Annotated in this window: 96 protein-coding genes, 2 tRNA genes and 2 pseudogenes (1 of these 100 running past the window's edge); 57 read left to right on the top strand and 43 right to left on the bottom strand. The window is 70.7% G+C overall.

Going from position 1 to position 115343, the window contains the following annotated elements:
• Nucleotides 1-1044 carry the final stretch of a DUF4365 domain-containing protein gene (locus GGG17_RS02060; RefSeq protein WP_311966355.1) on the top strand. It extends 1752 nt beyond the left edge of the window, so only the last 1044 of its 2796 coding nucleotides appear in the window; its start codon lies off the left edge, out of view; its stop codon occupies nt 1042-1044.
• A 536-nt stretch (nt 1045-1580) separates the two neighbouring features.
• Here GGG17_RS02060 and GGG17_RS02055 read toward each other — a convergent pair.
• The 8 genes from GGG17_RS02055 to GGG17_RS02025 form a co-directional block, all read right to left on the bottom strand.
• Nucleotides 1581-2186, bottom strand: coding sequence for a DUF8453 domain-containing protein (locus GGG17_RS02055; protein ID WP_154592127.1), 606 nt, complete (start codon nt 2184-2186; stop codon nt 1581-1583).
• Nucleotides 2187-2566: 380 nt separating this feature from the next.
• Nucleotides 2567-2642: transfer RNA gene (locus GGG17_RS02050), tRNA-Ala, on the bottom strand.
• Nucleotides 2643-2668: 26 nt separating this feature from the next.
• Nucleotides 2669-2785 (bottom strand): DLW-39 family protein, encoded by a 117-nt coding sequence (locus GGG17_RS16135; protein ID WP_230082589.1) that lies wholly within the window; start codon nt 2783-2785, stop codon nt 2669-2671.
• 145 nt (nt 2786-2930) lie between these two features.
• Nucleotides 2931-3007, bottom strand: a tRNA-Ile gene (locus GGG17_RS02045).
• Between the two features lie 144 nt (nt 3008-3151).
• A complete protein-coding gene (locus GGG17_RS02040; protein ID WP_288798581.1) occupies nt 3152-3658 on the bottom strand; it encodes a DUF3566 domain-containing protein in 507 nt (168 codons plus the stop codon).
• Nucleotides 3655-6345, bottom strand: coding sequence for a DNA gyrase subunit A (gyrA, locus tag GGG17_RS02035; RefSeq protein WP_154592126.1), 2691 nt, complete (start codon nt 6343-6345; stop codon nt 3655-3657). Before gyrA ends, GGG17_RS02040 begins: the two co-directional genes overlap by 4 nt.
• A gap of 82 nt (nt 6346-6427) precedes the next feature.
• Nucleotides 6428-8572 carry a DNA topoisomerase (ATP-hydrolyzing) subunit B gene (gene gyrB, locus GGG17_RS02030; RefSeq protein ID WP_311966354.1) on the bottom strand — a complete coding sequence of 715 codons (2145 nt, stop codon included), beginning with the start codon at nt 8570-8572 and terminating at the stop codon, nt 6428-6430.
• A gap of 278 nt (nt 8573-8850) precedes the next feature.
• Nucleotides 8851-10647 (bottom strand): FUSC family protein, encoded by a 1797-nt coding sequence (locus GGG17_RS02025; protein WP_154592125.1) that lies wholly within the window; start codon nt 10645-10647, stop codon nt 8851-8853.
• A 188-nt stretch (nt 10648-10835) separates the two neighbouring features.
• Here GGG17_RS02025 and GGG17_RS02020 point away from each other — a divergent pair, with 188 nt between their 5' ends.
• Nucleotides 10836-11216 carry a DoxX family protein gene (locus tag GGG17_RS02020; RefSeq protein WP_154592124.1) on the top strand — a complete coding sequence of 127 codons (381 nt, stop codon included), beginning with the start codon at nt 10836-10838 and terminating at the stop codon, nt 11214-11216.
• Nucleotides 11217-11254: 38 nt separating this feature from the next.
• Complete coding sequence (locus GGG17_RS02015) at nt 11255-11992, top strand: hypothetical protein (protein WP_154592123.1); 738 nt, start codon at nt 11255-11257, stop codon at nt 11990-11992.
• A gap of 55 nt (nt 11993-12047) precedes the next feature.
• On the opposite strand, the gene GGG17_RS02010 is transcribed toward GGG17_RS02015, so the two are convergent.
• From GGG17_RS02010 to dnaA, 5 genes are all read right to left on the bottom strand, one after another.
• Complete coding sequence (locus tag GGG17_RS02010; protein ID WP_375804493.1) at nt 12048-12686, bottom strand: DciA family protein; 639 nt, start codon at nt 12684-12686, stop codon at nt 12048-12050.
• Nucleotides 12667-13878 carry a DNA replication/repair protein RecF gene (recF, locus tag GGG17_RS02005; RefSeq protein ID WP_311966353.1) on the bottom strand — a complete coding sequence of 404 codons (1212 nt, stop codon included), beginning with the start codon at nt 13876-13878 and terminating at the stop codon, nt 12667-12669. The genes GGG17_RS02010 and recF overlap by 20 nt, the downstream gene beginning before the upstream one ends.
• Nucleotide 13879: 1 nt before the next feature.
• The gene (gene gnd / locus GGG17_RS02000) at nt 13880-14884 is read right to left on the bottom strand and encodes a phosphogluconate dehydrogenase (NAD(+)-dependent, decarboxylating) (protein WP_154592122.1); all 1005 of its coding nucleotides are present in this window, start codon (nt 14882-14884) and stop codon (nt 13880-13882) included.
• A 113-nt stretch (nt 14885-14997) separates the two neighbouring features.
• Entirely contained in the window at nt 14998-16131 is a 1134-nt protein-coding gene (dnaN, locus tag GGG17_RS01995; RefSeq protein ID WP_311966352.1) for a DNA polymerase III subunit beta, read from the bottom strand.
• Nucleotides 16132-16751: 620 nt separating this feature from the next.
• Nucleotides 16752-18416 (bottom strand): chromosomal replication initiator protein DnaA, encoded by a 1665-nt coding sequence (dnaA, locus tag GGG17_RS01990; RefSeq protein WP_311966351.1) that lies wholly within the window; start codon nt 18414-18416, stop codon nt 16752-16754.
• Nucleotides 18417-18957: 541 nt separating this feature from the next.
• Between dnaA and rpmH the strand changes: the two genes are divergently transcribed.
• The 8 genes from rpmH (at nt 18958) to GGG17_RS01950 (ending at nt 25756) form a co-directional block, all read left to right on the top strand.
• Nucleotides 18958-19095 carry a 50S ribosomal protein L34 gene (rpmH, locus tag GGG17_RS01985; RefSeq protein ID WP_013885212.1) on the top strand — a complete coding sequence of 46 codons (138 nt, stop codon included), beginning with the start codon at nt 18958-18960 and terminating at the stop codon, nt 19093-19095.
• A gap of 13 nt (nt 19096-19108) precedes the next feature.
• Nucleotides 19109-19468: a ribonuclease P protein component gene (gene rnpA, locus GGG17_RS01980; protein WP_311966350.1), complete on the top strand. Its 360-nt coding sequence runs from the start codon at nt 19109-19111 to the stop codon at nt 19466-19468.
• Complete coding sequence (yidD, locus tag GGG17_RS01975; protein ID WP_154592119.1) at nt 19468-19743, top strand: membrane protein insertion efficiency factor YidD; 276 nt, start codon at nt 19468-19470, stop codon at nt 19741-19743. Before rnpA ends, yidD begins: the two co-directional genes overlap by 1 nt.
• Nucleotides 19744-19809: 66 nt before the next feature.
• The gene (gene yidC / locus GGG17_RS01970) at nt 19810-20877 is read left to right on the top strand and encodes a membrane protein insertase YidC (RefSeq protein ID WP_230082588.1); all 1068 of its coding nucleotides are present in this window, start codon (nt 19810-19812) and stop codon (nt 20875-20877) included.
• Between the two features lie 91 nt (nt 20878-20968).
• Nucleotides 20969-21559, top strand: a complete 591-nt coding sequence (locus GGG17_RS01965) for a Jag family protein (protein ID WP_154592118.1) — start codon at nt 20969-20971, stop codon at nt 21557-21559.
• Nucleotides 21559-22368, top strand: coding sequence for a 16S rRNA (guanine(527)-N(7))-methyltransferase RsmG (gene rsmG / locus GGG17_RS01960; RefSeq protein WP_154592117.1), 810 nt, complete (start codon nt 21559-21561; stop codon nt 22366-22368). Before GGG17_RS01965 ends, rsmG begins: the two co-directional genes overlap by 1 nt.
• Nucleotides 22369-23612: 1244 nt before the next feature.
• Nucleotides 23613-24617, top strand: coding sequence for a ParA family protein (locus GGG17_RS01955; RefSeq protein WP_311966361.1), 1005 nt, complete (start codon nt 23613-23615; stop codon nt 24615-24617).
• A complete protein-coding gene (locus GGG17_RS01950) occupies nt 24614-25756 on the top strand; it encodes a ParB/RepB/Spo0J family partition protein (protein ID WP_154592116.1) in 1143 nt (380 codons plus the stop codon). The genes GGG17_RS01955 and GGG17_RS01950 overlap by 4 nt, the downstream gene beginning before the upstream one ends.
• A 198-nt stretch (nt 25757-25954) precedes the next feature.
• Here GGG17_RS01950 and GGG17_RS01945 read toward each other — a convergent pair whose 3' ends face one another.
• Both GGG17_RS01945 and GGG17_RS01940 read right to left on the bottom strand, forming a co-directional pair.
• Entirely contained in the window at nt 25955-26920 is a 966-nt protein-coding gene (locus tag GGG17_RS01945) for a D-alanine--D-alanine ligase family protein (protein WP_154592115.1), read from the bottom strand.
• Entirely contained in the window at nt 26917-28227 is a 1311-nt protein-coding gene (locus GGG17_RS01940; protein ID WP_154592114.1) for an aminotransferase-like domain-containing protein, read from the bottom strand. The genes GGG17_RS01945 and GGG17_RS01940 overlap by 4 nt, the downstream gene beginning before the upstream one ends.
• A 147-nt stretch (nt 28228-28374) precedes the next feature.
• Between GGG17_RS01940 and GGG17_RS01935 the strand changes: the two genes are divergently transcribed.
• Entirely contained in the window at nt 28375-29028 is a 654-nt protein-coding gene (locus GGG17_RS01935; RefSeq protein ID WP_154592113.1) for a hypothetical protein, read from the top strand.
• Nucleotides 29029-29126: 98 nt separating this feature from the next.
• Here GGG17_RS01935 and trxA read toward each other — a convergent pair whose 3' ends face one another.
• From trxA to GGG17_RS01895, 8 genes are all read right to left on the bottom strand, one after another.
• On the bottom strand, nt 29127-29456 hold the full coding sequence (gene trxA / locus GGG17_RS01930) for a thioredoxin (protein WP_154592112.1): 330 nt from the start codon (nt 29454-29456) through the stop codon (nt 29127-29129).
• 74 nt (nt 29457-29530) lie between these two features.
• Nucleotides 29531-30532, bottom strand: a complete 1002-nt coding sequence (gene trxB, locus GGG17_RS01925) for a thioredoxin-disulfide reductase (protein WP_230082587.1) — start codon at nt 30530-30532, stop codon at nt 29531-29533.
• Nucleotides 30533-30712: 180 nt separating this feature from the next.
• Complete coding sequence (locus tag GGG17_RS01920; RefSeq protein ID WP_154592110.1) at nt 30713-31582, bottom strand: RsmA family anti-sigma factor; 870 nt, start codon at nt 31580-31582, stop codon at nt 30713-30715.
• A 190-nt stretch (nt 31583-31772) separates the two neighbouring features.
• The gene (gene sigM / locus GGG17_RS01915) at nt 31773-32324 is read right to left on the bottom strand and encodes an RNA polymerase sigma factor SigM (protein WP_154592109.1); all 552 of its coding nucleotides are present in this window, start codon (nt 32322-32324) and stop codon (nt 31773-31775) included.
• Between the two features lies 1 nt (nt 32325).
• Nucleotides 32326-34236 carry a protein kinase family protein gene (locus GGG17_RS01910; protein ID WP_154592108.1) on the bottom strand — a complete coding sequence of 637 codons (1911 nt, stop codon included), beginning with the start codon at nt 34234-34236 and terminating at the stop codon, nt 32326-32328.
• A 74-nt stretch (nt 34237-34310) separates the two neighbouring features.
• On the bottom strand, nt 34311-36056 hold the full coding sequence (murJ, locus tag GGG17_RS01905) for a murein biosynthesis integral membrane protein MurJ (RefSeq protein WP_154592107.1): 1746 nt from the start codon (nt 36054-36056) through the stop codon (nt 34311-34313).
• Nucleotides 36053-38506 (bottom strand): DUF6049 family protein, encoded by a 2454-nt coding sequence (locus GGG17_RS01900; protein ID WP_154592106.1) that lies wholly within the window; start codon nt 38504-38506, stop codon nt 36053-36055. Before GGG17_RS01900 ends, murJ begins: the two co-directional genes overlap by 4 nt.
• Entirely contained in the window at nt 38503-38994 is a 492-nt protein-coding gene (locus tag GGG17_RS01895; protein WP_311966349.1) for an NUDIX hydrolase, read from the bottom strand. The genes GGG17_RS01900 and GGG17_RS01895 overlap by 4 nt, the downstream gene beginning before the upstream one ends.
• Before the next feature lie 77 nt (nt 38995-39071).
• Between GGG17_RS01895 and GGG17_RS01890 the strand changes: the two genes are divergently transcribed.
• Entirely contained in the window at nt 39072-40610 is a 1539-nt protein-coding gene (locus tag GGG17_RS01890; RefSeq protein ID WP_311966348.1) for a CCA tRNA nucleotidyltransferase, read from the top strand.
• Here GGG17_RS01890 and GGG17_RS01885 read toward each other — a convergent pair whose 3' ends face one another.
• A complete protein-coding gene (locus GGG17_RS01885; protein WP_154592105.1) occupies nt 40611-41273 on the bottom strand; it encodes a GOLPH3/VPS74 family protein in 663 nt (220 codons plus the stop codon).
• Nucleotides 41274-41462: 189 nt separating this feature from the next.
• Nucleotides 41463-42554, bottom strand: a complete 1092-nt coding sequence (locus GGG17_RS01880; RefSeq protein ID WP_154592104.1) for an inositol-3-phosphate synthase — start codon at nt 42552-42554, stop codon at nt 41463-41465.
• Nucleotides 42555-42805: 251 nt separating this feature from the next.
• Here GGG17_RS01880 and GGG17_RS01875 point away from each other — a divergent pair, with 251 nt between their 5' ends.
• The 6 genes from GGG17_RS01875 (at nt 42806) to rplI (ending at nt 48268) form a co-directional block, all read left to right on the top strand.
• A complete protein-coding gene (locus GGG17_RS01875; RefSeq protein WP_195849079.1) occupies nt 42806-44965 on the top strand; it encodes a transglycosylase domain-containing protein in 2160 nt (719 codons plus the stop codon).
• Between the two features lie 28 nt (nt 44966-44993).
• Entirely contained in the window at nt 44994-46376 is a 1383-nt protein-coding gene (locus GGG17_RS01870; RefSeq protein WP_154592102.1) for a glycosyltransferase family protein, read from the top strand.
• Between the two features lie 119 nt (nt 46377-46495).
• Entirely contained in the window at nt 46496-46783 is a 288-nt protein-coding gene (gene rpsF, locus GGG17_RS01865) for a 30S ribosomal protein S6 (protein WP_154592101.1), read from the top strand.
• A 48-nt stretch (nt 46784-46831) separates the two neighbouring features.
• Complete coding sequence (locus GGG17_RS01860; protein WP_154592100.1) at nt 46832-47425, top strand: single-stranded DNA-binding protein; 594 nt, start codon at nt 46832-46834, stop codon at nt 47423-47425.
• A gap of 134 nt (nt 47426-47559) precedes the next feature.
• The gene (rpsR, locus tag GGG17_RS01855; RefSeq protein ID WP_154592099.1) at nt 47560-47796 is read left to right on the top strand and encodes a 30S ribosomal protein S18; all 237 of its coding nucleotides are present in this window, start codon (nt 47560-47562) and stop codon (nt 47794-47796) included.
• A 22-nt stretch (nt 47797-47818) separates the two neighbouring features.
• Nucleotides 47819-48268, top strand: a complete 450-nt coding sequence (gene rplI / locus GGG17_RS01850) for a 50S ribosomal protein L9 (RefSeq protein WP_154592098.1) — start codon at nt 47819-47821, stop codon at nt 48266-48268.
• 313 nt (nt 48269-48581) lie between these two features.
• On the opposite strand, the gene GGG17_RS01845 is transcribed toward rplI, so the two are convergent.
• Nucleotides 48582-49322: a GntR family transcriptional regulator gene (locus tag GGG17_RS01845; RefSeq protein ID WP_288799180.1), complete on the bottom strand. Its 741-nt coding sequence runs from the start codon at nt 49320-49322 to the stop codon at nt 48582-48584.
• Nucleotides 49323-49503: 181 nt separating this feature from the next.
• On the opposite strand from GGG17_RS01845, the gene GGG17_RS01840 reads away from it, so the two are divergent.
• The 5 genes from GGG17_RS01840 to GGG17_RS01820 all read left to right on the top strand — a co-directional run bounded on the left by GGG17_RS01840 (nt 49504) and on the right by GGG17_RS01820 (nt 54988).
• Nucleotides 49504-50571 (top strand): transaldolase family protein, encoded by a 1068-nt coding sequence (locus tag GGG17_RS01840; RefSeq protein ID WP_154592097.1) that lies wholly within the window; start codon nt 49504-49506, stop codon nt 50569-50571.
• 25 nt (nt 50572-50596) lie between these two features.
• On the top strand, nt 50597-52531 hold the full coding sequence (iolD, locus tag GGG17_RS01835; RefSeq protein WP_154592096.1) for a 3D-(3,5/4)-trihydroxycyclohexane-1,2-dione acylhydrolase (decyclizing): 1935 nt from the start codon (nt 50597-50599) through the stop codon (nt 52529-52531).
• Between the two features lie 17 nt (nt 52532-52548).
• Nucleotides 52549-53283 (top strand): sulfite exporter TauE/SafE family protein, encoded by a 735-nt coding sequence (locus tag GGG17_RS01830; protein WP_154592095.1) that lies wholly within the window; start codon nt 52549-52551, stop codon nt 53281-53283.
• Between the two features lie 132 nt (nt 53284-53415).
• Complete coding sequence (locus GGG17_RS01825; RefSeq protein ID WP_154592094.1) at nt 53416-53829, top strand: YciI family protein; 414 nt, start codon at nt 53416-53418, stop codon at nt 53827-53829.
• Nucleotides 53830-53851: 22 nt separating this feature from the next.
• Entirely contained in the window at nt 53852-54988 is a 1137-nt protein-coding gene (locus tag GGG17_RS01820; protein WP_154592093.1) for an RNA polymerase sigma factor, read from the top strand.
• 104 nt (nt 54989-55092) lie between these two features.
• Here the strand turns inward: GGG17_RS01820 and GGG17_RS01815 are convergent, their stop codons facing one another.
• Together GGG17_RS01815 and GGG17_RS01810 are read right to left on the bottom strand one after the other, a co-directional pair.
• Nucleotides 55093-56085 (bottom strand): sugar phosphate isomerase/epimerase family protein, encoded by a 993-nt coding sequence (locus tag GGG17_RS01815; RefSeq protein ID WP_154592092.1) that lies wholly within the window; start codon nt 56083-56085, stop codon nt 55093-55095.
• Nucleotides 56086-56087: 2 nt separating this feature from the next.
• A complete protein-coding gene (locus GGG17_RS01810) occupies nt 56088-57092 on the bottom strand; it encodes a Gfo/Idh/MocA family protein (RefSeq protein WP_311966360.1) in 1005 nt (334 codons plus the stop codon).
• A 119-nt stretch (nt 57093-57211) separates the two neighbouring features.
• Here GGG17_RS01810 and GGG17_RS01805 point away from each other — a divergent pair, with 119 nt between their 5' ends.
• A complete protein-coding gene (locus GGG17_RS01805) occupies nt 57212-58039 on the top strand; it encodes a LacI family DNA-binding transcriptional regulator (protein WP_195849078.1) in 828 nt (275 codons plus the stop codon).
• A 93-nt stretch (nt 58040-58132) separates the two neighbouring features.
• Here the strand turns inward: GGG17_RS01805 and GGG17_RS01800 are convergent, their stop codons facing one another.
• Together GGG17_RS01800 and GGG17_RS01795 are read right to left on the bottom strand one after the other, a co-directional pair.
• Nucleotides 58133-59470 (bottom strand): 6-phospho-beta-glucosidase, encoded by a 1338-nt coding sequence (locus GGG17_RS01800; protein WP_154592090.1) that lies wholly within the window; start codon nt 59468-59470, stop codon nt 58133-58135.
• Complete coding sequence (locus GGG17_RS01795) at nt 59467-60231, bottom strand: DeoR/GlpR family DNA-binding transcription regulator (RefSeq protein ID WP_311966347.1); 765 nt, start codon at nt 60229-60231, stop codon at nt 59467-59469. The genes GGG17_RS01800 and GGG17_RS01795 overlap by 4 nt, the downstream gene beginning before the upstream one ends.
• Nucleotides 60232-60397: 166 nt before the next feature.
• On the opposite strand from GGG17_RS01795, the gene GGG17_RS01790 reads away from it, so the two are divergent.
• The 6 genes from GGG17_RS01790 (at nt 60398) to GGG17_RS01765 (ending at nt 68639) form a co-directional block, all read left to right on the top strand.
• Nucleotides 60398-61543: a carbohydrate kinase family protein gene (locus GGG17_RS01790; RefSeq protein WP_375804492.1), complete on the top strand. Its 1146-nt coding sequence runs from the start codon at nt 60398-60400 to the stop codon at nt 61541-61543.
• Nucleotides 61540-62904 (top strand): extracellular solute-binding protein, encoded by a 1365-nt coding sequence (locus GGG17_RS01785; RefSeq protein ID WP_154592088.1) that lies wholly within the window; start codon nt 61540-61542, stop codon nt 62902-62904. Before GGG17_RS01790 ends, GGG17_RS01785 begins: the two co-directional genes overlap by 4 nt.
• Nucleotide 62905: 1 nt before the next feature.
• Nucleotides 62906-63823, top strand: a complete 918-nt coding sequence (locus GGG17_RS01780; protein WP_154592087.1) for a carbohydrate ABC transporter permease — start codon at nt 62906-62908, stop codon at nt 63821-63823.
• Nucleotides 63820-64620 carry a carbohydrate ABC transporter permease gene (locus GGG17_RS01775; RefSeq protein WP_154592086.1) on the top strand — a complete coding sequence of 267 codons (801 nt, stop codon included), beginning with the start codon at nt 63820-63822 and terminating at the stop codon, nt 64618-64620. The genes GGG17_RS01780 and GGG17_RS01775 overlap by 4 nt, the downstream gene beginning before the upstream one ends.
• 30 nt (nt 64621-64650) lie before the next feature.
• Nucleotides 64651-67479, top strand: a complete 2829-nt coding sequence (locus GGG17_RS01770) for a sugar-binding protein (protein WP_154592085.1) — start codon at nt 64651-64653, stop codon at nt 67477-67479.
• A gap of 272 nt (nt 67480-67751) precedes the next feature.
• A complete protein-coding gene (locus tag GGG17_RS01765; RefSeq protein ID WP_311966346.1) occupies nt 67752-68639 on the top strand; it encodes an alpha/beta fold hydrolase in 888 nt (295 codons plus the stop codon).
• A gap of 16 nt (nt 68640-68655) precedes the next feature.
• Here GGG17_RS01765 and GGG17_RS01760 read toward each other — a convergent pair whose 3' ends face one another.
• Nucleotides 68656-68883, bottom strand: a complete 228-nt coding sequence (locus tag GGG17_RS01760; RefSeq protein WP_154592084.1) for a CGNR zinc finger domain-containing protein — start codon at nt 68881-68883, stop codon at nt 68656-68658.
• 265 nt (nt 68884-69148) lie between these two features.
• On the opposite strand from GGG17_RS01760, the gene GGG17_RS17050 reads away from it, so the two are divergent.
• Nucleotides 69149-69790, top strand: coding sequence for a DUF6531 domain-containing protein (locus GGG17_RS17050; RefSeq protein WP_154592083.1), 642 nt, complete (start codon nt 69149-69151; stop codon nt 69788-69790).
• A gap of 3 nt (nt 69791-69793) precedes the next feature.
• On the top strand, nt 69794-72619 hold the full coding sequence (locus tag GGG17_RS01750) for an RHS repeat-associated core domain-containing protein (RefSeq protein WP_154592082.1): 2826 nt from the start codon (nt 69794-69796) through the stop codon (nt 72617-72619).
• Nucleotides 72620-72871: 252 nt separating this feature from the next.
• On the opposite strand, the pseudogene GGG17_RS01745 reads toward GGG17_RS01750, so the two are convergent.
• Nucleotides 72872-73096: pseudogene (locus tag GGG17_RS01745) on the bottom strand (integrase core domain-containing protein); the annotation flags it as partial.
• Between the two features lie 195 nt (nt 73097-73291).
• A pseudogene (locus tag GGG17_RS01740) lies at nt 73292-73612 on the bottom strand (transposase); the annotation flags it as partial.
• A gap of 816 nt (nt 73613-74428) precedes the next feature.
• Here GGG17_RS01740 and GGG17_RS01735 point away from each other — a divergent pair.
• The gene (locus GGG17_RS01735; RefSeq protein ID WP_288798545.1) at nt 74429-76063 is read left to right on the top strand and encodes an IS1634 family transposase; all 1635 of its coding nucleotides are present in this window, start codon (nt 74429-74431) and stop codon (nt 76061-76063) included.
• A gap of 726 nt (nt 76064-76789) precedes the next feature.
• Here the strand turns inward: GGG17_RS01735 and GGG17_RS01730 are convergent.
• Entirely contained in the window at nt 76790-77530 is a 741-nt protein-coding gene (locus GGG17_RS01730; protein WP_288799208.1) for a GntR family transcriptional regulator, read from the bottom strand.
• Nucleotides 77531-77674: 144 nt separating this feature from the next.
• Between GGG17_RS01730 and iolC the strand changes: the two genes are divergently transcribed.
• From iolC to GGG17_RS01710, 4 genes are all read left to right on the top strand, one after another.
• Nucleotides 77675-78685 carry a 5-dehydro-2-deoxygluconokinase gene (iolC, locus tag GGG17_RS01725; protein WP_154592081.1) on the top strand — a complete coding sequence of 337 codons (1011 nt, stop codon included), beginning with the start codon at nt 77675-77677 and terminating at the stop codon, nt 78683-78685.
• Nucleotides 78685-79614, top strand: coding sequence for a class I fructose-bisphosphate aldolase (locus tag GGG17_RS01720; RefSeq protein ID WP_154592080.1), 930 nt, complete (start codon nt 78685-78687; stop codon nt 79612-79614). The genes iolC and GGG17_RS01720 overlap by 1 nt, the downstream gene beginning before the upstream one ends.
• Complete coding sequence (gene iolB / locus GGG17_RS01715; protein ID WP_154592079.1) at nt 79611-80507, top strand: 5-deoxy-glucuronate isomerase; 897 nt, start codon at nt 79611-79613, stop codon at nt 80505-80507. Before GGG17_RS01720 ends, iolB begins: the two co-directional genes overlap by 4 nt.
• A gap of 121 nt (nt 80508-80628) precedes the next feature.
• Nucleotides 80629-82128 carry a CoA-acylating methylmalonate-semialdehyde dehydrogenase gene (locus GGG17_RS01710; protein ID WP_154592078.1) on the top strand — a complete coding sequence of 500 codons (1500 nt, stop codon included), beginning with the start codon at nt 80629-80631 and terminating at the stop codon, nt 82126-82128.
• A gap of 270 nt (nt 82129-82398) precedes the next feature.
• Here the strand turns inward: GGG17_RS01710 and GGG17_RS01705 are convergent, their stop codons facing one another.
• A complete protein-coding gene (locus GGG17_RS01705) occupies nt 82399-83268 on the bottom strand; it encodes a TIM barrel protein (protein ID WP_154592077.1) in 870 nt (289 codons plus the stop codon).
• Between the two features lie 396 nt (nt 83269-83664).
• Here GGG17_RS01705 and GGG17_RS01700 point away from each other — a divergent pair, with 396 nt between their 5' ends.
• The 4 genes from GGG17_RS01700 to GGG17_RS01685 are packed head-to-tail and all read left to right on the top strand — an operon-like array spanning nt 83665 to nt 87769.
• Complete coding sequence (locus GGG17_RS01700; RefSeq protein WP_154592076.1) at nt 83665-84615, top strand: TIM barrel protein; 951 nt, start codon at nt 83665-83667, stop codon at nt 84613-84615.
• Between the two features lie 48 nt (nt 84616-84663).
• Entirely contained in the window at nt 84664-85668 is a 1005-nt protein-coding gene (locus GGG17_RS01695) for a Gfo/Idh/MocA family protein (RefSeq protein WP_154592075.1), read from the top strand.
• A 44-nt stretch (nt 85669-85712) separates the two neighbouring features.
• Nucleotides 85713-86579, top strand: coding sequence for a sugar phosphate isomerase/epimerase family protein (locus GGG17_RS01690; protein ID WP_154592074.1), 867 nt, complete (start codon nt 85713-85715; stop codon nt 86577-86579).
• 5 nt (nt 86580-86584) lie between these two features.
• A complete protein-coding gene (locus GGG17_RS01685) occupies nt 86585-87769 on the top strand; it encodes a Gfo/Idh/MocA family protein (protein ID WP_154592140.1) in 1185 nt (394 codons plus the stop codon).
• Between the two features lie 53 nt (nt 87770-87822).
• Here GGG17_RS01685 and GGG17_RS01680 read toward each other — a convergent pair whose 3' ends face one another.
• Together GGG17_RS01680 and GGG17_RS01675 are read right to left on the bottom strand one after the other, a co-directional pair.
• Entirely contained in the window at nt 87823-88041 is a 219-nt protein-coding gene (locus GGG17_RS01680; RefSeq protein WP_154592073.1) for a hypothetical protein, read from the bottom strand.
• 28 nt (nt 88042-88069) lie between these two features.
• On the bottom strand, nt 88070-88303 hold the full coding sequence (locus tag GGG17_RS01675) for a hypothetical protein (RefSeq protein WP_154592072.1): 234 nt from the start codon (nt 88301-88303) through the stop codon (nt 88070-88072).
• Between the two features lie 274 nt (nt 88304-88577).
• On the opposite strand from GGG17_RS01675, the gene GGG17_RS01670 reads away from it, so the two are divergent.
• The 4 genes from GGG17_RS01670 to GGG17_RS01655 all read left to right on the top strand — a co-directional run bounded on the left by GGG17_RS01670 (nt 88578) and on the right by GGG17_RS01655 (nt 92658).
• The gene (locus GGG17_RS01670) at nt 88578-89582 is read left to right on the top strand and encodes a Gfo/Idh/MocA family protein (protein ID WP_154592071.1); all 1005 of its coding nucleotides are present in this window, start codon (nt 88578-88580) and stop codon (nt 89580-89582) included.
• 126 nt (nt 89583-89708) lie between these two features.
• Entirely contained in the window at nt 89709-90695 is a 987-nt protein-coding gene (locus GGG17_RS01665) for a sugar ABC transporter substrate-binding protein (RefSeq protein ID WP_154592070.1), read from the top strand.
• Between the two features lie 2 nt (nt 90696-90697).
• Complete coding sequence (locus tag GGG17_RS01660) at nt 90698-91771, top strand: ABC transporter permease (protein WP_154592069.1); 1074 nt, start codon at nt 90698-90700, stop codon at nt 91769-91771.
• Nucleotides 91768-92658 (top strand): ATP-binding cassette domain-containing protein, encoded by an 891-nt coding sequence (locus GGG17_RS01655; protein WP_154592068.1) that lies wholly within the window; start codon nt 91768-91770, stop codon nt 92656-92658. The genes GGG17_RS01660 and GGG17_RS01655 overlap by 4 nt, the downstream gene beginning before the upstream one ends.
• Nucleotides 92659-92980: 322 nt before the next feature.
• Here GGG17_RS01655 and GGG17_RS17045 read toward each other — a convergent pair whose 3' ends face one another.
• Both GGG17_RS17045 and GGG17_RS17040 read right to left on the bottom strand, forming a co-directional pair.
• Nucleotides 92981-93451 carry a TIM barrel protein gene (locus tag GGG17_RS17045; protein ID WP_311966345.1) on the bottom strand — a complete coding sequence of 157 codons (471 nt, stop codon included), beginning with the start codon at nt 93449-93451 and terminating at the stop codon, nt 92981-92983.
• Complete coding sequence (locus GGG17_RS17040; protein ID WP_311966344.1) at nt 93424-93798, bottom strand: IolE/MocC family protein; 375 nt, start codon at nt 93796-93798, stop codon at nt 93424-93426. The genes GGG17_RS17045 and GGG17_RS17040 overlap by 28 nt, the downstream gene beginning before the upstream one ends.
• Before the next feature lie 144 nt (nt 93799-93942).
• Here GGG17_RS17040 and GGG17_RS01645 point away from each other — a divergent pair, with 144 nt between their 5' ends.
• Nucleotides 93943-95373, top strand: coding sequence for a sugar porter family MFS transporter (locus GGG17_RS01645; protein ID WP_154592067.1), 1431 nt, complete (start codon nt 93943-93945; stop codon nt 95371-95373).
• Between the two features lie 96 nt (nt 95374-95469).
• On the opposite strand, the gene GGG17_RS01640 is transcribed toward GGG17_RS01645, so the two are convergent.
• Both GGG17_RS01640 and GGG17_RS01635 read right to left on the bottom strand, forming a co-directional pair.
• A complete protein-coding gene (locus GGG17_RS01640; RefSeq protein ID WP_154592066.1) occupies nt 95470-96255 on the bottom strand; it encodes an SDR family oxidoreductase in 786 nt (261 codons plus the stop codon).
• The gene (locus GGG17_RS01635) at nt 96255-97490 is read right to left on the bottom strand and encodes a phytanoyl-CoA dioxygenase family protein (protein WP_154592065.1); all 1236 of its coding nucleotides are present in this window, start codon (nt 97488-97490) and stop codon (nt 96255-96257) included. The genes GGG17_RS01640 and GGG17_RS01635 overlap by 1 nt, the downstream gene beginning before the upstream one ends.
• 114 nt (nt 97491-97604) lie before the next feature.
• Between GGG17_RS01635 and GGG17_RS01630 the strand changes: the two genes are divergently transcribed.
• Entirely contained in the window at nt 97605-98666 is a 1062-nt protein-coding gene (locus tag GGG17_RS01630) for a LacI family DNA-binding transcriptional regulator (protein ID WP_050347437.1), read from the top strand.
• 9 nt (nt 98667-98675) lie between these two features.
• Here the strand turns inward: GGG17_RS01630 and iolG are convergent, their stop codons facing one another.
• Nucleotides 98676-99689, bottom strand: a complete 1014-nt coding sequence (gene iolG / locus GGG17_RS01625; RefSeq protein WP_154592064.1) for an inositol 2-dehydrogenase — start codon at nt 99687-99689, stop codon at nt 98676-98678.
• Nucleotides 99690-99773: 84 nt separating this feature from the next.
• On the opposite strand from iolG, the gene GGG17_RS01620 reads away from it, so the two are divergent.
• From GGG17_RS01620 to GGG17_RS01610, 3 genes are read left to right on the top strand one after another with little or no spacing between them, the layout of a single operon-like run.
• Nucleotides 99774-100799 carry a Gfo/Idh/MocA family protein gene (locus GGG17_RS01620; RefSeq protein ID WP_154592063.1) on the top strand — a complete coding sequence of 342 codons (1026 nt, stop codon included), beginning with the start codon at nt 99774-99776 and terminating at the stop codon, nt 100797-100799.
• Between the two features lie 53 nt (nt 100800-100852).
• The gene (locus tag GGG17_RS01615) at nt 100853-102241 is read left to right on the top strand and encodes a mycothione reductase (protein ID WP_154592062.1); all 1389 of its coding nucleotides are present in this window, start codon (nt 100853-100855) and stop codon (nt 102239-102241) included.
• A complete protein-coding gene (locus GGG17_RS01610; RefSeq protein ID WP_154592061.1) occupies nt 102238-102450 on the top strand; it encodes a hypothetical protein in 213 nt (70 codons plus the stop codon). Before GGG17_RS01615 ends, GGG17_RS01610 begins: the two co-directional genes overlap by 4 nt.
• 52 nt (nt 102451-102502) lie before the next feature.
• On the opposite strand, the gene GGG17_RS01605 is transcribed toward GGG17_RS01610, so the two are convergent.
• A complete protein-coding gene (locus tag GGG17_RS01605; RefSeq protein ID WP_311966343.1) occupies nt 102503-103852 on the bottom strand; it encodes an MATE family efflux transporter in 1350 nt (449 codons plus the stop codon).
• A gap of 660 nt (nt 103853-104512) precedes the next feature.
• Between GGG17_RS01605 and dnaB the strand changes: the two genes are divergently transcribed.
• From dnaB to GGG17_RS17300, 6 genes are all read left to right on the top strand, one after another.
• Nucleotides 104513-107149, top strand: a complete 2637-nt coding sequence (gene dnaB / locus GGG17_RS01600) for a replicative DNA helicase (protein WP_375804491.1) — start codon at nt 104513-104515, stop codon at nt 107147-107149.
• Nucleotides 107150-107381: 232 nt separating this feature from the next.
• Nucleotides 107382-108167, top strand: coding sequence for a GIY-YIG nuclease family protein (locus tag GGG17_RS01595; protein WP_230082586.1), 786 nt, complete (start codon nt 107382-107384; stop codon nt 108165-108167).
• Nucleotides 108168-108313: 146 nt separating this feature from the next.
• Entirely contained in the window at nt 108314-110293 is a 1980-nt protein-coding gene (locus GGG17_RS01590; protein ID WP_230082585.1) for a type I restriction-modification system subunit M, read from the top strand.
• Nucleotides 110290-111498, top strand: a complete 1209-nt coding sequence (locus tag GGG17_RS01585; protein ID WP_154592059.1) for a restriction endonuclease subunit S — start codon at nt 110290-110292, stop codon at nt 111496-111498. Before GGG17_RS01590 ends, GGG17_RS01585 begins: the two co-directional genes overlap by 4 nt.
• Before the next feature lie 3 nt (nt 111499-111501).
• Complete coding sequence (locus tag GGG17_RS01580; RefSeq protein WP_311966342.1) at nt 111502-114600, top strand: type I restriction endonuclease subunit R; 3099 nt, start codon at nt 111502-111504, stop codon at nt 114598-114600.
• Nucleotides 114601-114725: 125 nt separating this feature from the next.
• Nucleotides 114726-114812: a type ISP restriction/modification enzyme gene (locus tag GGG17_RS17300; RefSeq protein WP_375804494.1), complete on the top strand. Its 87-nt coding sequence runs from the start codon at nt 114726-114728 to the stop codon at nt 114810-114812.
• The last annotated feature ends 531 nt before the right edge of the window (nt 114813-115343 follow it).

The following is a 115343-nucleotide window of genomic DNA, read 5'->3' as shown; positions in this document are numbered from 1 at the left end:
AACGAGGACGCCCTTCACAACGTGATCGACTACTTCCTCGACCAGCCCCCGGTCACCGACGAGGGAACCGCGCAGACCCTCGCCCGGCTGATCCATACGATCCCCGCATCCGCGTGGCGTGAGAGTGACCGTCAGCGCGCGGCGAACCGATTTGACGGCGACGCCGCCTACCTACGCGAGGCCTTCTTGAGGGTCGCTGCTCCTGCATCAGTCGAGAGTCGCGAGCAAGTCCTTCAACGAGCCCGGGCCGGGGAGTTGATCGTCTTCGAAGCCATCGACGACGTGCGAACGCTGCCCTCCGATGCAGTCAATGCTCTTACTGACCGACTGTGCAGCGTCATCGACAATCTCATCGAGGATGCCGCCAAGGGGGCGTACAGTGTTGGCGGTCTCGACCCCGGCCATGCACTTAGCCTGCTCGGCGTCTGGCACCCTTCGAGTGGGCGGTGGGATCGTATCGAAGCTCTGTTGACGGCTCCCGGGGTCAGACCTCAGCAACAGTCTGGCGCATTGCAAGTACTTGCCATCCATGGAGCGACGCTTGCCGACCCAATCAAGACACAACTTGTCGAAGCCGTGTCAGCTCTTCGGAACCGAGAGCCAGTCCGGACCTCCTTCGATGACGACGAGGACATCCGAGGCCTCGCCGCCGAAGCGCTCGCTGCTCTCGCAGATGAGGCCTTACGCGAACCGTTGATACGGGACCTTCTTGGCGGCGACACCGTTCGCCGTGCCGCGAGTGCGCGGATCATTGAACGTTTCGGAGACAAGGCAGAGTCCGAACTGCTTCTCGCTCTAGCGGGTGACGCAAACGAAACCGTACGTGACGCGGCGCTTAGAGGGCTGAGCAGGTTGGTCGTTGCCGAGCGCGCGTCGGAGGGAGTCGCGACAATCCTGTCGAGGGTCCTGAAGTCTGGCGGAAGACGGAGTGCCGCGGCGGTCGTTTCCGGGCTCCACACGCCTGCGGAGGTGCCAGCCGTTTCTCAACTGCTGACCATCGCCGCGCAGCACCCTTCAGCACAGATTCGCGAGGCTGCACGCTAGAGCACCACCGACTGAGAGTTCCGCAGGCGCTATCGTTCCTCCGCCGTCGACGGTGGCAGGGATGCTCGATCTGTGCTGGAATCCGCTTCATCCTCGAGTGCAGGCGGTGCGAGTTGCTGCCTGCTGAAGGCGTCGCTCATTTCACTGATCTCGACCGTCTCTGGCGCTGGGTAATCCAAGCCATCGACAACACGCTTCATCGTCTTGTCTACGCCACCGACGGCCTTGGTGAGGTCCTTGATCGCGCCACGTACATGGTGCAGTGAGCCGTCCGAAGCGTCCCTGGCCTGACGCCACTCTGAGATGTCGATCTGAATCTCCAGGGGGCAGCGGACCGTGCGGACCCTCGCCTTCGACACGCACAGTGCGGACCTGTGGTTCCTCGCTGGACAGGAGGTCGTAGCCGGCACCGAGAGTCCACCGGATTTCCCGTTTAGGCGCGAGCGAGCGGAGTCCGCTGGCGAGCACCCGCTGAACACTCTCGACCTTGTCCGACTGTTGCTCGCCAGCTGGAAGCGGTGGATCGAACGTCGCCCTCACGTTGCGGCGACGGTGGGACCGTTGTTACCCACCACCACGTGCATCACGGTGCCTTGCTGCACATCTGGCTGGATGTCCGCCCACACATAGGGCTGTAGGGCCTCATGAGCGAGATCGCGTTGTAGTTGAGTCTGCTCCCACGCGGCGGCCACCTGCTCGCGTTGGATCTCCGTCTGGTCGTGCGCCGCCTTCGCCTGCCTAGCGTCCAGGCCGTGCTCCGCGCACCAGACCTCTGGGAGAGAAGACCCAGAGCCATGACCACTACCGCAAAGGCAGCCTGTACTGCGGCCAGTGCGGATCACGCTTGACGTTACAACGCCAAGAGTCGCCGCGGCGTCATTTACCCCTACTTCATGTGCACCGGCCGACACGCCAAGCGCACCATCTGGGAACGCAAATCCATGTTCGTGCCCGACATCGAAGCCGCCGTCGAGGACCACTACCGCCGCGTGCAGATACCCGAGCACGTCCTGCCTGCGCTCCGCGAGCTGGTCACCGGCGAGTTCGACCGACTCCACCAGGACGCCAAGCAGGAGAGCCAGGGATACAAGGCCGAACGCGACGCGCTCCGCGACGAACGGACCAAGCTCATGCAGGCCCACTACGCCGGCCGTCCCCCTCGACCTCCTCGCCACAGAGCAGGACCGCATCGCGCGACGGCTCGCGTTCCTCGACGCACAGATCAACGCCGGAGACGTCGAGTACGAGCAGGCCAAAGCGCACCTGGACGACTGCCTCGCACTCGCCGGCGACATGCACGCCATCTACATGAACATCGACGACTCACTACGCCGAATCGCCAACCAAGCCTTGTTCGACAAGATCATCGTCACCGACGACGACGCCATCCACAGCGAGCCCGGGGTGCCGTTCAACGTGTTCCTCAACCCGGATGCCCAGACCCTCGCCCTCCGCCACCAAGGACGGAAGGCGGAGTCCGGAACTCAAACCGGTGATGTCGTTGGTTTGAACAACGACCTTCTGGTGGAGCCTAGGGGACTCGAACCCCTAACCCCCTGCTTGCAAAGCAGGTGCGCTACCAATTGCGCCAAGGCCCCGGACGCGCCGCGAGGCGCTCGGCCGATTATACCGGCTTGGTGGCCTCGGCCCACAGCTCGTCCTCGGCCCGACGGCGACGCTCGCGCTCGGTGAGGGCGACGGCGGCGCCGACGGCGAGCAGACCGGCGATGATCTTGCGCATGACTACCTCCTGGGTCGGGGGCTCCAGCCTAGCCACCGTGACGATCCGGGGCGGCGGAGAGGCGGGGCGGGACGGCGGCGGCGCCTGGCGATCATGCTCGGACGACGAAAGGAGCCACCGTCTCGGGGACTGGTGGCTCCTCACGTGGTGGGCCTAACAGGACTTGAACCTGTGACCTCTTCCTTATCAGGGAAGCGCTCTAACCGTCTGAGCTATAGGCCCGCACCCGCCTCGAGGGCCCCGTCACGGGGTGCTCGACGCGAGGAGTAACGCTACCGCATGCCCCGGTCAGCGGCCAAAACGGGCGGCGGGACGAGATCGGTGCAGGTCCGGTGTCACAGGTGAGACCGGACCTGCACCGATCCGTCAGTCGTCGGTGAGGGTCTGCCGGACGCCGCCGACCAGGCCGGCGCAGATGTTGTAGAGGAACGCCGCCAGCGTGGCGAGCGCCGTCAGCAGCAGGATGTTGATGAACGAGATGACGATCGACAAGGACAGCACGCGGCTGAAGCCGACGTAGTCCATGAGGTCGAACTCCTTGCCCTGCGGCAGGAGACCGAGCACCATCTCGTTGATCGACGAGAAGACGCCCATCCCGTTGAGGATCATCCACAGCACGGCGATCAGCACGACGCCCGCGATGCCCGCGGCCACCGACAGCAGGAACGCCAGCTTGAGCACCGACAAGGGGTCGACCCGCTGGACGCGGAGCTTGGCCTGGCGGCCGCTGCCCGTGCCGGAGCCCGCCGCCGGGGCAGAGACCGCCGACGAAGCCGAGCCGCCCGAGGTGCGGACGGGCTCGCGCACCGCCGTGTCGCCGACGGCGTCGATCGACTGGGTGCGGTCGGATGCCGAGCTGCTCGAGCTGCTCACTGGTCGTCCTCCTGCGGGTCATCGGCTCCAGGCGCGTCGTCGGACTCGCCCGGCTCGTCGCTCTCCCCGGCCACGCTAGTGCCTGCGGACGGCTGCGTCGTGCTCGCACCGCCGGCGCCCGTGTCGGCGCCCGTGTCGGTGCCGTCCGAGGCGCCGGCGCCCGGCATACCGGCGTCGTCACCACCCCCGGGGGCGGACTCGCCCGCGTCCTCGAGCTCCTCCTCCGCGGCGCGCTCGACGTTGCGGGCCACGGCCACGATGGCGTCGTTCTTGCCGGGGTTGGCAAAGGTCACGCCCTGCGTGTTGCGCCCGGTGTAGCGGACCTCGTCGACGCGGGAGCGCACGATCCGGCCCTTCTCCATGACGAGCATGACCTCGTCCTCCGGCGACACGACCAGCGCGCCGACGAGGTCGCCGCCGCGGTCGGAGGCCTTGGCCACGAGCACGCCCAGCGTGGCGCGGCCCTTCACGGGGTACTCCGAGGACAGCGTGCGCTTGGCCAGGCCGTTCTCGAAGACGACGAACACGTCCGGGTCGGTGCCGTCCTGGATGACGTTCATGGCGAGCAACGAGTCGCCGTCCCGGAACTTCATGCCAGTCACGCCCGAGGTCGAGCGACCCATCGGGCGCAAGGTGTCGTCGGTCGCCGTGAAGCGCACCGACTGACCCTTGACCGACACGAGCAGTAGGTCGTCCGCCGCCGACGCCAGCGAGGCACCGACGAGCTCGTCGCCGTCGCGCAGGTTGATCGCGATGAGGCCGCCCGACCGGTTGGAGTCGTAGTCGTCCAGACGCGACTTCTTGACCAGGCCGTTGCGGGTGGCGAGGACGAGATAGGGGACGTTGATGTAGTCCTGGATCGCCAGCACCTGCGCGATCCGCTCCCCGGGCTGGAAGGCCATGAGGTTGGCGACGTGCTGCCCCTTGGACTCGCGCGACCCCTCCGGCAGCTCGTAGGCCTTGGCGCGGTAGACCCGGCCCAGGTTGGTGAAGAACAGCAGCCAGTGGTGCGTCGTCGTCGTGAAGAAGTGCTCCACGATGTCGTCGCCCCGCAGCGAGGCCCCGCGCACGCCCTTGCCCCCACGGTGCTGTGAGCGGTACTCGCGGGTGACGGTGCGCTTGGCATAGCCCCCACGCGTGATCGTGACGACCACGTCCTCCTCGGGGATCAGGTCCTCCATCGACATGTCGCCGTCGTAGGGAACGACCTCCGTGCGGCGGGCGTCGCCATACTTGTCGACCAGCTCGCCGAGCTCGTCCTTGATGATCTGTCGCTGCCGCTCGGGCTTGGCCAGGATGTCGTTGTAGTCGTCGATCTTGGCCTGGAGCTCGTCGTGCTCGTCGATGATCTTCTGCCGCTCGAGGGCCGCCAGGCGGCGCAGCTGCATGTCGAGGATCGCCATCGCCTGGATCTCGTCGATGTCGAGCAGCTCCATCAGGCCGTCGCGCGCCACCTCGACCGTGCGCGAGGCGCGGATGAGGGCGATGACCTCGTCGAGCGCGTCCAGCGCCTTGAGCAGACCACGCAGGATGTGGATGCGCTCCTCGGCCTTGCGCAGGCGGTACTTCGTGCGTCGCACGATGACCTCGACCTGGTGCTCCACCCAGTAGCGGATGAACGCCGAGACCGGCAGGGTGCGCGGCACGCCGTCGACCAGCGCCAGCATGTTGGCGCCGAAGGACTGCTGCAGCTGGGTGTGCTTGTAGAGGTTGTTGAGCACGACCTTGGCGACCGCGTCGCGCTTGAGCACGATGACCAGGCGCTGACCGGTGCGGCCCGAGGTCTCGTCGCGAATGTCCGCGATGCCCTGCAGGCGCCCCTCCTTGGCGAGCTCGGCGATCTTGAGCGCCAGCGCGTCCGGGTTGACCTGGTAGGGGAGCTCGGTGACGACCAGGCACTGCCGGCCCTGGATCTCCTCGACGTTGACGACGGCGCGCATGACGACCGAGCCGCGACCCGTGCGGTAGGCGTCCTCGATGCCGCGACGACCCAGGATCAGCGCTCCCGTCGGGAAGTCCGGGCCCTTGATCCGCTGCAGGCACGCCTCGAGCAGGTCCTCACGAGAGGCCTCGGGGTGCTCCAGCAGCCAGTCGACCGCGCTCGCGACCTCGCGCAGGTTGTGCGGCGGGATCTGCGTGGCCATGCCGACGGCGATGCCGGACGAGCCGTTGACCAGCAGGTTGGGGAACCGCGCCGGCAGCACCTCCGGCTCGCGGGTCTTGCCGTCGTAGTTGTCCTTGAAGTCGACGGTCTCCTCGTGGATGTCCCGCACCATCTCCATGGCGAGCGGCATCATGCGGCACTCGGTGTAGCGGGGCGCGGCGGCGCCGTCGTTGCCCGGCGACCCGAAGTTGCCCTGCCCGTCGATCAGCGGGTAGCGCAGCGACCACGGCTGCACCAGACGCACGATGGCGTCGTAGATCGCGGAGTCCCCGTGCGGGTGGTAGTGACCCATGACGTCCCCGACGACGCGGGAGCACTTGTTGTAGCCCCGGTCGGGGCGGTAGCCCCCGTCGTACATGCCATAGACGATGCGACGGTGCACCGGCTTGAGCCCGTCCCGCACGTCCGGCAGCGCTCGGCTCACGATCACGCTCATGGCGTACTCGATGTAGCTGCGCTGCATCTCGGCGTTCAGGTCGACCGGCTCGACGCGGTCGACGGTCGGAGGAGTCTGCTCACTCATGCGTCAAAGGACCTCTCACCACAGGTGACGGACAACAACAGGTATTGGGCACCCCACGCTGGAGGTGGAAGCGTCATAAGGCTCACGCGTCAAGGAATCGGACGTCGCGGGCGTTGCGCTGGATGAACGACCGCCGCGACTCGACGTCCTCGCCCATCAGCACGGAGAAGATCTCGTCCGCGGCGGCGGCGTCGTCGAGCGTCACCTGCAGCAGCACCCGGTGGTCCGGGTCCATCGTGGTCTCCCACAGCTCCTGGTAGTTCATCTCGCCGAGACCCTTGTAGCGCTGGATCGGCGCGTCCTTGGGCAGGCGGCCGCCCTGGGCCTGGCCGGCCGCGACCATCTCGTCGCGCTGCCGGTCGCTGAACGCGAACTCGTGCTCCCGGTTGGCCCACTTGAGGCGGTAGAGCGGGGGCTGGGCGAGGTAGACATAGCCGGCCTCGATCAGCGGCCGCATGAACCGGAAGAGCAGCGTCAGCAGCAGCGTGCGGATGTGCATGCCGTCCACGTCCGCGTCGGCCATGAGCACGATCTTGTGGTAGCGCGCCCGGCTCAGGTCGAAGTCCTCACCCACGCCGGTGCCGAACCCCGAGATCAGCGCCTGGACCTCCTGGTTGGCGAGCACCTTGTCGATGCGGGCCTTCTCGACGTTGAGGATCTTGCCGCGGATGGGGAGGATCGCCTGGTTGAAGGGGTTGCGGCCCTGGACGGCGGAGCCGCCGGCGGAGTCGCCCTCGACGATGTAGACCTCGGAGACCGAGGGGTCCTTGGACTGGCAGTCCTTGAGCTTGCCGGGCAGGCCGCCGGACTCCATGAGCCCCTTGCGGCGGGTCGCCTCGCGGGCCTTGCGCGCCGCGATGCGGGCGGCGGAGGCCTGCACGGCCTTGCGCACGATCTCGCGGCCCTCGGTGGGGTGCCGCTCCAGCCAGTCGCCGAACCGGTCGGTCATCGCGCCCTGCACGAAGCCCTTGACCTCGGAGTTGCCGAGCTTGGTCTTGGTCTGGCCCTCGAACTGCGGCTCCCCGAGCTTGACCGAGATGACCGCCGTGAGGCCCTCGCGGATGTCGTCGCCGGTGAGGTTGTCGTCCTTGTCCTTGAGGAGGTTCTGCTTGCGCGCGAAGTCGTTGACCAGGCGGGTCAGCGCGGCGCGGAAGCCCTCCTCGTGGGTGCCGCCCTCGTGGGTGTTGATGGTGTTGGCGTAGGTGTGGACGGACTCGGAGTAGGCGTTGGTCCACTGCATCGCGATCTCGACGGACAGGGACTTGCCCTGGTCCTCGAGCTCGAAGTCGATGATGTCGTCGTGCACGACGTCGGCGCGCTTGGACGTGTTGAGGTGCTTGACGTAGTCGAGCAGGCCTTTGTCGTAGCGGTAGGTGACCGAGCGGCCCTTGGCCTTGCCGGCCTGGTCCGTGGCGACCTCCTCCTGGGCCCCCTCGTCGGCGCCCTCGCCCGCCTCGGTCTCCACCTGGTCGACGGCCCCCATCTCGGCGGCCTCCAGGTCGGCGTCGGCGTCGGCCTGCGCCTGCGGGCGCTCGTCGGTCAGCGCGATGGTCAGGCCCTTGTTGAGGAAGGCCATCTGCTGGAATCGGGCCCGGATCGTCTCGAAGTCGTAGGTCGTCGTCTCGAAGATCGTGCCGTCGGCCCAGAAGGTGATGGTCGTGCCGTTGCGGTCCGACGCCTCCTGCTTGGCCAGGGGCGCGACCGGCTCGCCATGGTCGAACTCGACGCGCCAGGCGTGACCCAGCTGGTGGACCTCGGCGACCAGCCGCGTCGACAAGGCGTTGACGACCGAGGAGCCCACGCCGTGCAGACCACCGGAGACCTTGTAGCCGCCGCCGCCGAACTTGCCGCCCGCGTGCAGCTGGGTGAGCACGAGCTCGACCGTGCTCATGGCGTACTGCTCGTTCTTGCCGGTGGGGATGCCGCGCCCGTTGTCGGCGACGCGGACGCCACCGTCGGCGAGCAGGGTGACGTCGACGCGGTCGGCGAAGCCCGCCATCGCCTCGTCCACGGCGTTGTCCACGATCTCCCACACCAGGTGGTGCAGACCGCGCTCACCGGTGGACCCGATGTACATCCCCGGGCGCTTGCGGACGGCCTCGAGACCCTCCAGCACCTGGATCGAGCTGGCGTCGTAGTCCGCCCCCTGGGCCGGCGCCTGCTGGGCGAGGTCCTCGGCGAGCTTCTCGACGGCCTCGGGACCGGTGGGCTCCTCGACGTCGGCCACAGTGCTCCTCACAAACAATCGCGCGTATGCCGAACCCCCCGCACGGCCCGCCCGGGGATCCGGGAGCGAGCCGGGCCCGCAGCCGCGCCAGGAGCGCGCCGCGATGAGGCCGGACACCGGTCGCCACCTTGGCGCACCGTCCGCCAGTCTATCGGTCGCGGGAGGCAAATCACGCCGCCTGAGGCCCCTGGGAGCCATGTCGGCGGAAATTTCCTGCCATCGGCATGGTCCCCCTCACGGATGGGGGCGACAGGCGCCCCTGCGGGCCCTCCCTGCGGTCAGCGAAGGCTCAGCACGAGCTCCTCGACCTCGCGCACGTCCCGCTCGATCGCCTCCGCGGGGCGCGGACGGGTGACGGGCTCCGCCATGATCCGCTCCAGCGGGCCTCGGGCCCGGTCGAAGGCCGCGTGGGCGCGGCGGATGTCGGGGTGCCAGCACGCGCCGAGCACGAGATAGCCGAGGGCCGCGAGCGAGCGCTCCACCCTGTGGTAGGGCGCCACGGCGGCGTGGCTGTCGGCCAGCGCGCGCCGGGCGACGACCTCGGACTCGAGCAGCTCGTAGTAGAGGTGGCGGCGGTGGGCCAGCGCGGCCCGCGTCTCCAGGGCGCCCGCGGCGAGATCCACCATGACGCGCTCGGTGGCCACCACGACCCGGCGGGCGTGCGCCCGCAGCACCACCTCCGGGGCCCGCCGGCCCGTGGTCCACAGCACCAGGAGCGCGCAGGCCACGCCGACGAGCGTGTCGACCAGCCGGTCCGCCACCACGGAGGACACCGGCTCGCCCGGGGCGGACGCCATACCGATGGTGAGGGCCAGCGGGGTGATGACCACGACGGCCAGCGCGTAGTTGCGCGTGACGAGCAGCTCCACGAGCAGCTGCAGCGCGGCGACGACGAGGACCAGCCACCAGCCCTGCGGAGCCAGGGCGAGGAGCCCGGCATAGATCACGAGGCCGACCAGCGTCCCGAGGGTGCGGTGCACGCCCCGGACGGTCTGGACCTCGCGCGTGCCGCCCTGGTGCAGGACCAGGGCCGCGCAGCAGACGGCCCAGTGGACGTGGCCCTGGTGCAGGAGGCCGGCGACCAGGCCGGCCAGCGCCGTCGCCAGCCCCACGCGGAGCACGAGCAGGAGCACCTCCGAGGGCCACCGCGCCGCCTCCCTCAGCAGGTAGCCCGCCCCCGGCCGGCCGAGGGCGGTGTCGCGCAGCTGCTCGGCGTCGACCGACCCGTCCACCGGGGAGTCCTGCTCGCCGGGGCCGACGTCGTCGGAGGCGGCCTCGTCGTCCACCGACCCCCACGGGAGCGGTCCCACGCCCAGCCGCACCCCGGCCAGCGTGGCGCTCGCCGCGGCGTAGGTGAGCTGGGCACGCTCCAGACGCTCCACCAGCTGCGGTGGACGGCCACCGTCGGTGACGGCCGTCCACGCCCGGTGCAGCGCGCCCGACGCGCCGGCTCGCAGGGCCGCCAGCTCACCGTCGGCGCCCTCTCCCGCCGGCGCCTGGTCGGCTCCGGCGGCAAAGGCCCGGATGGCGCCCTCGGCCGCCTCGGTGGCACGCCGCTCGGCCCGGTGCGGCGCGACGAGCAGGTCAGCCATGCCGATCACCCACGCCGAGACAGCCCCGGCGAAGGTCAGGGCGACCACGCTCCACGGGTTCGCGCCATGGGTGACCGCGAGGTTGCCGACCCCGAGCACGAGCACGAAGAAGTAGGAGCCGGGCGGCCCGACCTTGAGCGCGACGCACACGAACGCCGCGACCATCGCCACCACCACGAGCACGGCCACCGTCACGACCGGGTGGCCCGCGGTCAGCGCCCCCAGCCCCACCGACGCGGTCAGGCCGAGGGCGGCCAGCGCCATGACGCGCGCCCGGAAGCGGCCGGGCGCGGTGGCGGCATACAGGATGGTGAAGACCCCCAGGCTGGCCACCAGCCCGAGGGAGAGGTGCCCGGCCAGCTGACCCACGGACAGGGGGACCGCCATGGCCACGGCCGCCTTGACGGCGACGGGCCACCGCGGCGGAGAGGGGTTGAGGCGCAGCAGGGAGCGGGCGTGGCGGCGCAGGCTGGGGGAGCTCATCGCCCCCAGTGTCTCGCGGCCCAGTCGTCCTCGCCGACCTCGGCCCCGCAGGCCGGCGTCATCACCTGGGCGGTCGGTGGCCGTGGGGTCGCTGCCGGTGGCGCCGAGGGTGTCGAGAAGGGTCGTCGCCGTCACCTGCCCCAGCCCAGACCTCCTGAGACCCCGGGCGAGGACCTAGGGTCGTCCGTATGACGCCCGCCGCCTCCCACGCCCCCCGCACGACCCTGGCCCTGGTCACCCTGCTCGCCGCCGCCGGGGTGCAGCACTTCCGCCGGCCCGCCCCGTTCGACTCGATCGTGCCGCCGGCCCTGCCGGGCCCGGCGCGGTGGTACACCTACGGCTCCGGGGTCGCGGAGCTGGCCACCGCGGCCCTGCTGGCCGTACCGCGGACGCGGCGGCTGGGCGGGGCAGCGGCGACCGCGCTGTTCGTCGCGGTGTTCCCCGCCAACGTGCAGATGGCCTGGAACTGGCGTCACAAGCCGGCCCGGATGCAGGCCATCGCCTACGGCCGGCTGCCGCTGCAGGGCGTGCTCGTCGCGGGGTCGGAGCACGTGCGCAGGCACGGCTGAGCCCCGGCCGCGGTGGGCGCGTCGTCTACCGTGAAGGCATGGATCGTCGCCCCGCCCTCGTATCCCTCGCCTCGTCGCTCGCCCTGGTGACCACCCTGGTCACAGCTTGCTCGGGCGGCTCGGGCGGCTCGGGCGGCACCGCGACGAGCACGAGCTCCACCTCGCCCGTCTCCTCCGCCACGAGCACCTCCTCCGCCGGGGGCACGAGCGCCGGGTCGACCACCACGCCCAGCACGCCGGCGCCCGCCGTCGCCCTGCCCAAGGGTCACCAGTGGCTCACCGTGCCCTCGCTCCGCACGCGCCTCGCCATCCCGACCACGTGGAAGGTCCTGGACGTCGGCACCCTGCGCGACCAGAAGGGCACCCCGGCCTACGCCAAGGCCGCGGCTGACCTGGGCTACACGGAGGCCGAGCTCACGAGCTTCCTGTCGTCCGGAGCGTTCGCCGTCGCGGTGGGACCCACCTCAGGGGAGACCGCGCCCAACCTGCTCATCCGCGCCGTCGGCGGCGGGGCCTTCGAGGACGGGGACCAGCTCACGTCGGGCAGTCGCGGCGAGACCGGCACACTTGATGCCCAGAGCAAGCCGCAGACCGCGGTGGGTCCGGGCGTGCGCGGCGACTACCACGTGAACGTCGACGGCACGGTCCTGCACGGCTCCCAGCTCGCCGTCACGAGCCAGGGCCAGCAGGACGTCGTGGCGGTCGGCGCGGCCGACGCCGCGACGGTCAGGCGGATCATGGACGTCGTCGTCGCGACCTACTCGCCGGCCCCCTGACGCCCGGGCCTTCGCGCCCGGCCTGCTCACCCGCCCACCGAACCCGCCCCCAGGCTCAGCCGTAGGTGTCCCGGGGTCCGCGCCCGTCCGTCGCCCGCCGCGGCCCACGCCCCCAGCGGGGGGCGCTGGGCCCGACGACCCGCAGCTCCACCACGACCCCCTCACCCACCTCCGCCGCGAGCCGGCCGAGGATCGAGGAGGCCATGAGCCGCAGCTGGGTCGCCCACGCCGTGGAGGACGCGCGCACCGTCAGCACCCCGTCGTCGAAGGTCATCGGCTCGCTGTGCTCCGCGACGTTCGCCCCCACCACCTGCGGCCACCGCCCCATGACCGAGCCCACCTTGACGTCCGACTGCCACCCGCGTCCGGCGACCAGCCGCTCGAGGGTGTCCCCGAGCAGCAAGGGGTCGCGCCCGTCCACCTCGGCGGCCGAGCCGCTCAGCATGACCTCCGACGGTCGGCGGCGTCGCTTGGCGCGCGACCCGGGGCGCAGGCCCTTGCCCTTCGCGACGGCCCGGGCGCGCAGCAGTGCCGCGGCCGCCGCCGTCCTGGCGGCGTCGGGGTCCAGGCGCGGGTCGGGCTCGTCGAGCGGGCCCGACGTTCCGCCGGTCGTGAGGTCTCCCTCGGCGTCATGCGGTTCGTCGTCAACCGGCCGGGCGTCGTCATACGGCTCGTCAGGCGGTCGACTGCTCAACGGGGTTCACCTCCCCGCGTTTCACGTGGAACCTCGCGCTCTCGCGCAGCTCCGGCGGGATGTCGTCTCCCACCGCCGCCGTGATCAGCACCTGCTCGCAGTCGGCGATGAGCCCGGCGAGGCGCGAGCGGCGTCCCGCGTCGAGCTCGGCGAAGACGTCGTCGAGGATCAGGACCGGGTCCTCGCGCAGGTCCGTGCGCAGCAGCTGGAAGGCCGCGAGCCGCAGCCCCAGCGCGAACGACCAGGACTCGCCGTGCGATGCGTAGCCCTTGGCCGGCAGGTCGCCGAGGCCCAGGACGAGGTCGTCGCGGTGCGGCCCGACGAGGGTGATGCCGCGCTCGACCTCCGGCTCGCGGACGCGCGCCAACGAGTCCACGATCAGCTCGGCGAGCTCCGGGATCTCGGGCACCTCGCCCTCGGCCAGGCGCGCGGCCGCCTCGTCGTGCAGCGAGGACCGGTAGGTGACCCGGGCGTCGGACTGCCCGGCGCTGACCTCGTCGTACGCCGTGGCGAGGTAGGGCCCGAGGTCGCGCAGCAGCCGCAGCCGGGCGTAGAGCAGACTCGACCCCACCTGGGCGAGGTGCTGGTCCCACACGTCGAGGGTGTGCAGGGCGCTCGCGCGGTCGTCCTCGACCGGGCCCTGGTCGTATGCCGGCCGCCGACGCGAGCCCTTGCGCAGCACCGGCGCGGCGGACTTGAGCAGGGCGTTGCGCTGCTTGACGACCTTGTCGTAGTCGCCGCGGACCCCAGCCCAGCGGGGCTGGCGCTGGACGAGCAGGTCGTCGAGGAAGCGGCGGCGCTCGGAGGGGTCTCCCTTGACCAGGGCAAGGTCCTCGGGGGCGAAGAGCACGGTCCGCAGCGACCCCAGGACCTCACGGGTGCGGGCGACGGACGACCGGTTGAGCTTGGCCCGGTTGGCGCGGCCCGGCGTGATCTCGAGCTCGATTAGCGTCTCGCGGCCGTCCCGCACCACTACCCCGCGCACGACCGCCTGCTCGGCGCCATGACGGACGAGGGGCGCGTCCTGGGCGACGCGGTGCGAGCCGAGGGTCGCGAGGTAGCCGATCGCCTCGACCAGGTTGGTCTTGCCCTGGCCGTTGAGGCCCTCGAAGGTCGTGACACCCGGTCCCAGCGGCAGCTCCGCGGTCTCGTAGCTGCGGAAGCTGCCGAGGGACAGGTGCCGGACGTACACCTCAGTGCTGCTGCAGGTCCTGGGTGCCGGACTCGTCCCCGCCACCCTGACGGTCCTCGGAGCTGGCGCCGTTGTCGTCGCCCTTCTCCTGGGCGCCGCGGTGGACGTCGGACTTGGGCGTGCCCTCGAGCATCTGCACGGCGTGGCCGCCGAACTGGCCGCGCAGCGCGGCGACGGCCTGCATGGCGGGGGAGTTCTCTTGGCGCGACTGGAACCTCGCGAACAGGGAGGCGGCGAGCACCGGCATCGGGACGGCCAGCTCGATGGCCTCCTCGAGGGTCCAGCGACCCTCGCCGGAGTCCGTGGTGAACTCGCTGATCCCCTCCAGGTCGGGGGTCTCCTCGAGCGCCTTGACCATGAGGTCGAGCAGCCAGGAGCGCACGACCGTGCCGCGGGTCCAGGCCTTGAAGCAGCCCTCGACGTCCTCGACGATGTCCTTGGCCATGAGCAGCTCGAAGCCCTCGGCGTAGGCGTGCATCAGGCCGTACTCGATGCCGTTGTGCACCATCTTGGCGTAGTGGCCCGCGCCGACCTTGCCCGCGTGGACGAAGCCCTCCTCGCGCGGTCCCTCGGGACGCAGCGCGTCGAAGATCGGCATCGCACGCTCGACGAGCTCGTCGTCACCGCCGCACATCAGGCCGTAGCCGTTGTCCTTGCCCCAGATCCCGCCGGAGACACCGCAGTCGAGGTAGCCGATGCCCTGGCCGGCGAGCAGCTCGGCGTTGACGGCGTCGTCGGTGAACTTGCTGTTGCCGCCGTCGATCACGAGGTCGCCCTCGTCGAGGACCTCGGACAGCTGCTTGATCGTGTCACGCGTGGGGTCACCGGCCGGGACCATGACCCACACGGTGCGGGGTGCCTCGAGCTTGCTGACCAGGTCCTCGAGGGAGGTGGCATCGCTGACGTCGGGGTTGCGGTCGTAGCCGACGACCTCGTGCCCGGCCGCACGGATGCGGTCGCGCATGTTGCCACCCATCTTGCCGAGGCCGATGAGTCCGAGCTGCATGGGAGAACCTTTCCTGGCGCGGTGCGCCGACGAGGAGGTCGGGCTGGGGGGTGGTGAGACTGGCCGTGCGGTGAGTGGTGGTCCTTGGGTGGGCCGGGTCGGTCCTTGGCCGGTCAGGCGGGGAACCGCACCGGCATCAGGACGTAGCGGTAGCTCATGTCTGGCTCGGTGTCGGCGTCGGTCTGCCCGACGAGCACGGCCGGGCGGCTGGGCTGGGTGAACTGGAGGCGGCAGTGCGAGGTCCCGAGGGCGCCCAGGCCGTCGAGCAGGAAGTGCGGGTTGAAGCCGATCTCGAGCTCGGGCCCGGTCATCGTGCAGGGGACCGCCTCGCTGGCCTGCGCGTCGTCCCCGGCGCCGGCCTCGATGGCGAGCTGCCCGTCGGTGAACCGCAGGCGGACGGGGGTGTTGCGCTCGGCCACCAGGGCGACGCGCTTGACGGCCTCGACCAGCGCGGCGGTCTCGACGACGGCCTCGCTGTCGACCGACGATGGAAAGATCGAGGTGACCTTGGGGTACTCGCCGTCGAGCAGGCGCGTCGTGGTGCGGCGGGTGCCGGCCTCGAAGCCGACGAGGCCGTCGCCCCCCGCGGCTTCGCCCAGGGCGATCTCGACGGAGCCGGACGCGCCGAGCGACTTGGCGGTGTCGGAGAGCAGCCGCGCCGGGATGAGCGCGACGTGCGCGGTGCCGGGCGCCGACGGGCTCCACGTGAGCTCGCGCATCGCGAGGCGGTAGCGGTCGGTGGCCAGCAGGGTCATCTTGTCGTCGTCGATCTCCACGCGCACGCCAGTGAGGATCGGCAGGGTGTCGCCGCGGTCCGCCGCGACGTGCACCTGGGCCACGGCCTGGGTGAAGGTCGTGCCGTCGATGGAGCCGCTGGGCTCGGGGCTGGTGGGCAGGGTGGGGTAGTCGCTCACCGGCATCTGCAGCAGCGCGAAGCGACTCGATCCGCAGGTGAGCTGGACCTTGGAGCCGTCGGTGGCCAGCTCGGCCGGCTTGGCGGGCAGGTTGCGGCAGATGTCGGCGAGCAGACGGCCGTTGACCAGCGCGGAGCCCGCCTCGCTGACCTCGGCGGCGATGGTGAGCCGTGCGGAGATCTCGTAGTCGAAGGCCGAGAGCGTGACGGTGTCGTCGTCCTTGGCCTCGATGAGCACGCCGGCGAGGACCGGGGTCGGAGGGCGGTTGGGCAATGCACGGGCCACCCAGGTGACCGCCTCGGTGAGGACCTCACGCTCGAGTCGGAACTTCACCGTCGGTCACTCCTCATCGCTTGCTCCTGCTCTCCACTCGGACCGCTCACGCGTCCAGTCCCGCACGACAGTAGTGCAACGACAGCCGTGGCGTGTAGTTCTCCCCACCGCTCCCGGGGTGGGTCCGGATCCTTGGTCGGTCCCCAGATGTACGTGGGGCGAATCCATCCAGGTCATCAGGTCTCATCGTTGTCATCGGGCCTGTGGACGCTGTGGACAACCGGCGTCGTCGCACGTCAGCGGGGCGGGGAGGGTGTGTACTCCGTGTGGAGCGATCGGTGGACACGCACCGTCGCCTGTGGACGACCGGCCGTCGTCCACACGCCGTCCACCTCGGATGCCCGTCTGTCCCCAGGTCGGGTGGGGGGTTGTGCCCGAGTTGTCCACCGTCGGCCCACAGGTGGTCCGCCTGCGCCCGCCGTCACCCGTGTCAACACCGCGCGGCGTCGTCCACAGGGTTGTCCACAGCTGGGGATACTCCGGGCGGGTGATCTTGGCGGGCCTAGGGATTGACGCTGAGTAACCCCTGTTGCTATATGCGTGACGACGCACAGGTCTGTGGACAACTCTGTGGACGACGGGTACCTGCCTGCTGCCTCGCGGGAGACGGAGGGGGCGCGTCAGCTGGGGTTGGACTTGATGCGGTTGGTCAGCTCGGTGACCTGGTTGTAGATCGCGCGCCGCTCGCTCATGAGCTCGCGGATCTTGCGGTCGGCGTGCATGACCGTCGTGTGGTCACGACCGCCGAACTGCTGGCCGATCTTGGGCAGGGAGAGGTCAGTCAGCTCGCGGCAGAGGTACATCGCGATCTGGCGCGCCGTCACGAGGACCCGTGACCGCGAGGTGCCGCACAGGTCGTCCACCGTCAGCCCGAAGTAGGAGGACGTCTGGGCCATGATCGTCGCCGGCGTGATCTGGTTGGTCTGGTCCGCGGGGATCAGGTCCTTGAGCACGATCTCGGCCAGGGTCATGTCGACGCCCTGGTGGTTGAGGCTGGCGAAGGCGGTGACGCGGATCAGCGCGCCCTCGAGCTCGCGGATGTTGGTAGAGATCTTGCTCGCGATGAACTCCAGCACGTCGTCCGGCGCCGTCATGCGCTCCTGGACGGCCTTCTTGCGGAGGATGGCGATGCGGGTCTCGAGGTCGGGGGGCTGCACGTCGGTCAGCAGGCCCCACTCGAACCTGCTGCGCATGCGCTCCTCGAAGCCGCTCAGCAGCTTGGGCGCCACGTCGCTGGTGATGACCACCTGCTTGTTGGCGTTGTGCAGCGTGTTGAAGGTGTGGAAGAACTCCTCCTGCGTCTGCACCTTGCCCTGCAGGAACTGGATGTCGTCGATGAGCAGGAAGTCGATGTCGCGGTAGCGCCGCTGGAAGTCGCTGGCCTTGTTGGCGCCGATCGAGTTGATGAAGTCGTTGGTGAACTCCTCGGAGTTCACGTACTTCACCCGGACGTTCGGGTAGATCTGCTGGGCATAGTGCCCGATGGCGTGCAGCAGGTGGGTCTTGCCGAGGCCCGACCCGCCGTAGATGAACAGCGGGTTGTAGGCCTTGGCCGGCGCCTCGGCCACGGCGATGGCGGCGGCGTGCGCGAATCGGTTGCTGGACCCGATGACGAAGGTGTCGAAGGTGTACTTGGGGTTGAGCTTGGCGTCGCGGCCGTCCTCCGGCACGAACGGCTTGCGGAACATCTCGCGGATCCCGTCGCCCTCGGCGAGCAGCTCGTGGTCGTCGTCGGCGTCGTCATCCTGAGCAGGCCGTATGCCGGGGGCCCGGGTGGCCGCGCCGTCATGACGGGCGGTGTCGGCATACGACCGGTCCCCACCGAAGGACACGTCGGGCGAGACCGGGCGGGGCACCCGCTCGTCCCGGACGAGGCGGGGGCCGTCGGTGGACCGCGGGTCGGAGGTGCCTCGGTCGCCGTCTGTGCGCACGGGGTCGGACGAGGTGACCACATGGGGCATGGCCCCCGCCGGACCGGGTCGCGGGGGGCTGTCGTCCCGGTCCTCGGCCTCGGAGAGCTCCAGCGAGCTGTCGACGGTCACCGCGAGCCGCACGTCCCGGCCCAGCTGCTCCTGCAGCGCCTCGACGAGCTCGGTGCGGATGCGCTTCTCGACGATGTCCCGGGTGTAGTCATTGGGGACCGCGATCAGAGCCGTCCCCTCGAGCAGACCCACGAGCCGGCTGAGCCGCAGGAATCCGCGGTGCTGGGCGGAGATGCCTCCGGACTCGAGGGCGCGCAGCGTGTCTCGCCACACGCGGGGGACGTCCACCTGCGCGTCGGTCACGAAGGGCCTCGATTCACGGTCTGCTGCTCGGCGGCGTGCCGGGTGGCACGATCTGTGGACGACGTCGCGCCCGGGGTGTGGACAGGGGTGGATCGGCGCAGGTGAGGCACTGGTCCACATCCTCGTCCACAGGCTGTGGACGAAGCATAGACAGGTGCTGCCGGGCCGACCGGAAGCCACCACGCTAACAACCCCCGTGTCCCGCCACAAAGGGAGCCCGAGGGCCGCGCGGGTGAACCCCCCGCCCCCACCGGCGTGTCGACCCCGCCGGTGGCGATCGATCCCCCATCCTGCGGCTGTCCCGTCCCCGAGGTTCGTGGCACCGCGGGCGCGCCCGTGCTGCGCCGGTCGGCGGCGGTTTGACCCTGCTCGATCGGCTGACGTACCTTGGAGGGCGGTCGGTTCGCGCCGACCCGTTTTGCATGCCGGTTGTCAGCCTCGTGCTTGCCGTCCGTGAGCCGCGACCCGTCAGGCGTGCAGACCACCCGCCCAACGGGTCCACCCCGCGTGGACCACCCGACACCGTCAACGGAGTTGTCCCGTGAGCAAGCGCACCTTCCAGCCGAACAACCGTCGTCGCGCCAAGACGCACGGCTTCCGCCTCCGCATGCGCACCCGCGCCGGCCGCGCCATCCTCGCTGCCCGCCGCCGCAAGGGCCGCTCCGAGCTGTCTGCCTGAGAGCCGACCTCCCGTGCTGTCGGCGCAGCACCGCCTGCGTGACAGTGCGGACTTCGCCTCGACGGTGCGTGGACGGACGTCGGTGCGCTCGGGCAGCCAGCTGCTCGTCGTGCACATCAACCTGACCGACTCGCGTGCGGCCCAGCCGCCGCGGGTCGGTCTCGTCGTGTCCAAGGCCGTCGGGGGAGCCGTCGTGCGCAACCGCACCAAGCGGCGGCTGCGGCACGCGATGAGGGACCGCGTGGGGCGACTGCCCCTTGGCCTCGACGTGGTGGTACGGGCCAACCCGCCGGCCGCCGAGGCCGACCAGACGCGCCTGGGGGCCGAGCTGGACCGGCTGCTCTCCAGCTGCCTGGCCAAGGTGCATGCCTGATGACGGCGGCCTGGCACGCCGGGTGGCGACGACGCCCCCTCAGGGCTGCGGCCCTCGGACTCATCCGCTTCTACCAGCTGTGGATCTCGCCGCTCACCCCGCCGTCGTGCCGCTTCTACCCCAGCTGCTCCGCCTACGCGATGACGGCGATCCAACGCTTCGGCCCGATCAAGGGCGGCTGGCTGGCCGCGCGGCGGCTCGGCCGGTGCCACCCGTGGAACCCCGGTGGTGTCGACCACGTTCCTGACAAGGAGCCGCCACCGGCCACCCGCTGAGCCCACCTCCCGCCCCACCCCGGCCCGCCCTCGAGGGGGCAGACTGGACCCAGACCTGCACCACCCATGGCGGACGACCGCCTGAGCACAGAGGACGAGATGGACTTCTTCAGCACCTTGCTGCGGCCGATCGAGATCGCCGTCGCGTGGATCATGTACGGCTTCCACCAGCTGTTCACGACCCTCGGCATGGACCCTGAGGGAGGCCTTACCTGGGGCCTGTCCATCGTTGGGCTCGTGGTGGTGATCCGGATCCTGATCACGCCGTTGTTCATCAAGCAGCTGCACGCCTCGCGCAAGATGACGCTGATCCAGCCGGAGCTGCAAAAGATCCAGGCGAAGTACAAGGGCAAGAGCGATCCGGAGTCCCGTCAGAAGATGACGGAAGAGACGATGGCGCTCTACAAGGACTCCGGTACGAACCCCTTCTCGTCGTGCATGCCCATCCTGCTTCAGATGCCGATCTTCTTCGCGTTGTTCAACGTGCTCAACGGCCTGGGAGCCATCGCCAGCGGCGCGCGCGACGCGGTCGGGCCGATCACGGCCTCGGTCGCCAAGCAGGCCGAGCTGTCGACCTTCGCCGGGGTGCAGCTGTCGGACAAGTTCGTCGGCAGCGAGGACCTCGCGGCCAAGCTCGTCACGGTGGCCCTGATCGTGCTGATGTCGATCACGCAGTTCACCTCGCAGCACCAGGCCATGACCAAGAACATGCCGGCGTCCGCCATGGACAACCCGATGTTCAAGCAGCAGAAGATCCTGCTCTACGTCATGCCGGTCATCTTTGCCGTGTCGGGCATCAACTTCCCCATCGGTGTCCTCATCTACTGGTTGGTCACCAACCTGTGGTCGATGGGCCAGCAGTTCTACACCATTGGTCGTATGCCGACCCCCGGGTCCCCGGCCTACGAGCGCCTCGAGGCCAAGCGCAAGGCGCAGGGCAAGCCCATGCCCGGTGCCGCCCGGATGACGGGCGGCACCAGCGCGGCCGCCACGGAAACGGTCGAGGGTGAGATCACCTCGCCCCGGCCGAGCGGGCAGCGGCAGCAGCCGAAGCGCAAGGGACGCAAGAGCCGTGGCCCTGCCAGCGGGGCAGCCGGGGGTGCGTCCCGCGCGACGCCCGGCGAGACAGACTGACCGGGCCTGCGCGGGCCCACGACAGCACCGACCGGCGCCTCCGGGACGACCCTCGTCCTACCGCCGGCCACGATGAGAAAGGCTGACCGCCATGAACACCAGCACCACCGAGGGTGTCGAGCCGGAGACGGACGAGACCACTGACGGGATCGTCTCCGAGCAGCAGGCCGAGCGGGGCAGCGCCCAGGGCGCCGAGCCCGGCCGGTCCAGCCGGGTCGCGCTGCTGGAGCGTGAGGGGGAGGTCGCCGCCGACTTCCTCGAGACCCTCCTCGACATCGCCGACCTGGACGGTGACATCGACGTCGACGTGGACGGCGACCGGGCGTCCGTGGCGATCGTCGACTCCGACGAGGGGCGGGTGCCCCGCCGTCTGGTGGGCGACCACGGCAAGGTCCTCGAGGCGCTGCAGGAGCTGACGCGCCTGGCAGTGCAGGCCGAGACCGGTGAGCGCAGCCGCCTCATGCTGGACGTCGCCGGCCACCGCGCCGCCCGCCGTGAGGAGCTCGTGGAGATTGCCCGCGAGGCCGTCCGCGACGTCAAGGAGTCCGGCGAGGAGAAGCCGCTCGAGCCGATGTCGGCCTTCGAGCGCAAGGTCGTCCACGACGAGGTCCTCGCGGCCGGTCTGAGCTCGGAGTCCGAGGGGACCGAGCCGCGGCGTCACGTCGTGGTCCTGCCGGCCTGATGACCTCTCGGGGCAGCGAGCACGACGAGCACGACGAGCACGACGAGCACGACGAGCACGACCGCGGCGGCGCCGCCCCCGACCCGGAGGCGGCGCCGCCGCGCGCGCCGGGTGCGGCCGAGGTCGTCTTCGGGGAACGTCTCCCCCTGGCCGAGCGCTTCGTGCAGTGCCTGGCCACGACGGGGGTGACCCACGGGCTGATCGGACCTCGCGAGGTGCCGCGGCTGTGGGGGCGCCACGTGCTCAACTGCGCCGTCGTCGCGGAGCTCGTGCCCTGCGGGGCGGCGATCATCGACGTGGGCTCGGGGGCGGGGCTGCCCGGTCTTGCCCTGGCCATCGTCTGTCCGACGAGCGAGGTCCACCTCGTCGAGCCGCGCCGCCGAGCGACCGACTGGCTGACCGCGACGGCGGACGCCGTCGGCCTCGACAACGTGGTCGTGCACCACGCCCGCGCCCAGGACGTCGTCGGGACGGTCGTGGCTCCGGTGGCCACGGCCCGGGCGGTGACGCGGATCGGCCAGCTCGCGCAGTGGTGCGCTCCCCTGACGTCGGCCGGGGGCACCCTGCTGGCTCTGAAGGGTGCGAGCGCGGCGACCGAGCTCGACGAGGACGCGGCCGTCCTGCGATCGGCCCACGTGGTCGACCACGAGATCCTGCGCTGCGGTCTCGAGGTGCTGGAGACGCCCACCACGGTGGTCCGCCTCCACCTCGCTGACGACCATCAGCCAGGCATCGCCGTCGTCCCAGAGGGCTCCGGTCCACGACGGGGGCGTGCGGGCAAGGGGCGCCGCCGCCCGTCGCGCTCCTGACCGCACAGCTCCACCGGCCAACCACGGAGGCTGACCACGGCACGTCGTCTCCCGCCACCGGTTCTGGATCGTTCACATGGCCCCTGTCGGGTGAAGGTGTCCCGATAGCGGGTGATCGTCCCGGGGTCGCGAAGGACCTGGTGGGCGGCGTTCCACGTGAAACGCAGCCGGCTGGGTGTCGGGGGTGGGTCGTGATGCGCGGGCGAGAACGTCGGGGGCCAGCGATCGGGTCGTACCGCGGTCAGGGACACGCGCCGACGTGACCGTGGTTTCACGGGGAACGCGGCCTAGGCTCCTCCCGGACAAAGCGCCCGGCGCCGCGCGGTGATGCCTGACCGGGCTCGTCCCAGGGGCCGTCTAGAGTGGGCGCTCGGCATCATCGAGCGGCATGAGGAGTAGGTGTGAGCGTCACGACCGGGTTGGGTTGGCCTGACCTGCAGCTCTTGGCAGGGGGTGGGTCCGGGCTCGGGTGGCCATCCACCGTTTCACGTGAAACACAGGCTTCGCGGGAGGTGCGCGCGGCCTCCGCTCCGGACGAGGCGTGGGGGGCGCATGGGCTGACCCCCGACGCGTCTGCGACATCTCGTTCCCCCGAGACCCCGGAGACCCTCGAGACCCCCGAGACCTCCGAGACAACCGAGGCGCCCGCTGACTCCAGCCACGGCGCGGCTCCCGGCCCGGCTGACGCGATCGCCGCCGACGGCACCACCCTGGTGGACGACGGCAGCGATCTCCGCGAGACCCCCGTCGGCGTGCCTTCGCAGGAGGCTCCCAGCGAAGGCGCCACTGACGGGAGCGCGACCGACGGGACCGCGCCCGACGAGGCTGCGGCTGCGCACGACGAGGCTGACCAGGACGCTGTCGTCGACGCCGTCGCCTCGGGAGGGGTGGCCGAGGGGCACGGGGACGGGCTCGGTTCGCTCGCGCAGTCCTGGAGCCAGGATCTGCCCGGCAAGGACTATCAGCCCGGCCAACGGCTGCGCGCCCATCGGCCGCGGGGGGCTGAGGCCGCTGCCCACGCCGATGTGCAGAGCCGCTACCTCGGGACGTCTCCCCATGACGACCGCAAGAGCCGCCTCGCCTCGGCCTGGGACGAGCCCGCGAACCGCGAGGTGGCGGATGCCGCGCTCTTCGGTGACACCGCGGGCGTGGCCCGCGACGAGCTCGCCGAGATGGCGGCCGCGGTCACCACCGACGAGCCAGTTTCACGTGAAACCCGGGCCGAGTCCGGTGGGGTCGACGTCGTGGAGACCTTCCGTCAGCAGGGAGACGAGGACCGGACCGAGATGACCGATGGCACGAGCACCCAGACCATCCCACCGGCCCGGCCGACTGAGCCGCTCCCGACGTCCCCCTCCGTCCCCGCATCCACACCGACCGGCCCCAGGTCCACGCCGACCGGCCGCGCGCAGACGGAGGGCGAGGCGCTCCCGGCCCCGCGCCGGACCCGTGTCATGACGGTGGCCAACCAGAAGGGCGGGGTCGGCAAGACCACCACCACGGTCAACGTCGCCGCCGCCCTGGCCACGGCAGGGCTGCGCGTCCTCGTCCTCGACCTCGACCCGCAGGGCAACGCGTCGACCGCACTCGGGATCCCGCACCACGCCGAGGTGCCCAGCGTCTACGACGTGCTCGCCGACGGGACACCGATGCGCGACGTGGTGCAGTCCTGCCCCGACGTGCCCAACCTGCTGTGCGCACCCGCCACGATCGACCTGGCCGGCGCGGAGATCGAGCTCGTGTCGCTGGTGGCACGCGAGATGCGCCTTGGGCGAGCGCTCACGACCTACCTGCGCGACGAGGAGGACCGGGGAGAGCGCATCGACTACGTCCTCGTCGACTGCCCGCCCAGCCTCGGGCTGCTCACGATCAACGCGTTCGTGGCGGCTGAGGAGGTCTTCATCCCGATCCAGTGCGAGTACTACGCCCTCGAGGGTCTCAGCCAGCTGCTCAAGAACATCGAGCTGATCAAGGCGCATCTCAACCCCTCCCTGCACGTGTCGACCATCCTGCTGACGATGTATGACGGCCGCACCCGCCTGTCCGCCCAGGTCGCCGAGGAGGTGCGGCGCCACTTCGGTGAGCAGGTCATCCGGTCGACCGTCCCGCGCTCGGTGCGGATCTCCGAGGCGCCCAGCCACGGCCAGACCGTCATGACCTACGACCCCACCAGCAGTGGTGCTCTGTCCTACGCCGCCGCGGCGGTCGAGATCGCACGGCACGGCGCCGGCGAGGGAGGTAACCGATGAGTGAGAAGCGACGGGGTCTCGGCCGTGGCCTGGGGGCCCTGATCCCGCAGGCCCCCGCCGGCGACCGTCCGATCGACGTGTTCTTTCGCGACGCAGAGCGGGTCAAGCCGGGCTCCGAGGTGGCCTCGGTCGCGGATGCCGCCTCTACGGCGCCGCAGCCGTCGGGCCCGCTGACGGACGACCTGGCGGACGACCTGCGTGGCCTCGGCTACGGCCGTCGACCGCTCGACGCCAGCCTGATCGCGTCGGTGACGTCCGAGCGCGCGATGGCCTCCGACGGTGGCCTGCAGGCGGTGCCCGGCGCGACCTACGCCGAGGTGCCGGTCGAGGCGATCCAGCCCAACGCCAAGCAACCGCGCACCGTCTTCGACGAGGACGACATGGCCGAGCTGGTCCACAGCGTCACCGAGCTTGGGGTGCTGCAGCCGATCGTGGTGCGTCCCCTGCGGGGAGCCCCGGCGGAGGACTACCCGACCGCGGAGTACGAGCTCATCATGGGCGAGCGGCGCTGGCGCGCGACCCAGCGGGCGGGGCTCGCCACCGTGCCGGCGATCGTCCGCAACACCGACGACGACGAGATGCTCCGGCACGCGCTGCTGGAGAACCTCCACCGCTCCGAGCTCAACCCCTTGGAGGAGGCGGCCGCCTACCAGCAGCTGCTCGAGGACTTCGGGTGCACGCACGACGAGCTCGCCGGCAAGCTGGGGCGTTCGCGTCCCCAGATCTCCAACACGATCCGCCTGCTGCGGCTCCCTCCCCTGGTCGCGCGCCGCGTCGCCGCCGGCGTCCTCAGCGCCGGTCACGCGCGGGCGCTGCTGGGCCTCGAGGACGCCGCGGCGATGGAGCGCCTCGCTCAGCGCATCGTCGCCGAGGGGCTGTCGGTGCGGTCCGTGGAGGAGATCGTCTCGCTCGGAGGTGACGGGTCCGCCGAGCCCAAGGCTCGCCCCGCGCGCAGCAGCGAGCCGCGCCCCGAGCTGGACGAGGTCGCCACGTCGCTGTCCGATCGGTTCGACACGCGCGTCCAGGTCACCATGGGGCGTCGCAAGGGCAAGCTCACGGTCGAGTTCGCGTCGGTCGACGACCTCCAGCGGATCCTCGCCCTCATGGGCCAGGAGGGCAGCGTGGGGGCGGCCCTCTGACCTTGAGGACGGCGCGATCCCAGCCGCTGCCTCCGGCCCAAGCCCAGACGCCCGCCGCGTCGCACCAGGTGCGAGGCGGCGGGCGTCTGGGCTGGAGCCCGATCAGCGGCGAGCGGCGGGTGCTCTCGACGATGCTCTACCCATACCTAGCTCCGGCTAGTCCACTCTAGGACACTCTAGGATTGTGTGAGAGCGATCCTAGGCGTCGTCGCGGGCCGTGCGATGCTCCGCAATGACGCGCTCGACGAGGTCGGCATACACATCCGCGGCCTGCAGGCCGGCTCCGGCGATGGCCAGCGGAACCTGGCTGGTCTCGGTGAGCCCCGGCGAGACGCTGCACTCCAAGAACCACGGGGTGCCGTCCGCGTCGACGATCAGGTCCGTGCGGGACAGGTGGCGGTGGTCGAGCACCCGGTGCGCGGTGAGGGCTGCCTGCAACGATGCCTCGGTGGCCTCCGGCGACAGCCGCGCGGGGGTGAAGTACTCGGTCTCGCCCGCGTTGTACATGTGGTCGTAGTCGAAGACCCCGTCGACCGGGCAGATCTCGACCGGTGGCAGGGCCCGCAGCTCGCCGTCGGCCTGCTCGATGACCGTCACCGAGACCTCCGTCCCCTCCACGACGTGCTCGACGAGCGCCAGATCGTCATAGGCATAGGCGTCCACCAGGGCCGCGCCCAATTCCGTCGCCGTCCGTGCCACGTGGAACCCGAGGGCCGAGCCACCACGGGCGGGCTTGACGGCGAGTGGGAGGCCCAGGTCGCGGGCCAGGCGCTCGAGGACGGCCCCCGCGCCGATCTGACGGAAGGTGCTGTGCGCGACCGCCACGTGCGCCGGGGTGGCCACGCCGGCACGCGCCACCAGGGCCTTGGCGACGGGCTTGTCCCACGCCATGCGCGAGGAGGGCCCCCGCGGCCCGACGAACGCCAGACCCAGGTGCTGCAGCACGTCCCGCAGGGAGCCGTTCTCCCCCGGCGAGCCGTGCAGCGTGGGCCACACGAGGTCGGGCTGCAGGGCGTCGACGGTGCCCAGCAGGTGGCGGTCGAGGTCGGCGATCTTGACCTGGAAACCCTTGGAGCGCAAGGCTTCTGCCAGACGCCGACCTGAGCGGACGGAGACCTCGCGCTCGTGCGAGAGGCCACCTGCGAGGACGAGGACTGAGGTCATGACACATCCGGTGAGGGGAGGAGGACTCGTCGAGCCCGGGAGCGGGTGGAATCGTCATACGGTCCGAAGGTCTCGAGCAGCTCCTGCTCGCGCTCGACGACGGTGGCGAAGCGGCGCACGCCCTCGTGGATCCGCTCCGAGGTGGGGTAGGAGAAGTTGAGACGGGCGTTGCGCCGGCCGGTGCCGTCGGCGTAGAACCCGGTGCCGGGGGCGTAGGCGACGAGCTCCTTGACCGCGAGGGGCAGCATGGCCTTGGTGTCAAGACCCTCGGGCAGCTCGATCCAGAAGAACAGGCCACCGCGCGGGAGGTTCCACCGGGCCTGCGGCAGCAGCGACCTCAGCGCGTCGGCCATCGCGTCGCGGCGCTCCTGGTAGAGCGCGCGGTAGCTCGCGGTCTGCGCCTGCCAGTCGATCTCGGACAGGTAGCGCGAGGCCACCGCCTGGGTGAACGCGCTGGGGCACAGGATCGCGGCCTCGTTGGCGAGCACGAGCTTCTCGCGGACGGCGTGCGGTGCCACGGCCCACCCGACCCGCAGGCCGGCGGCAAAGATCTTGGAGAAGGTGCCGAGGTAGATGACGCCGTCCGCGTCCATGGACTTCAGCGCCGGGTAGGTGCGCCCCTCGAACCCGAGCAGGCCGTAGGGGTTGTCCTCGACCACGAGGATGCCGTGCCGTCGGCAGATCTCGAGCACCCGAGGGCGGCGATCGTCGAACAGCGCGGTGCCGGCGGGGTTCTGGAAGGTCGGGACGGTGTAGAGGAACTTGATGCGCCGACCCTCGGCCAGCAACCGCGTGATGTGCTCCTCGAGCGCCTCGGGCACGAGCCCGTCGGCGTCGCAGGGCACATGGACCACGTCGGCCTCGTAGGCCGCGAACACCCCGAGCGCACCGACGTACGACGGTGACTCGGCGATCACGACGTCACGCGGGTCGAGGAAGACCCGGGCCACCAGGTCGAGCGCCTGCTGGGAGCCGGTCGTCATGACGATGTCATCCGGGTGCGCGTCGAGGCCCTCCAGCGCCATGACCTCGAGCAGCTGGTCCCGCAGGCGCTCGTCGCCCTGCCCGGAGGAGTACTGCAGCGCCGTGAGGCCCTGGTCGAGGAGCAGGCGCTGCACCGTGTCGCCGACCAGCTCCATCGGCAGGGCGCCGATGTTGGGCATGCCGCCGGCGAGGGAGACCACCTCGGGGCGGGAGGCGACGGCGAACAGGGCGCGGATCTCGGAGACCTTCATCCCGGCGGTGCGTGCGGCGTAGGACTCGATCCAGGGGTCCAGTCGTGAGCCAACGGGATGCTGGTCGGTCATGCGCGCTCCTTCGACGTGTGGGCCGGCACGGCGAGCGGGGTCGGCCCGTAGCCTGGGACCAGGGTGAGGTCTGCATCCTCGCACGACCGCCCACGGCAGCGTCGCAGTGTCCGGGCGCGCCGGAGCCAGGACAGGGAGGATCGTGCCATGACCGGTCGTCAGGTGGTCCCGCTGACGGCTGCGACCACGGACCTGCTCCGGCCCTCCTGCCGGGGCTGCGTGCGCTGGCTGCGTGACCCGGTGGAGGCGCACGCGGACGCGGCCCGGCACTCGGTCCCCGGGCTGCGAGCGTGGGCCGAGACCGTCACCCACGAGTGGGGTCCGCCCGGGCTGCTCGTCCGGCAGGACGGGCGCACCGTGGCCCACGTCGTCGTGGCGCCGCCGTCCCTGGTGCCCCGCGCGGCGCTGCCGGCGACGGCCCCCGTCTCGGACGACGCCGTGCTGCTGCTGTCCCTGTCGTCGAGCAGCCGGGCGTTCACCAAGGTCGCCGTCCAGTCTCTCGGCCGCGAGCTCCTGCGACGCACCGTCCGGGCCGTCGAGGCGTATGGCGGGCCCGCCGTCGTGACCGGGTGCCTGTCCTCGGCGGAGGTGGCCCAGAGCGACCTGCCGTGGCCGCCGCCGGACGTGTGCCGGGTGCCCACGACGCTGCTCACCGGCGTCGGGTTCACCGTCGTCCGGCCGCACCCGACGTGCCCCCGGCTGCGGCTGGACCTGCGCTCGACCGCCACCGTGCGTGAGGACGTGACCTCGGCCGTGCGGGCGTGGCTCGCGGACCGCGCGACGGCCCCCGCCGCGACCTGACCAGAGCGCACGACGACGCCCGCCTCGACCTGAGGTCGGGGCGGGCGCCGGGACGTGCTGGCTGCGGGTGCGACCCGCGAGCCGGGTGCGGTGGCGGGTCAGCCGATGTAGTCCGCGAGCTCCTTGAGGATCCGAGGCTTCGGCTGCGCGCCGACGATGGTCTTGACGACCTCGCCACCGACATAGACGTTGATGGTCGGCAGACCGGTGACGCCGTACTTCGCGGTGGTCTGGGGGTTCTCGTCGGCGTTGAGCTTCACCACGTCGATCTTGTCGGCATACGTGCCGGCGATCTCGTCGAGGACCGGAGAGATCTGGCGGCACGGTCCGCACCAGGACGCCCAGAAGTCCACGAGGACGGGCTTGGGGTTGTGCAGGACGTCCTGCTCGAACGTCGCGTCGGTCGTGTCCTTGGTGTTGGCACCCATCGCGGGCTCCTCCTGTGGTCGGGTGGTCAGGTGGTCAGGTGGTCAGGTGGTGCAGGCAGGTCGGTGAGGTGCGGTCAGCGCGCCATCGCGGTGGCCTGCGGCTCGGCCGTGAGCGACGCGTCGGTCGCCGGCGCGCCGGCCTCGTCGCGGGCCGCGAGGTAGCGCTCGGCGTCGAGGGCCGCGGCGCAGCCGGACCCCGCGGCGGTGATCGCCTGGCGGTAGGTGTGGTCGACGAGGTCGCCGCAGGCGAAGACGCCGGGCAGGTTGGTCTCGGAGCTGCGCCCCTGGACGAGGACGTAGCCCTCGTCGTCGAGGTCGACGGCGCCCTTGACCAGCTCGTTGCGGGGCTCGTGGCCGATCGCGACGAAGACGGCCGAGGTCTCGAGCACGCGCTCCTCACCGGTGACGGTGTCGCGCAGGGTCACGGACTCGACCTTGGTGTCGCCGTTGATCGAGGTGACGGCGGAGTTCCAGGCGAAGCTGATCTTGTCGTTGGCCAGGGCGCGTTCGGCCATGATCTTGGACGCGCGCAGCTCGTCCCGGCGGTGGACGACGGTGACGCTCTCGCCGAACCGCGTGAGGAAGGTCGCCTCCTCGATCGCCGAGTCGCCGCCGCCGACGACGACGATCGGCTTGTTGCGGAAGAACGCGCCGTCACAGGTCGCGCACCAGGAGACGCCGCGACCGGACAGCCGCTTCTCGTCGGGCAAGCCCAGCTCGCGGTAGGCCGAGCCCATCGCCAGGACGACCGCGTGGGCGCGGTGCTCGTTGCCCTCGCCGTCCGTGACGACCTTGACGTCGCCGGTGAGGTCCACCGCGGTGACGTCGTCGCGGACCAGCTCGGCTCCGAAGCGCTCGGCCTGCGCGCGCATGTTGTCCATGAGGTCGGGGCCCATGATGCCGTCGCGGAACCCGGGGAAGTTCTCGACGTCGGTGGTGTTCATCAGGGCGCCCCCGGCCGTCACCGAGCCCTCAAAGACGAGCGGCTCGAGGTTTGCGCGCGCGGCGTAGACGGCGGCGGTGTAGCCGGCCGGGCCGGAGCCGATGATGATGACGTTGCGGACGTCGCTGGTCATGAGGTCCTTCATCCCTGGGTCGTGTGGTCGTCGGTCGGGGCCGACGCGGCACCCGTGGACGTGACGTCGTGGGTCCAAGACCCACTGTCCCATCGCAGGGCGCACGGGCGGAAACCGCCGAAGCGGCGTATTCATTCCAGGGGACCGCAGCCTGGACGTTTCACGTGGAACGCGGCGGAGTCAGGGGGCGCTGACACCGGCCGGCACGAGCAGCGTCGCGCCGCTCGGACCGCAGGGCACCGCGGCGAGGTAGACGCCGACCGTGCGGCGGTCCGCGCCCTGCTGGGCGGCGATCAGGACGGCGGGGCGCCCGGCATACGAGGTGATCTCGGCCGCGACCCGACCGGTCGCGGAGCCGCCGACGGCGTGGAGGCACTCGCGGACGCCGGTCGGCGTGCCGATGGGGCCGACGGTCGGCTGCTCCACGGTGTGGGGCGTGGTCGGGGTCCAGCGCTGCTGGAGAAGCTCTCGGCCGTATGCCGCCAGCCCGGCCTCGCCGATGGTGAGCGGACCCGCGGCCAGCCGGATCTGGACGTCCGCCTCGGCGGCACCGGTGCCGGGGTCCGTCGGCTGCCCGGTCTGCTGCCCCGTCCCCTGGTCCGGGGTCGAGGACGTGGAGGCGCCTCTCGCGCTGCTCGCGGCGCTCGACCCGGAGCCGTTGGTGCCGGAGCCGAGGTTGGCGACGGCCGTGCTGAGGTCGCCCCCCGAGGACTGGATGAAGGAGGTCATCGCGATGCCGAACACGGTGACGGCGGCGGCGGCGGAGGCGACGAGGCCGAACATCCGTCGGCCGGAGGGTCGCCGCGTCGCCTGGTGCAGCGGCACGACCACCGCGATCGGGCCCTGCCCGTCGGCGTGGGGGACCGGGGCCGGGTCGAGGCCGCTGGCCGGGCGGCGGGCGCGGGACTCGGCCTCGAGCGAGGCGGTGATGCGGGCCACGAGGTCACCGGGCATGGGGCCCGGGTCGGGCAGGGAGCCGAGCAGGTCGCGCACGCCCGTCGGGTCGTGGTCGCCGTCGCCAGATGCGTGCGACGAACGGGTCGCGGTCATATCCGGACACCTCCCGGGGCGGTCGAGGGGGATGCGTCGTGGCCCCACTGCTCGGCGGCCACGACCTGGCGCGGGTGCAGGGACAGCGGGGGCTGCCGGAGCCCGGGCGTGCCTGCACCATGTGTAGGACGCGCCGTGCGCGTCGTTGGTTCCCGCCGTCCTGCGGGACGCACGTCCGGCGAGGTACCGCTCACGTGTCGGCCCGCCGCAGCCCGAGGATCTCCGCCATGGCCGCCCGGCCACGGGCGCACCGCGACTTGATGGTGCCCTCGGCGACGTCGAGGACCTGCGCCGCCTCGGCGACGCTCAGGCCCTGCATGTCGACGAGCACCAGCGCCAGGCGCTGCCCCTCGGGGAGCCGGGCGAGGGCCTGCCGGACGTCCAGCTGCACCTCGAGGGAGGCATGCTCGTCCCGACCGTCCGCGAGGTCGTACTCGGGCAGCTCGGACGTCGGGCGCACGCGGCGCAGCCGGTCCAGGCAGGCGTTGACCACGATCCGGTGCAGCCAGGTGGTGACGGCCGCCTCGCCGCGGTAGGACGCGGACCGCCGGAACGCGGCGATGAAGGCGTCCTGGACGGCGTCCGCGGCGAGCTCGCGGTCGGAGCACGTCCGCATCGCCACGGCCCACATGCGGTCCCGGTGCCGGCGGTACAGCTCGCCGAAGGCGTGGGGGTCACCGTCGTTGTGCGCCGCCATCAGAGCACGGTCGTCGGCCGCGGCCAGGTCGAGGACGGCGCTCATGTCAGGAGAGGCTGATCTCGGACAGTGCCGCGTAGTTGCCGCCGAACATCCTGGGGCTGTTGGTGAACCACACGACGATGTAGGGGCGCTTGCCCTGGCCGGGGGGCACCGTGAGCGTCACCTCGCCCTTGCCCCCCTTGACGGTGCCCAGCACCGCGGCCCCGTCCCGGGTCGGGGTGTCGCTGCCGTAGACCGTCAGGTCCTCGCCGGAGGAGTCGGGCAGCGTCAGCTTGATCTGGGACACGTCGGAGTGGGCGTCGCCGAGGTAGACCGCGAGCCCGACGCCCGACTTGAGGTTGCCGAAGGTGTCGGTCCTGTAGCGCTGGCTGCGCCAGTAGGTGGACGTGTCGCCGTCGTGGACGTTGCCGACGGAGTCGTTGTTCTCGGCGTGGTCCTGGCCCTCGGGGTCGTAGGCCGAGACGCCCACCACCGCAATCGGGGCGCCCGCAGGCCGGGTCGGGGCGGCCGGACGGGTCGTCACCGTGCCGTCGGCCCCCTTGGTGATGGTGACGGCGGGGGCGGTCACCGTGTAGGTGCGTGCGACCGGGGGTGCGTCGAGCTGCCGCTGGATGTTGCTGACCATCGACATGACGCCGATGACGCCCAGCACCAGCCCCAGGACCACCAGGGCGGCGAGCAGCGCCATGACGAAGTTGGCCTGCCGAGGCGAGGGCGTGCCGGTCGGGACGTCGTTGACGAAGATGGGTGCCACCGGCTCGACCGGGCGCGGTGGCTCGTCCGCCAGCGTCGACAGCGGCACCCTCGCGGGCTGGCTCTCGAGCCGGCGCTGCTCCCGCTCCCGGCGACGGTCCTCGACCCGGCGGGACGCGCCGTCGACGAGGTCGCCCACCCGACGGGCGGCCGCCTTGGTCCCGGCGGCGGTGGCGCCGGCGGCGGCGATCGCCGCGGCCTCGGCGCGGGAGGGGACGTGCTCCACGTCCTTGCGCAGGTCGTCCGCGAGCCGGTGGCCCGGGCCCTGCGGCACGGTGCCGTCGTCCGCTGCGGCGGGGGCTGCGCCGACGTCTGCTGCGGCGGGGGCTGCGCTGGCGTCCGCTGCCCCGGTGACGGCCGTGGGCGACGCGGGGAGAGGGTCGCCCGGGGAGCCCGCGGTGGCGTCCTCGAGCAGGGGGGTGGCACTCAGGGTGCTGGCCCGCGTCGTGGCCGGGCGCAGCGCGTCGGCGACGACTCCGGGGTCCTGGGGGCGGTCGTCGCCCGGACGGCTGCGGCCGAGGGCCCGCCGGACCAGGTCCTCGATGTCGTCCGGGACCGCGGCCACGAGCTCGGACGGTGGGGCCGGCGCGCCACCCACGAAGGGGGTCGCCTGCAGCGAGGTCGCGTCCTGGCCCGGCCACGTGGCGGTGGTCGCCGCGTGCAGGAGGGCCGCGAGACCGATGGCGTCGGTGCGGGAGGCGGCCTGGTCGCTGCCGCCGTCCCGGCCGAGCAGGGCGGCACGGACCGCCAGGCCACGCAGGCGCACGCTGCCGTCACGCCCGCGCAGCACGTCGTCGGGGGTGAGGGCGAGGTGGTGCAGCCCGCGGGCACGAGCGCGGTCGAGGACCTCGGCGACCTCGAGGACGATCCGCCGTGCCTCGGTGGGCGGGAGGCCGCCGTCCCGCAGCAGCTCGGTCAAGGTGCTGCCCTGGACCTCCTCCTCCACGACGTGCACGAGGCCGTCCTCGCGGCCGGCGTCGAGGATGGGCAGGAGCCGTGGGTCGGTCAGCGCGGAGGCGCGGCGAGCGGCGTCGAGGACGGCCTCGGCGGCCGGGTCGGCGGCGTCGAGGACGGTGACGACGACGCGGCGACCGAAGGTCGTGTCGTCGGCCTCCCAGCGCTCCACGCGGTCCGTGCGCTCGAGCCGCTGCCGCAGGTGATAGCGGCCCCCGATCGACGTGCCCGGTCCGACTGCCGGCATCCGTCACTCCCTCTCGTCGTCCTGCGTGACCTGCGTCGCGTCCCCCACGGGCGGGCGGTCGTGCTCATCGCATCCTAGGCGCTGGGGGCGGCTCCGGTCCGGCGACGCAGCTGCGCGGCGACCGGTCGGAGCAGGTCGTCGACCTCCCGGATGCGAAAGGCGCGGGCCAGCCCCAGGAAGGCCAGGACGAACACGGCCCCGCCGACCAGCAGCTGCACGAGGTGGTCGAGGCGCGAGGTGCCGAGGAGCGCCGACAGACCGACGACCGAGCCCCAGGCGAGCAGGGCCGCGAGGGTGGACACGACGACCAGCCGGACGTGCAGCCGCACCACGTGCCGCACCGGCAGCCCGCCGACGCGACGCTGCGCGATGACGACGAAGGCGACCGCCGCCGCGAGGTTGCCCAGCGTCTGCCCGGCCGCGATCAGCGCCACGACGTGCTCCCGCGGACCGACCAGCGCCAGCAGGGCGAGCGCGATCTGGATCACCGTGAGCAGCAGCTGCAGGTGCAGGTTGGTGCGGCCGTCCTCGAGGGCGAAGAAGAAGCGCTGCTGGAGCGTGGTCCAGCCGAACGGGATCAGGCCCAGGACCATGATCGCGAACACGAGCGCCGTCTCGCTGAGGGCGTCCCCGCTGACCCGGGGCACCATGGCCATGCCCGGCACCGCCAGCGGGATCGCGGCGGCGGTGATGGGCACCAGGGCCACGGAGGGCAGCGTGAGGCCGCGCGTCAGCAGTCGCCGCAGCTCGTCGGTCGCCTCGTCGTGGGCGGCGCGGGACATGCGCGGGTAGATCGCAGTGAGGATCGACGTCGTGATGATCCCGTGCGGCAGCATGAAGACGAGGAAGGCCAGCTGGTAGACCGAGATGCCCGCCACCTGCTGGCCGTCGTGCCGGGCCCAGCCGGCGACGGTGTTCATCACCGCGGCGCACGCGTAGCCGCCCAGCTGGGCCACGACGAGGGCGGCGAAGGCCCACCCGGCCATCGTGGATGCCGCGCGGAAGCCGTAGCCGCGAAAGCCCCAGCGGGGACGCCACCGGAAACCGCTCGCCCGCAGGTCCGGGACGAGGGCGAGCGCCTGCAGCGCGATGCCGGCGGTGCTCGTGCCCGCGAGCAGCCAGATCATCCCCGGGGTCCACTCCTGCGGAGGGGCGGCGTGGGTGTAGCGCGCCAGGAAGACCGCCATGCCCGCGATCTGCACGAGGTTGGCGAGCACCGGCGTCCACATGAACGACGCGTAGCGTCCTCGGGCGTTGAGGACCTGGCCGAGGACGGCATACAGGCCGTAGAAGAAGATCTGTGGCAGGCAGACGAGGGCGAACGCCGTCGCCAGCTCCCGCGTGGCGGGCGGGATGCGGTAGAGCGTGACCAGCGGAGACGCGAGCAGGGTCGCGATGACCGTCACCACCAGGATGGCCCCGAGGCAGATCGTCAGGAGCCGGTCGATCACCTCCTGGCCGCCGTCCTCGCGCTTCATCGCCTTGGTGATCTGCGGGATGAGCACGGCGGTGAGCAGGCCACCGGACAGCAGCATGTAGATGATGTTGGGCAGCTGGTTGGCGGTGTTGAACGCGTCGGCCGACGCGGTGGTCACCCCGAGGCAGGCCACGAGCATCAGCTGGCGGACGAGCCCCAGGGGCCGGGACACGATCGAGCCGGCGGCCATGAGGGCGCTCGCCCGTCGGACGCTCTGCTCCTGCACGACGCCGTCGGCCGGGGCAGGCGCGGCGGCGGTGGGTGCGAGGGTCTCGTCGGTGCCGGGGCGCCCGAGGGCGGGGCCGTCCGTCGGCGGCGGTGCACCGTGCCGTGTGCTGCTCATCGAGGATCCTTGTCGGTGCTGCGGGAGAGGTCGGAGCCGCCGGTGCCGAGGACCGCGTCGGCCACCGCCTCGTGGTCGCCGAGCTCGCGCTGGGCCCGGGTGGGGCCACGGCGCAGGGAGCGGGCGAGGCCGAGCACGAGGATCAGGCCGACGATACCCGCGACGAGCGCGAAGACCCACACGCTCGTGGGGCGGACGTTCATGTCCACGGTCGTCGCGGAGCCCAGCGCGATCCCGTCGGGCGTGGACAGCCGCGCCTCCAGCGGCACGGTGCCGGCCCCGAGCGCCGTCACCTCGACCTGGATGGTCGTGCGGCTGCCGGCCGCGATGGTGAGCGACTTGGTGCTCTGCGTGACCCGCAGCTTGGGGCTGCCGGGGACCAGCTCGAGGCGGACGTCGTGGACGGCATACGGCAGCGTGTTGTTGACGGTGATCTGGATCGTGCCCGAGTCCGCCAGGAAGTTGATCGTGCTCGGCCGGACCTGCACGCCGTGGGCCGCGGCGTCGATCGAGCCGCCCACCGCCTCCCGCAGCTGGCTCCAGGCCTGCGACCCACCGCGCCAGCGCGACGACGTCAGCTGCTTGATGCCGGCCGTCCAGGTCCGCGTGGTCGGGGCGTCGGCCGGCAGGATGCGCCGCAGCCCCTCCACGGTCGCGAGGTCCGACTCGAGCTCGTCCACCGTCGTACCGTCCAGCGGCGAGGGAGGTCTCGTGGGAGTGGTGGACGAGGTGACCTGGCTGCCCTGCCGCACCTGCGGGCCCTGCCCGAGGATGCTGCTGACGTCGACCTGACGCAGCCAGGGCGCCGAGGCGGTGGCCCCCCAGAGCCGACGGAGCGCGGGGCCGGACAGGGTGGTCCCGCGAGGGACGGCCACCAGGGCCGTGCGGCGCGTGCCCGGCAGCTCCCCCAGCAGGGTGAGCGACTGGCCCAGGAACTCCTGCACGACCTCGGTGTAGGAGGAGGACTCGTTGCCCGCGGTCACCTCGCTGAGGCCTTCGTCGTAGGCGAGCAGCGGTGTGCCGTCGGCGCTGCGCTGGGCCGCCCCCGGCGTGGTCTGGCGCTGGGGTGACGCGACCGCCTCCGTGGACACCACGGCCGCGGTCGGCGAGGAGCCACCGGTGGTCCGGGTCCAGGCGGTGGTCCGCCCCTCGGCCCACGAGCCGTCCGCCGGCCAGGCGATGGAGTCGGTGACGGTGCGCCCGAGCACCGTGCTCAGCGGGTCGCTGCCCGCGGGCCACACCACCGAGCTGAGACCCGGGTCGGGGGTGGCACGGAGGAGGGCGGCGGTGTCGGGGTCGCCGGCCGGCAGGGACCAGACGGGCTGGTCGTCGCCCAACGCCTTGAGGCGGCCTGCGAGGGCGTCCGCCGCGGCCTTGGCGGCGCCCAGAGGGTCGGACGCAGCCCCGGGGGCCGGAGGCGGGGTCTGACCCGCGGGCGAGGAGGCCGGGGGCGAGGGGGCCGGGGGCGCGGAGGACGCCGAGCCGGGTGGGGGCGATGCCGTGGTCGCGGGCGTGTCGGCGGGCTGGGGCGTGACCACCCCGGCCCTCGTGCTCGTGCTCGTGCTCGTGGTCGGGCTCGGGCTCGTGTTCGTGGTGTTCGGCGGTGTCGATGTCGGGGTCGGGGTTGTGGACGCGGACGTCACCAGACCACCGGCCCCGGTCGGGGGCGTGAGGACGGCCGGGTCGACCATCCAGGTCACCGGTGTGCCGACGGCGGCGTCCAGGCGCTGCCGCAGGATGCCCCCGTCCCCGATGGTCTGCGACCAGGCGGCCCCCACCTCGCGGACGTCGCCGGCGAACAGCTCGCGGCGGGCCGGCAGGGTGAGGGGGGCGATCCAGGCGAGGCGCAGCGGCTCGTACTCCTGGCTGCCGCTGACCCAGGGCAGCACCGACCGGGCCAGGGCCACGCGCTCGCTGCCGCTGCGCACCTCGACGGCCAGCGGGTAGGAGCCGAACGGCGTGCCCCGTCGCAGTGCGCTGCGGGCAATGGTCATCGTCGCCGTCGTCGAGCCCTTGGCCGGCACCCCGGCTGCCAGCGACTGGGTGGCGACCTCTCGCGTGGCGAGGGATCGCGGCTGGGTGGCGTGCAGCCAGCTCGACAGGGCCTGGCGCTGCGTGAAGGGCGCGCCGCCGAGCAGCACCCGGGCTGACAGCGGTCCGCTCGCCTGGGTGCTCGTGGACGAGACGGTCACCCGCACCGTCACGTCCTGGTCCGGCCGCACCACGGCCGGGGCGAGCTCGTCCAGGCGCACCGTGAGCCCACTCGCCTGGGCGCTGGGCCGGGCCTCGGGGACGGAGGCCGGGTCGGGTGGGCGGTGAGGTATGGCGGATCCCGGGGCGGGAACCGCGGCGGGCGGGCGGTGAGGTATGGCGGCGGCCGCGGTCGGCATACCGACGAGCACGATCGAGGCGGCGACAGCCGCCGCGGCCCGGACCGACCGACGAGTCACCGGTCCCCCGCGAGGCGCTGCCATGCCGCCGCGGCGATGCGCCTCTCGTTGGGAAAGGTCAGCTCGGTCGTGTTGTTGCCCAGGCGCACCCAGGCCACGTCGATCGCCTCGGCGTCGGGGTCGTTCTCGATCGTGAGGTGCCCCCCGAGCGCCTCGAGGAGGTAGTGGTGGACCACCTTGTGCACGCGCGACGCCGAGGTGGTGAACCAGTAGTCGATGGATCCCAGGGAGGCGATCACCCGCCCCTCGATGCCGGTCTCCTCGGCCACCTCACGGACCGCCGTCTCCTCGAGCGTCTCGGCCCCCTCGATGTGCCCCTTGGGCAGGCACCACTCGACGCGGCCCGCCCGGTTGCGGCGCGCGATGATCGCCAGCTCCGCCAGACCGCGCTCGACGCGCACGATCACGCCGCCCGCCGAGACCTCCTCCACCGCCGGCAGTCGACGCGGGAACCGCGCTGCCGGGTTGGTCGGATGGGGAGTGGTCACCTGAGCACTCTAACGAGACCTGGAGTGCTCGGTCGCGGTGCCACGTCGGCCCCCGCGGTCTTCTAAGGTGGGGAACTGTGCCTGGACCCACCCACCCCCCCACCGACGAGCTGCTCGCCGCCGCGGCGCGTCGGCTCGCGCCCGTCACCGGCCTGCTGACCGAGCTGGGGGAGAGGTTCGGGGCGGCCGGGCACGAGCTCGCCCTCGTGGGTGGGCCGGTGCGGGACGCCGTCCTGGGCCGCAGGTCCATGGACCTCGACCTCACCACCGACGCCCGCCCCGAGCAGACCGAGCGCCTGCTCCGCGGCTGGGGCGACGCGCTGTGGGACGTCGGGCGGGCCTTCGGCACCATCGGGGCGCGCAAGGACGGCTGGCAGGTCGAGATCACGACCTACCGCAAGGACGCCTACGACCGCACCACCCGCAAGCCCGAGGTGTCCTACGGCGACCGCCTCGAGGACGACCTCGTCCGCCGCGACTTCACCGTCAACGCGATGGCGCTGCGGCTGCCCGACCTGACCTTCGTCGACCCGCACGACGGTCTGGGCGACCTCGCCCGCGGGCTGCTGCGCACCCCGGGGACCCCGGCCGAGTCGTTCGGCGACGACCCGCTGCGCATGATGCGGGCGGCGCGCTTCGTGTCCCAGCTGGGCCTCGCGCTCGACCCCGAGGTGGAGGCGGCGATGCGCGAGCGCGCCGGGTCGCTCGAGATCATCTCCGCAGAGCGGATCCGCGACGAGCTGGTCAAGCTGATGCTGACCCCCGACCCCAGGCCCGGTCTCGAGGTGCTCACCGACACCGGCCTCGCCGACGTGATGCTGCCCGAGCTGTCCGGCATGCGGCGCACCGTCGACGAGCACAACCGCCACAAGGACGTCTACGAGCACTCCCTCACCGTCCTCGCGCAGGCCATCGACCTGGAGCTCCCCGCCCCTGAGCCGGGTCGCGGGACGGCGGCGGCCGAGCCGGGGGCGGCAGCCCCGGCCGACGGCGGGCCCGTCATACGGCCTGATCTGGTGCTGCGACTCGCGGCGCTGCTGCACGACATCGGCAAGCCCGCGACGCGGAGGTTCGAGCCCGACGGGGGCGTGTCCTTCCACCACCACGAGCTCGTGGGCGCCCGTATGGCGACCAAGCGCCTCAAGGCCCTGCGCTTCGACAAGGACACGACCAAGGCGGTGTCACGGCTGATCGAGCTGCACCTGCGGTTCCACGGCTACGGCGACGGCGAGTGGACCGACTCCGCCGTGCGCCGCTACGTGACCGACGCGGGGCCGCTGCTGTCCCGGCTGCACCTGCTGACCCGCGCCGACTGCACCACGCGCAACATCCGCAAGGCGGGCCGGCTGCGGCGCAGCTACGACGGCCTGGAGGCGCGCATCGAGCGGCTGCAGGCCGAGGAGGAGCTCGCCGCCATCCGGCCCGAGCTCGACGGCAACGAGATCGTCGAGGTGCTCGGCATCCGGCCCGGGCCGGTGCTCGGACGCGCCTACAAGCACCTGCTCGCGGTGCGCCTCGACGAGGGCATGATCGGGCGCGAGGAGGCGACCCTGCGCCTCAAGCAGTGGTGGGTCACCCAGCCCGAGTCCACCGAGCAGCAACACCAGCCGGACTAGCTAGACCAGCTCGTCGATCGCTGCGAGGACGCGCCCGCACGGCCCGTGCACGTCCGTCAACGCCCGCACCTCGAGCGCCGTCTGCAGCGCTCGCTCACGGTCGGCCTCGAGCTCGGGCATGGCGACGGTCAGGGCTCCGATCGCGTGCAGCAGGCCGACGAGGTGCCGGGCGCGGTCGTCGGGCTCCGCGTCGTGCAGCAGCACGTCCGCCAGGTGCCGGCGCACCGAGTCCTCGTGGGTGCTGTCGACGGCGACCCAGGTCGTCCGAGGGATCATCGACTGGCGGGCGGGGGCCTCGCGGCGGAGCACGCCCTTGGCCTCCAGGTCACGGTGCAGCGCCGGATAGAGGGCCCGGCCCATGATCGGCAGGACGTTGGTGAGCTTGCGTCCCTGCATCCCGCGGAAGGTCTCCAGAGCCCCGTCGAGCACGGGGTCGGCGTCGTGGGTGACCTCGTCGTCGATGACGAGCCGGCCCGCCTGGATCGGCTCGCCCAGCGACCCGACCACGTGCTCGTGCTCCTCGACGACCCGCACCTGCTCGATCGCCCCCAGCTCGCTCAGCGCGCCACCGGCGACCGCAAGGTCCAGCACGCGCTCGGGCACGCTCATCCGGCCCGTCTCGTCGTCGGTGAGCAGGAGCAGGAGTTCCTCGGCGAGCTGCATGGCTCGACCGTAGACCCCGGTCGGCCCCGCCGCGACCCCTCGCGCCGGTGCGGCCCCACGAACGAGACGACCGCCACACACACCGGTCGCGGAGACCTGAGCACCGTCCACCGTGCTCAGGTCTGCGCGATCACCGGTCGTCGCGTCGTCCGCCTGCTGGGGCTGTCGGGCTGTCGGTCACAGGGGGCGTCAGCGGCTCTCGCTGCCGGCGATGAAGGCCTCGAGCTTGGCGCGGCCCTCGTCGTCGGGACGCTGCTCCGGCGGGGACTTCATCAGGTATGCCGCGGGTGAGAGCAGCGGACCCCCGATGCCCCGGTCCAGCGCGATCTTGGCCGCCCGGATCGCGTCGATGATGATGCCCGCCGAGTTGGGGGAGTCCCAGACCTCGAGCTTGTACTCCAGGTTGAGCGGCACGTCGCCGAACGCCCGGCCCTCCAGGCGGACATAGGCCCACTTGCGGTCGTCCAGCCACGCCACGTAGTCCGACGGGCCGATGTGGACGTTGCGGTCGTCCGTCTTGCCGGCCAGCTCGCCGTGCAGGTTGGAGGTGACGGCCTGGGTCTTGGAGACCTTCTTGGACTCCAGGCGCTCGCGCTCGAGCATGTTCTTGAAGTCCATGTTGCCGCCGACGTTGAGCTGATAGGTCCGGTCCAGCGCCACCCCGCGGTCCTCGAACAGCTTGGCCAGCACGCGGTGGGTGATGGTGGCGCCGACCTGCGACTTGATGTCGTCGCCGATGATCGGGACGCCGGCGGCCTCGAACTTCGCGGCCCACTCGGGGTCGCTCGCGATGAAGACGGGCAGCGCGTTGACGAACGCGACCTTGGCGTCGATCGCGCACTGCGCGTAGAACTTGTCGGCCTCCTCCGACCCCACGGGGAGGTAGGACACGAGCACGTCGACCTCGGCGTCCTTGAGCGCCTGGACCACGTCCACGGGCTCGGCCGTGGACTCGTCGATGGTCTGGCGGTAGTACTTGCCGAGGCCGTCGAGGGTGTGCCCGCGCTGCACCTCGACGCCGAGCGTCGGCACGTCGCAGATCTTGATCGTGTTGTTCTCGGAGGCGTTGATGGCCTCGGACAGGTCCTTGCCGACCTTCTTGTCGTCGACGTCGAACGCGGCGACGAGCTCGACGTCGCGCACGTGGTAGTCGCCGAGCAGGACGTGCATCAGCCCCGGGACCGTGTCCTCGGGGCTGGCGTCCTTGTAGTAGTGGACGCCCTGGACAAGGGACGTCGCACAGTTGCCGACGCCGACGATCGCGACGCGCACTGAAGGCATGGGTGCTCCTCGTGTGGATGGCTGGATGGCTGGGTGGCGGGGACCCGTGGCAGGGCCGGCTGTATGCCGTCCGCCCGTCACCGACATGACAAACACGCACTTTGTCATGTCTGCTCGGGCTTGTCATGCCGCCACGCGCATCCGGCTGGGGGAGGGGACCGGCGATGCTCCGGGCCAGGACCAGGAGGGGCCGTCATACTGACGGGCAGACCGGAGGTGGGCCCACCACCTCGGAGCATCGAGGAGATCGCGTGAGCCCAGCCACGACCCAGGGCGCCGGTGCCGGCGTCGGCCCGGGGGGCAATCCGTCGAGCAGGGCGCGCAAGCCCCGCAAGCCCCGCCGCCGCAGCGGGTGGGCCCGCCTCCTGACCTGGCTCGGCCTCGCGCTGGTGACGCTGCTGGCGCTCGGCGCCGCGGTGGTGGCCTATCTCTACTCGACGATCGACATCCCCGACCCCAACCCGGCGTCGCAGGCGCAGATCTCGACGGTCTACTTCGCCGACGGCAAGACCGAGATGGGCCGGCTGACGGGTGGCACCAACCGCGAGAACGTCCCGCTGAGCAGGGTGCCCGACCACGTGCAGAAGGCCTTCCTCGCGGCCGAGGACCGCTCCTTCTACTCCAACAACGGAGTCAGCCCGAGCGGTATCGCCCGCGCGATCAAGGTGTCCCTGGAGGGTGGCGCGACCCAGGGCGGGTCGACCATCACGCAGCAGTACGTCAAGAACACCTTCTTGACCAGCGACCAGACGGTCCAGCGCAAGCTCAAGGAGATCATCATCTCCGTCAAGCTGGACCAGCAGCGCAGCAAGGACCAGATCCTCGAGGACTACCTCAACACGATCTACTTCGGGCGCAGCGCGAGCGGCATCCAGACGGCGTCCAAGGCGTACTTCGGCAAGGACGTCTCGCAGCTGACCCCCGCCGAGGGCGCCCTGCTGGCGTCGGTCATCCGGGGCCCCTCGATCTACGACCCCTCCCGCTCGGCGAGCAACCTGGCCCGCAGCAAGGAGCGCGTGTCGTGGATCCTCGACGCGATGGTCGACCAGGGCTGGCTCACGGCCGCGCAGCGGTCCCAGGCGGTCTATCCCACCGTGGTCAAGGCCAAGCCCATCGAGATCACCGGCGGCACCAACGGCTACCTGGTCGACCTGGCCAAGAAGGAGCTGGTGAGCCGGGCCAAGCTGGACGAGGACGCCATCGCCAAGGGTGGTCTGCGCATCGTCACGACCGTGGACCAGAGGTACCAGCAGGCGATGATCGAGGCCATCGCCGACCGCGGTGCGGCCGACGACATCGAGGGCGCGCAGACCGGGATGTCCGCGGTCGAGCCGGGCACCGGGGCGATCAAGGCGCTGTATGGCGGGACCGACTTCGCCAAGCGTCCCTACAACAACGCGGTGGACGCGCACCTGTCGGCGGGCTCGACCTTCAAGGCCTACACGCTGGTGGGGGCCCTGCAGAACGGCTACTCCACACGGTCCCGCGTGAGCGGCTCCTCGCCCTACCAGGTGCCGGGGACCAACGACGAGATCGAGAACGAGTTCAACCAGCAGTACGGCTGGATCGACCTGCGTCAGGCCGCCGCGGACTCGGTCAACACGGCGTTCGTGCGGCTCAACAAGGCGATCGGCCCGGCCGCCACCAAGAAGGCGGCCCTGGACGCCGGGATCCCGGGCACCGCGCAGGTCAACGTCGAGGACAACCTCACCAACACCCTCGGCACGGCCACCCCGAGCGTCCTGGACAACACCAACGGCTACGCGACGATCGCGGCCGAGGGCAGGCGCGCGACACCGCACATCATCGCCTCGGTCAAGAGCTCCGACGGGGAGGTGGACTACACCGCGTCGACGAGCACGACGCAGGCCATCGACCGGGACGTGGCCGTGGACGTCACCGAGGCCCTGACCCACCCGATCACCGAGGGCACTGCGTCATACGCCCAGCGGGTCCGGCGTCCCGCCGCCGGCAAGACCGGCACGGCCGAGGACCACAAGGAGGTCTGGTTCATCGGCTATGTCCCGCAGCTGGCCGCGGGGTGCGCGATCTACAAGCCGTCCGAGGACGGCAGGACCAACGTGCCGCTCGGCCGCAACGTCGGTGGCTACAAGTATTGCGTGCCGATCTGGACGCAGTTCATGCGCACGGTGCTGGAGGGCGTCGAGGAGAAGGACTTCCCCGAGCGGGTCGGCGTCAACGACGAGGATCGCAAGAACATCGGCACCCGGCCGCGGTCGACGTCCACGGCGTCGGCGGACCCGGGTGGCTCGGGCACCTCCGGCACGGGCGACACCGGCCGTGCGAGCGCGCCCGCCACCTCCTCGGCCGCGCAGCCGTCGGCGACAGCGCCGGCCCCGCCGCCCCCGACCCAGACGGCCCGGAGCGCCCCCACGTCGGCCACCGGCTGAGCGGCGGGCGAGCGGGCATGATGGGCGCATGCAGCTGAGCGACCCCACCCGCACCGTCGCGCCCACCCGCGAGGACCCGGTGGCTCGGGTCGCGAGCGAGTGGCTGGGTGGTCCGGTCGGGCGGTATGCCGCCATCGGCCGCCGTGGTCTGGGTCCCGCCGTCGTCGTCCTGTCCTGCACGGCGACCGTGCTGATGGCCCTGTCCGTCCTCCTGCGTGGCCACTGCCTCGCGCGGGGGTGGCGTGCGGCGGACCAGTTCTGGCACGCCTGCTACTCCGACATCCCCGTCGTCTACCAGGGCAGCGGCCTGGCGGACGGCGGCTTCGCCTACGGCCACGGGTCCGGGGTCGGGCAGCCGGCCGGCACAGGTGTCGTGATGTGGCTGCTGTCGCTGCTGGTCCCGGGCGGGCCCGAGCAGGGGCGCACGCTGCCGGCCGCCCAGGTCTACGTCGCAGCCTGGGCGGGGCTGCTCACCGTCCTGCTCGTCCTGCTCGTCGGCCTGCTGGTCCGCGCCCAGCCCCGCACCCGCTGGGCGGTGGCGCACCTCGCCCTGTCACCCGTCGTCGCGACGGCCGCCCTGGTCAGCTTCGACCTGCTGGCGGTGACCCTGGGCATCGCGGGGCTCGTGGCGTGGGGACGTCGGCACGCGGTGCAGGCCGGGATCCTGCTGGGTCTCGCGATCAGCTGCCGGTCCACGTCGGTCCTGCTGGTCCTCGCGCTCGGCCTGGTGTGCCTGCGCGCCGGGCGGCTGGTCGAGTGGGGGCTCGCGGCGGGCGTCGCCCTGCTCACGGTCGTGGCCGTCGTCGGCACCGTGGTCGCGCTCAGCGGTCGCCAGGCGCTGGACGTCTACACCGGCTGGGCGGCGGCCGCGCCGGGCTACGGCTCGCTCACCCACCTGCTGGCCGCGGCCGGCGTCGCCGTCCCGACCGGCCTCGCCACCCTGCTGGCCGTGCTCGGCTGGGTGGCGGCCGTCGTGGTGGCCGCATTCTTTGCCCTGGGTACGGCGCGGCGGCCGGCCGTCGCCGAGGTCGCGCTCGTGCTCGTGGTGCTCGTCGCGGCGACCGGCAAGAGCCTGCCGCCGCAGGCCGCGCTGTGGGTCCCGCCCCTGCTGGCGCTGATCGGCGTGCGATGGCGCGACCACCTGGTGTGGGCCGCGGTGGAGGTGACCTACTTCGTCGGGGTGTGGCTGCACATCGCCGCCCGCACCGACCCCGACCGGGGCCTGCCCGCGGGGTGGTTCGGGGTGCTCGTGGTGGCCCGCCTCGCCGCGTGGCTGTGGCTGGTCTGGGTCGTGACCCGGCGCGCGCGGGACGAGCCACCGGACCGCGAGGCCACCGGGCGTCCGGAGCGCGATCCCGTGGCGGGCGTCGCCGCCAACGCCCCTGACCAGGTCCTGCTCAAGGTCGTGTAGGCTAGGACGGCTCGTCTGTGTGCTCGCGACGCCCGTCGCGGTGCCTGGGCGAGCGTCATGCACACCCTCCTGTCACGGAGAGACCGTGACCGCCGAGACCAGAGGAGGTGGGTTAACGCATGCGTCAGTACGAACTGATGATCATCCTCGACCCCGCTCTCGAGGAGCGCACCATCCAGCCGTCGCTGGACAAGTTCCTCACCGTCATCACCCAGGACAAGGGCACCGTCGACAACGTCGACCTGTGGGGCAAGCGCCGCCTGGCCTACGAGATCAACAAGAACGCCGAGGCCTACTACGCCGTCGTGAACTTCACGGCCGAGCCCGCCACGGCCAAGGAGCTGGACCGCCAGCTCGGTCTGAACGAGTCCATCCTGCGGACCAAGCTCCTGCGCCCCGGCGCCTGAGTCGTTCTCGCACAGCTCGATCCACCACCGCTCGACGAGGAGAGATCCATGGCCGGAGAGACCACGCTGACGATCATCGGCAACCTCACCCAGGACCCGGAGCTGCGGTTCACGCCGTCCGGTGCGGCCGTCGCCAACTTCACTGTGGCGTCCACGCCGCGCACGTTCGACCGCCAGTCCAACGAGTGGAAGGACGGCGAGACGCTGTTCATGCGCTGCTCCGTGTGGCGTGAGGCAGCCGAGAACGTCGCCGAGTCCCTCCAGCGCGGCATGCGCGTCGTCGTCACCGGTCGCCTGGTCTCCCGCTCCTGGGAGGACAAGGAGTCCGGCCAGAAGCGCTCCGTCATGGAGATGCAGGTCGACGAGGTCGGACCGTCGCTGCGCTACGCCACGGCCAAGGTCACCCGCACCCAGCGCGGTGGCGGTGGTGGCGGCGGCCAGGGCGGTGGCTTCGGTGGTGGCAACGCCGGCTCCGGCGGTGGCCAGGGTGGCTGGGGCGGCGGCAATGCCGGCTCCGGCGACGACCCCTGGTCGACCGGCGGTGGCTCCGGCGGCGGTCAGCAGTCCGGCGGTCAGCCGGCGGCCGGCGGCCAGGGCGGCTGGGGCGGCGGAGCGCCGTCCTACGACGAGCCGCCGTTCTGACCGACCCCGGCACCCGTCCGGATCGAGCACGTCCGTCGGTGGCGGGGCATCGCGCCCGTCATACCGACATCACACTCTGAGCCGCTGCCCCCAGGCCGGCGGCACCACGCATCGCACACCCAAGGAGTTCCACAATGGCCAAGCCCGTTGTGCGCAAGCCCAAGAAGAAGGCGAACCCGCTCAAGGCCGCCAAGGTCGAGAACATCGACTACAAGGACACCGCGCTGCTGCGCAAGTTCATCTCCGACCGCGGCAAGATCCGCGCACGTCGCGTGACCGGTGTCTCCGTCCAGGAGCAGCGCCTCATCGCCAAGGCCGTCAAGAACGCCCGCGAGGTCGCCCTGCTGCCCTACTCGAGCTCCGCTCGCTGAGCCCGGGAAAGGACGAACTGACATGAAGCTCATCCTCACCAACGAGGTCACCGGCCTCGGCGCCCCCGGCGACATCGTCGAGGTCAAGGACGGCTACGCCCGCAACTACCTCATGCCCCGCGGGCTCGCGACCCAGTGGACCAAGGGCGGCGAGAAGCAGGTCGAGGCGATCCAGAAGGCCCGCGCCGCGCGCGAGCACAAGACGATCGAGGAGGCCAAGGACGCCAAGCAGCGTCTCGAGGTCAAGGCCTACAAGGTGCCGGTCAAGTCCGGCGAGGCCGGTCGCCTCTACGGCTCGGTCCACACCGCGCAGATCGTCGACGCGATCGTGTCCGCCGGCGGCCCCAAGGTCGACCGTCGCAAGCTGGAGGTCAAGGGCGCGATCCGCACCCTCGGCGCGTACGAGGCGACCGTGCGTCTGCACGCGGACGTCACGGCCAACGTCAAGCTGGACGTCGTCGCCGCGAAGTGACCCACCGGGGGTAGGGGCATCGACCGGCCTCCGTCCCCCAGGCTGATGGACCCACCCCCGGTAGGTTCATCAGCCGGGTGTCTCACCGCAGGTCGAGGTGATCGACCCAGGCTGATTCACCTGCCGTATGCCGAGAGGCCCGGCGCCATCCCCACGGGGGCATGGCGCCGGGCCTTCCGCTGTCTGCGCGCGCGCCCTCCCGCCGACTGGTCAGTGATGGAGGCCCACGGCGTCCGATTCTGACCAGTCGGCGTGTCTGGAGGTGACCGGTCGGCGTGTCTGGAGGTGACCGGTCGGCGTGGGGGTGAGGGAGTCAGGGATTGCGCAGGGTGTTGTCCACGACGTACTGGTCGCCGCGGTAGGCGTGGTCGCCGTACTCGATCGGGGTCCCGTCGGCGGTGTACGACTGCCACAGCACGGTCAGCACGGCGTCGGCGCGCGTGAGCTGCAGCTGGCGCCGCTCGGTGAGCGTCGCCATCCGGGCCCCCAGCCGCTGGCGGGCCACGTCGGCGACCACCCCGCGACGCCCCAGCAGCTCGTAGAGCCCGTGCTCGCCCAGCTCGGCCGCTGTGAGCGTCGCGAACTGCGGCGGCAACCAGGACCGCAGCACCACCAGGGGGCGCCCGTCCGACCAGCGCACCCGCTCCAGATAGACGAGCGGCACGCGGGGATCCAGCCCCAGGGCCGTGGCGGCGACCTTGTTGCGACGGGCGGGCACCAGGCGGACCACCTGCGTCTGGGGGCGGCGCCCGGTGCGGTCCAGCTCGTCGTACAAGGGGGTCAGGTCGTCCCGCTGGTGCACGACCGGGGAGGCGACGCGGGTGCCGATGCCGCGGTGCCGCACCAGCAGCCCGTCGGCGACGAGCTGGGCGATGGCCTTGCGGACGGTGGGTCGCGACACGTGCAGACGGGCGGCGAGGGACAGCTCGTTCTCGAAGGGGTCGCCGGGCTGCAGGACGCCGTCGTCGATCGCGGCGCGCAGCTGGGCCGCGAGCTGGTCGTAGAGCGGTGTGGGGGCCGCACGGTCCAGCGAGACGGGCAACGGCGTGGGCACGGTTGCACAGTATCCGATCTCGTCATGGCGAGCGGGCGCGACGACGGGTGGGCCGGCACTGAGTCCAGTGTGCAAATGTCAGGACAATAGGTTGACAGGGGATCGGCGCCCGGCTTGAATGGCATGACCCGCGAACCCACCCGCGACCCACCCGCACGTCGACGTGCACTGGAGGCAGCTGATGAGCACCAACCTGAACTCGATGGTGGAGGCCTACCCGACCACCGTCCTGTGGAACGACTCCGCGGACCCGGTCGAGCTCAAGCAGTCCATCGAGTACGGCGCGGTGGGGGCCACCTGCAACCCGGTCATCGCGGTGACCTGCGTCAAGGCGGACCTGCCGCGGTGGAGCGCCCGGATCAAGGAGCTCGACGCCGAGATGCCCGAGGCCACCGAGTCCGAGATCGGGTGGAAGGTCGTCGAGGAGCTGTCCATCGACGCCGCCAGGCTGCTCGAGCCGGCCTTCGAGCGGTATGCAGGGCGCAACGGCCGTCTCTCGATGCAGACCGACCCGCGCCTGGCCCGCAGCGCCGCCAAGCTCGTCGACCAGGCGGAGCACTTCAGCGGGCTCGCCGACAACATCATCGTCAAGATCCCCGCCACCCGGCGCGGCATCGAGGCGATCGAGGAGGCGACCTACCGCGGGGTCAGCATCAACGTCACCGTCTCCTTCACCGTCCCGCAGGCCGTCGCCGCCGGGGAGGCCATCGAACGCGGGCTGCGGCGTCGCGAGGCCGAGGGCAGGAGCGTCGAGGGGATGGGCCCGGTCGTCACCATCATGTGCGGCCGCCTCGACGACTGGCTCAAGGACTGCGTCAAGGCCGACGGCACCGACATCGACCCCGAGCACCTGGAGTGGGCCGGGATCGCGGCGTTCAAGAAGGCCTACGGCATCTTTGCCGAGCGTGGGCTGCGAGCCCGCCTGCTGTCCGCGGCCTTCCGCAACACCAAGCAGCTGTCCGAGCTCGTCGGCGGGGACGTCGTGATCTCCCCGCCGTTCGCGTGGCAGCAGCGGATCGTCGACGCCGGGGAGGAGCTGCCCGAGCGCATGAGCGTCCCGGTCGACCCGGCGATCGTCGACGAGCTCTACACCAAGGTCCCGGAGTTCCGCCGCGCGTACGACGTCGACGGCATGACCCCCGAGGAGTTCGACACCTTCGGCGCCACCCGCAAGACGCTGCGGCAGTTCCTCGCCGCCGACGAGGAGCTCGACCAGGTCGTGCGTGACATCCTCGTCCCGGCACCCTGACGCGACCACACCGAGGAGGACGACGATGACCTCGACCTACCCGTATGCCGGAGCACCCACCGTGCGGCTGACCGTCGCCCAGGCGGTCGTGCGCTTCCTGGCCAACCAGTGGTCCGAGCGGGACGGCCACGAGCAGCGTTTGATCCCAGGCTGCTTCGGCATCTTCGGGCACGGCAACGTCGCGGGCGTCGGGCAGGCGCTGCTGCAGGACCAGGTCGCCCTGGAGGGCGGCGACGACGCCGAGCACCTGCCCTACTACCTGGCCCGCAACGAGCAGGGCGCGGTCCACGCGGCGTCGGCCTACGCCACGACCAAGGACCGGCTGCAGACGCTCGCGGTCACGACCTCCATCGGGCCCGGCGCGACCAACATGGTCACCGGCGCGGCCCTGGCCACCACCAACCGCCTCCCCGTGCTCCTCCTGCCGTCCGACCAGTTCGCGACCCGCTACCCCGACCCGGTGCTGCAGCAGCTCGAGGACCCGCGCAGCCTGGACGTGTCGGTCAACGACGCGTTCAAGCCGGTCAGTCGCTTCTGGGACCGCATCAACCGCCCCGAGCAGCTGATCCCGAGCCTGCTGGCGGCCATGCGCGTGCTCACCGACCCCGCCGAGACCGGCGCCGTCACGATCTGCCTGCCGCAGGACGTCCAGGCCGAGGCCTTCGACTGGCCGGTCGAGCTCTTCGACACGAGGGTGTGGCACGTCGCCCGGCCCGTCCCCGAGCCCGCCGCCCTGCAGCGGGCCGTCGAGGCGATCCGCGCCGCCGAGCGACCGCTGCTCGTGGCCGGCGGGGGCGCGATCTACAGCGGGGCGAGCGAGGCACTGCGTGAGTTCGCCACGGCCACGGGCATCCCCGTCGCCGACACCCAGGCCGGCAAGGGCGCGATCAGCTGGGAGCACCCGCTGTCCGTCGGCGGGGTTGGTTCCACGGGAAACAGTGCCGCCAACACCCTCGCCCGCGAGGCCGACCTGGTCATCGGGGTGGGGACGCGCTACAGCGACTTCACGACGGCGTCGCACACCGTGTTCGCCTCTCCCGACGTGCGATTCGTCAACGTCAACGTGCTCGCCTTCGACGCCGCCAAGCACGCGGCGACGATGGTGGTGGCGGACGCGCGCGAGGCGCTGACCGCGCTCCAGGGCGCGCTCGACGGCTGGACCACCGATCCGGCATACCAGCAGCGCGCCGCGGACCTGTGGGCCGAGTGGGACCAGGTCATCGACGAGTGCTACCACCGCGACCACCAGCCGCTCCCCGCGCAGACCGAGGTCTTCGGCGCGCTCAACGAGCTCATGGGCGACCACGACGTCGTCATCAACGCGGCCGGCTCGATGCCCGGGGACCTGCAGGCGCTCTGGCGCGCGCGGACCCCCGAGCAGTACCACCTGGAGTACGCCTACTCCTGCATGGGCTACGAGATCCCCGCGGCGATGGGCGTCCGGCTCGCGCTCGACAGCGACGGCCACGAGGACCGTCAGGTCGTGGCGATCGTCGGCGACGGCACCTACCAGATGATGCCGATGGAGCTCGCGACCATCGTGTCCGAGGGCCTCAAGGTCATCGTCGTGCTCCTGCAGAACCACGGCTTCGCGTCCATCGGGGCACTGTCGGAGTCGCGCGGCTCGCAGCGCTTCGGGACGAGCTATCGGATGCGCAACCGCGAGTCCGGTCGGCTCGACGGCGACAAGGTCCCCTTCGACCTCGCCGCCAACGCAGCGTCCTGGGGCGCAGAGGTGCTGCGCTGCAACGGGATCGAGGAGTTCCGCGCCGGCTACGCCACGGCCGCGGCGGCGGACGGCCCCGTCGTGCTCTACATCGAGACCGACCTGTGCGGCCCCAACCCGCCCGGTCACGCCTGGTGGGACGTGCCGGTCTCGGAGGTGTCCGAGCTGGAGTCCACGCAGCGGGCCCACGCGGAGTACGCCGAGGAGAAGACGGCCCAGCGCCACCACCTCTGACCAGAGCACGAGGCCGTATGCCGGAGCTCAGCCCCCTCGCCTGGTCGCTGCTGGTGGCCGGCGCCCTCGTCGTCGGCTTCTCCAAGACGGCGATCGGCGGCGCCGCGATGGTGGCGGTCGGGCTCTTCGCTCTCGCGCTGCCGGCCAAGGAGTCGACGGGGACGCTCCTGCTCCTCCTGCTGGTCGGCGACCTGGTGGCCACGCGGGCGTACCGGCATACGGTCGATCGGGGCCTGCTGGTGCGGCTCGTGCTGCCGGTGCTGCTCGGCGTGGGACTGGGCGTGGGCTTCCTGGCGGTCGTCGACGACCTCGTGCTGCGGCGCGTGATCGGCGCGATCTTGCTGGTGCTGCTGGGGATCCAGCTGTGGAGCGCGCGACGCCCGGCGCCGCGTCAGGGTTCTCGCGCTGTCGGGCGGGCGTATGCCGCGCTCGCCGGCTTCACGACCATGGTGGCCAACGCCGGAGGTCCCGCCATGAATCTCTATCTCCTGCGCGAGAACTACGAGAAGTGGACCTTCCTCGGCACGACGGCGTGGTTCTTCCTGGCGGTCAACCTCGTGAAGCTGCCGTTCATGGTGGGGCTGGGACTCGTGACGGGGCGCGGCTTGGCGTTGCTGCCGCTGCTGGCGCCGGTCGTGCTGGTGGGTGCGTGGCTCGGGCGGCAGGTGGTGGCGCGGATCGACCAGGTGTGGTTCGCGCGGATCGTGACGGCGTTCGTGGCGGTCAGCGCGGTGCAGCTCGCCGTCCTGTGACCCCACCACGATGCAGGGACGGCGCGGACGACATACGGCTGGAGCGGTGAGCCGATGTCGAGAACGCTCCCGCGGCTCCGTCCCTGGGGTGAGTGCGGTCACAATGGCGGCACCGGCGACGAGGAGACAGCCATGGCCAAGTACCTGCTGCTGAAGCACTACCGGAGCACCAAGCCCGACGACGCCGAGCACGACGTCCCGATGGACCGGTGGACGCCGGCGGAGGTCGACGCGCACATGCAGTACATGAACGACTTCGCCGACCGGCTGCGCGAGTCCGGTGAGCTCGTCGACAGCCGGGCGCTCGCCCAGGACGGCCTGTGGGTGCGCCACGACGGTGAGGGGAGGCCGCCGGTGACGGACGGGCCGTTCGCCGAGACCAAGGAGCTGATCGCCGGGTGGATGATCATCGACGTCGACTCGCAGGACCGGGCGATCGAGCTGGCGGGCGAGCTGTCGGCGGCGCCGGGAGAGGGCGGGACGCCATACCGCGAGTGGCTGGAGCTGCGGCCGCTGCTGGAGTCCGCGCCGACCGTCACCGAGTGAGCGGGACGAGACGAGTCGGTCCATGGACGACGTCACGCTGCGGGAGCTGATCCCCGCGGTGATCGGCGTCCTCGTCCGGCGCGGAGCAGACTTCGCGTCGGCCGAGGACGCCGTGCAGGAAGCGCTGGTCAAGGCCCTGGAGGTCTGGCCGACGGACCCGCCGCGCGACCCGCGGGCGTGGCTCGTGACCGCGGCGTGGCGCAAGCACGTCGACGCCGTCCGATCCGACCAGGCGCGCCAGGCGCGGGAGGTGCTCGTCCACGAGGAACCCCCGCCGGGCGGCGTCACGTCGGTCGACGACACCCTGCAGCTCTATGCGCTGTGCGCGCACCCCTCGCTCACGCCGGCGTCCGCGGTCGCCCTCACGCTCCGCGCGGTCGGCGGACTGACGACGCGGCAGATCAGCGAGGCCTATCTCGTGCCGGAGCGGGCCTTGGCGCAGCGGATCAGCCGCGCCAAGGCCCGTCTCGTCTCGGTCGACCTCGCCGGCGAGCCGCGCGACGTGGGCACCGTGCTGCGGGTGCTCTACCTCGTGTTCAACGAGGGCTACTCGGGGTCGGTCGACCTCGCGGCGGAGGCCATCAGGCTGACCCGCCAGCTCGTCGCCCTCACGGACGACCCTGAGGCGATCGGCCTGCTCGCCCTCATGCTGCTGCACCACGCGCGCCGCCCTGCCCGGTGGACCGCAGCCGGGGCTCTGGTCACGCTGGCCGAGCAGGACCGCACGCTGTGGGACACCGCCCTAATCGCCGAGGGCGTCGACCTCCTGCAGGGCGCGCTCGCGCGAGATCGGTTGGGGGAGTACCAGGCTCAGGCCGCCATCGCAGCGCTGCACGCGGACGCCCAGCGGGCCGACGAGACCGACTGGGTGCAGATCGTCGAGTGGTATGACGAGCTCGTGGCGCTCACCTCCTCGCCGGTGGCCCGCCTCAACCGGGCGGCCGCGGTGGGCGAGGCGGACGGCCCAGCTGCGGGGTTGGCCGCTCTGGCCGAGCTGGACCCGGGTCTGCCGCGCCACACCGCTGTGCGCGCCTATCTCGAGGCGAAGGCCGGCAACGCCGCCAAGGCGGCCGAGCTCTATCTCGCGGCAGCGCGCTCGGCCACGAACGCGGCCGAGAGGGTCCACCTGACCGGCGAGGCGGCCAGGCTTCGGGGCTGAGCGGCGGCGCAACGGGGACGTCCGTGCTCGCTGGGCGGGCACGAACGTCCCCGTTGCGGTCCGCCAGGTGACGGCGAGAGGGGTGGCGGCGAGAGGGGGATGGGTCAGGTGCGGGCGGCGGCCTCGAGGAGGGTGGTGGCCGCCATACGCAGGCCGTCCATCGTCGACATGGCGGCGTCCTCGTGCTCGATGTTGATCACCATGTCCTCGTCCACCTCCTTGAGCGCGCGCAGCACCTCGACCCAGTAGTCGACCCCGTGGCCGGCCCCGACTGCCACGAACCGCCATGCCGGGTCGTCGGGCCAGGACGCGCACCAGTGGTGGTAGCCCACGGGCACCTTGTCCTCCGCGTCGGGCGGGACGGCGCCGAAGTCGACGTCGAGCACCCCCTTGGTCCGGACCCCGTCGAACAGCGCGACGTCCTTGGCCGCCGCGAAGAAGACCCGGTCGCCGAGCGTGCGGATCACCGTGGGGACGTCCATCTGCTGCCACATCAGGTGCGAGGTGTCCATCTCCACACCGACGTTCGTGGCGCCGGTCTCGTCCAGCAGCCGCTGGTAGGTCGTGGTGTTGAAGACCAGGTTGCGCGGGTGCAGCTCGAGGGCGACGCGCACGTCGTGGTCGCGGGCGAAGCGGTCGATCTCGCGCCAGTAGGCCACGGCGATCGGCCACTGGTGGGCGAGGATCTGCTGGTCCTGGCCGTGCCAGGCGTTGACCACCCAGGTCGGCAGCGTGGCGCCGGGCTCGGCACCGGGCAGGCCGGACACGGTGATGACGTGCTCGGCCCCGAGCAGCGCGGCGAGCTCGATCGACCGACGCAGGTCGTGGTCGTGCTTGGGCCCGTCTGAGGCGTTGGGGGACAGGGGATTCCCGTTGCAGTTGAGGGCGGTGAGCTCCATGCCGCGCTCGGCATACAGCCCGAGGTAGTCCTCGCGCGCGGAGGCCGACGCGAGCAGGCCGTCGACGTGGAGGTGCGGGACGGGGATGAAGCCGCCGGAGTTGACCTCGACCGACGTCAGCCCGAGGCCGCGCAGGGTGTCGAGCATCTCGGGGACGGACTGGTCGGCCAGGCAGGCGGTGTAGGCGCCGAGCTTCATGGTCACAGCTCGTTTCCGGGGGAGGGGACGGTGACGGCGGCGCCGCCGGACCGGTGGGACCGCACGACGGCGTCGACGACGAGCATCGTGCGGTAGGCGTCGGTGAAGGACGCGTTGGGCGGCGTGCCGCCGTCGATCCCGAGCACCTGGTCGAGGAAGGCGCGGCATTCGTAGGCGAACATCTCGGCGTTGCCGCCGCCGTTGCCGGCGGCCTGCATCGGGTAGCCGCCGTTGAAGTAGGGCAGGTGCGGGCCTGCGATGATCCGGCGCTCGCCACGGGTGGCCGCGGCGGGCTGCTCGTCGTCATAGACGTACTCCGCGGGACGGTGCCAGTCGACCGCCGCACGCCCGTTGAGGCCGTAGACCTCGAGCCGCAGGCCGTTCGGCATCCCGAAGGCCGTGCGCGAGCAGGCGAGCGTGGCCGCCGCGCCGCCGGCGAAGCGCGCCGTGAAGGTCGCGGTGTCCTCGTTGGTCACCGGCCCCATCTCGTCCGACACGGGCGCGGCCCCGTGGCCGACGACGAAGCCGAGCGGCGTGGGGCGCTCGCCGACCTGGATCGACAAGGTGCCGCCGGCGACGGACTCGATGGGCCCGCAGACGAATTCGGCAAGGTCGATCAGGTGGGCCCCGACGTCCGCGAGCGCGCCGCTGCCCAGCGGGCCGGTGAAGCGCCAGGTCAGGGGACCGCGCGGATCGCACGCGTAGTCGCAGTCGTAGCGTCCCTCCACCAGCGACAGCGGGCCCAGGTCGCCGTCGGCGACGTGCTGGGCGACGCGGGCCATGGCGGGGTTGCGGCGATGGGTGAAGCCGACGCCCGTCACCACGCCCGCCTCGCGCGCGGCGCCCCCCTCGAGCTCGGCCATCGCGCGCCCGTCCTCGAGCGTGCCCGCGAGCGGCTTCTCGCAGAAGGCGTGCTTGCCGGCGCGCACCAGCGCCTCGGCGATCGGACGGTGCAGGTCGTTGCCGACGACGATCGAGACGACGTCGATGTCGGGGTCGTCGACGATCTCCTGCCAGCGTCTCCGAGGCCACCCGCAGCCTGGTCCTGGCCGCGGCGGATCGCCTTGGCTACCAGCCCGATCGGCGCGCCCGCGGGCTGCGGGAGCGACGCAGCCGGGTGGTCGGGGTGACCCTCAGCCTGCGCCAGACCTTCCACGCGGCCCTGGTCGAGAGCCTGTATGCCGCCGCAGCCGGCCAGGGCCTCGACCTGGTCCTCAGCGCGACGACACCCGCTCGCGACGTCACCGCCGCCGTGGACAGCCTCCGGCACGAGCGGTGCGACGCGGTGCTGCTGGTCAGCCCCGACGTCGACGCGCGCACGTTGGCCGAGCTCGGCTCCCGGCAGCCGACCGTGGTGGTCGGCTCCGACCTGACCGCGCCGGGTGTCGACACGGTCCGGGCGGACGACGACGCCGGTATGGCGCTGCTCGTGGGTCACCTCCACGAGCGGGGCCACCGCACCATCAGCTTCGTGGATGGCGGGGACGCCGCGATGAGCGCCACGCGCCGCGAGGGCTACCGCCGGGCGATGCGGGCCCACGGCCTTGAGCGCGAGATCGACGTGCTGCCAGGCGATCCCAGCGAGGACGCGGGCGTGCGCGCGGCGGCCGCCCTGCTGCGACGCCAGTCACCCCCGTCGGCCGTGCTCGCCCACAACGACATGATCGCGACCGGCCTGCTGCTGGCGTTGCGGTCGGCCGGGGTCGCCGTGCCGGAGGGGCTGGCGGTGGCGGGCTACGATGACACACGGCTGGGCGCGCTGTCGAGCATCGCCCTCACGACCGTCTCGCAGGACCCTGCCCGCCTCGCGGAGGAGGCCCTGCTCCTGGCGGTGGCCCGCGCCGGCGGCTCCGGTGTGAGCGGCTCCGGTGTGAGCGGCTCCGGTGTGAGCGACGCGGCCGGCGAGGCTGCAGTGGTCGTGCCGCCGCGGATCGTCATACGCAGCACGACCTGAGCGTCCCCCTCCGCCACCGCGCGAGTGGGGACGTCCGTGCCCGGGATCCGAGCATGAACGTCCCGGTCGTGCCGCGGGGCGCGGGCGCGCAGGTCAGCGAAAGACGGCGTCCAAGGACGGGATCCGCTCGCGGTAGCCCGCCAGCAGCAGCCGCGCCGTCACGACCGAGTCGACCAGCGGGTGCAGCGCAAAGGCCTGCAGCGCCAGCGCCTCCGACCCCTCCTGGGCCGCGCGGATGGCCAACGACTCCACCGCCTTGACCTGTTGCACGAGTCCCAGCGGGTGACCGGTGAGGGGCACGGCCGACAGCGGCTGCGGGCCCGACGCGTCCACCACGCACGGCACCTCGACCACGGCGTCGGCGGGCAGGCCGGGGAGGGTGGTGCCGTTGCGCACGTTGAGCAGCATGGCTGCGCGTTCGTTGCGGGCGATCGCCGCCATCAGCGCGAGCGCCACACCCTCGTAGCCGCCGCCCGCCACGTCCGCGGCGTCCCGCTCCTCGCCCTCGGACCGCGCCTCGGCCATGTAGGTCTCGTCCCGCTCGCGCCGGGTCCGCACCCACAGCTCGTGCGCCCGATCCGGTGAGTCCCCCACGGCACGATAGAAGTCCGCCTGGGAGCGCAGGAGATACTCGCCGCGCGTCTCGGCGGACCCGCGGATCCCGGCGACCGCCTCGCGGGTGAAGTAGTAGTAGTAGAGGTACTCGTTGGGGATGGCGCCGATGGTCTGCAGCCACTCGGGGCCGAAGAGCCGCCCCTCCTCGGTGGTCAGCAGCAGGTCCGGCCGGTCGAGCAGCGTGGGCAGGACGTCGACACCGTCATGCACGAGGGTCTGCAGCCAGCCGCAGTGGTTGAGCCCGGAGTAGCCGAACCGCGTCGCGTCGCCGGGCAGCCCGAGCGCGTGCGCAGCGCGGCGCCCGAGCCCGAGCGGTGAGTCGCAGATGCCCATCACGCGGTCGCCGAGGACGGTCTGCATCGCCTGCGTGATCATCCCCGCGGGGTTGGTGAAGTTGATGAACCACGCGTCCGGCGCCAGTCGCTGCACGCGCGAGGCGATGTCGAGCGCCACCGGGAGGGTGCGGAGCCCATAGGCCAGGCCGCCCGGCCCGGTCGTCTCCTGACCGAGCACGCCGAGGTCCAGCGCCACCCGCTCGTCGCAGGTGCGCCCCTCGAGCCCGCCGACCCGGATCGCGGAGAACACGAAGTCCGTCCCCTCCAGGGCCTCGTCCAGCGAGGTGGTGGCCGTGACCGTCGGGGCGTCCTCCCGGCCCGCCGCCATCTGCCGCAGCACCCGCTCGATCACCCCCAGGCGGCCGGCGTCGACGTCGTGCAGCACCAGCTCGTCGACGCGGCGGTCGTGCCGGTCGCCGAGGAGCGCGCCGTACACGAGGGGGACGCGAAATCCCCCACCGCCCAGGATGGTCAGTCTCATGCCGTGATCACCTCCGTGCCGCGCTCCGCAAGGGCGGCGAGCACCTGCGGGTCGGCCCTGTCGTCCGTCACCAGGGTGTGTATGCCGTCCGCCCCGCACACGCGCAGGGTGCCGTGGCCGGGCAGCTTGCTGTGGTCCGCGAGCAGCACCACGCGGTCGGCGCTGCGCATCATGGCCCGCTTGACGGGGACCTCGACGAGGGTGGTGTCGAGGACGTCGCCGTCGGTCGTGATCCCGCTCGTGCCGAGAAAGGCCGTGGCGGCGCGGACCTGGCGCAGCGCGTCCTCGGTCAGGACGCCGACCAGCGAGTGATAGGCGCGGCGCACGGTGCCGCCGAGCAGCACCAGCTCCACGGTGCGGTCGTGCCGCAGCTCGTCGAGGACCGCCAGCGAGCTCGTGAGGACCGTGATGCGCCGGCCGCGCAGCTCGCGCGCCAGCAGCATCGTGGTGGTGCCGATGTCGAGGAGCACGACGTCGCCGTCGGACACCAGCTGGGCCGCGCGACGGGCGATGGCGTGCTTGTGGCGCAGCTCGTGGGTCGCCACCCGCTCGAAGGGGACCGGCTCGTCACGCGCCAGGTCGTCGGGTGGCAGCCGGGCCCCGCCGTGCACGCGGACGAGCCGCCCGGTCCGCTCCAGCTCGGCCAGGTCGCGCCGGATGGTGGCCGCGCTGGCCCCCGCCCGCGACGCGAGGTCGGCCACGGTGGTCAGCCCGTGGGCGCGCAGGTGCTGCATCAGGGTGGCCTGGCGCAGCTGCTTCACGGGCCCAGGGTAGCGCTCACCGGCGATCAGGGGCGAGCACAACCGTGCAACTAGTGCTCGCTTTTGCTTGCATCCGCGCAGCGCACGGACGATCATGTGACCACCTTTTGATCCGTCCCTCTCAGCGATGCGAGGCAGACAGCCAGGCAGACAGCGAGGCAGACACGTGACTGGCCAGACCGGCCCCTCCGGCACGTCCTTCGACCCGCTCGCGGGGTTGCGTCATCCCGGCGAGCCCGAGATCGACGTGATGCTGCACGGGATGGTCTTCCTCGACATCATCTTCAGCGGGCTGAACCGCATCCCCGAGGGCGGCGAGGAGATCTGGGCCGACGGCATGGGGTCCTGCCCGGGCGGGTCCGCCAACCTCGCCGTGGCCAGCGCCCGCCTGGGGCTGCGCACCGGCCTGGCGGCGGCGTTCGGCGACGACGCCTACGGCGACTTCCTGTGGAGCACGCTGCAGGACCAGGAGGGGGTGGACCTCGGCTGCTCCCGCCGTTTCGAGCACTGGCACACGCCGGTGACCGTCTCGGTGTCCCACGCCGGGGACCGGCGGATGATCACCCACGGGCACGACGCCCCCATGTCGGCCAACGACCTCATCGGCACCCCGCCGCGCAGCCGGTCCGTGCTGTTCGACCTGCCGCCCGCCGACGCCCCGGACGAGCTGCAGTGGATCGACGCGGCGCGCGAGCAGGGGTCGCTGCTGTTCGCCGACGTGGGCTTCGACGGCACGGGCCGGTGGGACCAGCGCGTCCTTGAGCCGCTCGACCGCTGCCACGCGTTCACGCCCAACGCGGTCGAGGCGATGGCCTACACCCGGACCGACACCGCCTACGACGCCCTCTACGCGCTGGCCGACCGGGTGCCGCTCGCCGTCGTCACCAACGGCGCCCACGGCGCGCTCGCCATCGACGGGTCCACCGGCGAGGAGGCCATGGTCCCGGCGCTGCGCGTCGAGTCGATCGACCCGACGGGGGCGGGCGACGTCTTCTGCGCGGCCTTGTCCCTCGGCACCCTTGCCGGCTGGCGCCTCGATGACCGCCTCGCCTTCGCCGCCCTGTGCTCGGCGCTCGCGGTCCAGCAGTTCGGCGGGTCCCTCGCCGCCCCCGGGTGGGGCGACATCGCGGACTGGTGGCACGCGCAGCGCCAGTCCCCGTCCCCGACGGCGCTGCACAAGGCGGTGCTGCGTCGATACTCGTTCCTGGACGACCTGGTCCCCGACGTCCCGCCGAGCGCGGTGCGCCGGGCGGCTGCCACCATTGCCCGACGGTCCGACGCGACCGCGGCCCTCTCGAAGGAGTCAGCATGAATCGCAAGGCATGTGCCGCCGTGGTCGCGGTCGCCGGGACGGCCCTCGCGGCCTGCGCACCGGGCTCGTCCGGCTCCGGGGGGAGCGCCGCGTCCTCCCAGAGCACCGAGCGCGCGGTCAAGACCGACGCCGCCCAGCTCGGCGACGTCACCCTGACGCTGTGGGACCAGGAGGTCCGCGGCGGCGGCAACGCCCAGCTCACCAAGAACATCGCGAGCTTCCAGGCGAAGTACCCCAACATCAAGATCAAGCGGGTCTCGCGGTCCTTCGACGACCTGGTCAAGACGCTGCGCCTGGCCCTGACCGGCAACGACGCCCCCGACATCGTGCAGGCCAACAACACGCGCTCGCAGATGGGGCAGTTCGTCAAGGGCGGTCAGCTCGTGCCCCTCGACCCGTGGATGAAGGCCTACGGCTGGGACAAGCGCTACAGCCAGTCGCTGCGCTCGGTCGTGTCCTACTCCCCGGACGGCAAGACCTTCGGCTCGGGCAACCTCTACGGCCTGCCGCAGGTGGGCGAGGTCGTCGGCGTCTACGTCAACAAGGACAAGCTCGCCAAGGCCGGCCTGCAGCCGCCGACGGACTGGGCGTCCTTCGAGTCGTCCCTGGCGACGCTCAAGGGCAAGGGCGAGACCCCGCTGATGCTCGGCAACCTCGAGAAGTGGCCGGCCGTGCACGTCTTCGGCGTCCTGCAGGGGCAGCTCGCCAAGCCGGACGAGATCCGCAAGCTCGGTTTCGGCAACCCGGGGGCGTCATACACCTCCGACGGCAACAAGCAGGCCGCCGGCAAGCTCGTCGAGTGGGTGGACAAGGGCTATTTCAACCAGGGCTTCAACGGTCAGGACTACGACCCGGCCTGGCAGGCCTTCACCAAGGGTCAGGGGGCCTACCTGATCGCCGGGACGTGGCTGCAGGCCGACATCTCCAAGGCCATGGGCGACAAGGTCGAGTTCATGCTGCCCCCGCCCGCGCAGGCCGGCGGCAAGACCTACACGACCGGCGCCTCGGGTCAGCCCTTCGCGATCACCAGCAAGGCCAAGAACCCCGACGCCGCAGCGGCCTTCATCAACCACATCACCACCCCGGAGGCGATGAAGGTCATCGCCGAGACGGAGAACCTCCCCGTCGTCGACACGGCCGAGCAGAAGGCTCCGAACCCCCTGGGCCAGCAGGTCTTCACGGCGTTCGCCACGACCACCAAGGACGACGCGCTGCTGCCCTACCTGGACTGGGCGACCCCGACGATGAGCGACACGATCGGGGCGGCGCTGCAGGACATGATGGCCAAGAAGGCCACGCCCGACCAGACGCTCGACAAGCTGCAGAAGGACTACGCGGACTTCACGGGTGGCCAGGGCTGACATGAGCGCGAGCACCCGCAGCCCGAGGCTCTCCCGGCGGTCCGGTGGTCCCCCGGGCGAGCCTCGGGCGATCGGGTGGGCGTATGCCGCTCCCGCCCTGCTCGTGTATGGCGCCTTCCTGCTCTACCCCTTGCTGCGATCGGTCCAGATCTCGCTCTACGACTGGGACGGGCTGACGCTCGGCACGTGGGTGGGGCTGGACAACTACGCCCGCGTGGTGCAGGACGAGGGGTTGCGGGCGGCCTTCGGCCACGCGCTGGTCCTCATCGTGTTCTTCGCCGTCATACCCCTGGTCGTCGGCCTGCTCCTGGCCGCGATCCTCAACCGGGCCAAGGTGCGGGGGCTGACCTTCTTCCGCACGGTCGTCTTCCTCCCGCAGGTCGTGGCGATGGTCGTGGTGGCGGTGGCCTGGCGGCGCATCTACGCCCCCGAGGGCACGCTCAACTCGGTGCTGTCAGCGGTCGGTCTCGGCGACCTGGGGCGGGCCTGGCTCGGCGACTACGCGCTGGCCCTGCCGGCCGTCGGCCTCATCGGCACGTGGTTCGAGACGGGGCTGGTCACGGTGCTGATGCTCGGGGGGATGGGCCAGATCGACAAGGCGCTCTACGAGGCGGCCCGCCTCGACGGCGCGGGGCCCGTGCGCGAGTTCTTCGCGATCACCCTGCCGGCCGTGCGCGGCGAGATCTCGGTGGCCCTGACCCTGACGGTGATCGCGGCCCTCAAGACCTTCGACCTCGTCTACGTCACGACGCGCGGCGGCCCCGGCAACCAGACCTCCGTCCCGTCCTACGAGGTCTACCACCGGGCCTTCGAGACCGGGCAGGTCGGGCTCGCGTGCGCGATCGGGGTGACCTTGACGGTGATCGTCTTCGCCATCTCCTTCCTGATCACCCGGGTCGTCGAGCGGGGGGAGTCATGAGGATCAGCCGCGGCGAGCAGCTCGCCAACTACGTCATCCTCGGGGTCTTCGCCCTCTTCGCGATCTATCCCATCCTCACCGTCGTCATCGGCGCCTTCGGGCACGACGCGGGCTCGCCGGGCGGTCTCGCCAACGTCGGGGCGGCCTGGGAGCAGGGGCACTTCGCGAGCCTGATGCGCACCAGCGTGCTCGTCTCGGCGCTGGTGCTGGCGATCGCGACGCCGCTGTCGATCATGGCGGGATATGCCCTGGGCGCCTTGCGCTTCCGCGGGCAGACGGTGCTGTTCTACGTCTTCCTGCTGGGCATCATGATGCCGGCGGAGGCGATCATCGTGCCGCTCTACTACGACCTGCGCTCGCTGGGGTTGACCAACACCATCTGGGCGATCGTGCTGCCGCAGGTGGCGCAGTCGGTCGCCTTCGGGACCTTCTGGTTGCGCACCTACTTCCGCTCCTCCAGCCGCTCGATCGTCGAGGCGGCCCGCCTGGACGGCGCGACCAGCTGGCAGACGCTGTGGCGCGTCCTCGTGCCGCTCGCCCGCCCCGCGATCACGACCCTGCTGGTCCTGACCTTCATGTGGACCTGGAACGAGTTCCTCATCCCGCTGGTCATGGCCAGCACCGACGAGCTGCGCACCGCACCGCTCGGGCTCGCGTTCTTCCAGGGGCAGTACACCCAGGGCTTCACCCTGCTCGCCGCCGGCGCCGTGCTCGTCGCGCTGCCGGTGGTCATCGTCTACCTCTTCCTGCAACGCCACTTCATCGCCGGGATGCTCGAGGGCGCCGTCCGCGAGTAGTCCGGTTCCAACCCCCAGAAGGAGCACGGCATGGCACCACATCCCGCGGGACGTCGACGAGGACGCGCCGCACTCACCACCCTGGCCGCCGTCACGGCAGCTCTCACGGCCGGCACCACGGCCATCGGCAGCGCGGTCGCCGCCCCCTCGGACGACCACGCCGACGCCCGCTCCGACGCCCGCAACGGCAGCCTCCAGGCCTTCGCCCGCGGGCCCGGCCAGCAGGTCCGGGACACGTCCATCGGGACTCCGGTGGACCTCGGCCTGCTCTACATCGGAGCCCATCCCGACGACGAGGCGGGCACCTTGTCCACGCTCGGGCTCTGGCGCCAGCGGTATGGCGTGAAGAGCGGCGTGGTCACCGTCACGCGCGGGGAGGGCGGCGGCAACGCCGCCGGGCCCGAGGAGGGTCCGGCCCTCGGTCTGCTCCGCGAGGCGGAGGAGCGGCGGGCCGTCGGCAAGGCCGGCATCACCAACGTCTACAACCTCGACAAGGTCGACTTCTACTACACCGTCTCCGAGCCGCTGACCCGCAAGGTCTGGGGTCACGACGACACCCTCGCCCGCACCGTCCGCATCATCCGCCAGACCCGGCCCGAGGTGCTGATGACCATGGACCCAGCCCCGTCGCCGGGCAACCACGGCAACCACCAGGAGGCCGCGCGCCTCGCCGTCGAGGCCTACCGCGCCGCCGGTGACCCGGCGCGCTTCCCTGAGCAGATCACCACGGAGGGCCTCAAGCCCTGGGCGCCCTCGCGGCTGCTGACCCGGTCCTTCGCCGGCACCTCGTCCACCGGCCCCACCTGCGGCTCCACGCTGGTGCCGCGGGACGCGACGCGTGACGTCTATGGCGTGTGGGGCGGCGAGCGCGCCCCCGACGGGCGCACCTGGGCCGCCGTGGAGCGTGAGGCCCAGCGGCAGTACGTCACCCAGGGCTGGGCCGGCTTCCCCGACGTGCCGACCGACCCGACCAAGATCGGCTGCGACACGATGACGCAGATCGAGTCGCGGGTGCCGATCCCCGAGCCCGGCTCCGCCGCCGCGACGGCCGCTGACGGCGCCATCGCCGGGGCGCTCACCCGCCCCGCCGGTGCCCTGCCGCTCGGCACCGGCGCCGTCCTCACCACCGACCAGGCCTACATCCAGCCCGGCGGCCGGGTCACCGGCACGCTCACGGTGACCGCCCCCGCCGCGCAGGCCCTCACCGGACTGCAGGCTCAGCCGACCCTCCCCGACGGGTGGACCGTGCAGGCCGGCACCCTCCCGACCCGCCTCGCGGCGGGCCGAACCGCTCAGGTGCGCTTCACCCTGACCGCGCCGAGCGGTGCGGCCACGGGCGCGCGCTCGCGCCTCGCGGTGCGCCTCACGTCGGCGCAGGGAAGCGGCTATGTCGACCGGTCGATCCTCGTCGCCCCGGCCGTCACCGCCCACCAGCAGTGGCTGCCGCAGGTGGAGCAGTTCGAGGCCTGGACCCGCGACGTGCAGGTGCCCCAGCTGAGCGGCACCGTCGCCCCTGTGCTCACCGTGGCCAGCGGCGGGCGGCGCGACATACCGGTGGTGGTCACCAACTCCTCCGGCAGCACCCAGTCCGGCCAGGTGACCCTCAAGCCACCGGCGGGCTTCTCCGTCGCCCCGGCCAGCCGGGCGTACGGGCCGCTCGCGCCCGGGGCCAGCGCCACGGTGACCTTCACCGTGACCAACACCGAGGCGACGCTCAAGACGGGCGCGCCGGGCGGGGACTACGCCTACACCCTCGAGACGACCAGCTCCACGGGCACCGCCAGCACCCCGCAGGCCCTCGAGCTCGTCCCGCAGACCGTGGCGCCCAGGGCCAAGCCGACCCTCGACGGCGTCGTCTCCGCCGGGGAGTATCCCGGTGCGGCGCTGGACATCTCGCGCGTCTGGGAGGGCGCGGCCTGCGACTCGGCCGCCGACTGCTCTGGCCAGGCGTGGGTCAGCTGGGACGATGACACGCTCTACGTCGCCGCCACCGTCGTCGACGACACCAAGGGCACGGCGCTCGCCACCAACGACTGCAAGCGGCACTGGCGCACCGACTCCCTGGAGATCGCGATCGACCCGCGCGGCACCTCGGAGAACACGTCGACGACCTTCAAGGCCGCGATCCTGCCGTTCACCGCGGAGGGGCCGGCGTGCGCGCTGCGTGACGCCGACAACCACCAGGGGCCGGCCGCGCAGACGGCGCCCGGCATGCGGTGGGCGGTCAAGCCCAGCGGTGTCGGTGGCGGCTACACCGCCGAGGTGGCGATCCCGATGAGCGAGCTTCCGGCAGCCGTGGACCCGGCTCACCTGGGGCTCAACATCCTTCCCTACGACTCCGACACGCAGGACAAGACCGGGCAGACCCGCATCGGCTGGTCCGTGTGGGGCGGCGTGCAGGGTGACCCCTACCGCTGGGGTCAGGTGCGGCTCGACGGCTACACCCCTCCGGCCGGTCGCTCGACCACGCCGACCGAGCCGGTGATCCCGCTCGAGGCGCTGTCCTCGCTCGACTCGCCGCAGTCCGTGGCCCAGGCCGTCGTCGACAACGTCGCCCTCGCGGGTGGTCCGTCGGCGACCCTGCGCACCGGTGGCTGGATCGAGTCGGTGCGACCGGCGTATGGCGAGGCCGTGGTCACCGTGCGTGCGGCGCGCGCCGGCGTGGCCCACGTCTCGCTGATGGACGCCTCTGGCGTGCTCGGCCGCCGGACCGTCGAGGTGCCCGGTCGCGGGACGCTCGCGGTGCGGGTGCCGGTCACGCGCCCGTCGGTCGGCACGCCGACCGCGCTGGTCGGGTGGGACGGCCCGGGCGACACGACCCTGTCGTCCTCCGTCACCCCGTCGCGTCCGCGTCGGTAATCCCTGGTGCTGCAGGGGCGCTCACCGCATGGTGGGCGCCCCTGAGGGCCACCACCTGACCCCCTCACCCCCCGCCACCGCCGCCCCATCTTTGGGGAGCTTCGGTGTCGCCATAGCGTCACCATCCTTCCCCGGTGTCGGGGTCGCCTCAGCGGCTGCGCTGCTTCGGCACCGGTGACAAAAGGTCGCGTGATCGCGATCCCCAGAAGCGGTTGCCTCGCGGGTCCTGGCGAGGCCCCCCGCACGACCTCATCCGCGGCTAGCGTGAGCTCGTGACCTTCTTCGGCGGCTTCGACGAGTGGGACCTGTCCCTGGAGACGGGGGTGACGCTTCACGGACGCTCGGGAGGTGAGGGTCCGGCGGTGGTGCTGCTGCACGGTCATCCTCGGGCGCACACCACGTGGTACCAGGTCGCTCCCCGTCTGGCGGATGCCGGCTACACGGTGATCTGCCCGGACGTGCGGGGCTACGGACGCTCCAGCAAGCCCACCCCGGACGCGGCGCACAAGGTCTACTGCGCCGAGGCGAAGGCCGGCGACACGGTGGCGCTTGCGGAGGCCCTCGGTCATGACCGATTCGCCGTGATCGGCCACGATCGAGGCATGGGAGTGGCCTACACGTGTGCCCTCGACCACCCCGGAAGAGTCACGGCGCTGGGGGTTCTCGACGCCGTGCCGCGCCTCGAAGCGGACGAGCGGGTCAACACCCGCTTCGCCACCGAGTGGTGGCACTGGTTCTTCTACACCGGCTCCCCGCACGCCGAACGGGTCATCACCGCCGATCCCGACGCGTGGTACGAGCTCGACGCCGACAAGCGGGCCGCGATGGGGCCGGAGAACTTCGACTACGTGGCCGCGGCGATCCGGCGCCCCGACACCATCCGCGCCATGCTCGAGGACTATCGAGCAGGCCTGAGCGCCGACCTGGACCACGACCGCGCGGCGCGCACCGAAGGCCGCACGATCCCGTGCCCGACCCTGGTCGGCTGGTCCATCCGCGACGACCTGGAACAGCTCTACGGGGACCCGGCCGCGTTGTGGAGGGACTGGGTGGCTGGGCCGATCACGACCGCACGCATCGACAGCGGGCACCACATGGCAGAGGAGAACCCGAGCCAAGTCGTAGCCGCTCTCGTCGGCTTCCTGGAGCACAGTCTCTGACGGACGGCCGCGGGGTTCAGGCGCCCGATCGAGGTGGTCGGGTTGCGGCGCGATGGCGGGCCTTCTTGCTCCGGTTGCCGCAGATGTTCATGTCGCACCAGCGGCGGGTGTGGCTCTGGCTGTTGTCAACGAACATCTCTTGGCAGGTTGGTGAAGCGCACAGCGCGAGCCGGTCGCGGTTGGCTGGCGCCAGGAGGACGAGCGCGTCGGCCGCCACGACCGCCACGGGGGGGGTGAGGTCCATGTGGGTGATTCTTCGTTTACCCTGGTTGACGTGGCCTGGTGCGAGGCGCACGTTGCAGTGACACACAGGTTCTGCGTGATCACTGAGCGTGTCTAAGCCTGAGGAGCTCGTTATGGCTGGTTCGTCATCGTGGACGGGTCGTACTCGGAAGTCGGTGCTGGTGACTGCTGCGACGGTGTCGTTGGTCGCGACGTCGTTGGGTGGTACCGCCGGGGCTGTGGGGGCGGATCCGAAGCCGCCATCCCCGGGGCATTCGAGGTCGAAAGTGGGCCCGAACCCGGGGGACAAGGGCAAGAAGGCCCCGACCCACCCGGAGGCGCCGGGGTGGGTGAAGGACAAGGTCGCCAAGAGCCGCTGGAGCGCGCCGGGTCAGGTGCGCAGGGGTGCAGTGGGGATGGTCCCGCCGCCGTCGGCGCGGTGGACGTACGAGGGCAGCGGTGATGGTCTCGAGAGTGTGGTGCAGGCCACGGGTGGACGTGCGGCTCCTCACGTGGCTGCGCCGGAGCGGGTCGCGGCGGTGGACCCGGACGAGGCTGTCGCGGCGCCGGGTCTGGGGGTGCAGGGGCACTACGGGATGGAGGAGTTCAAGATCCGCGAGGGGCTGTCGGTCGCGGTGAACGTGGCCAACGGGAATCTGGTGGTCCGGTCGACGGACTTGAAGTTCAACGGGCCGGGGATCGGGACGAGCTGGGACCGGTTCTACAACGGCCTGGCCACGCGCACGGGCGCGTTTGGTGGCAAGTGGTCCCTGTCGGGTGGGCATGACGTGGGCCTGGAGGTCGGGACCTCCACGGTCGTGTTCCGGGGCCCGTCGGGGTTCCGGGCCACGTTCACCGGGTCGGGGTCGACGTGGACGGCGCCGACGGGCGTGAACGCGAAGCTGATCAAGAACGCGGACGGGTCCTAGTCGGTGCGTACCAACGGCACCGGAGAGACGCTGAAGTTCACCGCGGGCGGGTACTTGATCCAGCACAACGACCGCAACGGGGTCGGCCTGAAGTTCTACTACGGGTCGACCACACAGATCCAGAGCGTCGTCGACGCGGCGGGCCGCACGTCGACGTTCACGTACGACGCGGCCAAGCGGATCACCAAGCTGACTGATTCGGCGGGGCGGGCGATCACGTACGCCTACGACGCGGCGGGACGCCTGGCCTCGGACACCAACGCCAACGGCGAGACCACCAGCTACACCTACGACGCGAACGGGCGCCTCGCCCGAATCACCACGGCTCGTGGCGTGACCTTGACCATCGGCTACCAGGCCGGCGGACGCGTGTGGCGCGTGAACCGGTGGACGGGGATGAACGCGAACGGCACCGCGAACGGCACCGATTTCGCGTACGCGGCCGGGTCCTCGACGCAGACGAACCCGAACGGGAAGAAGTGGACCTACGCCATCGACGCGGTGGGGCGGGTCACCAAGGTCACCGACCCGTTGGGGCGGGCACGGTCGGCGTCGTGGACGGCGAACTCGATGATCGCGACCACGACCGATGCCATGGGTGCTGGCGGGACGGGCGGGAACATCACCAAGTACACGTGGGACACGGCGAACAACCCGACCCAGGTGCAGATCCCGACCGGGGCGGTCACCTCGGCGGTGTACACCACCGGTGGGGCGTGCGCCTCGACGGACTCGGCCAACCCGGACCGGCCCAAGTGCCTCACCGACGACGCGGGCAACAAGACGTCGATGGCCTATGACGCGGTCGGGAACCTGACCAGCAAGACCGACACCACCGCGACCGGCGGGGCCGCGTTGAAGTACACGTGGAGCGTGCCCGGCTCGACGGACGGCACGGAGAACTGCTCCCCGTTCGCGGGCCAGCTGTGCACCATCACCAAGGGCAACGGCAACGTCACCCGGTACACATACAACGCGAACGGGGACTTGACCAAGATCACGCCCCCGTCCCCGCTGGGAGTCCAGTCCTTCGAGTACGACTCCCTGGGCCGGATGACGGCCTCGGTCAACGGCCGCGGGCACCGGATCACGTACACCTGGGACAACCAGGACCGGAAGGTGAGCTACTCCATCCCGGACACCCCCGCGGGGAACCCGTGGACGAACTATCTGACCTACGACGCCGACGGGAACGTCACCTACAACCAGTCGACGCTGGAGTACGACGCGCTGAACCGGCTGGTGTCGATGAAGACCCCGGCGCACGCGAACCCCTCGACCGTGGGCTATGACCCGGCCGGGAACGTCACCACCTCCACCGACCCCGACGGCAACGTCACCACGTACACTTACGACGCCGCGAACCAGGTCACCACGGCCGGGTTCCCCGGCGCCACCTGCGCCCAGGACCTGGTCTCGCAGGCCGGGTGCGTCAAGTTCGGCTATAACGCGAACGGCCTGGAGAACAAGCGGGTCATGCCCGCCAACGTCGTGCAGGACGTCACCTACGACAACTCCTCCCGGGTGACCCGCACCAAGGCGGGTTCGCCGAACCAGGCTCTCCTGAACGACTTCGCGTACACGTACACCGCCGCCGGCGCGGACCGCACCCAGGTGCAGACCATGACCGACCACGTGGGGTACACCGCCAACGGCGCCACGGTCATCGCCAAGGGCGCGGTCACCAGCTACGGCTACGACTCCCTCAAGCGCCTGACCAGCGCGGTCGAGAAGACCCCCGCCGGGGCGGCGTCGGCGTCGTTCACGTACGCGTATGACAAGAACGGCAACCGCACCAGCTACACCCGGTCGGGGAACCTGGGAGGTGCCGGGCAGCCCGGCACCACCAGCTACGGGTACAACGCTGCGGACCAGCTGACCACGCTCAACGGCGACGCCAGCAAGTTCTCCTACGACGCGGACGGCAACGAGCTCACCGCCGCCGGAGACACCGCCGTCGGGGTGCCCAACCACGCCAGTGAGTGGACCGCTGACCACGTGGCCACAGCGATGACCACCAACACCAGCGACCGCTACGAGTACGGGTACGTCCAGCAAAGCAACCAGGGCAACCTCATGTGGTGGAACCACGGTTCCACCCAGCAGCGATCCCCCATCGGACTGGACACCACCCGCACCGACAACGCCGGCACCACCAAGTACCTGCTCTCCCCGTCCGGCAAGCCCCTGGCCTACAAGTGGGCCCCCAACGGCGGGGACTGGAAGACCGACCCCGGCCTTTACTACCTGACCGACCGACAAGGCTCGATCACCAGCACCGCAACCGGCGATCACGGCCTCGAAGCCGCGGTCTACCGATACTCCCCCTACGGCGAGTGGCGCGTCGCCGACGAGCACTACGACGGCGGCACCAAGGCCAACCGCATCCAGTTCCACGGCCTGCTCTACGACGACGCCACCGGCCTATACCGCACCGACACCCGCTGGTACGACCCCACCACCGGGCGCTTCACCCAACCCGACACCACCGCCTACGAAACCAACCCCTACCTCTACGCCGCAGGCAACCCCAGCAACGCCACTGATCGGTCAGGGAAGAAGTCCATCGGAGACGCAGTTGGAGACGTGGCTGGCGAGGTTGCCGGAGCGGGTCTGGGATTGGTCTCAAAGGCTGGACCCGTGGGCTTAGGCGTTGCTCTCGCAGGAGGGTGCATCGCAGGAGTAGCCGCGGAAGGAATTGGCAACTACATCGATGGAGAAAGAACATCGGGAGGAGACGTCGCCTTGTCATGCGCAAGCGGTGCGGCTGCGGGTTTCATAGGCCGCGCGGTCGGAAAGTTTGGCAAGAGCACAGGAGGAGACGACTAGACATGGGGGTTTTCCTAGTCTTGGCCGCCCTTGGGATTATGGTCATGTTCAAGGCGGTGATCTCCTGGAGCAACGACAAGTGGTCAGTATGGCCGGTGTTGGCTTCGATGCTATACACGAGCTTGATGCTGGTTGGATATTTCTTCACGCAGTAGCCCGCCAAAGTTCCTCGATTGTGCCCATGCCTCACCGGGTCACTTCAGCGTGCTGACGGCAAGGTGGGTGAACCGCCTGAGGTCTTTGCCGCTCGCATGCGGGCTGCGGCTCGGGGTTGAGGGCAGCGTAGTGGGCGATCTCGTACTCGGTCGGGGGAACGTAGCCCAGCGCGCTGCGCAGGCGCCGGTGGTTGTAACAGCTGACCCATCCGGCGGTGGCATACTCGACGTTGCCAACGGTCTTGTACGGCCCGGCGTGGAAGATCGTCGTGCGGATCCACTCGGTCTTGTACAGGCCGTTGATGCACTCCGTCAGGGCGTTGAGTCCCCTATGTCAAGCAGCGTGCGGAAGGGTCTGCCCGGGTTTGGTTGACAGGTCAACAAACCCGGGGCTGACCCCGGCACGGTCCAACTGGTCTGAGGTGTACTGGCAGCCGAGGTCGGCGTGGAAGATGACCCCGGTCGTGTCGCGGAGCCTGTCAATTTGTCTGTGTAAATGGAATGGTTCTCAATGGGTTTAGAGGTGGGCGGTGAAGCGGCCGGGGTAGATGAGGGCGAGCTCGCCCGGGGCGGCTTTCCAGTCGTGGACGGTGGATCCTTCGACGAGGCGCCCGCTGGCTTTGCGTTGGTCGCGGGGTTTGCCGGCTTCCTTGGCGCGTTCTCGGGCTCGGCGGTCCTCGATGTTGCGGATGGCCAGCTACAACAACTTGATGACGGCCGTGTCGGAGGGGAAGTGGCCGCGGGTCTTGATGATCTTGCGCAGCTGGTAGTTCAACGACTCGATCGAGTTCGTCGTGTAGATCACCTTGCGGACCGCCGGCCCGAACGCCACGATAGGGGCAATGCCTGATGTTTGAGATCACCGCGTTCGAACTGATTGTACTAGTGGCTGTTCTATCTGTACTAGTAATTTTGATTCGATAGAGAATTGGCCACCTACGCTCACGGGACTCCACTGAAGTTGACACCACCCGTGTCGACAGAATCAATCGACAGTAGACCTAGATTCGAAAGTGGTCGCGTACACCTCAAATAGTCATCGAATTTAGAGAGTGTACGCGGCCACTCATTCCGGTGGGGGGGCTGCTGCACCTACCGCCCGGGCTCTCGGTTACGCTCACGGCCTTGCGTCTGGTCGCGCATCCGGTGGGCGTAGGTGCGTGTCCCGAGGTTCGTCGCGCGGGCTGTCAGGCCGCGCCGTAGGGCCGCGTGGGGTCCGTTCGGGTAACTCGCCGCCCTCCGTAATCCACCGGTCGCGAGGAGGGGCTTTTGGCTCACCAGCTCGCGCACGCCGACGCACGGTGCTGGGGGATGGGGTACACCCCATCGATACCGCCCCAGCGGCACCGCCGTTGCAGGGCAGATAGGGTCCACCTCGCATTTCCCCCACGGTGGGGGTCGCCTCTAGCGGCATAGGGCAGTCTGGGCAGGTCGTCGGGTACCCCCCCCGCGTGTCGAGGGCGGCGAGGGCGGTGGCGTTGTCGTTCGTGAACGGCGGCGCTGTCGTGGCAGACGACGTCATCGACCCTCAGCAACGGGGCCCTGACTTTGGACAGGTAGTGCGGGATCTGGAGGTGACGGACCGCTAACCTGTGGTGATTTCCTGGGGGTTGGGCAGTTTCACGCACTAACTGGGTGCGTCTAGCCTCCTGGTGTGGCGTTCATCAGGCGGGTGCGGACGAAGTCGGGGGCGACGGCCGTGCAGATCGCCGAGTACGCCGCTGGGCGTCAGCGGATCCTCAAGCACGTCGGTTCGGCGCACACCGAGGCCGAGCTCGGGGTGCTGCTGGCCCGGGCCGGTGAGCTGCTGGATGACCGCGACCAGGGCGTCCTGGAGCTGGGGGTGGAACCGAGCCCGCCCTCGGCGGCGCTGGTGGCGCCGGCTCCTGAGCCGGCGCTGCTCAACCCGTCGCCTGCGTCTGGGCTGGCGGTACGCACCGGTCCGGGGCGGGTGGTGGGTACGGACAGCCGGGTGCTGTTCGAGGCCCTCGCCGCGGTGTACGCCCAGCTGGGGTTCGGCGTGCTCGAGGACGAGGTGTTTGCCGACCTGGTGCTGGCCCGGGTCGTGGAGCTGACCTCGCTGCTGGACGCCGCCCGGGTGCTGGCCGATCTGGGTCAGGAGGCTGCCAGCTACAAGACGATGGGGCGCACCCTGACCCGCGCCAGGGAACGCGGATACCGCGACCAGGTCGCCACGGCCTGCTTCGAGCAGTCGTACATGACCAGCGGTGACGTCTCGCTGGTCATTTCCGACGTCACCACCTTGTACTTCGAGGCCGAGAAGGAGGACGACCTGCGCAAGGTCGGCTTCTCCAAGGAACGCCGGGTCGACCCGCAGATCGTCGTCGGGCTGCTGGTCGACCGCAACGGCTTCCCGCTGGAGATCTGCTTCGAGGGCAACAAGGCCGAGACCTCCACGATCGTGCCGATCATCGAGGCGTTCCAGGCCCGGCACGACCTGGCTGACATGGTCGTGGTCGCCGACGCCGGGATGCTCTCGGCGACCAACCTGCGCCAGCTCGACGAGGCCAACCTACGGTTCATCGTCGGCTCCGGGGTGACCAAGGCCCCGATCGACCTCGCCTCCCACTTCCGCTGGCACGGGGACGCGTTCACCGACGGGCAGGTCATCGACACCACCACGCCGCGAACCGGCCGCAAAAGCGACAACGATGTCAAGGTCCGCGCCGAGCCCTCGTGGGACCCCGACGAGCACGTGGCCTCCTGGCGGGCGGTGTGGGCCTACGCGGCCAAGCGTGCCGCGCGCGACCACAAGACCCTCACCCTGCAGGAGAACCGGGCCAAGGCCGTCATCGCCGGGGAGAAGGCCGCCCGCACGCCACGATTCGTGAAGAAGAACGGCGGGGCCACCGTGCTCGACGAGGCGTCCCTGGCCAGAGCCCGGCGGCTGGTCGGGCTGAAGGGCTACGTCACCAACATCCCTGCCACGGTCATGCCTGCCGGCGAGGTGGTCTCCTCCTACCACGACCTGTGGCACGTCGAGGCCTCGTTCCGGATGTCCAAGACATACCTCAAGGCCCGGCCGCTGTTCGCCCGGAAACGTGACGCGATCGAGGCGCACCTGACCATCGTCTTCACCGCCCTGGCGGTGTCACGCGAGGTCCAGAACCGCACCGGCTTGACCATCCGCAACGTCGTCCGCCAGCTCCGCCCGCTGCGCTCAGCCACCATCGCGATCAACGCCACCAGCCAGATCTTCCCGCCCCAGATCCCCGCCGACAAGCAGGCCATCCTCAAGGCCATCCACCGGGGCGGGCTCACGCACTAACGAAATGACCAAACTCGGGTCGTGGCAGACGACGTCATCGACCCTCAGCAACGGGGCCCATGACTGAAGATTGTCGTCAGGCGCGACACCCCGCCAGGGTTCGTCTTGGGGAGCTTTGCTATTCACTTCGCATGATCTTTGGACCGCAGGACGCTACAAGATGGTGGTTCGCGGATCATAGGCGTGGCCGGTCTCGTTCTGCTCTTCGTCGCTGCTGCGATCCGCAACTCCGCCGATCCCTCCGACAATGCGTCGATGCTCCGGGTGAGGCCACCGACCTCTCCGTCTGCCTGATTGTCCTCAGTGGTGGGAGACCAGCCTTGATCATGGGCGAGCTGTTGGCGGGGGATGCCGAGGATGACCCCGCGACTGCACGGCGGTCCAAAACAGTCATGTGCGGCACGATCACCTGTTCCATCGTTGCAGCAGTAGTCGTGAGTCTCTGACATCGGACGTGAGGGGGGCGAGCCACCCGCTCATCCGGTCTTCGATCAGACGGGAGCCAGGTCATGGAGGTGACCGCCGAAGTATCCAGGTCCGGCGCCTGGTGGGCGGTCGAGGTGCCTGAGGTGCCGGGTGCGTTCACCCAGGCCGAGCGCCTCGATCAGGTCGAGGCCGCGGTGGTCGACGCGGTCCGGACGAGGCGTGAGTGTGACGACCTCGCCGTCACCGTGACGGTGGCACACAGGTCGACGCGAGCGCGATCCTGAGGTGCGGCCCCGCGGGTCAGCGTTCGTGCACGGTGATGTCGAAGGCGTACTGGTCGGCGCGGTAGCAGTGGTCGCCGAACTCCACGGCCACGCCGTCGCCGGCATACGCCTTGCGGGTCATGGTGAGCAGGGGGTCGGACTTGGCGAGCTCGAGCAGCTTGCGCTCGCGGCCACCGGGGGAGCGGGCGCCGATGGTCTGCTGGGCGACGACCATCTTGGCGCCGCGGTCGCGCAGCAGCTCGTAGAGGCTGTGCTCGGTCAGCTCGGCCTCGGTGATGTCGGCGAAGCGCGGCGGCAGCCAGTTGTGGAGCAGCGCCAGGGGGATGTCGCCGGCATAGCGCAGCCGCTCGATGGAGAGCATGGGCGTGTCGGGGGGCAGGCCGAGTGCCTCGGCCGCGCGCTCGCTGTAGGCCTCTGCGTCATACGAGAGCACCGTGGTGACCGGGGCCCGACCGGAGCGCTGGAGGTCCTCGTAGAGCGAGGTGAGCTCGTCGCGGCGGTGGATGACCTCGTTGGCCACCGTCGTGCCGATGCCGCGGCGGCGCACCAGCAGGCCGCGGGCGACCATCTCGCCGATGGCGCGGCGCACCGTGGGGCGGGACAGGTCGAGGCGCTCGGCGAGGGACAGCTCGTTCTCGAACGCGTCGCCGGGCTTGAGCGCGCCACCCTCGATCGCCGCCGTGAGCTGTTGCGCGAGCTGGTGGTACAACGGCACCGGGCTCGTGCGGTCGATCATCACGGGGAGCTGAATGGTCACAGTCCGTGATGGTAATAGCAATATGTCAAAGTGTCACCAACTCACTAAAGTCCGTTTGTCCTAACAAACCTTGACAGGGTTGCGAGCGCTGAGGCAGGCTGGGCGTGTTCCCACCGACGTGACACCGACGCACAAGGGATTGTGATGGCTGACGCACCCTCCGACGCGACGAGCGCCGAGCGGCCCCAGCGGGCCGACGGGCCCGAGCCGTTCGACGTGCTGACCATCGGACGGGTCGGCATCGACATCTATCCCCACCAGATCGGCGTGGGGCTCGAGGACGTCGAGACCTTCGGCAAGTTCCTCGGCGGCAGCGCCACCAACGTCGCCGTCGCTGCCGCCCGGCACGGCCACCGCTCCGCCGTCATCACCCGCACCGGCGACGACCCGTTCGGCCGGTTCGTGCACCGCGAGCTGCGGCGACTCGGCGTCGACGACCGCTTCGTCACCCCTGTCGAGGGCCTGCCGACGCCGGTGACCTTCTGCGAGATGTTCCCGCCCGACGACTTCCCGCTCTACTTCTACCGCTACCCCCAGGCGCCGGACCTCGTGATGCGGGCCGACGAGATGCCGCTCGACGCCATCGCGGGAGCGCGCATCTACTGGGCCACGGTGACCGGTCTCTCGCACGAGGAGAGCCGCGCCGCGCACCACGCCGCCTGGGCCGCCCGCGACCGCCGCGCCCACACCGTGCTCGACCTGGACTACCGCCCGATGTTCTGGCCCGACGAGGTCACCGCGACCCGCGAGGTCGAGGCCGTCCTCGACCGTTGCACCGTGGCCGTCGGCAACCGCGAGGAGTGTCGCGTCGCCGTCGGCGAGGAGGACCCGGAACGCGCCGCGGACGCGCTGCTCGAGCGCGGCATCGAGCTGGCCGTCGTCAAGCGGGGGCCCCAGGGCGTGCTCGCCAAGACCCGGGACGAGCGCGTCGAGGTCCCGCCGATCCTGATGGACGTCGTCAACGGGCTCGGGGCCGGGGACGCCTTCGGCGGCGCTTTCTGCCACGGCCTGCTCCAGGGCTGGGGGCTCGAGCGGATTCTGCGCTTCGCCAACGCGGCCGGCGCCCTGGTCGTCGGTCGGCTCGAGTGCTCCACGGCCATGCCCACGCCCGACGAGGTCGAGCAGCTGCTCGCCGAGCGCGACGGAGACCGGTGATGGACCGCGCCGGCGTCGACGTCCGGGCCCTCACCAGGACCCGCCTGCGCGAGCCCGAGCGGATCGACCTCCTGTGGGCGGCCCGCCGGCGCCGCCCCCTCGTCGGGGACGACGGCCGCCTGCTCCTGGTCGCCTGCGACCACCCGGCCCGTGGCGCCCTCGGGGTCCGCGACGACCGTATGGCGATGGCCAGCCGCATCGACACGCTGGAGCGTCTCGCCACGGCCCTGTCACGCCCCGGCGTCGACGGCGTGCTCGGCACCCCCGACATCCTCGAGGACCTGCTGCTGCTCGGCCTGCTCGATGACAAGGTCGTCATCGGGTCGATGAATCGCGGTGGCCTGCAAGGATCCTCGTTCGAGCTTGACGACCGGTTCACGGCCTACGGCGCCGCCGACCTCGCGCGACGCGGGCTCGACGGCGGCAAGATGCTCACCCGCATCGCCCTGTCCGACGAGGGCACCGTGGCCACCCTGGAGGCCAGCGCCCGGGCCGTGACCGAGCTCGCCGACGCGGGCCTGATGGCGATGGTCGAGCCCTTCTGGAGCTCCCGGGGCGCCGACGGGAGGGTGGTCAACCACCTCGACCCCGACGCGGTGATCCGCTCGATCCACGTCGCCGCAGGCCTCGGGGCCACGAGTGCCCGCACCTGGCTCAAGCTGCCGGTCGTCGACGACATGGCCCGCGTCCTGGACGCCTCGACCATGCCCGCGCTGCTCCTCGGCGGCGACCCCGCCGGCGATCCCGAGGACACCTATACCACCTGGGCCGACGCCCTGACCTGCCCGAACGCCGCCGGCCTCGTCGTGGGCCGGGCGCTGCTCTATCCACCCGACGGGGACGTCGCTGCAGCGGTCGACGTCGCGGCCCGCCTCGTCCACGGCGACCCTGTCCCCGCCAACCGACCACCCGCTGGAGGAGCACGATGAGAGACTGGTTCAAGCCCTGGCGCACGACCGGGGACGACGACTACCCGGTGCGGATCCGACCGGGCGACCCCGGCTGGGCCCACACCGGTCTGCTCGTCGCCGACCTCGAGCCCGGCGAGTCCCGCGAGGTCGCCACCGGCGAGCACGAGTTCGTCGTCGTGCCGCTCGCCTGCGAGGCGGCGGTCGTCGAGACGGGCGGTTCGGCATACGAGCTGGAGGGTCGACCCTCGGTCTTCGCCGGGCCGGCGGACTGCCTGTATGTCGGGCGCGATGCGAGCTTCACCGTCACCGCGCCGCGGGGTGGGCGGATCGCGCTGTGCCACGCGACCGCTCGCAGCGCGTTCCCCGTGAAACATCTGCGCAGGGCGGAGATCCCCGTCGAGCTGCGCGGGGCCGGGCAGGCGAGCCGGCAGGTGCAGAACTTCGGCACGCCGGATGTCCTCGACGCCGACTCGATCATCGCCTGCGAGGTCATCACGCCCGCCGGCAACTGGTCGTCCTACCCGCCGCACAAGCACGACGAGGAGCGGTCGGGCGAGGAGACGGCGCTCGAGGAGATCTACTACTTCGAGATGCAGACCGAGCGTGGCGGCGGCCCGGGCCGTGACGGGGGCGCAGGCGCTCCGGACCCGATCGGCTACCAGCGCGTCTACGGCACCGACGACCGCCCGATCGACGTGCTGGCCGAGGTCCGCTCCGGCGACGTGGTGCTCGTGCCGCACGGCTGGCACGGGCCGGCGATGGCACCGACCGGCTACGACATGTACTACCTCAACGTCATGGCCGGGCCCGGCGACGAGCGCGCCTGGCTCATCTGCGACGACCCCTCCCACGCCTGGGTGCGCGGCACCTGGGACGCCCAGTCCGTCGACCCCCGCCTCCCCTACCCCTGACCTACCCCCGGTAGAGGCATCGACCGGCCGTCGTTCGCCAGGCCGATGCCCCCACCCCCGGCGGGTCTGAGCCCCGCACCCAGCGTCCCGTCATACGGCATCGAGCAAAGGACCACTCCCCATGACCACCCGCATCACCCACCTGATCGGCCACTCCTCGTGGGAGGGCACGGCCGAGCGCACCTCCGAGGTCTACAACCCCGCCACCGGCGAGGTCACCGGCACCCTCGACCTGGCCAGCAAGGCGCTCGTCGACGAGGTCGTCGCCCAGGCCGCCGAGGCCGCCAAGGAGTGGGGTCAGACCTCCATCGCCAGGCGCACCCGGGTGCTGTTCGCCTTCCGCGAGCTGCTGGAGTCGCGCAAGGGCGAGATCGCCAAGGCCATCGTCGCCGAGCACGGCAAGACCTATCCGGACGCCGTCGGCGAGATCAACCGCGGCCTCGAGGTCGTCGAGTTCGCCTGCGGGATCGGGCACATCACCAAGGGTGGCTACTCCGAGAACGTCTCCACCCAGATCGACGCGTACTCGATCCTGCAGCCCCTCGGCGTCGTCGGTGTCATCAGCCCGTTCAACTTCCCGGCCATGGTGCCGCTGTGGTTCGTGCCCGTCGCGGTCGCGTGCGGCAACGCCGTCGTCATCAAGCCGTCGGAGAAGGACCCCACCGCCGTGAACCTCATCGCCGACCTGTGGCGCGAGGCCGGCCTGCCCGACCGCGTCATGAACGTCGTCCACGGCGACAAGGAGGCCGTCGACGCGCTCCTGGACAACCCGCAGGTCAAGTCCATCTCGTTCGTCGGGTCCACGCCGATCGCGCGCTACGTCTACGAGCGGGGCGTCATGGCGGGCAAGCGCGTCCAGGCCCTCGGCGGCGCCAAGAACCACATGCTCGTGCTCCCCGACGCCGACCTCGACCTGGCGGCCGACGCCGCGGTCAACGCCGGCTTCGGTGCGGCCGGGGAGCGCTGCATGGCGATCTCCGCGCTGCTGGCGGTCGACTCCGTGGCGGACGAGCTCATCGCCAAGATCACCGAGCGGATGGCGCAGCTCACGACCGGTGAGGGCAACGGCGAGGGCGTCGACATGGGGCCGCTCGTCACCAAGGCGCACCTGGACAAGGTCCGCGGCTATGTCGACGCGGGGGTGTCAGAGGGCGCCGAGCTCGTCGTCGACGGCCGCTCGGGCGAGTGGGTCGGGGGCACTCCCGACGGCTTCTTCCTGCTGCCGACGCTCTTCGACAAGGTCACGCCGCCGATGTCCATCTACACCGACGAGATCTTCGGGCCGGTCCTGTCGGTCGTGCGGGTCGGCTCGTATGACGAGGGCCTGCGGCTCATCAACGACAACCCGTTCGGCAACGGCACGACGATCTTCACCAATGACGGCGGCGCGGCGCGGCGGTTCCAGAACGAGGTGCAGGTCGGCATGGTCGGCATCAACGTGCCGATCCCGACGCCGATGGCCTACTACTCCTTCGGTGGGTGGAAGAACTCGCTGTTCGGCGACACGCACGCGCACGGCATGGAGGGCGTGCACTTCTTCACCAAGACCAAGGCGGTCACGGCGCGCTGGCTCGACCCGTCGCACGGCGGCCTCAACCTCGGCTTCCCCCAGAACGACTGACCTACCGGGGGCCGGGGCATCCGCCGGCCTTCGTCCAGCAGGCTGATGGGACCAAGGCCGGCTGATCGTGCCCCGAGTGCCGTATGCCGAGGCGCCCGACCCCACGCGGGGCCGGGCGCCTCGCGCTGGTGCGGGTCTGGTGGTGGCTGCGTCTGGCGTTGCCCCAGCATCGGGCCGCCCCATCGATGGGGGCGGGGCGCGAGGCGGTGTGGACCGCAGATCGGGGCGGTTCGGGTGGTCAGGGCCACCAGACCCGCCCCGACCTGCCGGTCAGACGAGGAGCTTCTCGACATACTCCCGGTTGATGCGGGCCGCGTCCTTGGGGTGCTTGTGCGTGGTGTCCTGCTCGAGCACGATCCACCCGTCGTAGCCGCGCTGTCGCAGCCACCGCACGACGCCGGCGATGTCGACGAGGCCGTCCCCGAGCTCGGGAAAGATGATGCCGCGCAACGCGTCGCCGAAGCTCCACCGCTCGGCCTGGGCGCGGCGCAGCACCTCGGGGTCGACGTCCTTGAGGTGGACGTGCGCGACGCGGTCGCCATAGGTCGGCAGGAAGTCGAGCGCATCACCGCCGCCGTACTTGAGGTGGCCCACGTCGAGGCACCAGCCGACCTTGGCGGGATCCGTCTCGTCGAGGAAGCGTCGCGTCTCGGCGGCCGTCTCGACATACGTCCCGACGTGGTTGTGCAGGACGACGCGCATGCCCATGGGCTCCAGCAGGTCCGCGAGGTGGGCGAGGCCGTCGGCGAGGTTGCGCCACTGCTCGTCGGTCAGGCCGCGGGACTCGTCGACGTGGCCGGCCTCGGCATCGCGGCGCTCGTCCCCGAGCTCTGCGGCCACCAGGATCGACCCGCCGGCAGCCCGGACGCGCTCGGCGACGGCCAGGGCGGCGGCGTCGGCCTCGTCCCAGCGCTCGCGGTCGCGGTAGCCCAGGCGCACGAACGCCCCCACCATCTGCAGCCCCCGTCGTGACATCTCGGCGCGGACCACGGCGGGGTCGTCCGGCATACCCGGCCCCCACTCCGTCGCGGTGTAGCCCGCCTCGACCATCTCGTCCATCATCGGGCCAGGCGCTGTGTAGGGCCGGAAGTCGGGGATGTCCCCGTTGTTCCAGTTGCAGGGGGCGGTGGCGATCCTCATCGATGCGCTCCTCGGTCGGTCGGGTCGGTCTGGTCGGCTCGGGTCGGCTCGGTCTGACGACCAGGCCGTACGACAAGTTTGCTCTGACATACTGACATGACGGGCGCGCCGGGTCGACGGGACCCCCGAGATTCGCCGGGGGCGGGATCATCGACCTGGCGAACGAAGGCCGGTCGATGCCCCTACCCCCGGCGGGATCATCGACCTGGCGAACGAACCCCGGCTGATGCCCTTACCCCCGGCGGGATCATCGACCTGGCGAACGAAGGCCGGTCGATGCCCTTACCCCCGGTTAGGGTTTGATCTATTGACAGGACATAGGGCCCTGGCTAGCGTGGCGAGTACGGGGGCGAGACGATGCCCGCGTCGACGACGACACGAGACCGAGGACCGCTCATGGCCGAGAACCCGTCCCGCACCGACCGGTCGCGCAACACCGCAAACCCGCGCTACGCCAGGCTCACGATCGGCGTCTGCCCCGACCAGTGGGGCGTGTGGTTCCCGCAGGACCCGCAGCAGATCCCGTGGCAGCAGGCTCTCGACGAGATGGCGGAGGCCGGCTTCAGCGTCATGGAGACCGGTCCGTTCGGCTACTTCCCGACCGAGCCCAAGCGTCTCGCGGACGAGATGGCCCAGCGCGGCTTCCGCGTCGTCGCCGGCACCGGCTGGGGGATCCTGCACCAGGCCGAGGCCTGGGCCGACACCGAACGCACCTTCCGCGCGATCGGAGAGACCCACGCCGCGGTCGGCGCGGAGTACGTCGTCCACCTGCCCCCGATGTTCCGCGACGAGAAGACCGGTGACTTCACCGACGAGCGCACCCTCACGGGCGAGGCGTGGGACCTCTACGTCACCAACGCCGACCGCCTCGGCCGGATGATGAAGGAGGACTACGGCCTGCGGATGGTCCTGCACCCGCACGGCGACTCCCACATCGAGACGCCGGAGGACATCGACCGCATCTTCTCCGCGACCGACCCGAGCTACGTGGGCTTCTGCCTCGACACCGGGCACATCGTCTACGGCCAGGGCGACTGCGTGGACCTGATCGACCGCTATCCCGAGCGGATCGACTACGTCCACATCAAGGCGATGGACCCAGAGCTGGTCAAGCAGGCCCACGACGACGACTGGCCGTTCGTGGCGGCGGTCCACAAGGGCGTGTCGGTGGCGCCGCCGGCGGGCGAGCCGCACATGCCCACCCTGATCGACGCGCTCGCCCGCCTCGACAAGGACCTCTACGTCATCTGCGAGCAGGACATGTACGGCTGCGACCCGTCCTACCCGCTCCCCAACGCGATCCGCACCCGCGAGTACCTCGCGTCCTGCGGCCTCGGCCTGAAGTAGTCGACGTAGTCGACGAGACCTGAAGCACTCGAAGGGACAAGCAAGCTCATGACTGTGCGCATCGGCATGATCGGCCCCGGCGGCATGGGGCAGGCCCACATCGACCGGATCCGCAGCGTCATCGCGGGCGGCGAGGTCGTGGCGGTCTCGGACATCGCGGAGGACAACGTCAGGACCGTGTCGGACACGTATGGCGTCAAGGGGTACACCGACAGCGCCGAGCTCATCGCGGACCCCGACGTCGACGCGGTGATGATCTGCTCGTTCGGACCGGCGCACGAGGCCGACATCATCGCGTGCATCGAGGCCGGCAAGCGCGTCTTCTGCGAGAAGCCCATGACCCCCGACGCCCAGGGTGCCCTCAACGTCATGGAGGCCGAGCAGCGGGCCGGGCGCAAGCTCGTGACGGTGGGCTTCATGCGGCGCTTCGACGAGTCCTACCGCCAGATGAAGGCGATCCTCGACTCCGGCGAGGTCGGCGAGACGCTGATCATCCACAACCGGCACCGCAACCCCACGGTGCCTGCGCGCTACACGTGGGACATGGCGATCAACGACACCGGGATCCACGAGATCGACACCATGCGCTGGCTCACCGGCGAGGAGATCGTGCGGGTGCGCGTGGACACCCCGAAGAAGACGAGCAAGCGGTTCGAGCACCTGCAGGACCCGTTGATCCTCATCATGCACACCGAGTCGGGGATCTGGATCGACGACGAGATCTTCGTCAACAACCAGCACTCCTACGACATCCAGTGCGAGGCCGTGGCCGAGTCGGGCACGATCCGCCTCTCGGACCAGCACCTGATCGAGCGCACCGGCACGGTCGGCCGCTGCAACGCGCTGACGATGGACCACAACGAGCGCTTCGGCGGGGCCTTCGTCCGCGAGGTGCAGGAGTGGATCACCGCGGTCTCCCGGGACGAGCACACGGGGTCCAGCGCGTGGGACGGCTACGCGGCGGCGTGCGTGTGCGACGCCGGCGTGCGGGCCCTCACCGAGGATGGGGAGGTCGACGTCGAGATGATCGACAAGCCCGCCCTCTACGCCTGACCGCCACGCGTTCGTCATACGGCCACGACCTCTGGGAGACAACGATGGTCAAGATCCTGCTCGACCCGTCCATGTATCACCCTCAGCTCACCGTCGCCGAGGAGTGCCGCAAGGCCGCGGACCTCGGCTACGAGTTCATCGAGCTGTCGCCGCGGGCGGACTTCCACGAGTGGCACCACTACCCGAAGGTCGACGACGCCGAGATCGCCAAGGTCAGGCGGGCGATGGCCGAGACGGGCGTGCGGATCTGGAGCTTCAACCCGGTCTACAACTGGTCGGCGCCGGACGAGCAGGACCGTCAGCACGCGGTGCGCTGCCTGCGCCGGCTGCTCCAGATCGCCGACGACCTCGAGGTCCCGATGATCGCGACCGAGCTGTCCGGCGACCCGAACGACCCGCTGCGCAGCGAGGCTCAGCTCTACAGGAGCATCGAGGAGCTGATCCCCGACTTCGATCGGCACGGCATCGAGTGCACGATCGAGGCGCACCCCTACGACTTCGTCGAGACCAACGACCGCGCCGTCCAGATCGTCCGCGGCGTCAACAAGCCGTGGTTCAACTACGAGTTCTGCTGCCCGCACATGTTCCACCTGTCCCAGGGGTCGGGCGACGCGCGGGCGATGATGGCGTATGCCGGGGACCGGTTGCGGCACGTGCACCTCGCCGACGTCTACAACCACCTGGCCAACGTCGGCAACCGCTACATCGTCAACCCGCCCGGCGTCGACGCGCGGATCCACCAGCACAACGAGATCGGCAACGGCGAGGTGCCGTGGGACGAGGTCTTCGGCTACCTGCGCGAGACCCGTTATGACGGGCCGGTGTCCGTGTGCGTCTTTGGCTGGGAGGAAGACATGGACGCCATCCACGTGCGGATGCGCGAGCGGATCGAGCAGGAGCTGGGCGCGTGAGGGCGATGCGTGAGCTGGGGGTCGGGGTCATCAGCTTCGGGTGGATGGGGCGGCTGCACACCCGCGCCTATGCCTCCCTGCCCGAGCGCTATCCCGAGCTGCGGGTCCGCCCGCGGCTCGTCGCGGTCGCCGACCCCGTGGCCGGGGCGCGGGAGGCCGCCGTCGAGCAGTTCGGCTTCGCCGAGGCGTATGCCGACCACCGCGACCTGCTGGCCGACCCCGCCGTCGAGGCGGTGTCGATCTGCGCGCCCAACTACCTGCACCGCGAGATCGCGCTGGCCGCGGTGGCGGCGGGCAAGCCCTTCTGGATCGAGAAGCCGATGGGGGTCTCGGCGCACGAGTCGCGCGAGATCGCCTGCGCCGCAGCGGAGGCCGGGCTCGTGACCGGGGTGGGGTTCAACTATCGCCAGGCGCCGGGGGTGCAGTTCGCGCGGCAGCTGATCCGCGACGGCCGGCTGGGGCGGGTCACCAACGTGCGCGTGTGGCTGATCGCGGACTACGCGAGCGACCCGGACGGGCCGCTGACCTGGCGCTATGACCGCGAGCGCGCGGGGGCCGGCGTCGTCGGCGATCTCCTGTCCCACGGCATCGACCTCGCGCAGTTCCTCGTCGGCCGGGTCGCCGAGGTCGCCGCCCTGACCGACACCTTCATCACCGACCGCCCCATCCCGCTGGAGCAGGGAGTCGGCCACGCCAAGGTGCGGGTCTCGGACGAGCGTGGCCCGGTCGGCAACGAGGACTACGTCGGCATGCTCGCCCGCTTCGACTCGGGGGTGGTCGGCACGCTCGAGGCATCCCGCGTGGCGCGCGGCCCGCGGGCGGAGTACGTCGTGGAGGTCTACGGCACCGGCGGGTCCGTGCGCTGGAGCTTCGAGGACATGTCCAAGGTGCAGGTGCTGCTCGGCGACGGCGGGGACGTGCACGGCTACACCACCGTCATGGCCGGGCCGCAGCACGGCGAGTACGCCCGCTTCCAGCCGGGGCCGGGCCAGAACCTCTCCTTCGACGACCTCAAGGTCGTGGAGGGGCGGGACTTCGTGCAGTCGGTGCTGACGGGCGAGCAGGTCGCCCCCTCCGCGGCGGACGCCTGGTCGGCGGCCGAGGTCGACGAGGCGGTCGTCCGGGCTGCGGCGAGCCGCGCGTGGGAGCCGGTCCCGCAGGTGAGCGGGCGGACGACATACGACGCCTGATGCCGTGAGCCCCCTCCCCGGCCGGGAGAGGGGGCTCACGAGAGCTAGCCCGGTCAGGCGCGGCTGAGCTCGCGAGCGTTCCAGGTGAGGAACGCCGCGACGGTGCCGGCGAGCGGCAGCAGGGCGCTGAGCAGGATCGGCGCGGAGGCGAGGACGCCCCCGACGACGGTCAGGACGACGGCCAGAGCAGCCAGCAGCGCGGCCTGCACGGCGAGGGTGCGGTGGGTCGGCGCCTGCGTGGTGCGGGCGTCGGCGACGTGGGTGGTGGTCATGGTTCCTTCTCTCGGGGTGGGGTCGCCCTCAGGCGCGAAAGACGCCCTGATAGCTCGCGACGCCCGCCAGGACCACCGTGCCCGCGGCGGGCACGATGGCGGCGACCAGCAGGTGGGGGGACGCGAGCAGCGTCCCGGCGACCACGAGGGCGATGGTGATCAGGGTCAGGGTGACGGCCAGGCTCAGGGCGGGGCGGGTGGCGGCCACGGCCTCGGCGTCGATCTGCGCGGGGGCCGCCAGGTCGGTCAGGTGGCGGGGCAACTCATCCTGCTCTCCGCCGCGCACGGGCGGATCCCGGCGGGGCCGCCCTGCACGGCCATCGTGGGGTGCCAGCTCATGTGCTGACATATATAAGTGTACGCACGAGCCTCCGGGCTTGGCAAACGTATGACGAATGAGTAAGGGTCACGGGCCGCGCCGTCCCGGTCTGGTCAAGACGTGTAAATGTCCGGACAAAGTCTTGACGTGACCCCGGTCGCTCGGTGAAGGTGGTCCCAGCCCGGGCGAGCCCTCGCCCACGTCTCAAAGGAGAGGCATGCGCATCGCAGTCATCGGAGTCGGCCGCATCGGCCGCCTCCATGCCGAGAACCTGCGCGACCTCCCCGAGGTCGGCGAGGTGGTCGTCTCGGACGCGGTCCCCGGGGTCGCGCAGGCGGTGGCCGACGAGCTGCAGGTGTCGGTGGCCGACGACCTCGGCTCCGTCCTTCGGTCAGGGGTCGACGGCTGCGTCATCGCGTCCGCGACCACCGCCCACGCCGAGCAGCTCGAGACCGTGATGCGTGCGGGCGTGCCGGCATTCTGCGAGAAGCCGGTCGCGCGTGACCTCGCTGGCGCCGTGGCCCTGGCCGGGCTCGAGCGCGAGACGGGCGTGCCGGTGCAGGTGGGTTTCCAGCGGCGGTTCGACGCGGGCTACCGCCGCGTGCGGGACGCCGTCGCGGGCGGCGAGCTGGGCACCGTGCACCTCGTCCGGGCGATCACCCACGACCAGGCCCCGCCCCCCGCGGCCTACCTGCCCGTCTCCGGCGGGATCTTTCGCGACTGCTCGATCCACGACCTCGACGTCGTCCGGTTCGTCACCGGCCAGGAGGCCGTGACGGTCAGCGCCGCCGGGGGCAACAAGGGCGACAGGTCCTTCGTCGACGCCGACGACGTCGACACGGCCGCGGCCATCCTCACGATGGCGGACGGCACGCTCGCCTTGCTGTCGGCCACGCGCTACAACGGCGCGGGGCACGACGTCCGCCTGGAGGTCACCGGCAGCAGGGGCGCGATGGCGGTGGGTCTGGACCAGTCCCTCGCCCTGGACTCCGCCGAGCCGGGGGTCACCCTCACCCACGGTCCGCGGCACTGGTCCTTCCTCGATCGCTTCCGGCCGGCCTACGCCGCCGAGCTGGAGGCCTTCGTCGCTTCGATCGGCGGCGCGCCGTCACCCTGCACCGCTCGGGACGGCCTCGAGGCGCAGCGGCTCGCAGAGGCCTGCGACCTCTCCCGCCGCCGTGGCGCACCCGTCCGTCTCGAGGAGATCCTCGACGCGAGATGACGACTCGCCAACGGTTCTCCCGACCCGCCACCACCGACACCCCGACCGGCAGGACAAACGCTTAGTTTGTCAGCAACCACATCACCAGCCAGGAGCACGCTGCTCCGCCGCACGAGAGGCACCACGATGAACCGCACCGTCACCACCACCCTCGCCCTGGCGCTCGCCACCTCGACCGCCCTCACCATGGCGGCCTGCAGCTCGACCGGCGGCAAGCAGACCACCGAATCGGCCGCCGGGGGCGCGGCCAAGGCCAAGACGATGACCGTCGCGATGGTCACCCACGCCGCCGCCGGCGACACCTTCTGGGACCTCGTACGCAAGGGTGCCGAGGACGCCGCAGCCAACGACGGCGTGACCCTGACCTACACCTCCGACCCGGACGGCGCCAACCAGGCCAACCTCGTCAAGCAGGCCGTGGACAAGAAGGTCGACGGCATCGCCGTCACCCTCGCCAAGCCCGAGGCCATGGCCGGCAACGTCAAGGCCGCCACCGACGCCAAGATCCCGGTCGTCGCCCTCAACGCCGGCAGCGACGCGTGGAAGGCCATGGGCGTCACCAGCTTCTTCGGCCAGGACGAGAAGGTCGCCGGCCAGGCCGCGGGCGAACGGCTCACCAAGGAGGGTGGCAAGAAGGTGCTCTGCGTGATCCAGGAGCAGGGCCACGTTGGTCTGGAGGCTCGCTGCGACGGAGTCAAGGCCGGCTTCCCCCAGACCGAGAAGCTCTACGTGAACGGCACCGACATGGGTGACGTCCAGTCAAAGGTCACCGCCAAGCTCCAGCAGGACAAGGACGTCTCGCACGTCATGATGCTCGGCGCACCGTTCGCCATGACGGCGATCAAGTCGATCGAGGAGTCCGGCAGCCAGTCCAAGCTCGTGACCTTCGACATGAACAAGGACATCGTCGCCCAGATCAAGGCCAACAAGGTTGTCTGGGCCGTCGACCAGCAGCCCTACCTGCAGGGCTACCTCGCGGTCGACTCGCTGTGGCTGCACAAGACGAACGGCAACGAGATCGGCGGCGGCCAGGCCGTCCTGACAGGGCCGTCCTTCGTGGACAGCAGCAACGTCGCCGCCGTCGAGAAGTTCGCCGCCAACGGGAAGCGCTGACCATGTCGACCTCCACCACCACTCCCTCTACGGCACCCGAGCCGGCGACACAGGCACCGGCCGGCGACGACCGCGTCGCGCGCCGGTCCCCAGTCAACCTGCTGCTCCGCCGCCCCGAGATCGGCTCCCTCATCGGTGCCCTCGCCGTGTTCGCGCTGTTCGTGGCCATCGCACCGGCCTTCCGCAACATCAGCAACGTCGGCACCATCCTCTACGGCTCCGCCACGATCGGGATCATGGCCGTGGGCGTCGCCGTCCTCATGATCGGCGGCGAGTTCGACCTGTCCACCGGCGTCGCCGCCACGACCTCCGGGCTCACCGCGGCCCTGGCCTCGTGGAACTTCGGCCTCAACGTGTGGGTCGGCGTGATCCTCGCGCTCGTCATCTCCCTGGCGATCGGCGCCTTCAACGGCTGGCTGCTGATGCGGACGGGCCTGCCGAGCTTCCTGGTCACCCTCGGCACCTTCTTCGTGCTGCAGGGCGCCAACCTCGGCATCACCCGACTGGTCACCGGCAACGTCGCCTCGACGTCGATCACCGACATGCAGGGATGGGACTCCGCCAAGGCGGTGTTCGCCACGACCTTCACGATCGGCACGGTCAGCATCAAGATGCTGGTGCTGTTCTGGATCGTGCTGACCGCGATCGCGGCGTACGTGCTGCTCCGCACCCGCGTCGGCAACTGGATCTTCGCCGTCGGCGGCGACGCCGCCGCGGCCCGCGCCGTCGGTGTCCCCGTGACCGCGGTCAAGATCGGGATGTTCATGTTCGTCGGGTTCTGCGCCTGGATGCTCGGCATGCACCTGCTGTTCGAGTACTCCGTGGTGCAGTCCGGCGAGGGCGTCGGCAAGGAGTTCATCTTCATCATCGCCGCGGTGGTCGGCGGCTGCCTGCTCACCGGCGGCTACGGCTCCGTGGTCGGGGCCGCTATCGGCGCGCTGGTGTTCGGCATGACCCAGCTGGGCATCAACTACGCCAACTGGAACCCGGACTGGTTCCGGACCTTCCTCGGGGTGCTGCTGCTCGTGGCGACCTTGGTCAACATGTACGTCAAGAGAAGGGCGGACGCGGCATGAGCGCGACCAAGACCGCGCCGACGCACGAGGGTGGCCCCACCACGGCCATCCTGGAGATGCGTGACTGCGGCAAGAGCTATGGCAACATCCAGGCGCTGCGCGGCGTCTCGATGTCCGTCCGGCAGGGCAAGGTCACCTGCGTCCTCGGCGACAACGGCGCCGGCAAGTCCACGCTCATCAAGATCATGGCGGGGCTGCACGACTACAACGCCGGCGAGATGTACGTCAACGGCGAGGAGCGGCACTTCTCGTCGCCGCGCGAGTCCCTCGGCAGCGGCATCGCCACCGTCTACCAGGACCTCGCGCTCGCCCCGCTGATGTCGGTGTGGCGCAACTTCTTCCTCGGCAACGAGGTCAAGAAGGGGCTCTTCGGGATGGACATCGCCACCATGAAGCGGGTCTGCGGCGAGGAGCTCACCAAGATGGGGATCGTCATCCCCGACCTGGACCGCCCCATCGGCAGCCTCTCCGGCGGTCAGAAGCAGTGCATCGCGATCGCCCGCGCGATCTACTTCGGCGCCAAGGTGATCATCCTCGACGAGCCCACCGCGGCGCTCGGCGTCAAGCAGTCCGGCGTGGTGCTGAAGTACATCATGAAGGCGCGGGACGCCGGCCTCGGCGTCGTCTTCATCACCCACAACCCGCACCACGCCTACCTCGTCGGCAACCACTTCGTCATCCTCAAGCTCGGGCGCGTGGTCCTGGACGCCCACCGTGACGAGGTCTCGTTGGACGAGCTGACCGAGGAGATGGCGGGCGGCAAGGAGCTCGCCGACCTGTCGCACGAGCTGCGCGCCGCGGATCCCGGCAAGGTCGTCGACCCCAGCACCGTCGAGCACGGCTCGATCGACGCACCCACCGTGGACCTCCCCAAGGTCCGCGACTAGGGCTCCCAGGCAGCCCGCCTCGTCCCGCCCGTCCCCTCGTTGAGAGGCGACACATGGGGGTTATCCGCACCCGATAACCCCCATGTGTCGCCTCTCAACGCGTTGGGGCGCGGTGGGTGGGCGTGAAGGGCTGCTCCCGCGCGGTGGCGGGGACCATCTTTGCCCTCTCGCGCGAGAGCAGCGGCTCGCCTTGGCGGCCTGCCGGGGTGAGTGGGCACGAATGGCTGCTCCCGCGCGGTGGTGGGGACCATCGTTGCCCTCTCGCGCGTGAGCAGCGGCTCGCCTTGGCGGCGGGGTGATGCGGGGTGGGGCGGGGGTCGGGTCAGAGGGTGAAGGCGTCCCGGAAGCGCTCGAGCGCCACCTCGCTGTCGCCGGACGCCCACCCCTCGAGGGCCACCACCCCGGCATACCCCATCTCGGCGAGGGCCCGGGCGATGCCGGGATAGCTGATCTCGCCCGTCCCCGGCTCGCACCGCCCGGGCACGTCGGCGACCTGGATCTCGCCGACGAGGGGCAGGGCCCGGCGGCACAGCTCGATGAGGTTCCCCTCGCCGATCTGGGCGTGGTAGAGGTCGAGGTTCATGCGCAGCGCGGGCGACCCGACGGACTCCAGCAGCGTGATCACGTCCGCCGCCCGCGCGAACGGCACGCCGGGGTGGTCGACGTCCAGGTTGAGGTTCTCGAGCTGAAAGGTCACGCCCTCGCTCTCGCCGAGGGCGGCCACACGACGCAGCGTCCGCTCGGCGGCGAGCCAGTCGCGAGGGGTCACCACGCTCTGCGGGCGGTTCGGCATACCGCCGTCTCCGAGGCCGTGCCGTGCAGGTTGAGGTGCGGGTCGCCGAGGCGATGGGCGACGGCGACGGACTCCTGGGCGGTGCGCAGCAGCTCGTCCGCGCCCGCGGGGTCGATCAGCTCGCCCCGCGTGTAGCCCGTCATCGAGGTGAAGCGCGCACCCGTCGCCGCCAGCGCGTCGACGTCCAGCGCCGTCCAGTCCCACAGCTCGACGGCGAACCCCAGCGCGTGCAGCCGCCGCACGCGGTCGAGGTGGGGCAGATCGAGCAGCTGCATCTCGGAGCACACCGCGAGGTCGAACCCCGGGTGCTGCGAGACCTGCTCGGACGGTCCGGCGGTGAGGGTCATGCGGACTCCTTCGTCGTGCAACGGTTTGTGGCAAATGTAAGGACAATCTATTGACAGTGTCCACACCGGCCTCTTCACTTGTGATAGCGATACGAGCACGGACGCTACGAATCCGCGTGCTGCGGAAGGCAGAAGGAGACGAGGATGTCCCACGGCAGTCCCACCAGCAGCCACGGCGGGGTGACGCTCCCGCCGCTCCGCCCGGGCCCGCACCAGCGGCGCCTGGACCTGATCGCCGTCGTCGCGACGTTCGGCGGCCTGCTGTTCGGTTACGACACGGGCGTGATCAACGGCGCCCTCGAGCCGATGAAGGAGGACCTCGGCCTGACCACCGTCACCGAGGGTCTCGTGACGGCGACGCTGCTCATCGGCGCCGCGGTGGGGGCGCTCGTCTCCGGCGTGCTCAACGACAGGCTGGGCCGCAAGCGGACGCTGACCCTGATCGCCGTCGTGTTCTTCGTGGGCACGCTCGGCTGCGTCTTCGCCCCCGGGCTCGGCGTCATGCTCCCGTCCCGCTTCGTCCTGGGCGTGGCGGTCGGCGCGGCATCCGCCACGGTCCCCGTCTATCTGTCGGAGCTCGCCCCCACCGAGCGCCGTGGCACCCTCAGCGGGCGCAACGAGCTCGCGATCGTGCTCGGGCAGATGCTCGCCTTCATCATCAACGCGATCATCGCCAGCGTCTGGGGCGAGCACGAGGGGGTCTGGCGCTACATGCTCGCGGTGTGCGCCGTCCCCGCGGTGTTCCTGTTCTTCGGGATGCTCCGTATGCCGGAGTCCCCGCGCTGGCTCATCTCGAAGGGTCGCTACGACGAGGCGCTGCAGGTGCTCATGGAGGTCCGCAACGAGGACCGCGCCCGCGCCGAGCTCGGCGAGGTGGAGCAACTGGCCGATGAGGAGGCCGAGTCCCACAAGGGCGGCTGGTCCGACATGGCCGTCCCGTGGATCCGTCGACTGGTGATCATCGGCTGCGGCCTGGCCGCCGCGCAGCAGGTCACGGGCATCAACTCGATCATGTACTACGGCACCCAGCTGCTCACCGAGGCGGGCTTCTCGGCCAGCGCGGCGATCATCGCCAACGTCGCCAACGGGGTCCTCGCGGTCGTCGGGACGGCGCTGTGCCTGTTCGTGGTGATCGACAAGGTCCACCGCCGCAAGCTCATCATCATCGGGTTCTGCGCCACGACGACGATCCACGGCCTGATCACCCTCGCGGCGACGATCCTCCCGGCGGGCACCACCCGCGCCTGGGTGATCCTGGTGCTCTGCGTGACCTTCGTGTTCTTCATGCAGTGCTGCCTCAACGCGCCGGTCTGGGTCGCCCTGTCCGAGATGTTCCCGCTACGGATCCGGGGCTTCGGGATGGGGATCTCGATCCTGTGTATGTGGCTGGTCAACGCCGCGCTGACCTTCTCCTTCCCCGTGATCGTGGGCAAGGCCGGCCTGCAGGGGATGTTCGGCCTGTTCTTCGTGATCGGGCTCGCCGCGATCTTCTTCCTCTGGAAGATGCTGCCCAACACCAGCGGCCGCTCCCTGGAGGAGCTCGAGGAGAGCTTCTCCCGGGGCGAGTTCGTCTGAGCCGTATGCCGAGAGGCGGGGTGTCGGCGATCCGGCGCCCCGCACCCCCCGCCGAGTGGTCACCTCCGGACGGCCGGGGCGTGGAGGCAGCAGGCGTCAGTCGTGGGCGCCGGGCACCGTCTGGTCCCAGTCGATGACGGAGCCGGTCACGACGCCGCTGCGGTCGGACAGCAGGTAGACGACCATGTCGGCGATCTCGTCGACCTGCCCCAGCTTGCCCATGGGGAGGGCGGCGGAGGCTTCCTCGAGCCACCCGTCCTGCGCACCGTGGAAGCGCCGCTGCACCTCGTCCTCGCCCGGCGTCTCGGTCCAGCCGATGTTGAGGCCGTTGATGCGGATGCGGTCGAAGCGGTGGGCGTACGCCGCGTTGCGGGTGAGTCCGGCCAGCCCGGCCTTGGCGGCGACGTAGGGCGCGAGGTAGGGCTGGCCGCCGTGGGAGGACATGGTCAGCACGTTGACGATCGTGCCGGGGGCGCCCCGGCGGCGCATGTCCTCGACGGCCGCCTGCATCGTGAAGAACGGCGCCACGAGGTTGACCGAGAGGTGCTGCTGCAGCAGCTCGGGGGTGGTGTCGAGCAGCGACCCGCGCGAGGTGAGGCCGGCGGCGTTGACGAGCCCGTCGACCCGGCCGAAGCGCTCGACCGTCGCGGTGACCGAGGCGCGTGCCTGGTCCACGTCGGCCAGGTCGGTCTGCACGAACTCCGCGCGGTGCGAGCCGTGCTCGCGTGCCAGCTCGTCGGCCGCCGCCGACCCGACGTCCGCGCGGCGCCCGGTGACGACGACGCGGGCGCCTTCGCGCAGGGCGGCCCGCGCCACGGCGGCGCCCACGCCCTGGGTGCCGCCACTGACGAGGACCACCCGGTCCTGGAGGAGCTCGCGCATCAGGCCGCGCCCCCGGTGGTGGGGCCCGCGGCCGTGGCGGCTTCGGTCGGTGCGCTCGCGAGCGGACCGGTCGTCGGGGCGCCGTGCGCCGCGGCCAGCTCGGTCAGCGGGAGCCGAGCAGACAGCGCGTCCCGCACCCGGTCCGCCTGCGTGGGCGGCGCCATCCCGTCGACGGGCTGCTCCACGTCCAGGTCGGCGGGGAAGGCGTAGCCCTCCGCCGACGCGGCGATCGCGTCGTGGAGGCGGGCGGTCGGCATACCGGCGTCCTGGCGGGAGAGCAGGACCGGATAGACGGCCTCGACCACGCGGCGCCGGTCGACGCGCTCCATGGCCCGGCCGAACGCCGAGGAGATCTGCAGGAGGTTGGCCATGCGGAGGATGTCGGTCGAGTGGTTGGTGCCGGCGGCGTGGAACAGCGCGGGGTTGAAGAACACGGCGTCGCCCTTGGCGAGCGGCAGCTGCACGCGGTGCTCGCGGAAGTAGTCCTGGAACTCCGGCAGCCAGTAGGCGACGTAGCCGGGCTCGTAGCGGTGCGAGTGGGGGAGGTAGAGGGTGGGGCCGCTCTCGACGGGCATGTCGACGTGCGCCACGGCGCCCTGCAGGGTCAGCATCGGCGACATCATGTGGACGTGCCGGGGGTAGCGCTCGCTGACCTCCGGCCCGAGGAACCCCAGGTGGTAGTCGCGGTGCACGGTCTGGCCGGCGCCTCCCGGGTTGACCACGTTGACCTGCGAGGTGACCTGGTAGCCAGGACCCAGCCAGGCCGTCGCCGCCAGCGCCACGAGGTCGTTGGCGTAGTAGTCGACGAACGCCTCGGGGTCGGAGACGGCGAGCTTCTCGAGGGCGTTCCAGACGCGGTCGTTGGCCCCGGGCCTGGCGAAGTGGTCGCCCGCCACGCGGCCGGAGGCGCGCTGCTCCTCGATGATCGTGCGGAAGCCGTCGCTGACCCGGTCGACCACGTCGTGCTCGAAGGCGCCCTGCAGCACCACGATCCCCGGCCCCTCGGACAGGGCGCGGGCCAGCTCGGCCTGCACCTCGCGGGCGGCCTCGGGCCCGTTGCCGAGCGCCTCGCGCAGCCGGTCGGCGCGATAGAGCAGCACCTCCTGCTCGACGGCCTGGGCGTGCGGGTATGCCGTGACGTCGGTGCGGGCCTCGAGCACCGCGCGCAGGTCCTCGAGGCGGCAGTCCTGCGCCGTGTAGGTCGGGCTGGGCGCCGGGCGGGTCGTGGTCGGCATGGCGTCTCCTCGTCGTCGTGGTCCTTCCCTTCCATGGTGGCTCGGGGACCGGCCGTCGGCTGGGGTCAAAGACCTCAGATAGACCTCAGTCACGATCAGGCCTACCGTCGGGGGATGAGGCCGCCGCACCCCCTCAAGGACATCGCCGCCCAGGCCGGCCTGTCCGAGGCCACCGTCGATCGCGCGCTGCACGGGCGCAGCAACGTGAGCGCCGCGGCCGTGCGGGCCGTCGAGCAGGCCGTGCTCGAGCTCGACCGCCAGCAGTCGCAGCTGCGGCTCGGCGCCCGCACCGTGCTGGTGGACGTCGTGATGCAGGCGCCGGCGCGGTTCACGGGCGCCGTGCGGACGGCGCTCGAGGCCGAGCTGGCGTGGGTGCGGCCAGCGGCCGTGCGGGCGAGGTTCCACCTGCGCGAGCGGGCCGACGTCGAGGAGCTCGTGGAGACGATTGACCGGGTCGGGTCGGGAGGCCGCACCTCGCAGGGGCTGCTCCTCAAGGCGCCGGACGACCCGGCCATCGCGGCGGCGGTGGACCGGGCGGCGGGGCGCGGCATACCGGTGGTCACCCTGGTCACCGACGTCCCGAGCAGCAGGCGGGTGGCGTATGTCGGACTGGACAACCAGCAGGCGGGGGCGACGGCAGCCTTCCTGGTGTCGCGCTGGCTGACCCCGCGAGGCGTGGGTGACGGCGAGGGGCGGCGGGTGCTGGTGACGATGAGCCGCTCGACCTTCTTGGGGGAGCATGAGCGGGTGCGGGCGTTCGAGGACGAGCTGGCGGTGCTCCGGCCGGAGGAGCCCGTGCTCGTGGTGTCGGACGCGGACGGGCTCGATGCCGCCACGGGCGACCTGGTCGGGCCGGCGCTCGACGAGGAGCCGGGCGTGTGCGCGGTCTACTCCGTCGGTGGTGGCAACCGCGCCACCCTCGCCGAGCTGCGGCGCCGGGGGCGACGGGTGGAGGCCTACGTCGCGCACGACCTCGACGAGGACAACGTCGCGCTGCTCCGCTCGGGCGCCATCGACGCGGTGATCCACCACGACCTGCAGAGCGACTGCCGTCGGGCCGTCCGTCAGGTGCTGAGGCACCACCGGCTGGTGTCGGGCGCCCCGCTGACCGTGCCGGCGTCGTTGGAGATCATCACGCGCTACAACCTGCCGACGCGGTGGATCGACCCGGCCTGACCGGACGGGTCAGGCGTCGAGGTCGACCTCGACGACGCGACCCTCGGCGGCGGACCGGGCGGCGGCGTCGGCCAGCACGAGGGCGGCCCACCCGTCGTGGAAGCCCACCGGCACCGGAGCGTCCTCGCGGATGGCGGCGACGAACGCCGCGAGCTCGCGCTGGTAGGCCGCGGCATACCGCTCGAGGAAGAAGTTCTGGTAGGGCTCGCGCACCTCGACCGCGTCGGCGGTCCAGCGGCGCACGACCGTGTCGGTGACGTTGCCGGCCTCGAGCAGCCCCTCCGAGCCGAAGGCCTCCAGCCGTTGGTCGTAGCCGTAGGCCGCGTGCCGCGAGTTGGTGATCGTCACCTGCTGGCCCTCGCGGCCCGTCAGCACCACCACCGCGGAGTCGTAGTCGCCGAGACCGCGGATGTCCTCGCTGAACTGCGCCGTCCCCGAGGCGAACACGCTGACGACGTCCGGCACGAAGTGCCGCGCCATGTCGAAGTCATGGATCGTCATGTCGCGGAAGATCCCGCCGGACACCGCGAGGTAGTCCGTCGGCGCGGGCGCGGGGTCGCGGCTGATGATGGACAGCTGCTCCAGGCGGCCGATCTCGCCGGCGGCGACGCGCGCGTGCAGGGTCGCGAAGTGCGGGTCGAAGCGCCGGTTGAAGCCCAGCATGATCGGCGTGGTCGCGGCCGACGCCTTGCCGCGCAGCGCCTCGACGCGGGCGATGTCGAGGTCGATGGGCTTCTCGCACAGGGCGGGCTTGCCGGCGTCGATCGCGGCATCGATGAGGTCGACGTGCGTGGCGGTGGGGGACGCGATGATGACGGCGTCGACGTCGGCGGACGCCAGCACCTCCGCGGGGGTGGCGGCGACGCGGGCGCCGTGCAGCTCGCCCAGCGACTCCGCGGCGGCGGGGACAGCGTCGACGACGGTCGTGAGCACGGCCCCAGGGGCCGCGGTGACGCTGAGGGCGTGGACCCGGCCGATGCGGCCGCAGCCGATCAGACCGATGCGGACGGGCTGCAGGGGCATGCTCGATCTCCTTCGTTGGACGATTGTCAGTACTATCTGACATGAACCGGCCACTGTCCAGCAACGGTCGAAGGAGCGACGCCGATGTCCTTCCCGCACAGCCTGCCCGAGCCCCGCCTGCCGGATCCCACCGGGGGCCCCGCCCTGCGCTGGGGCATCCTCGGCACGGGGTGGATCGCCGAGCGGTTCGCCGCGTCCGTCCTCCGGCATACGAACCACCAGGTGGTGGCGGTCGGCTCCCGGTCCGAGGAGGGCGCGCAGCGCTTCACCGGGCGGCTCGGGGGCGAGCCGCTGGGGTCGTATGCCGAGCTGGTCGCCCACCCGCGCGTGGACGTCGTCTACGTCGCGAGCCCCCACCCGCAGCACGTCGAGCACGCCCTGCTCGCCATCGCGGCGGGCAAGCACGTGCTCGTCGAGAAGCCCATGGCGATCGACGCCACGGGGGCCCGGCGCATCGCCGAGGCCGCCCGCGCCGCCGGCGTCCTCGCGATGGAGGCGATGTGGTCGTTGTGCCTGCCGAAGTTCCGCGTGCTCCGCCGGCTGCTCGACGACGGCGTCCTGGGTGAGCCGACGATGGTGTCCGCCGACATCGGCGAGTACTTCCCCGACGCCCACCGCATCCACGACCCGGCGCTCGCGGGCGGCGCGATGATGGACCTCGGCACCTATCCGCTCACCCTCGCGACGTGGGTCCTGGGGGCGCCCACCGAGGTCGCCGCGCAGGGCGTGCGGGGGCCGACGGGCACGATGGCGCAGACGACGATGACGCTGCGGCACGGCGACGCGCAGTCGGCGCTGCACGCGAGCGCCCTGGTCGAGACCCCCACCGTCGCCGCGATCAGCGGCACCGACGCGTGGGTGTCGCTGGACGGGCCGTGGTACCAGCCGGGGTCGTTCACCCTGCACGGACGCGACGGGGGACAGCTGCGCCACCTCGAGGCGGCGACCGCTCATGACGGGCTGTACTGGGAGGCGCTGGAGGTCGCGCACTGCCTCGGCGAGGGGCGGGTGGAGAGCGGCATACGGCCCCTCGACGCGACCATCGCGACCCTCGAGGCGATGGACCAGGTGAGGGCCGTGACGGGCGACCGCCTGGCCGGGGAGTCCTGAGGACCGGTCCTGGAGGCAGCCTGGGGTCAGGCTGCACGTCTAGGCTCGGGAGCATGGCTGACCGTCACTTCGACCTGATCATCATCGGCACGGGCTCGGGCAACTCGCTCATCACCCCCGAGCTGGCCGACCAGGACATCGCGATCCTCGAGCGGGGCACCTTCGGCGGCACCTGCCTCAACGTCGGCTGCATCCCCACCAAGATGTACGCCTACCCGGCCGACGTCATCACCTCCGCGCAGCACCTCGACCGCCTGGGCGCGTCCTTCCCGTGCGACCCGCAGGTGCGGTGGCGCGAGATCCGCGACCGGATCTTTGCCGGGCGGATCGACCAGATCGCCGCGGGCGGCGAGCAGTACCGCCGCCAGGACCCGCACATCACGGTGTTCGACGGGAGCGCGCGGTTCGTCGGGCCCAAGGAGATCGACACCGGCACCGGCGCCACCATCACGGCCGACCAGATCGTCGTGGCCGCCGGCTCGCGCGTGTCGATGCTCGACGTCGACGGCCTGCGCGAGGCGGCCCCCTCGCTCGGCGTGCACACGAGCGACAGCGTGATGCGGATGGAGGAGCTGCCGAGGCGCCTGACGGTCGTGGGCGGCGGCTTCGTCGCGGCCGAGTTCGCCCACATCTTCGACGCGTTCGGCGTCGAGGTGACCTGGCTCCAGCGCAGCGGCAGCCTGCTGCGCAAGGAGGACGACTTGATCTCGGGGCGGTTCACGGAGCTGGCGGCCGAGCGCTACGACCTGCGGCTCGGCACCCAGATCAGCGCGGCCGAGCGCCGGGACGGCGCGTGGCACCTCACGACCACCGGGCCCTCCGGGTCGGGCGAGGTCGTGGCGGACGCCGTCCTCGTCGCCACCGGGCGCGTGCCCAACGCCGACCAGCTCGGCCTCGCGGAGGTCGGCTATCGGATGGACGGACCCCGCCTGTGGGTCGACGAGCAGCAGCGCACCAGCGTCGAGGGGGTCTGGGCGCTCGGCGACATCAGCAGCCACTGGCAGCTCAAGCACGTCGCCAACCACGAGGCGCGGGTCGTCGCGCACAACCTCGCCCACCCCGAAGACCTGCGGTCCAGCGACCACCGCTACGTCCCTGCCGCCGTGTTCACCCACCCGCAGATCGCGTCGGTCGGCCTGACGGAGCGCGAGCTGCAGGCGGCCGGGCGCGACTACGTCGTCAAGGTCCAGGACTACGGCGGCACGGCGTACGGCTGGGCCATGGAGGACCAGGTGGGCGTCGTCAAGCTGCTCGCCGACCCCGAGACCCGGCTGCTGCTGGGCGCCCACCTCATGGGCTACCAGGCCAGCAACCTGATCCAGCCGCTGATCCAGGCGATGTCGCTGGGGACGCCCGTGCCCGAGATGGCGCGCGGGCAGTACTGGATCCACCCCGCGATCATGGAGGTCGTCGAGAACGCCCTGCTGGGTCTCGAGCTGTGATCCTCGGCTTCGTCGCCTCGGTGGTCGGCATGCTGATGTATGCCGTCGCCTCCGTCTCGCAGGGCTACGCCGCGTCCCGGGCCACCGGGGCGGGCGTGGTCCGGCACCCCGCCTATGTGCTCGGGCTCGGCTGCGACGGTCTCGCGTGGGTGGCCTCGCTGGTGGCCCTGCGGTCGTTGCCGCGCTTCGTCGTGCAGTGCTGGCGCTGAGCCCGACCCAGGAGTCTGTGGGCGCCTGATCCCGGGTCGGTTCGGGCTGGGGTCAGCGGGTGGCGCCGGTGACGAGCCAGGCGTCGGAGCGGGCGCGCAGGCCGAGCGCGATGCCGCGCAGGGTCATGAAGATGCTGAACCCGACCCAGAGCCACACCACGGCCGCGGGGTCGTCGAGCGGGCCGGCGACGTGCCGGACGACCAGCACGACGGGGACATAGGCCACGAGGAGCGCGAGCTGCGCCCACGCCAGCCAGCGGGTGTCGCCGGCGCCGATCAGCACCCCGTCGAGGACGAAGACCCACCCCGAGATCGGCTGCGACAGCGCCACCACGACCAGGCCGGCGGCGAGGGCGGCCTGGGTCTCGGGGTCGCTCGTGAACAGGTGTGGCAGCACGGTGTGCAGCGCGAGGACCAGGGCGCCGAGGACCGCGCCGCCGATGAGGCCCCAGCGGATCATGAGGGTGGTGGCGGCGCGGGTGCCTGCGGTGTCCCCGGCGCCGAGGGCCTTGCCCGTCAGGGCCTGCGCGGCGATCGCCAGCGCGTCCAGGGCAAAGGTGAGGAAGCTCCACACCGTCGCGCTCACCTGGTAGGCGCCGAGCGGCACGTCACCCAGACCCGCCGCGACCCACGTGGTCAGCAGCAGGACCGTGCGCAGCGCCAGCGTGCGGACGAGCAGCGGTATGCCGCCCCGCGCGGCCACCAGCACCCGCCCCGGATGCGGGCGCAGGGAGGCGTCGAGCCGCCGCGCTGCCCGCACCACGACGAGGAGCAGGGCGACCGCCATACCCCACTGGCTGATCACCGTGCCGATGGCCGAGCCGACGATCCCGAGGTGCAGGCCGTAGACGAGCAGGACGTTGAGGGCGACGTTGCACGTGAAACCGGCGACGGACACGACCAGGGGCGTGGTGGTGTCCTGGACGCCGCGCAGGATGCCGGTGGCGGCGAGGACCACGAGCATCGCGGGGATGCCGGCGGCGCTCGCGCGCAGGTAGTGCTCGGCGTGGACGAGGGCGTCCGGGCTCGCGCCGAACGCCGCCACGAGGGGGCGGGCGAAGGCCGCGACCAGCAGGCTGGTGACGAGCCCGAGGGCCGCGGCGAGCCACACGCCGTCGAGGCCGTTGGCGACGGCGCCGCGCTCGTCACCGGCGCCGACGTGGCGGGCCACGATGCTGGTGGTGCCGTAGGCGAGGAAGACGAAGATGTTGGCCGCGGTCAGCAGGGCGGCGCTCGCGACGCCGAGGCCGGCGAGCTGCGGGGTGCCGAGGTGGCCGACGATGGCGCTGTCGGCGAGGAGGAAGAGCGGCTCGGCGACGAGGGCGAGGAAGGCGGGGACGGCGAGGCGCAGGATCTCGCGGGCGGGGGAGGGCGGCGGCTGGGCCCCCCGGTCGCTCGTCACCCGCCGAGCATAGGTGGGCGGCGGTGTGCGCCCCCAGTCGGTGTCAGGGGGTGAGTCTGGTGACGGGGCGGTGACCTGCGGGTTTCGGGTGTGTCGTTGTCCACAGATGTGACAGGTCCGTCGGCCCCATGTGGGAAGTCGCAGGTCAGAAGCCCGGACGGTTGCTGTGAGTGTTGTACCGGTGACATTGAGCGAGATCCGGCGCGGCAGGGCGGGGGTCGGCGTGTCGGTGATGAGACGGTTTGTCCACACCGCGCGGCGGCGTCCTCAAATGGCCTAACCTCCCGCACAAATCTTCTGTGCACAGGCGGTGGACGGCGTAGGGGCTGGTCACAGCGATGGTGAAGCGATAGGTCACGGCAAAGTCACACTCCCTCCACAGGCTTGTCCCCAGGGTTGCGCACACGCCACGGCGTGTTGTCCCCACCTTGTCCACAGCCCCCGTTTGCCCGGGTCTCCTCCCGGCCCCTAACGTGGCGCAGCAGCCCGTCCGGGTGATGTCGTTCGCCCAGGGCCATCCGACTTGTCCACAGGTTTGTCCACACGCGCGCGAGGCCCTCCCAGGGGGCCTCGGAGGCGCCGGTGGAGGGTCTGTCAGAGGTCGGTGGTGGACTGACGAGCAGGGACCGGGCAGCGCAGGGCTAGGACGAGGGAGCGGACGTGTCGATCGCCGAGCTGGACGACCGTCGGGACTACGGCCCCGCGGTGGGGGGACCTGGTGGGGGCGGTGGCGACGACCGCGTGCCGCCCCAGGACGTGCACGCGGAGCAGTCCGTCCTCGGCTCGATGATGCTGTCCAAGGACGCGATCGCCGACTGCGTCGAGACGCTGCGCGGGCTCGACTTCTATCGCCCCGCGCACGAGACGATCTACGAGGCGATCATCGACCTCTACGGTCGCGGCGAGCCGGCCGACGCCATCACCGTCGCCGACGAGCTCACCAAGCGCGGCGAGATCCAGCGCATCGGCGGCCAGGCCTACCTGCACCAGCTGATCGACGCCGTGCCGACGGCGGCCAACGCGGGCTACTACGCCGAGATCGTGCAGGAGCGCGCCGTCCTGAGGCGCCTCGTCGACGCGGGCACGCGCATCGTGCAGATGGGCTATGGCCAGGGCGGCGACGTCGAGGACATCGTCAACGCCGCGCAGGCCGAGGTCTACCAGGTCGCCGACAAGCGCGGCGGCGAGGACTACATCGCTGTCGGCGAGGTGCTCGAGGCCACGATCGACGAGATCGAGCACGCCTCGGGCAAGAACGGCGAGATGGTCGGCGTGCCCACCGGCTTCACCGAGCTCGACCAGCTCACCAACGGTCTGCACCCCGGCCAGATGATCGTGATCGCCGCTCGACCGGCCGTCGGCAAGGCGCTTGCGCTCGACACCCCCCTCGTGACGCCGGCCGGCTGGACCACGATGGGTGAGGTTCAGGTCGGTGACGAGGTCATTGGGGCCGACGGTCGTCCGACCCGCGTGGTCGCTGCGACCGAGGTCATGACCGACCGACCCTGCTACGAGGTGTCCTTCTCGGACGGCTCGACCATCGTGGCCGATGCCCAGCACCAGTGGCTGACGGATACGCGCGCCAGCCGCAAGTCTCTTCAGGCCGCTCGTGACGGCAGGAACGGTCAGCGCAATCAGCGGACGTTCGCCGCGATCCGGACCACGGAGGAGATTGCTGCGACGGTGCGCACGGGCACAGCCGACGCACGCCTCAACCACAGCGTGCCGCTGGCGGCTGCGCTCGCCCTCGCGGAGCGGGAGCTCCTGGTCCAGCCGTACACGCTGGGGGCCTGGCTGGGAGACGGGACGTCTGCTGCTGCGCAGATCATGATGGCGGACCCCGAGATCGTGATGAGGCTCGAGGCCGATGGACTGGTCGTGACCAAGACGTCGTCCCCGATGCGCTATCTCATGCAGCTCGCCACCGAGGTGGTCGCTGAGCAGAGGAGCTGCGCCGTGTGTGGGACGTCGTTCACCAACCCCGTTGCCTACGTCAGGACGTGTGGCAAGTCGTGCGGGGGGCGCCTCAAGGCGTTTCAGAAGCCGATCGCCACGCCAGTCTGCCCCGACTGCGGCGGCCCCACCACGACGGGCCGCCAGTGCATGGCATGCCGGAAGCATCATGGAACCCTCCAGGCCCGCCTCCGGACGATCGGCGTCCTCGGCGACAAGCACATCCCCGTTGAGTACCAGCGGGCCAGCGAGTCCCAGCGGCGCGCCCTGCTGGCTGGCCTCCTCGACACCGACGGGACCGTGTCTGCAGGCGGGTGCGTGCAATTCACCACCACCAGCCTGCGCCTCGCCGAGGACGTACATGAACTCATCTCCGGCTTGGGCTACCGAAGTGGCATGTGCCGCAAGAAGGTGCGCGGCCGCTCGGCGGCAAGCTCGACGGCCTTCACGATCACCTTCTCCTCGGACGAGGACGTGTTCGTGCTGGAGCGCAAGAGGCTGCTGCACAAGGAGCTTCGTCGCCGCCAGTTCCAGCGGAGAAACTCCCGCTTCATCACGAAGGTGAAGCCCATCGCCTCGGTGCCCGTGCGCTGCATCCAGGTGAGCAACGACGACCACCTGTATCTCGCCGGCAGGTCAATGATCCCGACCCACAACTCCACGCTCGCGCTTGACATCGCGCGGTCGGCGGCGATCCACAACCAGCAGGCCACCGTCCTGTTCAGCCTCGAGATGAGCAAGACCGAGATCACCATGCGTTTGCTCTCGGCCGAGGCCTCGATCCAGCTGCAGAAGCTGCGCAAGGGCGAGCTGCAGGACGACGACTGGACCAAGATCGCCCGCACGACCGGGCGGCTCAGCGAGGCGCCGTTCTTCATCGACGACTCGCCCAACATGTCCCTCATGGAGATCCGCGCCAAGTGCCGCCGGCTCAAGCAGCGCAACAACCTCAAGCTCGTGGTCATCGACTACCTGCAGCTGATGAGCTCCGGCAAGCGCGTCGAGTCCCGCCAGCAGGAGGTCTCGGAGTTCTCCCGCGCCCTCAAGCTCCTGGCCAAGGAGATCGAGGTGCCGGTCATCGCCTTGTCGCAGCTGAACCGTGGGCCCGAGCAGCGCACCGACAAGAAGCCGATGGTCTCCGACCTGCGCGAATCGGGCTCGATCGAGCAGGATGCCGACATGGTCGTGCTGCTGCACCGAGAGTCGATGTACGAGAAGGAATCTCCCCGCGAGGGCGAGGCTGACGTGATCGTGGCCAAGCACCGAAACGGTCCCACTGGCACGATCGTGGTCGCCTTCCAGGGCCACTACTCCCGCTTCACCAACATGGCCACCAACTTTTAGTGTCGAGATCGCTCGTATGTTGCATAGTCGCCGGACGGCGTGTCGATTGGACTATTCGTCGTTCATGTCTCATGTCGAGATGCAGCCAATCTTGCGCAGCGACCGTCCCTATGTAACATTCCCCACGGTTATCCGTAAGAGCGATCTTCATCATTTTTCGTTATGAGTGTTGCTTCAGCGGTGTGCTGATCGACACGGAGGCAGGCCTATGACGCTTACGTTCGCGCAGGTCATGGACAGCGCCGGTATCGACCCGTTGGAGGCGTTGGTGATTCGGCACGCCTACGTGCGTGAGCACGGGGACGGATCAGCGGGGATCCACGGGGACTCCTCTGATGCTGAGATCATGGGTTACACCAGCAATCAGTCGGCCAACACCCGCGCCTTCCCGGCCGCACCGCCCGGCGTCTGGGTGGTGTTCCTGCCCGAGGGCGGTGACCGTGCTCGCCTGTGGTCGGTGGTCCGGAGTCATGGTGAGACTTCCAACGACGGCGTCAGGCGCACGTTCGACCTGGAGCGGTCGGACCAGCTGAGCGACCTGCAGTCACGTCTGGTGATCGGTTGGAGGTCACCGCGCACCTGGGCGCTCAAGGCCACGACGGCGGCGCGCTATCCGGTCATGGAGATCGCCGACGCCGAGCCTGTGAGGTTCCCCGGCTTCGACGCGCTCACGTTGGACTACTCACAGCTGCAGGCGGTGGTCCGTGAGCACCGGTACGCCACCTGGCGAACCGCGCTCTCATCGGTCATGGGCATCTACCTCATCACCGACACCCGGGACGGTCGACAGTACGTCGGCAAGGCAGACGGCACCGCGAGTGTGCTGCAGCGCTGGACTGCCTACGCGGCCAACGGCCACGGAGGGAACGTGGAGCTCAAGGGACGGGACCCGATGACTTTCCGTTTCTCGGTGCTGCGCGTGTTTGACCCTGCCACGCCGACGCGGGAGATCAACGCCGCCGAGAGCCACTACAAGCGTGCACTCGACTCCCGCCGACACGGGCTCAACCGCAACTGACGGAACCACCAGGTGCGCGACCGGTGTCCAACGCCGATCTGTCGAGCAGTGAATCGGCAACTGTCGCGGCGCGGGAAGGCCGCTGCGCAGAGGCTCTTCGGTGATGGGCGAGGATGGGGGCACGCACCACGAGAGGACGCCCCACCTTGCCGTCGAAGCCAGACGCCAACTTCATCTGGTCCATCGCCAACTTGTTGCGCGGGCCGTACAAGCCCAAGGAGTACGGAGACGTCGTCCTGCCGATGACGATCCTGCGCCGCCTCGACTGCGTCCTGGCGCCGACGAAGGACGCCGTGTTGTCCGAGCAGAAGCGCTCCGGTGACCGGACGGCCAAGGATTTGCTGGACGTCAAACTGCGCAAGGCAGCGAAGTACTCGTTCTACAACACCTCGCCGTACACGCTCCCGTCGCTGACCGGCGACAGCGTCAACATCAAGGCCAACCTGCTGTCCTACGTCGACGGCTTCAGCGACAACGTTCGCGACGTCTTCACCCGGTTCGGGTTCGAGGAGCAGGTGCAGCGGCTCGAGGAGGCCAACTCCCTCTACCTGGTTGTCCAGGAGTTCGCCAAGCTCGACCTGCGCCCCCAGCACGTCAGCAACACCGAGATGGGCTCGGTCTTCGAGGAGCTGATCCGCAAGTTCGCGGAGGCGAGCAACGAGACCGCTGGTGAGCACTTCACCCCCCGTGAGGTCATCGCCCTCATGGTCGACCTGCTGCTGGTGGGCGACGAGGATGCGACCACCCCGGGCAAGGCCGTGAACCGCCGCGTTTACGACCCCGCGGCCGGCACCGGCGGGATGCTCTCGACGATGGATGAGCACCTGCGTGAGCAGAACCCGGCCGCCCGGCTGCTGATGGCCGGGCAGGAGATCAACCCCAGCTCGTATGCCGTGTGCAAGGCGGACATGATCATCAAGGGCCAGCCGGTTGACGCCATCGCCCTGGGCAACACCCTCACCGACGACGCCCACGCGGGCAAGGACTTCCACTACTGCCTCTCCAACCCTCCGTTCGGAGTGGAGTGGAAGATCTCTCAGCGCGAGGTCGTCAAGGAGCACAAGCAGCTCGGCTTCAACGGACGCTTCGGCCCCGGCCTGCCCGCCGTCTCCGACGGGTCCATGCTGTTCTTGCTCCACCTGATCGACAAGATGCGCACCGTCGACCCCGACGATGAGAACGTGCGCGGACGCGCTGCGATCGTCCTCAACGGATCGCCGTTGTTCACCGGGCGGGCAGGGTCGGGTGAGTCGGAGATCCGCCGCTGGGTCATCGAGTCCGACCTGCTCGACGCGGTCATCGCCCTGCCGAGCGACATGTTCTACAACACCGGCATCGCCACCTACATCTGGGTGCTCGATCGCAAGAAGCCGGTCGAGCGGCGCGGCTACGTCCAGCTCATCGACGGCTCGCAGATGTTCACCAAGATGCGCAAGTCCCTCGGGTCGAAGCGCAAGGAGTTGCTGCCCGCCGACATCGAGACCCTCGTCAAGTTGTATGCCGCCTTCGACGACGCTGACGACAAGCGCTCCAAGGTCTTCCCGGGGGAGACCTTCGGCTTCCACACCATCACTGTCGAACGACCCCTTCGGCTGGCCTACCAGGCGACGGCTGAGCGGATCGACGAGGCGATCCAGGCCAAGGCGGTGCAGAAGCTCGACGAAAGCACGCAGGAGCAGCTCCGCCGCGCGTTGCAGACCCTCGACCGCGAGACCGTGTGGAGAGCGCGGCAGACTTTCGATCAGGCCTTGGGCAAGGCGCTCGGTGAAGCCGACCTCCAGGTTGGATCACCGGTCCGCAAGGCGATCCACGCCGCCCTGAGCGAACGGGACGAGACCGCCGAGATATGCGCCGACGCCAAGGGCAACCCCGAGCCGGACCCCAGGCTCCGCGACACCGAGAACGTGCCCCTCGGGCAGGACATCGAGGAGTACGTCGCTCGCGAAGTCCTGCCATACGTCCCCGACGCCTGGGTCGACCACGCCAAGACCAAGATCGGCTACGAAATGCCCTTCACCCGCCACTTCTACGAGTACGTCCCACCCCGCCCGCTCGAGGAGATCGACGCCGACGTCAAGCGGCTCATCGCCGAGATCCAGGACCTCTTCGCTGAGTTGGACGGATGAGCGGCTTCAAGCCGGTCCGGGTCCAGCACCTCGCCGAAGTGGTGAACGGCTACCCGTTCGACTCCGAACGGTTCGACACCTCTAACGGCTATCCGCTGCTTCGGATCCGAGACGTGGGAGCGGACGCCACAGAGATCCGCTACACCGGCGAGTTCGTCGAAGCCGCGAAGGTTGTGCGTGGCGACGTGGTCGTAGGCATGGACGGCGACTTCAAGGTCGGTCAGTGGTTGGGAGCTGAGGACGCGCTTCTCAATCAGCGGGTGGCATTGCTGCGGACGGACGCAATCACGGCTCGGTTCCTCCTGTACGCCTTGCCGCAGGAACTCGAGGCCATCAACGCTGTCACCTACGCCACGACGGTCAAGCATCTCTCTGCCTCGCAGATCCTGCACGCCACAGTTTCGTGGCCTGGCATCGAGGGCGCTTCGGTGATCGTGGACTTCCTGGACCGTGAGACAGCGAAGATCGACGCGCTCGTCGCCAAGCAGGATGCTCTGGTCGCCCGCCTCCGCGAACGCCACCGGTCATCGATCGCGCAGGCCGTGGAGGCCGTGCTCGATCCTTCGTCTGGGACACGCCTCAAGCACTTCGCGACGGAGATGCGGCAGGGGTCGAGCCCGCAGTGCGAGTCCGTCCCAGCCGACGGGGTCACCGAATGGGGCGTGCTTAAGACCGGCTGTGTCAACGGTGGGGTCTTCCGGCCCGATGAGAACAAGCTGCTCCCCGCTGACGTGGAACCGCGCGTCGAGGCCGTCGTCCGACGCGGAGAGATCGTGATATCGCGAGCAAGCACGAAGGACCTCGTGGGGAGTGCCGCGGTGGTGGAGGATGAGTACCCGCGACTGATGCTGAGCGACAAGACGTATGCGATCACGGTGGATCCACGGGTCGCCGATCCCTGGTTCGTCTCGACGCTTCTTGGGACTTCCCGCATGCGTCAGGCGATCGAACTGGAGGCAACAGGGGCCAGTCACTCGATGCAGAACGTCAGCAAGGAGGACTTGCTCAACTTGCCGATGTCATTGCCGCCCGTGGCGTCTCAGATCGCGGTGACGCGGGCGTTGAAGGAGGACGCGCCCAAAGTTGATGCGATGGTGGGCAAGGCACAGGAGCTGAGCGCCAACCTGAAGGAGCGGCGTGCGGCCTTGATCACGGCGGCGGTCAAGGGCAGGTTGGACGTCACCACCTACGGGAAGGCGGGCTGAGGCGTGGCGGTGGAGCATGAGCGGCAGCTCGAGGACGAGTTGTGCGACCACCTCGGGGCGCATGAGTGGGTCTACGAGCCAGGCTCCACCGGCTACGACAAGAAGCGGGCGCTGTGGCCCGATGACCTGTTCGCCTGGCTGGAGGCCACCCAGCCGGAAACACTCGCCGCAATGGTGAAGACCGACAAGGACCGGGAGCGACTGCTGGACCGGCTTGCCGAGTCGCTGGACCGTCCCCTCGACGCCGGTGGCGGCACCCTGGCGGCGTTGCGTTACGGGTTCAAGTTCACCAAGCAGCTGGACCTGTGCCAGTTCCGGCCGGCGGAGTCGATGAACCCGACGGCCACGAGGCGGTATGCCCAGAACCGGCTGCGCGTCGCACGACAGTTGTACTACTCGGAGAACAAGACCGACTCGGTCGACCTGGTCTTCTTCGTCAACGGGCTACCTGTCGCCACCGCCGAGCTGAAGAGCGAGTTCCAGCAGGACGTGCACGAAGCGATCCGCCAGTATCGCCACGACCGTCCGCCGGTGGACCCCAAGACCAGGCGCCGAGAGCCGCTGCTGACGCCTGGTCACCGGGCCCTGGTGCACTTCGCGGTGGACAACGCCGAGATCTACATGACCACCCGACTCGAGGGCCCGGAGACCCGCTTCCTGCCGTTCAACCGTGGTAACGCCGGCCACGCCGGGAACCCGCCGAACCCGCACGGGGCGGCCACGGCATACCTGTGGGAAGAGGTGCTGGCAAGGGACACCTGGCTGAACATCCTGGGCAAGTTCATGCATGTGCAGGTGAGCAAGCACAAGGACCCGGCGACGGGCAAGGTCAGCCGGTCCTCGACGGTGATCTTCCCGCGGTACCACCAGCACGACGTGGTCACCACGCTCCTGGCCGATGCGAAGAAGCACGGGCCGGGGCAGCGGTACCTGGTGCAGCACTCGGCCGGGTCGGGCAAGACCAACTCGATCGCGTGGCTGTCGCACCAGCTCTCCACCCTGCATGACGCCGACTCGACCAAGGTGTTCGACTCGGTGCTGGTGATCACCGACCGGACTGTGCTGGACGACCAGCTGCAGGACGCGATCTACCAGATCGACCACAAGCGGGGCGTGGTGCTGCCGATCGGGCAGGGCACCGACAGCGACTTCGCCAAGCGGTTCTCCTCCAAGTCTCAGGCCCTGACCGAGGCGCTGACCAACGGCGGGGCGATCATCGTCGTCACGATCCAGACGGTGCCGTACGCGCTGGACGCGATCCGGGAGTCCAAGGCGCTGGCCGGAAGGCGGTTCGCGGTGATCATCGACGAGGCGCACTCCTCCCAGACCGGGGAGTCGGCCAATAAGCTGCGACAGACCTTGTCGGGCAAGGTGCTCGACGACGTCACCGACGAGGACGGCACGGTCGGCGTCGACGACCTGGTCCGGCTCGAGCTCGAGGGGCGGGGCGCGCTGCCGAACGTGTCGTTCTTCGCGTTCACCGCGACCCCGAAGGGCAAGACGCTGCAGATGTTCGGGACCTCGCAGGCCGGGGAGGAGGTCGACAAGGTCCCGTTCCACTTGTACTCGATGCAGCAAGCCATCGAGGAGGGCTTCATCCTCGACGTACTCAAGTACTACACCACCTACCGGACCGCATTCCGGCTGGTCCACGGCGGCCAGGACTACGACTCTGAGACGGTCGACAAGTCGAAGGCGATGAGGTCGGTGATGCAGTGGGTCAAGCTGCACCCGTACAACATCAGCCAGAAGGTCGCTGTCATCGTCGAGCACTTCCGCGCCAACGTCGCGCCCCTGCTCGACGGCAACGCCAAGGCCATGGTCGTCACAGACTCCCGCAAGTCCGCGGTGCGCTACAAGCTGGCGATGGACAAGTACATCGCCGAGCACCACCTCACGGACGTGGCGACCCTGGTCGCGTTCTCCGGGTCCGTCGAGGACTCCGAGTCCGGGCCGGAAGAGTTCACCGAGCACTCGATGAACAGAGACCTGCGCGGCCGCACCATCCCGGAGGCGCTGGGGACGGACGAGTACCAGGTGCTGATCGTGGCGAACAAGTACCAGACCGGGTTCGACCAGCCGCTGCTGTGCGCGATGTATGTGGACAAGCGGCTCGACGGTGTGCAGTGCGTCCAGACCCTGTCCCGGCTCAACCGGGTGTATCCGGGCAAGACCACTTATGTGCTGGACTTCGTCAACCAGGCCGAGGACGTCCTCGACGCGTTCAAGGTCTACTACGAGGGCGCCTACCTCACGCAGGCCAGCGATCCCAACATCGTCTTCGACCAGTGGGACAAGCTTGCCGGTGTCGGTCTCTTCGACGACGTCGACGTTGACACCTGCGCGAGGGCCTACTGGGGCGACGGCTCCACCAAGCCCAATCAGGGGAAGCTGTCCGCTGCTCTGGCGCCGGTCAAGGAGAGGTTCAACACGGCATACCGGCGGGCACTGCAGAGTCGTGACGACAGCGAGACCGACCGGCTCGACACCTTCCGCCGCGACCTCCGCACCTTCGTCGGCACCTACGACTTCCTCGGCTCGATCGTCGACTACGACGACGTCGACCTGGAGAAGCGTGTGACCTTCGCGCGGTTGCTCGCCGAGGCACTCAAGGACTCCAACCGGCACGAGGACACCATCGACCTCTCCGATGTCACTCTGACCCACCACGCGCTGCACAAGCAGCCCGAGCAGGAACTCGACCTGGCGACCGGGCAGGCCGAGGGGCTCGCGTCTGTCCTCGCAGCCGGATCCCGCGGTCGCCACGAGGCCGACCTGGTGCCATGGTCGGAGGTGCTGGCCCACATCAACACCCTCTTCGACGGCGACGGCCTCTCCGACGGCGACCAGGTCTCCGCGGTCGAGACGGTGCTGCGCAAGATGCTCGAGAACGAGGACCTGCGCGCTCAAGCAGTCGCCAACAACAAGCCCGACTTCTTCTCCGGGCCAGACTTGTGGCACACCATCCAGGAGGTCATCGTCGAGGCCACCGACAGTCAGCAACGCGGGCTTGAACGCCTGGCCGCCGACCGGTCCCGCGAAGAGATCCTGACCATCATGGGGATGATGAAGCTCTGGGAAACGCTGCGCGAGTCAGCCTGAACCCACTCCATGGTCAGGACGTGGGCTGGCCGGCCCCATCCCGGTGTCGGGTGGCGCTCCAGGGCCCTAAGGCGCTGGCTGGCGGCGCGTTCGATGGCGGTGCGATCCTTGGCCAGTAGATCGGCGTGCTGGAGTGGCTGATCGACCGATATCAGGTCGAGACCGACAAGCCCTCCGGCATCGTCAACGACCCCAACGAGTGGGCCCGCTAACACAACGACCCTCGCTACATCATCGACCTGGTAAAGCGCGTCACCCGCGTCAGCGTCGACACGATGAGGATCGTCCGATCCGTTCCGGAGCCGCCCCTCGGCGACTGAGTCCAATAGGAGCTCCGACACCCGATCCAATCGCGGGGCGCCGCACCTGCCGAGCCCAGCGGCCAGTGACCCGTTCCAGGCTCGGTCAGTTGTGGACCGGTGCCAGGAGGCGGGTGGTCCCAGATCCCAGGGGAACTGACCTACCTCCTTGGACCCAGATGGCTCCGCGGACAGGGACCGCACTCTGGGTCGGTTGTCATCGCGCCGCTCATCCCGGGCGGCCTGTCCACGCGCAATGACGCTGCCGGGGCCACGGGGCGTCAGGAAGAAGCCGAAAGCACACGCGGACTACCCTGGATAGAGCCCCGTTGAGTGGTGGGCTTTGAGGTGATGCTCGTTGCCTACCGGTCGCTCTTTTCGAGGGCGACGGTCTCAGTATCGCGGGTTGGGTAGAGCTTGGCCATGGAGCCTTCGGAGAGGTAG

Source organism: Arsenicicoccus cauae (assembly GCF_009707125.1).
Classification (GTDB): Bacteria; Actinomycetota; Actinomycetes; order Actinomycetales; family Dermatophilaceae; genus Arsenicicoccus; species Arsenicicoccus cauae.
Note: the sequence above shows the minus strand (reverse complement) of the source record. Positions and strands in the feature narration are given on the sequence as shown.

Coding starts and splice junctions, on each gene's coding strand:
- GGG17_RS16135 (WP_230082589.1), bottom strand. CDS start 2,785: ATGCGCAAGATCATCGCCGGTCTGCTCGCCGTCGGCGCCGCCGTCGCC.
- gyrA (WP_154592126.1), bottom strand. CDS start 6,345: ATGAGTGAGCAGACTCCTCCGACCGTCGACCGCGTCGAGCCGGTCGAC.
- GGG17_RS02025 (WP_154592125.1), bottom strand. CDS start 10,647: ATGAGCTCCCCCAGCCTGCGCCGCCACGCCCGCTCCCTGCTGCGCCTC.
- GGG17_RS02020 (WP_154592124.1), top strand. CDS start 10,836: ATGACGCCCGCCGCCTCCCACGCCCCCCGCACGACCCTGGCCCTGGTC.
- GGG17_RS02015 (WP_154592123.1), top strand. CDS start 11,255: ATGGATCGTCGCCCCGCCCTCGTATCCCTCGCCTCGTCGCTCGCCCTG.
- gnd (WP_154592122.1), bottom strand. CDS start 14,884: ATGCAGCTCGGACTCATCGGCCTCGGCAAGATGGGTGGCAACATGCGC.
- yidD (WP_154592119.1), top strand. CDS start 19,468: ATGACGGCGGCCTGGCACGCCGGGTGGCGACGACGCCCCCTCAGGGCT.
- yidC (WP_230082588.1), top strand. CDS start 19,810: ATGGCGGACGACCGCCTGAGCACAGAGGACGAGATGGACTTCTTCAGC.
- GGG17_RS01965 (WP_154592118.1), top strand. CDS start 20,969: ATGAACACCAGCACCACCGAGGGTGTCGAGCCGGAGACGGACGAGACC.
- rsmG (WP_154592117.1), top strand. CDS start 21,559: ATGACCTCTCGGGGCAGCGAGCACGACGAGCACGACGAGCACGACGAG.
- GGG17_RS01950 (WP_154592116.1), top strand. CDS start 24,614: ATGAGTGAGAAGCGACGGGGTCTCGGCCGTGGCCTGGGGGCCCTGATC.
- GGG17_RS01945 (WP_154592115.1), bottom strand. CDS start 26,920: ATGACCTCAGTCCTCGTCCTCGCAGGTGGCCTCTCGCACGAGCGCGAG.
- GGG17_RS01940 (WP_154592114.1), bottom strand. CDS start 28,227: ATGACCGACCAGCATCCCGTTGGCTCACGACTGGACCCCTGGATCGAG.
- GGG17_RS01935 (WP_154592113.1), top strand. CDS start 28,375: ATGACCGGTCGTCAGGTGGTCCCGCTGACGGCTGCGACCACGGACCTG.
- trxA (WP_154592112.1), bottom strand. CDS start 29,456: ATGGGTGCCAACACCAAGGACACGACCGACGCGACGTTCGAGCAGGAC.
- trxB (WP_230082587.1), bottom strand. CDS start 30,532: ATGACCAGCGACGTCCGCAACGTCATCATCATCGGCTCCGGCCCGGCC.
- GGG17_RS01920 (WP_154592110.1), bottom strand. CDS start 31,582: ATGACCGCGACCCGTTCGTCGCACGCATCTGGCGACGGCGACCACGAC.
- sigM (WP_154592109.1), bottom strand. CDS start 32,324: ATGAGCGCCGTCCTCGACCTGGCCGCGGCCGACGACCGTGCTCTGATG.
- GGG17_RS01910 (WP_154592108.1), bottom strand. CDS start 34,236: ATGCCGGCAGTCGGACCGGGCACGTCGATCGGGGGCCGCTATCACCTG.
- murJ (WP_154592107.1), bottom strand. CDS start 36,056: ATGAGCAGCACACGGCACGGTGCACCGCCGCCGACGGACGGCCCCGCC.
- GGG17_RS01885 (WP_154592105.1), bottom strand. CDS start 41,273: ATGCAGCTCGCCGAGGAACTCCTGCTCCTGCTCACCGACGACGAGACG.
- GGG17_RS01880 (WP_154592104.1), bottom strand. CDS start 42,554: ATGCCTTCAGTGCGCGTCGCGATCGTCGGCGTCGGCAACTGTGCGACG.
- GGG17_RS01870 (WP_154592102.1), top strand. CDS start 44,994: ATGCAGCTGAGCGACCCCACCCGCACCGTCGCGCCCACCCGCGAGGAC.
- rpsF (WP_154592101.1), top strand. CDS start 46,496: ATGCGTCAGTACGAACTGATGATCATCCTCGACCCCGCTCTCGAGGAG.
- GGG17_RS01860 (WP_154592100.1), top strand. CDS start 46,832: ATGGCCGGAGAGACCACGCTGACGATCATCGGCAACCTCACCCAGGAC.
- rpsR (WP_154592099.1), top strand. CDS start 47,560: ATGGCCAAGCCCGTTGTGCGCAAGCCCAAGAAGAAGGCGAACCCGCTC.
- rplI (WP_154592098.1), top strand. CDS start 47,819: ATGAAGCTCATCCTCACCAACGAGGTCACCGGCCTCGGCGCCCCCGGC.
- GGG17_RS01840 (WP_154592097.1), top strand. CDS start 49,504: ATGAGCACCAACCTGAACTCGATGGTGGAGGCCTACCCGACCACCGTC.
- iolD (WP_154592096.1), top strand. CDS start 50,597: ATGACCTCGACCTACCCGTATGCCGGAGCACCCACCGTGCGGCTGACC.
- GGG17_RS01830 (WP_154592095.1), top strand. CDS start 52,549: ATGCCGGAGCTCAGCCCCCTCGCCTGGTCGCTGCTGGTGGCCGGCGCC.
- GGG17_RS01825 (WP_154592094.1), top strand. CDS start 53,416: ATGGCCAAGTACCTGCTGCTGAAGCACTACCGGAGCACCAAGCCCGAC.
- GGG17_RS01820 (WP_154592093.1), top strand. CDS start 53,852: ATGGACGACGTCACGCTGCGGGAGCTGATCCCCGCGGTGATCGGCGTC.
- GGG17_RS01815 (WP_154592092.1), bottom strand. CDS start 56,085: ATGAAGCTCGGCGCCTACACCGCCTGCCTGGCCGACCAGTCCGTCCCC.
- GGG17_RS01800 (WP_154592090.1), bottom strand. CDS start 59,470: ATGAGACTGACCATCCTGGGCGGTGGGGGATTTCGCGTCCCCCTCGTG.
- GGG17_RS01785 (WP_154592088.1), top strand. CDS start 61,540: ATGAATCGCAAGGCATGTGCCGCCGTGGTCGCGGTCGCCGGGACGGCC.
- GGG17_RS01780 (WP_154592087.1), top strand. CDS start 62,906: ATGAGCGCGAGCACCCGCAGCCCGAGGCTCTCCCGGCGGTCCGGTGGT.
- GGG17_RS01775 (WP_154592086.1), top strand. CDS start 63,820: ATGAGGATCAGCCGCGGCGAGCAGCTCGCCAACTACGTCATCCTCGGG.
- GGG17_RS01770 (WP_154592085.1), top strand. CDS start 64,651: ATGGCACCACATCCCGCGGGACGTCGACGAGGACGCGCCGCACTCACC.
- GGG17_RS01760 (WP_154592084.1), bottom strand. CDS start 68,883: ATGGACCTCACCCCCCCCGTGGCGGTCGTGGCGGCCGACGCGCTCGTC.
- iolC (WP_154592081.1), top strand. CDS start 77,675: ATGGCTGACGCACCCTCCGACGCGACGAGCGCCGAGCGGCCCCAGCGG.
- GGG17_RS01720 (WP_154592080.1), top strand. CDS start 78,685: ATGGACCGCGCCGGCGTCGACGTCCGGGCCCTCACCAGGACCCGCCTG.
- iolB (WP_154592079.1), top strand. CDS start 79,611: ATGAGAGACTGGTTCAAGCCCTGGCGCACGACCGGGGACGACGACTAC.
- GGG17_RS01710 (WP_154592078.1), top strand. CDS start 80,629: ATGACCACCCGCATCACCCACCTGATCGGCCACTCCTCGTGGGAGGGC.
- GGG17_RS01705 (WP_154592077.1), bottom strand. CDS start 83,268: ATGAGGATCGCCACCGCCCCCTGCAACTGGAACAACGGGGACATCCCC.
- GGG17_RS01700 (WP_154592076.1), top strand. CDS start 83,665: ATGGCCGAGAACCCGTCCCGCACCGACCGGTCGCGCAACACCGCAAAC.
- GGG17_RS01695 (WP_154592075.1), top strand. CDS start 84,664: ATGACTGTGCGCATCGGCATGATCGGCCCCGGCGGCATGGGGCAGGCC.
- GGG17_RS01690 (WP_154592074.1), top strand. CDS start 85,713: ATGGTCAAGATCCTGCTCGACCCGTCCATGTATCACCCTCAGCTCACC.
- GGG17_RS01685 (WP_154592140.1), top strand. CDS start 86,585: ATGCGTGAGCTGGGGGTCGGGGTCATCAGCTTCGGGTGGATGGGGCGG.
- GGG17_RS01680 (WP_154592073.1), bottom strand. CDS start 88,041: ATGACCACCACCCACGTCGCCGACGCCCGCACCACGCAGGCGCCGACC.
- GGG17_RS01670 (WP_154592071.1), top strand. CDS start 88,578: ATGCGCATCGCAGTCATCGGAGTCGGCCGCATCGGCCGCCTCCATGCC.
- GGG17_RS01665 (WP_154592070.1), top strand. CDS start 89,709: ATGAACCGCACCGTCACCACCACCCTCGCCCTGGCGCTCGCCACCTCG.
- GGG17_RS01660 (WP_154592069.1), top strand. CDS start 90,698: ATGTCGACCTCCACCACCACTCCCTCTACGGCACCCGAGCCGGCGACA.
- GGG17_RS01655 (WP_154592068.1), top strand. CDS start 91,768: ATGAGCGCGACCAAGACCGCGCCGACGCACGAGGGTGGCCCCACCACG.
- GGG17_RS17045 (WP_311966345.1), bottom strand. CDS start 93,451: ATGCCGAACCGCCCGCAGAGCGTGGTGACCCCTCGCGACTGGCTCGCC.
- GGG17_RS17040 (WP_311966344.1), bottom strand. CDS start 93,798: ATGACCCTCACCGCCGGACCGTCCGAGCAGGTCTCGCAGCACCCGGGG.
- GGG17_RS01645 (WP_154592067.1), top strand. CDS start 93,943: ATGTCCCACGGCAGTCCCACCAGCAGCCACGGCGGGGTGACGCTCCCG.
- GGG17_RS01640 (WP_154592066.1), bottom strand. CDS start 96,255: ATGCGCGAGCTCCTCCAGGACCGGGTGGTCCTCGTCAGTGGCGGCACC.
- GGG17_RS01635 (WP_154592065.1), bottom strand. CDS start 97,490: ATGCCGACCACGACCCGCCCGGCGCCCAGCCCGACCTACACGGCGCAG.
- GGG17_RS01630 (WP_050347437.1), top strand. CDS start 97,605: ATGAGGCCGCCGCACCCCCTCAAGGACATCGCCGCCCAGGCCGGCCTG.
- iolG (WP_154592064.1), bottom strand. CDS start 99,689: ATGCCCCTGCAGCCCGTCCGCATCGGTCTGATCGGCTGCGGCCGCATC.
- GGG17_RS01620 (WP_154592063.1), top strand. CDS start 99,774: ATGTCCTTCCCGCACAGCCTGCCCGAGCCCCGCCTGCCGGATCCCACC.
- GGG17_RS01615 (WP_154592062.1), top strand. CDS start 100,853: ATGGCTGACCGTCACTTCGACCTGATCATCATCGGCACGGGCTCGGGC.
- GGG17_RS01595 (WP_230082586.1), top strand. CDS start 107,382: ATGGACAGCGCCGGTATCGACCCGTTGGAGGCGTTGGTGATTCGGCAC.
- GGG17_RS01585 (WP_154592059.1), top strand. CDS start 110,290: ATGAGCGGCTTCAAGCCGGTCCGGGTCCAGCACCTCGCCGAAGTGGTG.